A 115,343-nucleotide genomic window follows, 5' to 3' on the forward strand; every position below is an offset into this window, starting at 1 on the left:
GTTTTTGCAAAAATTCGCCCGCTGAATAAAACACCATGATAGAGACGCTCTCTTCATAAGCCCCCACGCAAAAAGCCGCGATAGTCGCAATGAGCATGAGAGCGTTTTCATCAAAAAATTGCCCTTTTCTAAGCCCACGAAACGCCCCTAAAATCACATCTTTACCGCTCACTAGATACACTAAAGCTAATACCACGAACACCGCTTTTTCAATGAAAGGGCTAGGTTCAAGGTGTAAGATTAAAATCGCGCCTAAAAAGACAGCGATTGTGGCGATGAGTGGGGTAAAACTCAAGGGCTTTTCTGCGGCTTCTTTAAAAGACAGACTCAAATGCGGTTCGTTTTGCTTAATAAAATCCTTAACCTTTTCAAAATCGCTCGTATCCAAAAACAGCTTACTGGTGCTGAAATTGATTTGAGCTTTTTTCACATAGTCTAATTTGTTTAAATCCCTTTCTAATTTAGACGCGCAATCAGGGCAATCCAAATTGTGAATGTGGTATTCTTGCATTTTCTCTCCCTTATAAAAATCCTTTTAAGAAATCTTTCTAAAACTCAGCGCTTTAAGCATGTGAGATTTTTCTATATTCTCGCAAGCGTTTAAATCCGCAATCGTTCTAGCGACTTTTTTAACCTTATTGACAGAACGCATGGACAGATTAAACCTTTCAATCGCCTGCTCTAACAACTTTTTTGCTTCAAAATTTAAAGGGCAAAATCGTTCGATCTGCTCTTCGTTAAGCTTACCATTAAAAGCGCTCTGTTTCCTTAACTTTTGCTGTTTGAAAGCTAATAATACTAATTCATGCATCTCTTTTGAAGTCCAAGAATGCGATGGCGTGTCTTTATAATTCCCCTCTTCCATTTGCACAAACAAATCAATCCTATCCAAAAAAGGCTCGCTCAAGCGGTTTTTATACTGCGCGATTTCTCTGTCTTGGCAACGGCATGCTTTGGTCGCGCTGAGTAAATTCCCGCACAAACAAGGGTTTTGAGTCCCCACAAATAAAAAAGAGGTTTCGTATTCAATCTTGCTATGCACTCGTGAGATCACCAATTTATTGTTTTCTAAAGGCTCTCTTAAAGCTTCCAAAATATCCTTTTTAAAATGGGGCAATTCATCAAAAAAAAGCATGCCGTTATGCGCTAGCGCGATTTCGCCAGGTTTTGGCTCTTTTAAAGAGCTTGAGCCTAAAATGCTGGATTTTGAAGCGCTTTGGTGAGGGTTTCTAAAACTCCTTAAAGGGTAATAGGCGCTGTCTTGCTCGCTTAAAATGCGTAATTTTGTCGCTTCTAGGATTTCATTCAGGCTTAAGGGAGGCAAGATATAACGCATGCGATTAATAATCATGCTTTTCCCACACCCTGGACTTCCCTCTAAAATCAAGTTATGAAACCCAGCGCTAGCGATTAAAGCGGCTTCTTTAGCGACAGCTTGCCCCTTAACTTCTTTAAAATCCAAGGCATAGGCGTCTGAAAAATAATACTCTTTATCGTTCAATTCTATCGTTTTAAAGGGTAGTTTTTTCGTGTGGGTGTCTGCTTTGATTTCAGGGTTTTGCAAAATTTCTAAAGCTTCTTTAAAATGATCCACAAAAAAGCATTGCAAATTAGGGATAAGCGAAAAAAGCTCCTCATTAGCCTTAGGCGCAATGATTTTAGCATGGGGGTGCTTAATGGCAATATCTAAAAGCATGGGGAAAATGTTAGGATTGGGTTTGATCTTGCCATCAAGCCCTAACTCCCCAAAAGCAAACCACTCTTTAAAAGCCAACTCTTGTTTTTGCAAAGCGATTAAAAGAGCGATAGGCAAATCAAAATGGCTCCCGGATTTGGGTAAATCTGAAGGGGAAAGGTTGATGGTGATTTTTAAAGGCGGGAAAGTGAAATCGTTATTTTGTAAAGCCGATTGGACCCGTTGCTTGGCTTCTTGGATAGAGTTATTAGCCAAGCCTGAAATCACAAACGCCGGCAAAGCCCTTGTGAAAGTCGCCTCCACAGCCACGATTTCTGCCACCCCCCTTTGCATGGTCGCGCAAAATATCGTGTTAATCATGGTTATTACTTGTGTTTTTGTTTTTTTTGCAGCTCTTTGAGTTCTTTTTCAAATTTCTTACGCTTCAAAATGGATAATTTATCCACGAATAACACGCCATTAAGGTGATCGATCTCATGCTGAATGGCTACCGCTAAAAGCTCGCTCGCTTCTAAAACTTTCACTTCAGCGAAGCGGTTTTGATACTCTATCTTAACCTTTTCAAAACGCTCCACCTCTTCATAAAATTCCGGCACAGACAAGCACCCCTCTCTATACATCATTGACCCCCCAGTTTCTATAAACTTAGGGTTAATGATTTCCAAGCAGTCTTCTTTGTGTTGCACGCCGTCTTCTTGCGGGAGATTGATGATGAGCATTCTTAAAGGCAAGCCCACTTGAATAGCGGCTAGCCCTATCCCCTCACTAGCGATCATAGTCTCATGCATGTCGTCTAGCTGTTGGTGGAGTTTTGCATCAAAAGAAACAACCTCTTTAGAAATCGTTCTTAAGATTTTAGAAGGGTAATGGATAATCTCTAGTAACGCCATGCAATCACTTCACATTTTTCTGCAACACTTTATCAATCAAGCCATACTCTTTAGCTTCTTTGGCGCTCATGTAAAAATCCCTGTCCGTGTCTTTAGCGATTTGTTCCAAGCTCTGCCCTGAGTTTTGAGCTAGAATAGAATTCATCAAACCCTTAAGCCTGAGGATCTCGTTAGAAATGATTTCAATATCGCTCGCTTGCCCTTGAGCCCCCCCTAAAGGCTGGTGGATCATAATCCTTGAATGAGGCAATGAAAAGCGCTTGCCCTTAGCCCCACAGCTCAGTAAAAACGCCCCCATAGAAGCCGCTTGACCGATGCAAATCGTGGAAACATCAGGGCGGATAAAATTCATCGTATCATAAATGCTAAGACCGCTTGTTATCACCCCACCGGGAGAATTGATATACAAGCCAATGTCTTTTTCAGGATCTTCAGCTTCCAAAAACAAGAGTTGGGCCACGATAGAAGACGCCACGCTGTCATTAATCTCACCGCTCAATAAAACAATGCGATCCTTTAAAAGGCGCGAGTAAATATCATAGCTGCGCTCCCCACGATCGGTATTCTCTATTACATAAGGAATGTATCCCATCATCTCTCCTTTTTAGCTGTTCAACCCACTTGAGTTTTTTGAGCGTTAGGCCTCATTTTTTCCAAAATTTCTTGTTGCTCTTTAGGCAAGTTTTTATCCAACAAATAAGCCAACACCCTATCTTCAATCATCGCCATTTTCACCGCCGCTAACATGTTATTTTTGCGGTATTGCTCAATGAGACTTTCTGGGTTTTGCCCTGTCATCATCGCTTCATAATACAAAGTTTGAAAGACTTCATTATCATGCACGCCAATTTTTTCTTCCTTCGCTAAAGCGTCAATGATAAAAGTGATTTTCACGCTTTTTGTCGCATCGTTCCTAAAGCTCTCACGCTTTTCTTTGGCTTTTTCTTGACTTTCTTGTAAGGATTTGACTTCCGTAGCCTGCATGGAATAAAGAGCGTTCCTGAACAACAAATCCATTTCTTGCTCTATGATCGTTTTAGGCAAATCAAAAACGATCTTTTCATCTAAATTTTCAATCAATTTTTCTTTCAACTCTTCATTATAGAGCCTGGCTTTATTTTCTAAAAACAATTGCCCTTCAACCCTTTCTTTTAAAAGCTCTAAAGTCGCATTTTCTTCATTGGCTAAGACGATTTTAGCGAGTTCGTCATTGATTTCTAACGCTTCACGCGCTTGAATCTGGTGCAATTTCACTTTAAAAAGGGCTTCTTTGCCGGCTAAATGCTCTGCGTGGTATCCACTAGGGAAAGTCAAAGGGAATTCTTTTTCTTCACCCGCTTGCATGCCTAAAAGAGCCTTTTCAAAATATTCTAGCATTTGCTTACTGCCTAAAATCAAAGTGAAATTCTCAGCCTTGCCCCCTTCAAAAGGTGCATTATCTATAAAACCTTCAAAATCAATTATTAATTTATCGTCGTTTTGGGCTTTTCTTTGAGCGTCAGTATCCACAAATTTCGCGTAATCTTTAGCGAGCTGTTTCAAACGCTCATTAATTTTTTCTTCATTGGGGATTTCCACTCCCACGCTAGGCACGCACTCTTTGATCTTGTCTAAAACAATCGTGGGTTTTAAGCCAATATCCGCTTCTATTTCAAAATGCGTGTCTTTTTTTTCAAATTTAGTGAGATTGGGGCTACCGATTAAATCCTTATTTTCAATCCCTAATTCCTTAAAAGCGTTTTTCAAAACCTCTTGAATCATTTCTTCTTGAGCGTCTTGATCAATTTGGGCTTGATAACGGGTTTTCACTAAACTAAGGGGGACTTTACCTCTTCTAAAGCCATCAATTTTAACTTTTTGGGCGATTTTTTGAGCGATTTTATCATAACGCTTTTCTAAATTTTCAATGGAAGGTTTAGCGCTCAAACGGGCGTTAGCGGTGTCAATCTTTTTCACTTCAAGATTCATTTTTTTCCTTAATGGTTAAAAAATTAAATTTTTGTATCATTATAGCTTAATTTGTTTTAATTCCGGTTTATAAAAAGCGGTTTTAATTCTGGTTTTCAAAAATTTAAAAAACTAAAAATCATAAGTTGAAGTGAGATAGACAGAAATATTGCGCTTGAAATGAAGGGTGTATAAAGGGGTTTTAAAATAATCATTGGTTAAAAAAGGGATGCGCGCACCAAATTCTATCGCCCAATTCTTATACCTTGAAAAGCGGTAACGATACCCCACATTCAACATCACTTGAAACATGTAGGGGTGATAAACGCTTGAAGGATCTTTAGCCCACTTTTTAAAAATCTTTGTTTCATAAAACCAGGTTTCGCCCACGAAATTCATCCCTAAAATCAGCGTTCCGAAAGCGCGTTTGTATAAAAAGTCAGCTCCCGCGCCATAAAAAATAGCGTTGATAAAAGTCTCTTTTCTTTGCAACTTTTCTCTATAGCTTTTAGGGATTTGCGAACTCTCCCTCAAACTATCGCCTAAAACGCCTTTATTTTTAAGAAAAAACCCATAAGCATAATCCAAAGAGACATAAAAACGGAAGCCGTAGCGCTCTTTTTTAGGAAAAAATTGTTTATAGCCATAAATCAAACTGACTTCAGCAAAAGGAATGTTTCGGTATTTTGAATGGTTTTCAAATTTTTCCCTACTCTGTAGCCATGACATTTGCACCACGCTTGTGCCATAATAATGGGAGCTTTTGTCTATGTTAAAAAGTTTTCTTTTAGGCTTTTTAGGCTCAGCAAAACATGGGGGGTGGGTTTTACCCCTTAAACACTTCTTGGCTAAAAACCGCTGGTATCCTAGATATTCTTCTTTTGCAATCGTATAAGTAACCAGATCATCAGCCCTTAAATACACGCTCAAAAAGAACGCTAAAAACCCCTTTTTAAGCAATCTGTCCAAGCGTTCTTTGACTTACTTTTTTGATCGGTTTTTTATCGGTTTCTTTTGCCTTTTAATTCCTTGGCGTCTTTTTGATAAGATTCTAAATTCTTTTGAGTGAGTTTTTTGTCTATTTCTTGCATAATATTTGCAAAAATCTTATTCAAAGCGCTCTTGATCGCGTCATTAGAATTATCCGTTCCCTTAACCATAGTGCTAACTAACCCCCCACTATGGCTTGAATGGGTGGTTTTTAAGAATTTTTCTTGGATGTCCAACTCGCTCAAATCCATCGTAAAAGAATCCAAAGATTCCCCACTCATAGGCTCTAGTATGGTAACCTTAATAAACCCAGCCGGGATTAAAACCCCTTCCATTTTGTCCAAACCGGTGGAGAATAACAACCCGGGTTCTGATTTTTTCTGTATGGTCCTTTTAGGATCGGGGCGTAAAACAATTTCGCCATTCATAGCAACCGCCAAATACCCTTCTTTTTTTTGCGTGAAAGAAAAATCGTCTTTATCGCTGCTATCCACATTGATAACCTTATAACCCTGATTTTGCAAAATCTGTTCAACCTTGAGCGCGGTTTGATTCTTGAATTTGTTTTCATACTCTTTAGCAATATTATCGCTATATTGAAAAGCTGGCCTTAAAAGTAAAATCTTTTCATCTAACGCTTGAACTTTCTCGCTAGCTGGATGGTAATTCAATTTCAAAGCGACTTCATTGGTTTCAATAATATGCGGGCTGCATCCCACTAATAAAGCCACCACGCTCGCGCCTAAAAGGCATTTTTTCCATGCAAAATCTTTAAAATGATTATTTGCTTTCATTGTTCTATCCTTGATTGTAATATTTTAGACTTCTATAACAACAAAGCAACCAACACGCTTTTGTTGTCAAAATGTTATTTTACCCTAACATCTTTAGATTATTAGTTTTTTTCTATTTTTTAGCGTTATAATCCCCGCTTTTGCCTCCACTTTTATATTCCAACATCACACCGCTAATTGTCATGCTCTTATCAATGGCTTTCACCATGTCATAAATGGTTAAAAGCCCTACGCTCACACTCATTAGCGCTTCCATTTCTACGCCCGTTTTAGCTTGAGTTTTGACTCTCGCATAGAGTTTAAAACTACAAGTCTCTTTTTCTTCTAAAATATCAATATCCACCCCATTGAGCATGATTGGATGGCACATGGGAATGAGCTCGCTTGTCTTTTTAGCCCCCATGATCCCAGCAATAATAGCGGTCTGTAACACCGGACCCTTTTTGACGCCATGATTGATAATAGCGTCATAAGCCTCTTTATTCATGCTGATACGACCGCTTGCTAGAGCGATTCTTTCAGTGGTTTCCTTATCCCCTATATCCACCATTTTAGGCTGATTTTCTTCGTTCAAATGAGTGAGCGGCATTTTTTTATCCTATTGTTTGGGGCGAAACGCTTGAATGTTTTTTTCATTCACTTGCATGTAATTCCCTAAAATCAAATCCACGCAATAAGGAATTGCTGGAAAAACCGCTTCTAAACACTCTCTAATGCTTTTTGGCTTACCAGGAAGATTGATAATCAAACTCTTATTCCTAATGCCAGCGCTCTGGCGCGATAGGATCGCTGTAGGCACGTATTTTAAGCTAGTCATTCGCATAAGCTCTCCAAAACCAGGAAGCATTTTTTGGCACACCTTTTCTGTGGCTTCTGGGGTTATGTCTCTTAAAGCAGGGCCTGTGCCTCCTGTAGTAACGACTAGATCGCATTGGTATTCATCGCACATTTTAATGAGCGATTTTTCAATCAAATCCCTTTCATCAGCGACAATTTCATAATGAAATTCTAAAGGATTGAGCAGATATTCGCTCAACACTTCTTGTATCGCCTTCCCGCTTAAATCTTCATAAATCCCTTTTGACGCCCTATCGCTCGCGCTCAAAACGCCTATATGAATCGTTTGCACTTTAACTCCTTTTTAAGCTAAAAGCCCGCTCCCTTTTAAAGGGTGGCTTCTTTCTTTAGCGTAAATGCGTTTATTATCAATCAAATCGTATTTCCAAATAGGGGCGTTACGCTTAAAATCTTCAATAAAATCTTCGTATAGTTCTAAGGCGTTTTTTCTATTCTTTCCCATTAAAACGCATAAAAATGAGCTTTGTCCTATCAAAACATCGCCCAGGCTGTGCGCCATTTTTAACACCACGCCCAAATCTTTGGCTTTATGGTGCCATTTTTCAAACCAAGTCTTTAATAGCGCTTCATAAATATCAAAACTCAAGCCTTGAATGTTATCCTCTTTTCTCACAATCCCCACAAACACACAAAACGCTCCAAAGTTTTTAATGCAAGCTTCCTCTTGATAGGCTTTCAAAAGCTTGTCAGTATCCAATGCCCCTTGAATGATTTTTAACACCTAGCCCCCACAAACCGGTGGCAACAAACTTACCACATCGCCATCTTTTAAAGGCGTGTTTAAATTGTCTATTAAGTGATCATTAAGGGCTATCGTGCAAACGCCCAACCACTCTTTTAGGCCCTCTTTTTCCTGTAAAATCGCTCTTAATTCTTTCAAATCATTCGCTTTGATGAAAAAATTTTCTTCTTTTATGGGTCCAAAAAATCGCACTTCTACCATCATTTACCCTTATATTCAATCTTTTAAAGCATGATTTTAATATTTTTAAAACCTCTTTAAAGCGCTCATAATTTTCACAATAAATGCCCCATTTTGAGCTTTTTGACTTCCAAATACCCTTGATTGTGTTCGTTAGCGCACACGATCAAACTCTCTCTTGTTACTTCAGCGTATTTTTCTAAAGCGGCGATTTTTTTAGGGTTATTCGTGAGTAAGCGCATTTTTTTAATGCCGTAATATTCTAAAATTTCACCCGCAACACTATAATCCCTTTCATCGTCTTTAAACCCTATCATTTCATTGGCTTGAATGGTATCATAGCCTTTATCCTGTAAAGCGTAGGCATTGACTTTATTAAATAGCCCTATCCCACGCCCTTCTTGGCGCAAATAAATCACTAGCCCCCCTTCTTTAGAAATCCTTTCTAACGCCATTTGCAACGCCCCTCCGCAATCGCATTTTTGAGAGCCTAGAGCATCACCCGTTAAGCATTCTGAATGCAAACGCACTAAGGGGTTTTGAGAAAAATTAGGGGTGAAAATCACTAAATGATCTTTAGAGCCATTAGAACCCTTTTCTCTAAAACACTGGATATAAAACTCCCCAAATTGAGTGGGTAATTTGGCTTGGTTAGAGACTTCTAATCGTTTCAAGGATACTCCTAAAATTAGTTTTAAAACGCGTCTTTTAAAAAAAGGTATTCTATCAAAACTCTTTATAATTTTCTTAAATTTTAAATTCTTAAAATTTGTAAGTCAAATTCAAACCATTGGGGCTTAAATTAGAACGGATTTCATGTTTATTATAAATCCCTAAAGCTTCCCCAAGCCCTAAATCCCTAATGATAAAACCGATAGGATCCATAAGAGCGATAACCAAACGCCCTAAAAATAAAGAGCCAAAAAGCCTGCCTTCGTTGCGTTGGATATAGCGCGTGAGCTGATAAAACCCTTCCCCTAAAATGGAGCCTAATAAAGGCGTGATCACTAGATCCTGCCAGCTAGGCACTTCCACAAACGCTTCCAAGCCATATTCCCAAAAAAGCGTAGAAGTGATAAAAGAAAAAAACGCTGATGCCATCCAGCCAAACCCAGCCATGCGCGGTTGCATATAATACATAGCCCCAAAATAAGGGTGCAAAATTTCATTAAAAATAAAACTATCATTGTCTAGTTTTGGCCCCATGCGGACATTTTCAAACCAACTTTTGATCCCAAACTTTTCCTTATCCCAATTCGTTACGCTCTCTGGCATGAGATACAACCCCACAATCCCTATCACCAACGACACGCCCAAAATCCCAACACTCGTGCCTAAATATTTCCAACGGCTATTTGGGGCATAAGGGATCGTATTGCTCTTTTTAAACTTCTTTTTAAAGTGTTGCCAAATAAGATTTTTAGGGCTTCGTTTGAGCGTTTCTTCTAATTGAATGCTGTTAGCGTTTAAAAAACTACAGCCCAACCCCCAAACCACCACGCAAACTACCCAAATCTTTTGGAAGGTTTTTAGGAATATTTTCAATAATATTTTTAGGAATGTTTTTAATGAAATCAGCATAAACTCTATTATTACTCTCATCAGGTTGCAAACTTTATTGCTTGACTTAAAAAGAGTTTATTATACCTTAAAAACATTACAACACATTCAATAAAACTTAACAAGCCTCTTAAAGGCTAATCGTTTCTACAAGCTTAAGCCCAAACCCGCTCAAAGCCTTATACTGCCTGTCTTCAGAAGAGCTTAAAAGCCTGAAATCCTTTATCCCTAAATTTTTTAACACTAACGCCCCGATCCCAAAATCTTTAACGATATTGTTTTCTTTAGAATGCGTGTTCATAAAGATCAAATAGCCCCCTTCGCGCTTTAAATATTCTAAAGCCTTAAAAAACGCTTCAAACGCGCCAGTCGTTAAAAAATCAAAATCCTCTTTGATAGGGTGGAAACGCACTAAAGGGGCTAAATCATTGGTTTTTGTGCCCTTAAACTTAAAAGCGTAATGGTTTTTTTGCTGGTGGTCTAAAAAAGTGTAGCATTGCGTTTGGTGTTTTAAAAATTCCCTTTCTTCTTGGCAAAACATTTTCAGCAAACTTTCATTTTCCAAACGATAGCTAATCAAATCAGAAACATAGAGGGTTTTGAGGTTGTGCTTTAGGGCAAAATCGCTCAAAAATTTATCCCCCCTCCTCGCCATAGAGCCGTCTTCTTTCATGATTTCACAAATCACGCTCACGGGCTTTAATCCAGCCAATTTGCATAAATCCACGCTCGCTTCAGTATGGCCCGTGCGCGCTAACACGCCTCCATCTTTGGCGATTAAAGGAAAAATATGCCCCGGGCGCACAAAATCGCTAGGCTTGGTGGTGTCTTTACACAATAATTCAATCGTTAAATGCCTTTCAAAAGCAGAAATCCCGGTTTTGGCTTCTTTAGCATCAATAGAAACCGTGAAAGCGGTCTCATGGTTAGAATCATTCACGCTAACCATAGGGGGTAATTCAAATTTATTTGCTAAATCTTTGGTCAAAGACACGCAAATCAACCCCCTAGCATGCGTGGCCATGAAATTGATTTTCTCAGGGGTGGAAAAAATCCCGGCTAAAACCAAATCCCCCTCATTTTCTCTGTCTTCATCATCCATAACAATAAGCATTTCACCATTTTTATACGCTTCTAAAGCTTCAGTAACTCTTCTTAAGATCATTCTAACTCCCTAGTTTTATTCAATAATATTTAGTTTTATAAAAAAAGAAATATAGCATGTTTAATAACGATTATTACTTTATTGCTTTATTTAGATACAAACCGCTAAGCCTTTAAATCAATTGAATGAAACTTCCCCTATCATGCAAGAAATGCTCAAAGACTTATTCTAATGTTTGCCAATTCTGATTAATTTTTGGGCTATACCTAAAAACTTTATCCAAGATTTTAACCGCGCTTTTATGCAAAAAACGGCCAATCCTAATGCTTAAAGGTAATTTTTTAGGCCTTTGTTTTTCTGTGTTGGAATTTTGAGAATTCATTCCATCGCAAGCAATCGCAAATTCTTCTAACACATAATTTTTGACCCCATGCCAATAATGCCTATCCATCACGCAATCTATAGGCATCACCCATTCTTTCGCGCTGTATTTCAATAATTTTTGCGCGGCTTTGGGGGCTAAAACATACCCTTGAGTGCCAATGCCATCTTTAAAATTTAAGATTTGAGAAACCCCTTTAACGGGAGTTTTTTGTTTAGCCACATTTTCTTCTAAATGCATCAAACGGATATAGCCTAATTCGTTGATGTGCTGGCGGCAAAACTCCAGGCTCTCTTTAAAACGCTCTTTTATAATAATATCATCTTCTAAAATACAGATCGCTTCATTGAGTTCTATGCATTTTTGCCACAAGGAATAATGGCTCGCATAACACCCAAGCTCCCCAAACCCCATCCTCTTCCCGCAATGCTTGAGCGCGTAAAAGAAATTTTTGAACGTGCAAGGGGGGTGTTTTTTATTCTTACAAAAAGCCAATAAATCTTCAACCATAAAAGAAGGGTGCAAATGCTCTAAAATCAAGGGGTGCAATTGAGTGGGAGAGATTTTAGAATAAATCGCATCAAAAATTTCATAAGAGATCCCTTGAAGTTTAAGGCTCTCTAAAAGGGGGGTTATATGAGTTTCTTTTAAAGAAAAATTGTGACAGGTTTTGGGGCTTAAATGAATAATAAAAACACGCATGTTAGCCTTAATTCTTAATGCAAATAAAATCAATATTAAACAGACTTACATTCTAGCGCAAATTTTAGTAAAATACGCATCATGTTAGATGATATTCCTATTACCATTCAAAAAAGTGAAAAAATCAAAACCCTGAGCTTGAATATCACGCCCTCTTTAGAAGTGATTCTAAAAATGCCCAATTCTTGCTCTCAAACTAGAGCGAACGCTTTTTTAAAAGAACAAGAAGCTTGGCTAAAAAAAACCTTTTTAGCGATGCAAGAAAAACACTCCCTTTTACACTCGCGCCTAGAAACCTATCAAAACAAAATCCTTGTGTTTGATGAGGTCAAAAACGCCAACGATTACACCCTAACAGAGCTTAAAAAAATCTTAAAAACTTATTTGGAGCAAAAACTCCCCTTAATCGCTCAAAAAATGCAAACTTCCTATACCGGTTTTAATATTAGAAATAACGCTAAAGTTTTGGGGAGTTGCTCTTATCATAACCGCTTGAGTTTTGCTCTTTTACTGGTTTGCACTCAAAAAGAAGCGATTGATTATGTCATCATCCATGAACTCGCCCACACAATCCACAAAAACCATTCCAAAAATTTCTGGCGTTGCGTAAAAATCTTTTGCCCTAATTACTGCGCTCTAAGGGAGCGTTTAAAACAAAGGGTTGTCTTTTATACCCTACTGCTCAAGCCATTACAGCCATAAATGTTAAGCCTTAAAAATTATAGCTCACATACGCTGTGATGCTTCTGGGAGGTGCGGCTTCTTTCCCGTTAGGGCTAGTGCCTATCCCGCTAAACCAATATTTCATGTTAAAAATGTTATTGATTTGCAAGCTCGCATTAACGCTTTGCTTTTTGCGTTCCCACAAAGTGGTAGAAATTTGCAAATTCCACACCCAATAGTACGGCGTCATGCCCGCTGTTTTGGTAGTGATAGCGCCGTTTTTGATCGTGGGTGCGTATTCTGTAAAAGGCACGGTGTTTAACACATCGCTATAAGCACGGCTATAAAAGAAAGAACTCAACCCAATCGTGGTTTTAGCGTAAGTGTAGCTCGCGTCTAAAATGAATTGGTGCGGGCTGACAAAAGGGAGCTTTTTGCCAAAAATATCTTTTTTAGGCCCTTTAGGATTAGCAGGGTTAGTAACCATCGTGTGGCTGGTGATATTAGCGTCTATAAAAGTGTAAGCCGCATGGAAATTAAGCCCTCTAATAGGCGTGTAATAGAGTTCCAGCTCCACGCCTTGCGATCTCGCATTGACCGGCTCTTTATTATCCCCATAGCGCCCGGTAAAATAGTGATTTGCAAAAATCACAAAATAATTCGCATTAAAACTCACTTGATTGTTGAAATAATATCTTGAACCGCCCTCCATGACATTAAAGATTTGAAAATAATCCGTGCTTGTGCCTACAAAATTACCGATATTGCTGAATTGGGGCGGAATGTAGCTTCTTTGATAATTGAAATAAAACAACCAATCCTTAATGGGTTTATAGCCGACATTCAGCGCCGGATTGTATTGGTTATAACGATCTTTAATGGTTTTTCCTGTTTGACCTGCTTTAAAAGGGGGAGCGTATTTTTTTTCGTAATTTAAAAAAGTGTATCTCAAGCCTGGCGTGATCGTTAGCATGCCGTTATTGAAATTGATTTCATCGCTGACATACACGGCGGTATAATTGTTGAAATTATTGAGTGAAGTTCCTGCATCAAACCCACTCCCATTATTAGGCGTGCTAGGATTTTTCCTAGTGGTGGATCGGCGGTATAAATCTTCAGTTAAAAACCGCATTCCCATGTTAAAAGTTTGTTTGACTTTACCGGTATTGACGATAAGATTGAGTTTTGGCTCAAAGGCATTCACTACGAATCGGCGGATATTGTCAAAAAATTGCCAGCAAGGGCTATTCGTGTCGCTATAAGAATACAAACCGCAATTAGGGTTTTTCGTGCTAATTTCTCCTTTTCCTTTAAAGGGTAAAATCTTATTTTGACTGCTCATATACACGCTTTGTATTGGTTGGAAAAACCAAAATCCCTACTCATGTCATGCGTGAAATAAGTGAATTTAAAATCGCCCCCCACTTTCCTATCCGGATCGCCAAAGTAGTTTTGATACACGATCCCAAAGCGCTTGGCTCGCCCTCCATCTTGATTGTCAGGGCGTTCATTAATAAAGCGGTTATAGGCATAATCTTGCGCGCTCAAAGTGCCTGGATGGTAAGAGTTGTATTGATAATATTGGTAATAAGCTTTAAAAGTATTGGTCGCATTAATCTTATAGATCGCATCAAGCAAGTAATTCTGCACCTTTGTAGGGCTATTTTGCCTAAAACCTTGCCCATTAATCCAATTGCCTTGAGCGCTAATGCCTACATACTTACCAAACATCCCAGCCGTTCGCCCATAAGTGTTAAACAGCATCTGATTGCCTAAGGTTTGGGCTAAAGGCTTGCCTTTTTCTTTGGGATCGACAAAATTCCCATTAGAGGATCGCCCCCAAAAAGTGATCCTTTCAGCCGCTTGATTTTCCCACTCTTTAGGGATTTCTTTAGTGATAACATTCACCACGCCTCCAAAAGTGTTAGGGCCGTATTGGACGCTCGTGCCACCCTTAATCACATCAATCCTATCCACTGACTGGAAAGTTACAGGGAAAATCGCCAGTTCAATATTAGAATACGGCGCGCCATAAATGGGGATACCATTGACTAAAATCATGCCCGTGTTGCTATGCCCGTTACCGCCCCCACCAAAACCGCGCACCGAAATTTTAGGCAGCACGCCTGTGCCTGTAGCGTCTCTGATTTGAATTCCTGGCACATTTTGCAAGGCGTTTTCAATATTCAAATTACCCGTTTTTTTGAGTTCTTTGTTGGAAATCACCGTGCGAGAGCTTGTGGAATTGCGCACCTCTTCGCTTTGATATGAAAGCGGTGCACTTGGATTGAATTTTTGCTCGGTGGTTGTAACTTTTTTTAAAAAATGGTGCTTATCTTTTGCGATCATAAAAGAACTAAAAGTCCAAAAAGTCAAAACGACCGACGCTAAAAAATATGGGGTTTTTACCCTCAAATAACCATTCATTATGATAACCTTTCTCATTTAATTCAAACCGATGCATACTATAAGAATAATTATTATAATCAGCTTAAGAATTGAAAATTAATCTTATTTATTTACAATTTGTTATCAAAACGATTTGAAAAAGGTTTTTAGTGTTTTTAAACAGCTAGCGTTTTTTAAAACAGAATGTTAGGGGGTTTTTAGAGCACGTTATTTATCTATTTGACGAAGAAACCATCACAACCGCTATCGCAAAACCAGCGTCATGGCTGATGCTCGCGCTCAAGCTTTGGATATTAAAATAATCCATTTTTTCTTTGGAAAGGGTGATTAAGGGGGCGTTTTTAGGGCTTTTAGAAATACGCATATCTAAAAAGCTCAATTCCTTACCAATGCCCACTTGAAGGGCTTTAGAGCAAGCTTCTTTGAGTGCGAAAAACCCGGCGATACTGCTAGATTTATCCTTGCATAAAACAATCTCGCTTGGCGATAAAAAACGCTCTAAAAACCTCATTTCAAAGCGTTTCACGCACTTTTCTATCCTAGCAATAGAGACAATATCTATGCCAATCATTTAAAATTATTGGATGATAAAGTCAGTGAAAAAGACATTTTTAATAAAGCCATCAATCAAAAACAAATTCAAATGGCTCTTAATTTCATCTTTAAGCTTGTTTTTGCCCTTGTTGGTAACCACTTCTTCCACGCTTTTAGACGATAGAATTTCTATAATCGTGTCTTTAATCGCTGTGTCCTTAACCTTGACTTCATTTAAAAGCTTTTCATTACTCAATTCTAACGAAATAGAAGCCTTAAGGTAGCGTCTGCCATTTTGAGAGACCAAATTCACCGCAAAAGGCGCATCAATCGCATACAAAGGCCCAAGCACCAGATATTGCTGGATATTAGAGCCTTCTTTAGCCTCTTGATTCTTGTTCGCCATAGGATTAGCTTGGACTTCTTGGGTGTTTTTAGAAGCGTTTTCTTTAGATTCTTCCTTATTCCCCATAAGCAACATGATAATCACCCCCACCAATAAAAGCATCACTAGCACGCTTCCAATAATGACAAATAAAAGGGCTTTGCTTTTTTTTTGGGGTTGTTGTGCGGTATTTTCTTGTTCTTCTGCCATGCCTATTCCTATTGAAAATAAGTTAAAGTGGTTTTCCCGAATTTTTTCTGTTTGATTATAGCTAAAGTTACAAGACTTTTAGGCATCTCATGCAGGCTTTCATGCTCAAAAACCACTAAAAGATTTTTTGGATTAGAGCGTTTCAATAACCTTTCTAAAGCTTGAAAACACTTTTCATAAATCCCTAAAAACCCGCTCGTTTCAAAAGGAGGATCAAAATAAAGGATATTCAAAACGCCATTTTTTAAACACAGAGCGGGCAAAAGCTTGAAAGCGTCATCTAAAAAGGTTTGAATTTCCATTTCCTTTTTCAGGCGGTTTTTAAAAAGGGAAATATTTTCTAAAAGCGTTTTATAAGCGTCTTTATTTTGCTCAAAAAACACCGCACTTTTAGCCCCCCTACTCAAAGCCTCTAAACCCATAGAAGCGCTGCCTGAAAACACTTCTATAAAATGCGCTCCTATAATTTCTGCTTGCAAGGTGTTAAAAAACGACTCTCTTACGATCGCTTTGGTGGGGCGCGTGCTAGAAATGTTAGGCAAATTCAAGCCTAATCCCTTACAAGCCCCCCCAATGATCTTAAATTTTTTTACTGGCTGATGATTTGGCATAATTTTTGGGTGTATTCTTCTAGTAATTGCTGAATCTTTTGCTCTTTAGAAATTTTCATTTCTTCGCAAGGTTTTTCGCTAGTCTTTAAAGTGCGATAAAAATTTTTTACATCTTCTTTCACGCTTTGTTTGGTGAAAGGCTTTCTTAAATGCTCTTCTATAAAGCATAGGGGCTTATTAATCTCTAGCGTTTCATCATCGCTTAAAACAAGATCGCAAACTTCCACAGAAGAGAGACAATCGCTCAAATAAAATTCCAAACTCCTTTGAATCAACAAAGACTTGCAAGAAAGAAAAATTTTCAAAAAACCCCTTTTACCTCATCAATAGACTTAAATTATTTCAAATTATAGCAATTCTTTCTTTTAAACACCAATATTAAATAAATAAATAAACTCAAAAAGTGTTTCATTTTATAAAAAAGAAAAACAGAATGTTAAAAATAAAGCTCAAATAACATCTTTTTTTTTTTTTTGGTATAATGCCGCTTAAGGTAAGAGCGAAAGGCGTATTATATTCCTTCCTTCTTTACTATAACTTAGCATTTTAATCAACTTTTTCATTAAAATGTCCTGACGCTCTTACCTTTCCCCCTTTAAAAATACGCAAACTCTTTATTATTATTATTAATTATTATTAGATTGTCAAAATGCTTTTAATTTACATTTTATTTTTTTTCACAAACTCTAACGCTTTGAAACGCTCCCCCAAGCCCCCAGGGCTAATTAGGGGCTTGATTTTAGCCGCTTCTTTTAAATACCTTTCATAACTCACGCTCTTTGAAAATGTTTCTAACAATCCCATAAGCCCCATATCCAATAAAGCGTTAGCCTGCGTTTTAAAGAATGAAAATCGCGCGTGGTGTTTTTCAAACAAAAAGTGCACCAAAGAAAAATTGACATCATAGGTCAAATCGCTTTGCTGATACAAAGAAGCCAGATGGTTTAAAATATCCTTAAAATCTAATACTTGGTGGTTTTTAAAAGCCCTTAAATGCAGGTCCTTTCGCTCTGTTTCATCGCCATAATCAAAGCTCAAAAACACCCAAGAAGAAGCCTGATTTAATTTTTCTAACAAATCCTTAATGAAAGCCTCTAAAAACAACGGCGCGCACCCTTGTTTTAAATCCAAATTTTTAAGAAGTTCTTTAGTGGGTTCATTAATATCGCCCCAAACGCCCTGATGATCATGGGTAATAAAAAGCATTTTGTTATCTTTAACAATCTCACAAGCGAATGCGTCAAACAATTCATTAGAGATAACAAACGCATTTTCATGCCCCTTGAAATATAGATCTTTCAGATCGCAGATCATCAAATCCAATTGCGTGGCTTGTTTGAAAATGGTTCGTTGGAGTTTTTGCAATTCCTTTAAAGGCTCGCAGCTGACAAACTCGCATTTTTCCATTACGCCCACGCTCAAAGCGTTTAAAAAACTGGCTATATCGCTCAAAAAATGCCCATGATGAGCGCCAATTTCTACAATTTTTAAAGGCAAAAATAATTTTTCTTCTTCTAAAAGCTTGATGATATAAAACGCCATAGCGCCCCCAAAAAACTTACTCAAAGACACCGAAGTGTAAAAATCCCCTTTTTGACCGATTAGCGCCTTTCTGTAATACCCCTTTTCTCCATAAAGCCACTCTTGCATGTAATTCCCAAACGAACGCACGATTTTCCTTTCATTCAAACTCATCTCAACCAACAATAATAGAAGCGCTATTCTAGTCAAAATCGCCTTATTTTTGCGCTATGATATTCAATCATAATGACTTTTTAGGCTAGTTTGAAGGGAGTTTAGAGTTTGGAAATTTTAAGGCGAGAATGTGGGGCGGTGGAAGAAAACGCTTATATTGTGAAGCTTTCTAGTGGGATAGATTTTATCATTGATCCCGGATTTTCTAGCAGCGAATGGGTGTTAGAAAACGCCAAAAACCCTAAGGCGATTTTAATCACGCATGGGCATTATGATCATGTATGGGATAGCGCTCAATTGTCAAAAGCCCTTAAAGACACCCCCATTTACGCCCCAAAAGACGATGTGTTCATGCTAGAAAATGATATTTTCCATTTGGGCATGCCGGTTTTTAGCCCTTCGTTTAGTGTGCCTTGCAATAAGGGTTGCACCACTTTAGAGATAGCAAACACTACCATTAAATATTGGCATTTTCCCGGACACACGCCCGGTTGTTCTATCATAGAAATAGAAGGGGTGATTTTTAGCGGGGATTTTATTTTCTATCGCAGCATTGGCCGCTATGATTTCCCTTATTCTAATGAAAAAGACATGAAAGAGTCCTTGATAAGGTTTCAAAATTTAGATTTTTCTAAAGACATAGAAATTTATCCAGGGCATGGGGATAAAACAAGTTTTTTTGCTGAAAGAGAGCATTCTAAAATTTGGGTTTCAAGGATGGCTTAATTGCTAAGCCGGCTAGACAAAGAGCGTTATTTGCGCCATATCATGCTAGAAGATGTGGGCGAAGAAGGCCAATTGAAGCTTTTAAAATCTAGCGTTTTAGTCATTGGAGCTGGTGGGCTTGGATCAGCGGTTTTGATGTATTTGTGTGCCGCTGGGATAGGAAAAATAGGCATTGTAGATTTTGATGTGCTAGATGTGAGTAATTTGCAACGCCAAATCATCCATTCACAGGATTTTTTAAACCAACCTAAAGTCTCTAGCGCGAAAGCGCGCTTAAAACAACTCAATGCTAGTATTGAAATAGAGGCTTTTGAAGAACGCTTTAAGGCTCATAACGCTCTTTCTCTCATAGAACCTTACGATTTTATCATAGACGCTACAGACAATTTTAACGCTAAATTTTTGATCAATGACGCTTGCGTGTTAGCCCAAAAACCCTATTCGCATGCCGGGGTTTTAAAATACAGGGGGCAAAGCATGAGCGTTTTACCCCATAGTGCATGCTTAGCGTGTGTTTTTGATAAGCCCCCTAAAAAGGGATTGAATCCTACTTCAGGGCTTTTTGGGGTCTTACCTGGGGTTTTAGGGTGTATCCAAGCGAGCGAATGCCTAAAATATTTTTTAGGGTTTGAAACTTTACTTATAAATACTTTACTTATAGCCGATATTAAAACGATGGATTTTAAAAAAATTCAAGCACCCAAAAACCCTGAATGTAGGGTTTGTGGCACGCATAAAATCACGCATTTACAAGATTATGAAATTTAGATTAAGGGGTAAGTTTTGGATTTATCAACCATACTAGGCTTGGTATTGGCGGTCGCTTCTATTTCGCTAGGCGATATTTTAGAAGATGGCAACCCGTTGCACATTATCCATTTGAGTTCAGTCATTATCATCGTGCCTACTTCGCTTTTTGCCGCCATGACAGGCACGCATGCTCGTTACGTGAAAGCCGCTTACAAAGAGATAAAAATTGTTTTTTTAAACCCTAAAATCAATTTGAACGAAACCATTAAAAATTTAGTGGAATTAGCCACTTTAGCCAGAAAAGATGGGGTGTTGAGTTTGGAGGGGCGGGTGGCGCAAATTGAAGACGATTTCACCCGCAATGGCTTGTCTATGATCATAGATGGCAAGGATTTAAAATCCGTTAAGGAAAGCTTAGAAATCAGCATTGAAGAAATGGAAGAGTATTACCACGGCGCCGCTCATTATTGGGAGACTGCCGGTGAGACCGCTCCTACTATGGGGTTAGTGGGGGCGGTTATGGGGCTTATGCTAGCCTTGCAAAAACTGGACAATCCGGCTGAAATGGCAGCAGGGATCGCTGGGGCATTTACGGCCACTGTTACAGGGATTATGTGCGCTTATGCGATTTTTGGCCCTTTTGGGCATAAGCTCAAGGCTAAATCTAAAGACATTATCAAAGAAAAAACCGTTCTTTTAGAGGGGATTTTAGGCATCGCTAATGGGGAAAATCCAAGGGATTTAGAAAACAAACTCTTAAACTACATCGCTCCCGGTGAGCCTAAAAAATCTCAATTTGAGGGCTAAAGATGGCTAAGAAAAACAAACCCACCGAATGCCCCGCCGGCGAGAAATGGGCGGTTCCTTATGCGGACTTTTTGTCGTTGTTGCTCGCGCTTTTTATCGCTCTTTATGCCATTTCAGCGGTCAATAAATCCAAAGTGGAAGCCTTAAAAACCGAATTCATTAAGATTTTTAATTACGCCCCTAAGCCAGAGGCGATGCAGCCGGTTGTAGTGATCCCGCCTGATTCAGGGAAAGAAGAAGAGCAAATGGCGAGCGAAAGCTCCAAACCGGCTTCGCAAAATACCGAAACAAAAGCCACTATCGCTCGCAAAGGCGAAGGCAGTGTTTTAGAGCAAATTGATCAAGGCTCTGTTTTAAAGCTCCCCTCTAGTTTGTTGTTTGAAAACGCCACTTCAGACGCTATCAATCAAGACATGATGCTTTATCTTGAACGGATCGCTAAAATCATTCAAAAACTCCCTAAAAGGGTGCATATCAATGTGAGAGGTTTTACGGATAATACGCCTTTAGTTAAAACCCGTTTTAAAAGCCACTATGAATTAGCCGCCAATCGCGCTTATAGGGTGATGAAAGTCCTTATGCAATACGGCGTGGATCCTAACCAATTGTCTTTTTCTTCTTATGGCTCTACCAACCCTATCGCGCCTAATGACTCCCTAGAAAACAGAATGAAAAACAATCGTGTGGAAATCTTTTTTTCAACCGATGCGAACGATTTGAGTAAAATCCATTCTATTTTAGATGAAGAATTCAATCCCCACAAACAGCAAGAATGAATCGCATGAATAAAAATTATCTTTTAATCTTTTTGTTGTTAGCGAGCCTTGTTGCTAGAGAAAAGGACGCTTCTTCAAACCTTTTTGATTTGATTGATAAAGGGATCAACAGAGAACAAGAATTAAAAGAGCAGGAGCAAAAAACGCGCTTAAAACTGGCTCAAAGCCCTTTAGTGGCTTTAGAGATTGTCCCCCAAGAAACGCCCTATTTAGAATGGCAAGGGGCTAGGGAATCGTATTATTTAAAGGTGAGTGCTGTCGTGGAGAGCGTGGTTATCTTAAAAATTGACATCAATCAAGGGCGTTCTTGCTCGCTCTACCCCACGCCTAAAAGCGTTTCTTTAGTGAGGAATCAAAGCGTAGCCTATGAAATTTTATGCGAAAATCAGCCGCTATGGATAGAAGTGAGCACCAATTTAGGCAAACGCACCTTTCAGTTTTAACCTGCAACCAACATTAAAGAATGCCTTTAGCATTTTAAAACCCCTTTATTCAAATAAGTTTAGTTATAATGCTAGGCATGGGCGTTTTTAAACAATTGATCAAAGAATTGTATGAGTGGTTGCTCCATTCTGTGGATGTGGTTACGCAACATTTAGTTGCTATGGTGTTAAAAATAAGCGTGGTAAAATATTTGATAAAAGAATTTCATGATCGCTTCATTTACTTTATAGACTTGCTCGCGCAACATTTTATCATCGTTGCGCTTTCTAGTCTTCTCGTTCTGGTGTTTGGGGTTTTGATTGGGGTTTTTGTGTTTTATAACTCAAAGGCTAGGGCGTTCTTGCTCCCTGTGGTGAATTTCCTCTACACCATCCCATCGCTTGCGTTATTCGCGTTATTCATTCCTGTGATTGGGGTGGGGTTAAAAAACGCGCTTTTAGTGTTGGTTTTATACGGCTTATTGCCCATTGTCCATAGCACTTATAACGCTTTAAAAGAGGCGCGAGAAGAGGTGATTAAGGCCGCTATTGGGCTAGGGTGTAACTCCAAAGAGTTGTTTTTTAGGGTGCATTTCTTGCTCGCTATCCCCCAAATTTTAGTGGGCTTAAGGATTGCAGTGGTGATGTTAGTGGCGATGGCTGGGATTGGGGCGCTCATTGGGGCTGGAGGCTTAGGGCAGGCGATTTTTAGAGGGCTAAACACGCAAAACACCACGCTTTTAGTGGCGGGTAGTTTGATTATTGCTCTTTTTAGTGTTTTAGCGGATAAATTTGTGAGCGTCTTTCAGCATGAAAACGCCTTACAACGCCTATTTTCTCAAAACGCCACCCAAAAACAAAAAAGAAGAGTTTATACTAATTTAGCGGTGTTTCTTTTTTTATTGCTAGCGAGCGCTTTATGGCTCATTCCTAGAAACGCCATAGAAGAAAAGCCCTTAGTCGTGGCCACAAAACCTAGCAGCGAGCAGTATATTTTGGGCGAGATTTTAAGCCTTTTGTTAGAAAAACACCACATTCCTATCAAGCGAGCGTTTGGCATTGGTGGGGGGACGATGAATATCCATCCGGCATTAATTAGGGGCGATTTTGATTTGTATGTGGAATATACCGGCACCGCTTGGGTGAATACGCTCAAAAACCCTTTGACTCAAAAAGTGGATTTTGAAACGATTAAAAAGCGTTATGAGAAGGAATTTAATCTTTTATGGGTGGGGCTTTTGGGCTTTAATAACACCTATTCTTTAGCGATTTCTAAAGAAGACGCTCAAAAATACGCGATTGAAACTTTCAGCGATTTAGCCTTTCATAGCCCGAATTTTGATTTTGGAGCGGAGTTTGACTTTTTTGAAAGAGAGGACGCTTTTAAGGGCTTAGTGAAAGCTTATCGCTTTCGTTTTAGAAGTTTGCATGAAATGGATATTAATTTGCGTTATAAAAGTTTTGAATCCCATAAAATCAACGCTTTAGATGTCTTCACCACAGACGCTCAAATCAAAGAATTGGATTTAAAGGTGCTTAAGGACGATAAAGGGTTTTTCCCTAATTATCAGGCCGGTATTGTTATAAGAAAAGAAACTATAAAAAAGTATCCTGAAGCGTTAAAAATCTTAGAAAAATTGGATTCAAAAATTAGCGATGAAAAAATGCAGGATTTAAACTATCAGGTGGAAGTGTTGAAAAAAAGCCCCCAAATCGTAGCTAAAGATTTTTTAGAAAGCTTAGGGTTATAAAGCATGAAAGAAATCGTTACAATAGAGAATGTGTCTTTTAACTACCACAATCGCGCTGTTTTTAAGGATTTCAATTTAAGCATTGAAAAAGGGGATTTTTTATGCGTTTTAGGGGAGAGCGGGAGCGGCAAAAGCACGCTTTTAGGCTTGATTTTAGGGCTTTTAAAACCTAATCTTGGGAGCGTTAAAATCTTTAATGAGACCCTTTCAAACAACGCTTTTTTACGCCAAAAAATAGGCTATATCGCTCAAGGCAATTCCTTATTTTCTCATTTAAACGCCATGCAAAACATGACCTTTTGCCTTAATTTACAAGGCATAAACAAACAAGCCGCTCAAAAAGAAGCCAAAGCCTTAGCGTTAAAAATGGGGTTAGATGAGAGCCTTATGGATAAATTCCCCAATGAATTGAGCGGGGGGCAAGCCCAAAGAGTGGGCATTATTAGGGGGATTATCCACAAGCCAGAACTCATTTTATTAGATGAGCCTTTTAGCGCTTTAGATAGTTTAAATCGTAAGAATTTGCAGGATCTCATCAAAGAAATACACCAAAATTCTTGCGCTACTTTCATTATGGTAACGCATGATGAGGAAGAGGCCCAAAAGTTAGCCACAAAAACCCTAGAAATCAAAGCCCTTAAACAAGAGCAATGATTTTAAGGCTCGTTTAAAAATTCTGGCGTGGTGTTATTGGTGGGCGTTTGCATAGAAGAATTAGAGCTGTTTGAAGTTTTTTTAGCGGGTTTTTCATTGAATGGGGGGGCTTTATAGCCGCAAGCTTGAATCGTTATTGCCACAAGCGTTAAAAAGCATGTTAAGATCAGTTTATGGAACAAAATATTTTCTCCTTACTCATTCAAAAAAAGTCTTATAAAAAGCTTGAAACTCTTTTGAAACTCAAAAAGCTTAAGGTTTTTATGCCTTTAAGTTTACAAGAAAATTTGCTTTTTATCTTCATCAAAGACTCTAAATTGCTTTTTGCGTTTAAAGATCTTTGGGCTTCTAAAGAATTTAATCAACGATTCGCTAAAGAAATCAGCCATTTTTTGAACACGCAAGGGCATGCTTATGGGTTTGATGGGTTAGACGGGTTGGAAATTTTAGGTTATGTGCCTAAAGATTCCTTAGAAAAAGCCAATTTTTATGCCCCTATTAAAAAACAAGCCCAATTTTATCGCCCTAGCGCTTTAGGGTTGTTCCATAACCCCATTAAAGACGCTCGCTTGCATGAATGTTTTGAAAAAGCGCGCGCTTTGATCCACTACCAACGCAGTTTTTTTGAGGAATGAATGGCTGATTTATTGTCCAGTTTGAAAAACCTTTCTAGTAGCAGTGGCGTGTATCAATATTTTGATAAAAACCGCCAATTACTCTACATCGGTAAGGCGAAAAATTTAAAAAAGCGCATCAAAAGCTATTTTTCTATCCGTAACAATGAAATCACGCCCAACCATCGCGCAAGCTTACGCGTCCAAATGATGGTCAAACAAATCGCTTTTTTAGAAACCATTTTAGTGGAAAACGAGCAAGACGCTTTGATTTTAGAAAATTCTTTGATCAAGCAGCTCAAGCCCAAATACAACATTCTTTTAAGAGACGATAAAACTTACCCTTATATTTATATGGATTTTTCCACTGACTTCCCTATCCCTTTAATCACACGAAAAATTTTAAAACAGCCTGGCGTTAAATATTTTGGCCCTTTTACAAGCGGGGCTAAGGATATTTTGGATAGCTTGTATGAATTGCTCCCGTTGGTTCAAAAGAAAAATTGCATCAAGGATAAAAAGGCATGCATGTTTTATCAAATAGAGCGTTGTAAAGCCCCATGCGAGGATAAAATCACCAAAGAAGAGTATTTAAAAATCGCTAAAGAATGTTTAGAAATGATTGAAAATAAAGACAGGCTCATCAAAGAGCTTGAATTGAAAATGGAGCGCCTTTCTAGTAACTTGCGTTTTGAAGAAGCCCTAATTTATAGGGACAGGATTGCAAAAATCCAAAAAATCGCCCCTTTCACTTGCATGGATTTAGCCAAACTCTACGATTTGGATATTTTTGCTTTTTATGGTGGGAACAACAAGGCGGTGTTAGTGAAAATGTTCATGCGTGGGGGTAAAATCATTTCTTCAGCGTTTGAAAAAATCCACTCCCTTAATGGGTTTGACACCGATGAGGCGATGAAACAAGCCATTATCAATCATTACCAATCGCATTTGCCTTTGATGCCTGAACAGATCTTATTGAGCGCTTGCTCTAATGAAACGCTTAAAGAATTGCAAGAGTTTATCTCTCATCAATATTCTAAAAAAATCGCTCTTAGCATTCCTAAAAAGGGCGATAAGCTCGCTTTAATAGAAATCGCTATGAAAAACGCTCAAGAGATTTTTAGCCAAGAAAAAACCTCTAATGAAGATCTGATTTTAGAAGAAGCGCGATCGCTCTTCAATTTAGAATGCATGCCTTATAGGGTGGAAATCTTTGACACAAGCCACCATTCAAACAGCCAATGCGTGGGGGGAATGGTCGTGTATGAAAATAACGCCTTCCAAAAAAACTCTTATCGGCGTTACCATTTAAAAGGCTCTAACGAATACGCTCAAATGAGCGAATTGCTCACCAGAAGGGCTTTAGACTTTGCTAAAGAGCCACCGCCTAATTTGTGGGTGATTGATGGAGGGAGGGCGCAATTAAACATCGCTTTAGAAGTTTTAAAAAGCAGCGGGAGTTTTGTAGAAGTGATCGCTATTTCTAAAGAAAAAAGGGATTCTAAGGCTTATCGCTCTAAAGGGGGCGCTAAAGACATTATCTATACGATTAATAATACTTTTAAATTGCTCCCTAGCGACAAACGCTTGCAATGGGTGCAAAAATTGCGCGATGAAAGCCACCGGTATGCGATAAACTTCCATAGATCCACTAAACTTAAAAACATGAAACAAATCGCTCTTTTAAAAGAAAAGGGCATAGGAGAAGCCAGCGTGAAAAAATTATTGGATTATTTTGGGAGTTTTGAAGCGATAGAAAAAGCGAGCGAGCAGGAAAAAAACGCCGTTTTAAAAAAACGAATTTAAAGGAAAAAACATGAAAAAAAGATTGAATGTAGGGCTTGTGGGTTTAGGGTGTGTGGGGAGCGCGGTCGCTAAAATCTTACAAGAAAATCAAGAAATCATCAAAGACAGAGCCGGCGTAGAAATTAAAATTAAAAAAGCGGTGGTGCGAGACGTGAAAAAACACAAAAACTATGCTTTTGAAATCAGCAATGATTTAGAAAGCTTGATAGAAGATGAAGAAATTGATATTATCGTGGAGCTTATGGGTGGGGTGGAAGCGCCTTATCTTTTAGCTAAAAAAACTTTAGCCAAGCAAAAAGCTTTCGTTACAGCCAATAAAGCCATGTTGGCGTACCACCGCTATGAATTAGAACAAACCGCTAAAAACACCCCCATAGGCTTTGAAGCGAGCGTGTGCGGGGGTATCCCTATTATCAAGGCTTTAAAAGACGGCTTGAGCGCTAATCACATCCTTTCTTTTAAAGGGATTTTAAACGGCACCAGCAATTACATTTTAAGCCAAATGTTTAAAAATCAAGCAAGCTTTAAGGACGCTTTGAAAGACGCCCAACATTTAGGCTATGCGGAATTAAACCCTGAATTTGACATTAAAGGCATTGATGCAGCGCACAAATTATTGATTTTAGCGTCTTTAGCCTATGGCATTGATGCGAAATTAGAAGAAATTTTAATTGAAGGCATTGAAAAAATAGAGCCAGACGACATGGAATTTGCTAAAGAATTTGGTTATAACATTAAACTTTTAGGCATCGCTAAAAAACACCAAGATTGCATTGAATTAAGGGTGCATCCAAGCATGATTAAAAATGAATGCATGCTCTCTAAAGTGGATGGGGTGATGAACGCTATAAGCGTTATAGGGGATAAGGTGGGCGAGACTTTGTATTATGGGGCTGGGGCTGGGGGAGAGCCTACCGCAAGCGCGGTCATTAGCGATATTATAGAAATTGCAAGGAAAAAAAGCTCTCTAATGCTAGGCTTTGAAACCCCTCAAAAACTCCCCCTAAAACCCAAAGAAGAAATCCAATGCGCTTATTATGCGCGTTTGTTGGTGAGCGATGAAAAAGGGGTTTTTTCTCAAATTAGCGCGATTTTAGCCCAAAATGATATTTCGTTCAACAATGTCTTACAAAAAGAAATCCCGCATTCCAACAAGGCTAAAATCTTATTTTCCACGCACACCACCAACGAAAAATCTATGTTAAACGCCCTTAAAGAGCTTGAAAATCTAAAAAGCGTGCTAGACACCCCTAAAATGATCCGTTTGGAAAATTGAATGCGCTTTTTGAATAACAAGCATAGGGCAAAGGGCTTGAAGGCTGAAGAAGAGGCTTGCGGGTTTTTAAAAACGCTGGGCTTTGAAATGATAGAGAGGAACTTTTTTTCACAATTTGGCGAAATTGATATTATCGCTTTGAAAAAAGGGGTTTTGCATTTCATTGAAGTCAAAAGCGGGGAAAATTTTGATCCCATTTATGCGATCACGCCGAGTAAATTAAAAAAGATGATTAAAACAATCCGCTGTTATTTGTCCCAAAAAGATCCCAATAGCGATTTTTGCATTGACGCCCTTATTGTGAAAAATGGTAAATTTGAGCTTTTAGAAAATATCACTTTTTAGATTTTTATCCAAAATCAATGCGTTTTCATTAACATTCTTAAGCTAATATAATTCTCGTTAATCAAAATCATATATTTAGGAGTAACTAATGAGTCACTATATTGAATTAACTGAAGAAAATTTTGAAAGCACCATTAAAAAAGGGGTTGCGTTAGTGGATTTTTGGGCGCCATGGTGTGGTCCTTGTAAGATGCTATCCCCTGTGATTGATGAATTAGCTAGCGAATATCAAGGTAAGGCTAAGATTTGTAAAGTCAATACCGATGAGCAAGAAGAATTGAGCACGAAATTTGGTATCAGGAGCATTCCTACGCTTTTATTCACAAAAGATGGCGAAGTTGTCCATCAGTTGGTGGGCGTGCAAACTAAAGTTGCTTTAAAAGAGCAATTGAACAAACTTCTAGGCTAATAGCATGATAGATTGTGCGATTATTGGAGGTGGTCCTGCGGGTTTGAGTGCGGGGCTTTATGCGACTAGGGGCGGTGTTAAAAACGCCGTTTTGTTTGAAAAAGGAATGCCTGGGGGGCAAATCACTGGCAGTAGTGAGATTGAAAATTATCCGGGCGTTAAGGAAGTGGTGAGCGGGTTGGATTTCATGCAACCATGGCAGGAGCAGTGCTTTCGCTTTGGCTTAAAGCATGAAATGACCGCTGTTCAAAGGGTTTCTAAAAAAGGCTCTCATTTTGTTATTTTGGCAGAAGATGGCAAGACTTTTGAAGCTAAGAGCGTGATCATCGCTACCGGTGGTAGCCCTAAACGCACAGGCATCAAGGGCGAGTCAGAATATTGGGGTAAAGGCGTGAGCACTTGCGCGACATGCGATGGCTTCTTTTACAAAAACAAGGAAGTAGCGGTGCTTGGTGGAGGTGATACCGCCGTAGAAGAGGCGATTTATTTGGCCAACATCTGCAAAAAAGTCTATCTCATCCACAGAAGAGATGGTTTTAGGTGTGCGCCTATCACTTTAGAGCATGCTAAAAACAACGATAAGATTGAGTTTTTAACCCCTTATGTGGTGGAAGAAATCAAGGGCGATGCTTCTGGCGTGTCTTCTTTAAGCATTAAAAACACGGCCACTAATGAAACAAGAGAATTAGTCGTGCCGGGGTTTTTTGTTTTTGTGGGTTATGATGTGAATAACGCCGTGTTGAAACAAGAAGATGGCTCTATGCTATGCGAATGCGATGAATACGGCTCTATTGTCGTGGATTTTTCCATGAAAACGAATGTTCAAGGCTTGTTTGCGGCAGGAGATATTCGCATTTTTGCCCCTAAGCAAGTGGTTTGCGCTGCAAGCGATGGCGCTACGGCAGCCTTAAGCGTGATTTCTTATTTAGAACACCATTAAATCAAGCTTATAACCCTAGGTTTTAGGGTTATGAGTTCTCGCTTCAAACATTCATTGGATCTTTTAAAGCTTTTTTGTAGCCGTGATGCGATTTTATTCGCAAAGTTTTATTGTAAAACAAGGCCTAAAAACGATATACTCTATTAAAAATTATGGGAGTTTAAGCTTTGCGTGTTTTTATCATTTCTTTAAATCAAAAAGTGTGCGATCAATTTGATTTAGTTTTTAGAGACACCACAACTTTACTCCATAATATCAATGCCACCCACCACAAGGCGCAAATTTTTGATGCGATTTATTCTAAAACTTTTGAAGACGAGTTGCACCCCTTAGTTAAAAAGCATTTACACCCTTATTTCATCACGCAAAACATCAAAGACATGGGGATTACAACCAACCTAATCAGTAGGGTTTCTAAGTTTTATTACGCTTTAAAATACTATGCGAAGTTTATGAGCTTGGGGGAGCTTGGGTGCTATGCGAGCCATTATTCCTTGTGGGAAAAATGCATAGAGTTAAATGAGCCCATTTGCATTTTAGAAGACGATATAACCTTGAAAGAGGATTTTAAAGAGGGATTGGATTTTTTAGAAAAACACATCCAAGAACTAGGCTATGCGCGTTTGATGCATTTGTTGTATGATGCCAGTGTAAGAAGTGAGCCATTGAGCCACAAAAACCACGAGATACAAGAGCGTGTAGGGATTATTAAAGCTTATAGTCATGGGGTGGGGACGCAAGGCTATGTGATCACGCCAAAGATTGCCAAAGTTTTTAAAAAATGCAGCCGAAAATGGGTTGTTCCTGTGGATACGATAATGGACGCTACTTTTATCCATGGCGTGAAAAATTTGGTGTTACAACCTTTTGTGATCGCTGATGATGAGCAAATCTCTACGATAGCGCGAAAAGAAGAACCCTATAGCCCTAAAATCGCCTTAATGAGAAAACTCCATTTTAAATATTTGAAATATTGGCAGTTTGTATAGCCAATAATAAAAATACTAAAGAGCGTTTTAAGGCGTTAGTCGCCCCTATTTGATTAGAACAAAACTTAATCGCCTTTTTAAAAATGGATTAAAATTTTAAATGGATTTTAAAAGGGTTTTACCCCTTTTAGATTCTATGTGCAACTAAGACGCATTAAGAGAATGAAAAGCGCATTAGAAAATTATTTTCTAATGCTACTAAAACTTTTTAGGATTAGCTTCGGTTACCCTAATCGTTCTGCCCATAAAATCCGTATTGTCTAATTTAGCGATCGCTTCACTAACGCCCTCTTCTTGCATTTCCACAAAGCCAAAACCTTTAGGTTTCTTCGTTTCTCTGTCATAAATTAGCTTGACATTAAAAACTTTGCCAAATTGACTGAAAAGCTCCTTGACTTGCTCGCTGGTAGCACTATAAACCAAATTCCCTACATAAATGTTTTTCAAGATAAAATTCTCCGGTAAAAAAATGACGACATACCCATAAGAATATGAAAAAGTTATAAAAAAGTAACACTTCTAAAACCCAAACACATCCAAAACAGAAGTATGGTGGATTTTATCTAATGATTGCTTAAAAAATTATAAAAGCTATTAAAATTGGGTATTGATAATAAAATAGAACTTACACAAGCAAGCGGTAATTTTAAAAAGCGTTATCAAAGGATGAGAGAGAGCATGGTTTCAAAATCACCCCCCCTAGCCTTTTAAAAGCTTTACCATAAAACAAAGTTTTAAAAAACAATATTAAAGCCAAACAAGAATGTTTTGCTTAATGCCCTTCATCGGTTAAAACAGCCCCTGCCAAATACACATAAGTGAGAATCATAAAAACAAAAGCTTGTAAAATCCCCATAAAAAACAAGACCATAAAGGGCGCTACAGGAACCGCCCAAGGCACTAATAAAAGCATGATGAGCAAGAACATGTCATCGCCCTTAATATTCCCAAACAAACGAAACGATAAAGACACGATCCTAGAAAAATGCGAGATGATCTCAATAGGGAACATGAAAGGGGCGAGCCATTTCACAGGGCCTGCAAAATGAGCGAAATACTTAAAAAAGCCTTGCACTCTGATGCCTTCAAAATGGTAATAAAAAAACACAATCAGCGCTAAAACCAGCGTAAAGCTCCAGCTAGCCGTAGGGGATTCAAAACCAGGAATGATGCCTATCATGTTAGAAAAAAAGACATACAAAGCGATCGTGCCTGCTAGGGGGAAGTATTTGCGGGCTAACTCTTCGCCTATAATATCCTTAGCCACGCTCAAAATCGCGCTAATGATGCTCTCATACACATTCTGCAAACCCATAGGCACCATCTGCATTTTGCGCGACGCACCAAGCGAAATGAAAAACATCAAAACCGCTGTCAAAACGACAAAAAACCCGGTGATAAAATCATGATTGGAGCTAAAAAAATTAGCAATAGTAAATACTCTGTGTTCCATGAAAAAGTTTCTCTAAGCCTTATTGAAAATTTCCTTAATTGTAGCAATTAAGTTTTAAAAACTCATTAAATCAAGCTTTTTAACGAGTTTTTTAACGATTTGTCTTGTTTTCTTTTAAAATTCACCCATAATAATTAGGGGCTTCTTTAGTAATATCCACGCCATGCACATGGCTTTCTTTTAACCCCGCGCTAGTGATTTCTACAAATTCAGCGTTTTGATACAATTCCAAAATATTTTTCGCCCCCTGATACCCCATAGAAGAACGCACGCCCCCTACTAATTGGAAAATCATATCCGAAACCTTACCACGATAAGGCACACGCCCTTCAATGCCTTCTGGGACTAACTTTTCACTCGCCACGCCCTCTTGAAAATACCTATCAGAGCTCCCTTTTGTCATAGCCCCAATGCTGCCCATGCCCCTATAGCTTTTATATTGCCTCCCTTGGTAAATCATAAAATCCCCTGGAGATTCTTCTGTGCCAGCGAGTAAAGAGCCTATCATCACGCTTGATGCCCCCAAAGCTAAAGCCTTAGCCACATCGCCTGAATAGCGGATCCCTCCATCTGCAATCACAGGAATATCAAATTTAGACGCTACTTCTACGCAATTATCAATCGCACTTACTTGGGGCATTCCCACTCCAGCCACAATCCTAGTGGTGCAAATGCTTCCTGGCCCAATACCCACTTTAATAGCGTCCGCTCCCGCGCTAATCAAATCGCTTGTGGCCTCTTTAGTAACCACATTCCCCACAATCACATCCACTACCAAGCTTTTTTTAATCTCTTCTAAAGTGTGTAAAATGTTCGCCGAATGCCCATGCGCACTGTCTAGCACCAGCGCATCCACCCCCGCTTTAACTAACATTTCAGCCCTATCCAACTGCCCCACTCCAATAGCCGCCCCCACTCTCAACCTCCCAAAATCATCTTTATTGGCCTCAGGGTATTCAATGCGTTTTTGAATGTCCTTGATCGTAATCAAGCCTTTTAAAACATTATCCTTATCCACAATGGGCAATTTTTCAATCTTATGCTTGTGCATCAAATCGCTCGCTTCATCTAAACTAATGCCCACATGAGCGGTAACTAAAGGCATTTTAGTCATCACATCGCCCACTTTTTTACTCAAATCGGTTTCAAAGCGCACGTCTCTGTTGGTTAAAATCCCAATCAACAACCCCTTATCATCTACCACAGGCACGCCTGAAATCTTGTAATTATCCGTTATGACTTTAGCGTCCGCTAGCGTCCTGTGCGCATGGATAAAAATAGGATCATTAATCACCCCACTCTCGCTTTTTTTAACCTTAGTGATTTCTTTGAGTTGCGTTTGAATATCCATGTTTTTATGCACGATGCCAATACCCCCAAGGCGCGCCATAGCGATAGCGGTTTTATGCTCTGTAACCGTATCCATAGCCGCGCTAATAAAGGGGATATTCAAACTAATGTTTTTGGTCAGGCGAGACTTTAAGCTCACATCTTTAGGTAAAACGCTGGACTTTCTAGGCACCATCAACACGTCTTCAAAAGTCAAAGCCCTTTGTAAAATTCTCATTTTCTATCCTTAATCTAATTTTAAATCTAATTCTTGCTCTAAAGCGTAAGAAACGTCTAAAAGGCTTTGCTCATCAAAAGCCTTAGCAATGAATTGCATCCCTATGGGCAAGCCTAAAGGATCTTTAGCGACCGGCAAGGAAAGGGCTGGCAAACCGCTCAAATTCGCCCCAATCGTGTAAATATCGCTCAAATACATTTCTAAAGGGCTTGCATGGTAATTGAATAAGTGGGCGCTCGTAGGAGCTACAGGGGTGAAAATCAAATCCACTTCTTCAAAAATCTTGTTGTATTGCTCTTTGATTATCAAACGCATTTGCTGGGCTTTCAAATAATAAGCGTCATAATACCCACTGCTTAAGACAAAATTCCCTAACATGATGCGCCGTTTCACCTCATCGCCAAAACCTTCACTGCGGCTTTTGAGATACAATTCTTTCAAATCTTTAACATTTTGAGCCCTCCTCCCATAACGAACCCCATCAAATCTGGCCAGATTCGAACTCGCTTCAGCCATGCTGATAATATAATAAATAGAGATTTGATAATGCGAATCCAACATCTTTTTTTCCACAATCTCATGCCCCATTTCTTTCAAGGCTTTAAGGGTGTTTTCATAAGCAAGTTGCACTTCATTGCTCGCATCTTTAATGTGATCTCTTAAGATAGCGATTTTAAAGCGTTTGTCTCTGTTAAGGTTTTTAAAGGTTTGCGTGGGTTTGAGATTGGCACTCGTGGAGTCCTTGCTATCATGCCCGCTAATTGCGTCAAATAAAATAGAAGCGTCTTCTACATTTTGCGTGATAGGCCCGATTTGATCAAAACTAGAACAATACGCAATCAAACCATAACGGCTCACCCTCCCATAAGTGGGCTTTAACCCCACGCACCCGCAATAGCTCGCCGGCTGCCTGATAGACCCGCCCGTATCGCTCCCTAAAGCCGCCACCGCTAAGCCACCAGCCACAGCTGCTGCACTTCCTCCGCTACTCCCTCCAGGCACTCTGTTTTTATCTCGTGGGTTTTTAGTGATCCCATAGCAACTAGACTCCGTGGTGCTTCCCATCGCAAACTCATCCATGTTAGAAAGCCCAAACCCTGCCATGCTGTTTTGGTGCAAGTTTTCAATCACGCTCGCATGATAAGGAGCGATATAACCTTCTAAAATCTTACTGGAGCAAGTAACTTCCCACCCCTTAACGCTGATATTGTCTTTAATAAGGATTGGCACCCCTTTAGCGCTAGCGCCATTAAGGCTAGGGGCTTTAATATAAGCGTTCAAATCTGAAGCTCTAACCTTAGCGTCAATTTCGTTTTTAAGGGTTTCTAATTCATCTTGGGATAAAGAAAGGGCTTGTTTTAAAGTGATCATGTTTTTAGCCTTACAAAAAATTTAATGGTAGTTTAACATGCTTAGATACAAAACGAGCTTATAAGAGCGTTTTTAAAAAGCGTTCAACTTGCTTATTTAAATCTTTTAAACTGGAGCTGTTGTCTATAACACAATCGCTCATGGCGCGTTTTTGCTCTATATCCATTTGACAAGCTAAGCGCTGCAAGATTTCAGCTTCTTTGAGTTTGTCTCGCTCTAAAAGGCGCTCAATTTGTAAAACCCTAGGTGCATAGATTAAAACCACTTTACTCACAGGATAGCATTTTTTACCCCCAACTTCAAAAAACAAAGGGATGTCTAAAAAATACGCTTGATGATTCTTTTCTAATTCATAGGCTTTTTGAAGCATGCACTCACGGATTAAGGGGTGTAAAAAATCCTCTAGCCATTTTAACTCATTAGCCTTTTGAAACACGATCGCGCCAAGCTTTTTGCGATTCAAAATATCCTTTTCTATAATCTCTGATCCAAAATGTTGGGCGATTTTAAACCGGTGCTCTTGCAATAATTGATGAGCGATCTTATCCGCATCTAAAATTTGATAACCTTGCGATTCTAATATTTTAATGGTGGTGCTTTTACCGGTGCCTATCCCCCCTGTTAGAGCGATAGCGTTTTTTAAAACCATCTTAAGATTTGATATTGTCTTTCAAGACTTCTTGTAAATTTTTAGGCAAAGCGAATGCAGCCCTATGAATGTCTTCGTTATAGTATCTCACGCTTTTTAGCGCTTCTATTTTTGGCACCATTAAATCTTTTAAGGGGTGGGTTTTAAAAGAAGCGTAAATATAACCCTTATTGCTCAAAATCCTTAAAGGCGCTACAAAAGGCATGGCAACAGAAAAAAACTCGCCCATGTTTTTAAGGGCGTTTTGCATGCTCACATGCTCTAATAATGGGTGTTTGGCTACAGAAATAAACACTCCATCTTCTTTAAGCATTCTTTTTAAGCCATCCATTTTATGAATATCTGGCTCTTGCAAGCAAAAAATCAAATCGTATTTTTTAATGTCTAAGTCTAAGAGTTGTTTAGCGTGCGTGAAATTCTTGTTGTTTTTCACTTCATGGAAATGGGGGAAAAAACTAATGAAGCTGTCTAAAATCTTTTCATCCGCTTGCACAAAATCTATATGCGTGTCGTATTTAAAAAGCTGGTGGGCTAATTCCAAATCAAACCCATCCACAATCAAAACCTCTTTAAGCTCTTTCTTGGTGCAACCTCCCATATGAGCGAGCAACTCGCTTTCAATGTGTAAAAAATTCTTAAACAGCAATTGGTGGTTAAGCATCGCAATTTCGCCAAAATCCTTAGATTTAAAAATCTCTAAGATATTATGCTCGCTTCTAACATCTAATAATTTCGCTTCTATGGTGTATTCTTTACGCAAATACGGCGTGATTTCTTGGGTGATCCACATAAACACTCCTTAGCTTACTTTTTTATCCATGCCTTTGAAACGCTAACATGCTACCCAAAAAAATCTAAATTGTCGTAATAAACGCCCTAACTTTGGCATTCTAAAAAAAGTTCCGTATCGCTCTTAAAGCGCTCTTTTTTAAAATCCAAATCAATACTGATGGCTTTATGCTGGCTGTCTAATTTATCGGTTGAATGCTTTTTTAACACCATTTGACACTTTGAAATCTCAATGGCGTCTAAAGCCTTATCTACCATATAAAGATCATCGCTCTTTTTTTCTAACAAAAAGGATTCATAAAAAGGCCTTAAACTCAAATCGCTGTCATTGGTGGTATAAACATACGAAGAAATTTTGCCCTTAAATTGCGCGATTTGCGTTTTAGTGTCATTAAAAGTGAAAGTTTGGATCTGGCGATCTTTATCGTTTTGATCTTTTAAAAAACGCTTCAAGGCTTTGGATTTGATTTCTATCAGCCATTGATCCCCTTCTTTACTTATCATAATATCCCCGTTTTTTAGGGGGTAGAAATCTTGTTGGGAATATTCAATGAGTTTTGGATTTTTTGTTTTTCTTTTTGGTTTGTAAAGGAACAGGTTTTTTTCATTATTAGCGTTGTTGTTGGGATCGTTTTGGTATAGGGGCGGGTTTTTTTCATTATTATCGCTTGGCTCATTCAACAAAATCACAGAAGTTTCAGGGTTAAAAGAATCGTTTTCATCTTTAGTTAGTTGGAAAAAAGCATTTCTTTCCTCTATAGGCTGATACACCATGTTTTGTAAAAAAATCGTTTCGCTAAAGACTTCATAATCCGAATCCACATAGCTGGGGCGTTTAGAGCCGTCATTTTCTTGCTCTTGGGCTTTTTTTTGCAATTGGATAAACCTCTCTTGCGAGCAAGCTAAAAAGCCTATTAAAACCACTACTACCACGCCTATTTTTTTGACTAAAAACAACGCTAGACCCTTATTTAAGCTTTAAATAACTATAATATTGTAATCTAATTTTGGTTAAAGTGAAACTACAAGTAAAATGAATACAAGCCATAAAACTTTAAAAACCATTGCGATTTTAGGCCAGCCTAATGTGGGGAAAAGCTCGTTATTTAACCGCCTAGCTAGAGAAAGGATCGCTATCACTTCAGATTTTGCAGGCACTACACGAGACATTAACAAACGAAAAATCGCATTGAATGGCCATGAAGTGGAATTGCTAGATACAGGGGGCATGGCTAAAGACGCTCTTTTGTCTAAAGAAATCAAAGCCCTTAATTTAAAAGCCGCTCAAATGAGCGATTTGATTTTATATGTTGTGGATGGCAAGTCTATCCCTAGCGATGAAGATCTCAAGCTTTTTAGAGAGGTTTTTAAAACCAACCCTAACTGCTTTTTAGTGATCAATAAAATTGATAACGACAAAGAAAAAGAGCGAGCTTATGCGTTTTCTTCTTTTGGCATGCCAAAGAGTTTTAATATTTCCGTTTCGCACAATAGAGGCATTAGCGCCTTAATTGATGCGATATTGAGCGCGCTGGATTTGAATCAAATCATAGAGCAGGATTTGGATGCGGATATTTTAGAAAGCCTAGAAAATAACGCACCAGAAAAAGAAAATAAAGAAGAAGAGATCATTCAAGTAGGCATCATTGGGAGGGTGAATGTGGGCAAAAGCTCGCTCTTAAACGTGCTCACGAAAAAAGAAAGGAGCCTTGTTTCTAGCGTGGCTGGCACTACCATTGACCCCATAGATGAAACCATTCTAATAGGCGATCAAAAAATTTGCTTTGTGGATACCGCTGGAATCAGGCATAGGGGTAAGATTTTAGGCATTGAAAAATACGCGCTAGAACGCACGCAAAAAGCCTTAGAAAAATCCCACATCGCGCTTTTAGTTTTAGATGTGAGCGCTCCTTTTGTGGAATTAGACGAAAAGATCAGCTCCTTAGCGGATAAACACTCTTTAGGCATCATTCTTATTTTAAACAAATGGGACATCCGCTACGCCCCTTATGAAGAGATCATGGCAACTTTAAAAAGGAAATTCCGCTTTTTAGAATACGCCCCTGTTATCACAACCAGTTGCTTAAAAACGCGCCATATAAATGAAATCAAGCATAAAATCATAGAAGTCTATGAGTGTTTTTCCAAACGCATTCCCACGAGCTTGCTCAATAGCGTGATCAATCAAGCCACCCAAAAACACCCCTTACCAAGCGATGGAGGGAAATTAGTGAAAGTGTATTACGCCACGCAATTTGCCACCAAACCCCCTCAAATCTCTCTTATAATGAATCGCCCTAAAGCCTTGCATTTCAGTTACAAACGCTATTTGATCAACACCTTAAGGAAAGAATTTAATTTTTTAGGCACGCCTTTAATCCTTAACGCTAAAGATAAAAAAAGCACCCAACAAAATTGAATTTTTTATGCATTAAACCCCCTTGAAAAAGCGTTTTTGCTTGATTTATCTTTAGGATTTGATTATAATTACCGCTCAATCAGTCAAGCTAAGCGATCAAATCGCTTGGTTTTGGCGTCTATTAGAAAAGGGGTTATCCACATGAACAAAGCGGAATTTATTGATTTGGTTAAAGAAGCGGGCAAATACAACAGCAAAAGAGAAGCCGAAGAAGCGATCAGTGCCTTTACTCTAGCGGTACAAACAGCTTTAAGCAAGGGTGAAAGCGTGGAATTGGTTGGTTTTGGCAAATTTGAGACCGCAGAGCAAAAAGGCAAAGAAGGTAAGGTGCCAGGAAGCGATAAAACTTATAAAACTGAAGACAAGCGAGTGCCTAAATTCAAACCCGGCAAAATCCTTAAACAAAAAGTTGAAGAAGGCAAATAAATCTGATCCACTCAGCAAGGGGCTTACCAATAGGTTGTAAGTTTCTTGCTTTCTTATGTCCTTGTAGCTCAGCTGGATAGAGCGTATGATTCCTAATCGTAAGGTCGTGGGTTCGAATCCCGCCAAGGACACCACTCGCATTATTTTTACTATCATAGGGATTTAAAAAAATTTATTTTATTTCTTATCCTATTTAAAAAATATTCAAAGCATTTTTTACAATTAAAAAGATCTTGAAAAAAAGCAATCCATAACCTCTTAAAAAAGCGCTCTTTAGGAGGTTTTTAGTCTAGGGTTGTAGGGAGGGAATTTTTCAAAATACCCCCTACCCCCTTAAGAAAATAAATTTAAAAATCAAACTTAAAAAATGAGTTTTATCATCAAATAAAATCTTAAAACGATAAAATCAAGCCATTAAAATCCCTTTTTTTTTAAAAAATAAATCATAATCCCCTAAATTTTAAATTAAAACCCACTAGCCTTATAAACTTAATAAGAATATCCGCATGACAAATCCATTCAAAAATGATATAATAGACTTGATGAACTCATTTTAAGGAAAATACCCATGCGTTTGCACACTGCCTTTTTTGGTATTAATTCATTGCTTGTTGCCACTCTTTTGATAAGTGGTTGCAGTCTCTTTAAAAAGCGTAACACTAATGCGCAGCTAATCCCCCCTTCAGCTAATGGCTTGCAAGCCCCCATTTATCCCCCGACCAATTTCACCCCCAGAAAGAGCATTCAGTCTCTCCCAAGCCCTCGCCTTGAGAATAACGATCAGCCCATCATTAGCTCTAATCCCACTAACGCTATCCCTAACACCCCCATTCTCACGCCTAATAATGTCATTGAATTGAACGCGGTGGGCATGGGTGTGGCTCCAGAATCCACCATTTCGCCCTCTCAAGCCCTAGCTTTGGCCAAGCGGGCGGCTATTGTTGATGGCTACCGCCAATTGGGTGAAAAAATGTATGGTATCAGAGTGAACGCTCAAGACACCGTCAAAGACATGGTTTTACAAAATTCCGTGATTAAAACCAGAGTCAATGCCCTCATTCGTAACGCTGAAATCACTGAAACCATCTATAAAGATGGCTTGTGTCAAGTCAGCATGGAGCTTAAATTAGACGGCAGGATTTGGTATCGTATTTTGAGCGGATCGAGAGGATAACCTCTCTTACTCTCAACCATGCGGTATTTTAGAAGCGCTTTTTTATTATTTTTCATGACGCTTTTTTTTATCTCTTGCTCTAAGCACCCTTTTTCTAAGCAAACCCCTAAGACTAAGGAGCAGATCAGACAAGAAGAAGCCCGTAAAAAAAGAGAAGAGACTTTGAATGCCTTGCGCCAATTCAGGCTCATTTATATTAACACGCCGGTTTTTCGCTTTTATGATTACGGCACGATTAAAACCGATAAAGACCATAATATTGAAATAACCCTTTATAAGCTCAGCCAAAGAGTGGGCGATATTTATATGACTAAACGAAACATTTGTTTTAGCCAAAAATGTTCGGCTAAATGGATTGCTGCAAGGGATTTGTTTGGTAAGGTGAGCTATGGGGATTTGTTTGATGACATCGTTTTAGGGAGGGATATTTTTAAAGGTTTAGGCAAGCGCCACCTAACCCCTGAATATGTGATCCAAAGGTTTCAAAAAAGCGGGGAAATTATCCTTTATGAAAGAAAAAATGGCCTGATTTCTTTCCAGAATTTGACTCAAAAAATTGCTATTAGGATTGAACCCTATGAGCCTTCTTTGCAAGATTTAGAAGATAATGAAAACGCTGACAGCGAGCTCCAATGAAAAACTTTTCCCCACTCTATTTTTTAAAAAAGTTTAAAAAACGCCATTTAATCGCTCTGAGTTTGCCCTTGCTTTCTTACGCCAATGGCTTTAAAATCCAAGAGCAAAGTTTGAACGGCACGGCTTTAGGCTCGGCGTATGTCGCTGGGGCTAGGGGCGCTGACGCTTCCTTTTATAACCCGGCGAATATGGGCTTCACTAACGATTGGGGTGAAAACAGAAGCGAATTTGAAATGACCACCACCGTGATTAACATTCCGGCCTTTAGCTTTAAAGTCCCTACGACTAATCAAGGCTTGTATTCAGTTACAAGCTTAGAAATTGATAAAAGCCAACAAAATATTTTAGGCATCATCAACACTATAGGGCTTGGCAATATCCTTAAAGCGCTTGGCAATACGGCCGCTACCAATGGCTTGCAACAAGCTTTCAATCGTGTTCAAGGGCTTATGAATCTAACCAATCAAAAAGTCGTAACCCTCGCTTCATCGCCTGACACTCAAATCGTGAATGGCTGGACGGGAACGACTAATTTTGTTTTACCCAAATTCTTTTATAAAACGCGCACGCATAACGGCTTCACTTTTGGGGGGAGTTTTAGCGCTCCTAGCGGGTTGGGCATGAAATGGAATGGTAAGGGGGGGGAATTTTTGCATGACGTGTTTATCATGATGGTAGAGCTTGCCCCTAGCATGAGCTATACTGTTAATAAGCGCTTTTCCGTGGGCGTGGGCTTAAGGGGGCTTTATGCGACCGGGAGCTTTAATAACACCGTTTATGTGCCTTTAGAGGGCGCTTCGGTTTTGAGCGCGGAGCAAATTTTAAACTTACCCAACAATGTTTTTGCCGATCAAGTGCCAAGCAACATGATGACTTTATTAGGCAATATTGGCTACCAACCCGCGCTTAATTGCCAAAAAGCCGGTGGGGATATGAGCGATCAAAGCTGTCAAGAGTTTTATAACGGCTTGAAAAAAATCATGGGTTATAGCGGTTTAGTGAAAGCGAGCGCGAATCTTTATGGCACGACTCAAGTCGTGCAAAAATCTAACGGGCAAGGCGTATCGGGGGGCTATAGAGTGGGTTCGAGTTTGCGCATCTTTGATCATGGCATGTTTTCTGTGGTGTATAATTCTTCAGTGACATTCAACATGAAAGGTGGTTTAGTAGCTATCACAGAGCTTGGCCCTTCTTTAGGGAGCGTTTTGACTAAAGGCAGCTTGAATATCAATGTTTCACTCCCCCAAACCCTAAGCCTAGCCTACGCCCACCAATTTTTTAAAGACCATTTAAGAATAGAGGGGGTGTTTGAGCGCACCTTTTGGAGTCAAGGGAATAAATTTTTAGTAACCCCTGATTTTGCAAACGCCACTTACAAGGGCTTGAGCGGAACGGTGGCTTCACTAGACTCTGAGACGCTTAAAAAAATGGTGGGCTTAGCGAATTTTAAAAGCGTGATGAACATGGGGGCTGGCTGGAGGGACACCAACACCTTTAGATTAGGGGTAACTTACATGGGCAAAAGCTTGCGTTTAATGGGCGCTATTGATTATGATCAAGCTCCAAGCCCCCAAGATGCGATAGGTATCCCAGATTCTAATGGCTATACCGTGGCTTTTGGGACTAAATACAATTTTAGGGGGTTTGATTTGGGATTAGCGGGGAGTTTCACTTTTAAAAGCAACCGCTCCAGTTTGTATCAATCCCCAACTATTGGGCAATTGAGAATCTTTAGCGCCTCTTTAGGCTATCGCTGGTAAAACATGCCAAATCATCAAAACATGTTGGATAACAAAACGATTTTAATCACCGGAGGCACTGGGAGTTTTGGCAAGCGCTTTGTTCGTAAAGTTTTAGACACCACCAACGCTAAAAAAATCATCGTTTATAGCCGAGATGAATTGAAACAAAGCGAAATGGCCATGGAATTTAATGATCCTAGAATGCGTTTTTTTATCGGCGATGTCAGGGATTTAGAGCGCTTGAATTACGCTTTAGAGGGCGTGGATATTTGTATCCATGCGGCAGCACTCAAGCATGTGCCTATCGCTGAATACAACCCCCTAGAATGCATTAAAACCAATATCATGGGAGCGAGCAATGTGATTAACGCATGCTTAAAAAACGCCATCAGCCAGGTCATCGCTCTAAGCACTGATAAAGCCGCTAACCCCATTAACCTCTACGGCGCAACGAAATTGTGCAGCGACAAGCTCTTTGTGAGCGCGAATAATTTTAAAGGCTCTTCTCAAACGCAATTTAGCGTGGTGCGTTATGGTAATGTGGTGGGGAGTCGTGGGAGCGTGGTGCCGTTTTTTAAAAAATTAGTCCAAAACAAAGCGAGTGAAATCCCCATTACAGACACTCGCATGACACGATTTTGGATCACCTTAGATGAGGGGGTTTCTTTTGTGCTTAAAAGCTTGAAAAGAATGCATGGGGGGGAAATTTTTGTGCCTAAAATCCCTAGCATGAAAATGACTGATCTCGCTAAAGCCCTAGCCCCCAATATTCCTACTAAAATCATAGGGATTCGCCCGGGCGAAAAACTCCATGAAGTGATGATCCCTAAAGATGAAAGCCATTTAGCCCTAGAATTTGAAGACTTTTTCATCATTCAGCCCACTATAAGCTTCCAAACGCCTAAAGATTACACGCTCACCAAACTCCACGAAAAAGGCCAAAAAGTCGCCCCCGATTTTGAATACAGCAGCCACACTAACAACCAATGGCTAGAGCCTGATGATTTGTTAAAATTACTATGAATTTTTTAGAAGATTTGTTTTACCCCTTAAGATTGTTAGAAAACAAACGCGTTTTATTGCTCGTGAGCGGTTCTATTGCGGCGTATAAATCCCTAGAATTAGTGCGTTTGTTGTTTAAAAGCGGGGCTAGTATCCAAGTGGTGATGAGTAAGGGCGCAAAAAAATTCATCAAACCCTTAAGTTTTGAAGCTTTGAGCCACCATAAAGTCTTGCATGATCGTAATGAAAAATGGTATTACAACCACCAAAACGCATTGCACCATAACCACATCGCATGCGCTGCTAGCGCTGATTTACTCATCTTTGCCCCTTTAAGTGCTAACAGCTTGTCTAAAATCGCTCATGCTTTAGCGGATAATATTATCAGCGCGACTTTTTTAGCTTGCGCTTCCCCTAAAATCCTAGCCCCTAGCATGAACACCAACATGCTTCATTCCCCTATCGTTCAAAGTAATTTAAAACGCTTGAAAGATTTCAACTATACTATTTTAGACACGCAAAACGGCCTTTTAGCATGCGATACTAAAGGCGATGGGGCGATGGCTGAGCCTTTAGAAATCCTTTTTAAAGCCGCTCAAACGCTCTTAAAAGACGCTTATTTTGAAAACAGAGAAGTCATAATCATGGGCGGAGCGAGCGTGGAAAAGATTGACAGCGTTCGAACGATCAGCAACCTCTCTAGCGGGATCCAAGCGAGTGCATTAGCCCTAGCGTTATATTTTAAGGGAGCGAAAGTAACTTTGATTGCATCAAACTTCCCCACCCCCTTGCCCAAAGAAATCGCAAGCGTTCTAGTCAGCGACACCAAATCTTATGAAAACGCCTTGAATAACGCCGCTAACAACCTGCAAAAACATGCCTTAAAACCCCTACTCTTTAATTTAGCCGCCATTAGCGATTATGTGCCTAAAACTTCTTTTAACCATAAGCTTAAAAAAAGCGAACTGGGCGAAACCCTAAACATTGAATGCGTTCAAAATAAGGATTTACTGGCTTCTATCAATCCCAATCAATTCGTTAAAATCGGCTTTAAAGCCGAAGACGATCAACAAAACGCCATCAAAAACGCTCAAAATCTTTTAAAACCTTCTCAAGATAACGGCAAGGGTTGCTCCATGGCCGCTTTGAATCTCATTAAAGATTCACGCCCTTTTGGCTCATTAGAGAATGAATTGTGGCTCTTTAGCCATAAAAAAACCCAAAAAATCCCTTCTATGAACAAATTAGAAGCGAGCTTTAAAATCCTTGATTTTATCAAAGACAACGCCCTTTAATGCTAGAAGCCCTAAACGCCATAAACCAGCTTAACGCTCTTCATTCCAAAAACGCCGCACACCATTTTAACGCTACCTTACCCATTCTTTTAAAGGTTTTAGAAAAACAGGATAAAGATCTTTTTCTTTTGCAAGTGGGTAATAGGATCATCCCCACCAAAAGCGAACAGGAATTGAAAATCAATCAGCCTTATTTTGCGACCATGCAAAGAAACCAGCTGGGCGATATTGTGCTTAAAAATTTAGTGCCTGCCCCAAAAATTTTAGACGCATTGGACGATTTGAGTGTTCTTGAAATGAAAAAAATCAAAGAAATATTGAGCGCTAAAGATAGCACCCCTTTAAAAGAATATAAAGAACTTTTGAGCGAAAAATTAGTCCATGCTAAAAATCCGCAAGAGTTTTTGAATACGGCCAACATGCTTTTAAGCTTGCAATCGCAGGTTTTGAGTTTTGTGATTGAAAACGAACGCAAAAAAGCCTTTTTGCAAGTGAAAGCCAAAAAACAAAGCGTTGATTTTTACGCTCTGTATCCTAATTTGGGCGAAATTGGCGGCGTTATTTATTTAAAGGAAAAAGAAAAACAGCTTTTTTTAAAAACCACCCTCCAAAGGACTAAAGAAATTTTAAAAGAAGCTCAAAACACCCTTTTAGGCTTTTCTTCTGTGGAAATTACATGCGAAAAAACCCCCATGCTTTTTGCCTTTGAAGAGCGTTTATTGGACACGCTGGGGTAGAAAAATTTGGGATTTTAGAATCCCTCACGCATTTTTTAAAAGTTTTCCAACCGCTAAGGCTTTATCTTTGGCTTGCGCAATCGCGCTAATGACTGCGATACCCCCATATTTGCGCAATTTTGAAGCGTTATGCGTCGTAATGCCCCCAATCGCTATGAGGGGTTTTTTTACCCCGCTATCTTTTATTTTTTTTAAAAGCTCCACGCCTACAACTTGTTTGTCTTTTTTAGATTGTGTGGGGAAAATAGGGCCTACCCCAAAATAGGCTACGCCGTCTAAATGGCGCGCTTTTAGGGCTTGCTCTAAAGTGTTAACACTCAAACCTATAAAAGAGCGCTTTTTGCATAAAGTCATTACCTCTTCTATAGCCATGTCTTCTTGCCCCACATGCACGCCATCAGCCTTTAATTCTAGCGCGAGTTGCACCTCATCATTAACAATAAAAGGCGCGCCGTATTTTTGGCATAGTTTTTGACACTCTAGGGCTAATTGTTTGATTTCAATAGGATCTTGTAGGGCTAAATCGCCTTTTTGGCGGAATTGAAACGCTGTGATTTTAGATTGTAAAGCTAGTTCTAAAGCGTCTAAAAGCGCGTTTATCCTATCGTTTTTGCTACCCTTTATGTGGTAGAAGTCTTGCGAACCAGCCACAAACATGAGTTTCAAACAATTCGCATCAAACAAGCTCTTTAATACTCCATAAATTCAAAGGCCCATGCCCATGCCCAATGTTTAAAGGGTTTTGAATGATAATAGTTAAAAGCTCTTTAGCCTTTGAAATAGCGTTTTTCAAATCCAACCCTTGAGCGAGTAAGCCCACTATCAAGCTAGACAGAACACAACCCGTGCCATGCGTGTTTTTCGTGTTGAATCGCTTGGCGTTTAGGATAAATTCAGCGTCTTCTAAAAACACCCAATCGTTGCTAAATTCCCCTTGAAAATGCTCTGTATGCCCCCCTTTAATCACAGCGTTTTTAACGCCTAAATCCCTTAAAATACCCATCGCTTTTGAAGCGCTTTTATTATCTCGCACTTGAACGCCTGTGAGTGCATAAACTTCAGGGAGGTTAGGGGTTAGTAAATGGGTTTTAGGTAAAAGGTGTTTTTTTAAGCTTAAAATCGCCTCTTCTTCTAAAAGCAAAGCCCCATTCTTTGCCACCATCACCGGATCTAAAACGCACAACCCAAAATCGCATGTTTTTAAAGTGTCCGCCACGCATTCAATGATTTGAGCGTTGCATAACGCTCCCATTTTGAACGCTTTGATAGAAAAATCATCTCTAATGGCTAAGATTTGCGCCCTCACGCTCTCTGCGTTCAATGGATAAACCCCATGCACGCCCTGTGTGTTTTGCGCGGTGATGCAAGTGATCACGCTTGTCCCAAACACGCCCAAAGTTTGGAACGCTTTCAAATCGGCTTGTATCCCAGCACCCCCACCGCTATCGCTGCCGGCAATGCTTAAAACTTGCGGATAAACTTTCACAACTCTTCCTTAATAAGGCTATTTTCTAACTTTATGGGCAAGCTTAGAGCGTCTAAAAAATAAAACAAGAACGAACCATTAGAGCCGTTATTTTCTGACACCTTTTTTTGCGCATTAAAAGCGGCTTGTTTGTAGAGCGCGCAAAGTTGCACCATAGAATCTAGGGGGTCTTTTTTCAAACTTAAAAAGCTCGCGCACGCCGCTGCGTGCAAACACCCAGCCCCAGTAATGAGCGCTAAATACTCGCTCCCCCCAGTAATGCTAAAAACTTTTTTCCCATCGCTCACATAATCTGTTTTACCCGTCATTACCGCTATCACAAAATATTTTTGAGCCGCTAGTTTGACTATTTCTATAGGCGTGGTGGCATAATGAGAGTCTAGCCCCTTACTTTTGCACGAAATCCCCACTAAAGAGCCTAATTCTGCAGCATTACCCCTAAGAACGCTAACCCCTTCGCTTTCTAAAAGCTCTAAACTTGTGTCATGGCGTAAAGCGCTCGCTGAACACCCCACAGGATCTAACACAATGGGTTTATTCAAAGCCTTATAATGTTTGATAGCCTCTTTAGCGCATAAAATGGTGCGTTCATTGAGAGTGCCAATATTGATAGCGAGCGCGTCAGAAATTTTTGCTAAATCTTGCATTTCAGCAATGGCATCACTCATTAAAGGCGATGCCCCTAAGGCTAATAAACCATTAGCCACAAATTGCGCCACCACATAATTGGTGATATTATGCACTAAGGGGCGTTTTTGGCGTAATTCTTTTAACATTATGAGCCTCCTTAAACTTTCTTTTATTTTACAAAAAAATCCATTAAGCGGTGCTGTCTTTGAGTTTTAATAAAAGCGTTCAAAAATGAACTATTTTTCATCAACCTCATCTAAAAACTCTTTTTTAACGCTTTCAGGAGGGTTTAAAAATGATGGCATAATGATATTTTGTTGTTTATAATAAGTGTCCGAATAGGCACTTGCCATAAGAGACAGGGTTTGATTCATAAAATTTAGGTTATCAGCAATATTAAGTAGAATTTGCGTGTTTAACATTTCAAATTTTTGTTTAAAGTCTGCATAGACTTTTGCTTTAGTTTCTTGATTTGTTGCTCCTTTAAGCCTTTCTATATATGAGCTATTGTCTTTCTCAAAAGTGTTTATCAATCGCTCAATTTCAAGTGTATTACTAAAACAATAATCCTTACCATCAATATTTTGTTTAGAACAATACCCTTCTTTCGCATAAATAGGATTTTTAACGGAAAGCTCTTGTGTGAAACTTGCACCCCTGTTCTGTAAAGATGAAAAAAGTTTAAAGGTTCTAGCTTGAGCTTCTTTGAATATTTTTAAATTAATTTGTTTTGATTGAGATAAAAAATCTCCATAGCACTGAAAATTTTTTGATATTAGACAAGTTTGTGCTTGAGCTAGGTATTGCTGCTTTTTTATCCCTAAAAGTTCTCGCTCTTTTGTTTTGCAAATAAAATCTGCCAAAACCCTACCACTCAAACTTGTTGTTATATCTTGAGTGGTTGTAATTTGTGTATTTCCAAGTGCATTAGCTAAATTTTCTAAAGCTTGTCTAGCGGCACTCTTTTCTTTTCCCTTATCGGAGAAAAAAATCTCTTTTGTTTTTGGGTTAATTTTATTCATATCTAATTCAGGGCATTTGTTAGCAATATTTCGTAATAAAAATTTTTCGGCTAGATGGTAGTTTTTAGCGCTTTTTTGTAGAGCGAGAGCGTTTGATTTTATATTCTTGGCAATTTGAGTTGCATTTTCTACTAAACCCATAGGATTAGGGATATTTAAAATAGAACCATTCATAAACTGATTGGTTTTCAGTAAAATATCATTCACTTTATTGAGTTGGTTAATGGTTGATTGAGCTTTTTCTATCATATCTTGGTATTTTTTGATTTGGTCAGTCCAGTGATTGACCTGTTGAACAAAGCGAGACTTGTCTATGGCGTCTTTTGCTTGTTGCCAGATATTCTGCGTAGGGTTATCCACAATCATAGCCACAGCGTTCAGGTGGTTTAAAACAATCGCCAACAACAGAATAAGGGATTTTTTTAAAAAAGTCTTTAACGCTTTCATGCCTTATCCTTGAAAAGGTCTATAAATCAGTCTTTGAGTGCAAGAAATTTTATTATCATACCAATAATACCAATTCTTACCAATTTTTGTGCTTTCACTCCAAATGTTATATTGAGAGCAAAAGCCTTCATTCTGATTGAGATAGTAATTAGACCAATCAATATAGCCTTGCGATTGCTTAAGATCATTATCCTTGTAATAGCCTTGATGGATTTCTACATACTTCAAATAATCATTACTCAAATGCAATTCGTTTTTTAAAACGCTTTGAGTCCTGTTGATGGTGGTTTGAGTGGTGATAAGATTATAAGTTGTGGGGCTTTCATTATCTTGGGCTGGGCGTAAATAAGGTTGAGTGGTTTGGGTGGTAGTGGTTTTGTAAGTGGCGTTCCAATCGGTGATACTAGGATTAGTATGGAAATATTGCGGTTGGCAACGATTGACTCCATAAGGTTTTTGGCATTGTTCTCTCTCACCATAATTTTTCCTTTCTATCCTAAAATAATGGCTTGTATTAATATCGCTTAAGACTTTAGAACTAGACACGCCCATCACATAAGGGCTAACAACCGCACCGCTTTTAATCCCTGCTTCAAAATTACAGGGCGTAACTTCTACCCATTCGCCATTAAGCTTGTTATAGCTTTTTAGCATTGTAGGTCTTTTGGCTTCTAATTTAGCGTCATTGTATTCCCATTGACCGCATGCAAATTCTTGATATTGTGAGCTTAGTTGGGTAGCAATCCCACGATTTAAAATCTCTTGCTTGTTAGGGTTGCTGGGATCATTATAATACTGATCTATTATAGGCGTTAAGGTTTGGGTTTTATCATTTTTTTCATACCTAACAATCCTGTCTTGCACCCTTGCATAATCGCTGCAAGGCACAGCGACATGGATTAGATTATCCATCCCACGAAACACGATTTCGGTTTGAAAGGTTTGAGTTTTCCCCATACCATAACCTTTATCGCTTGTGGTTTGTAAGGCGCATTTGCTGTCATCTTTGTAAAGTTGCATGGCGTATTGAGTGCCTTGCAAATCCACACAACCACCGATATTTTGCGTTTTATTCTCTCTATCTACATAGTAGTATTGCGTTTGCTTGATAGCCTTGCCAGCTTCAAAATCGTATCTATAAGCGCATTTAGTGTCATCTCTTAAAGCGTTCATAGAAATACAAGAGCCATCTTTAGCGATAACATCTAGTTTCATTGTGTTGTTGGGGCTTAATTTGGGCGCTTTACAATACTGGCTGGAATAATTGTTTTCTTGCGAGTTAGGATTAGTGGTGCTATTAGAACTACTGCCATTAGTTGGGCTAGTGGTGTTAGTAGGATTATTGGAATTGTTTGTGTCTCCATTACCAAAAGGAATAGGGAAAAGCCCCCCATTCCCTAAACTCCCACCACTTGAGCTATTATTATTAAAATTGTCATACCCTCCTGTGTTATTGTTAGTAGAACCATGATTAGTGAAATTATTCTCATAACCTCCTACAGAGCCATTACTTGAAGAACTAGAGCCATTCACCCCATCCACGCCTAACACGCCATCTGTATCAATACCACTGCCTACTGCATTATTATTTGAATGACTCCCATTTGCACCATTACTCCCACTGCTCCCATTTACCCCATCGTTGCCATTGATAGCATTATTGTTAGGGCTATTAGGATTGTTATCGTAAGCGGAACTATCAGAGCCATTACTAAAAGGCGTGTTGGCATACATAGGGTCATTAGTCGCTTTGGTTTGAGCGGTGTTTTCTAGATTTTGGTATTCTTCTTTGCTAACGCCTAAAATCTTAGCCACTTCTTCAGCGTTCTCGCCTTTTAAAACAAGGATAGTGGATTTTTTAATCTTGGCGTTAGGAGGTATTTTTAAACTGGTTTTAGCAGGGTTAGTTAAAGGAAACGATTGATTGTCTCTTAAAAGACTGGTGATTTCTATATCTATGCTGTTAGTCGCATTGTTTCTAAAATAAAACCCATGAGCTTCTACTTTAAACACCCTTTTGCCTAACACCACCCTGCTTTCTATTGCTCCATTAGGCAAATTAGCGTCAATTTCTTTAGTGGTGATAATGCTTAAAGCATAGGCTGGATTAAGCAAACCTAATAAAAACGCTCCTAGAATAAAGCAGAAAAATAAAAAATGGTTATATGAATAAGTTTTCATTTGTTTTTGCCTCTTTATTTCAATTCCACTAAAAACTTTAATCACTTGACTAACTTGTGTTTAAAAATTCATCTCCATAGGTATAGTCACGCTATTATTTGATAAGCTTTGATCATTTTTCAATTCTCTAGCCTTTGTTAATGCGTTTTGTATGTTTTGCTTTGATTTATATTCAAAAGCTTGTAGTTTAGGACTTAATGGCTTTTTCTCAGTGTTGTTTTTTACAGATTTTTTACCATTAAAATCAACAGAATGATTACCTTGATTGAAATCAATAGGCTCATCATCTAAAAAAGACAAATCATTGTTATTTTTTACATTATTATTGTCAATAATGTTATTTTGTTTAATACTATTGTCTTTAATTGGATTATCATTAGTGGTATTTTTAACCATTTCATTAACATTAGCATTATTTTGAGTTAAATTATTTTGATTTTCGCTATTAAACTTCCAAACACCCAAAGCTCTTTTATCCACTTCGTTATTAATAATAGCGTTTTGTAAGATCTTATGTTGCTCTTCATTGAGTGGGGGAATATGATTTCCTTTTTGATTGTTAAAAATGCTATAAGGAACTTGATTGGTTTTTGAATTTTGAATATTGTAAGCTAATGCAAGTTTTATAGGGTCATTTTCTTTTAAGTTTTTATTGTTGATTAGAGCTGTCATTAAAACTTCATGTAAAAATTCTTTGTGCTTTGTCTTCATAGCGCTTGGTTCTTTATTAACCAGCATGGCTAAAACTTGCAATTCTTTGGCACTCATATTGTGTTTAGCGTATTCTAAAAGCTCTTTTTTGAATAATTGATCAGAGTATTTTTTTTGTTTTTCACTAGGTAAATCTTGTTGTGAAATCTTAAAATTTTCTCTTCTATTATGTAAAAAATTTTTTAAATTTGTTATAGGTATCAAATGAGAGTTTTTAGAATTTTCCCTAATATTTTCCTTTGTTTCTGTGTTTAATTGTTCTTTATTTTGATAATTTTTATCGTCTTGTTTGTTGATAGACTCTTTGATCTCCAAGTTAAGTTTATCATTTTGTAAATCATCTAAATCTTGTTCAAAAGACTTCTGAATGGTTTGTTCTTCATCGTCTTTGTTTTTATTGTCGCTTAAATAATCTAAATCTTTTAAGTCATTTTGTAAAGCGCTTTGTAATCCAAAATAAATATTATCTTGTTCTAAAAGTTGCTGTTGCGTTTTATCTGTTGCGATTGTTTGTTGTAACTCTTCAAGTTCTTTAGAATAGATAGATTGTAAAGTTTCAAATTCCACATAATTAGACGCACGGCTTAAATCATTAGAAAACCTAGTTAAAAAAGTTGTCCATTCTGCATTGCCTCCAAATTTATTATAAATTTCTTTCATATCTTTTTTTAACTCTCTAAAAAAATCACTCCAAGCTTTTACTTTTTGTTGCTCATTGATGGAAAATAAACTATCAAATAACATTTAAAACTCCATTGTAGAGTATTGATCTACTTGCTTTTGTGTTTGGTTTTGTTTTTGATTTTCAAAAAAGATTTGCTGGTATTTTTCGTTTTTAATCGTACAATAGTCATTGATAGTTTCAAACAATTTATCAATATTGTTTTTATAAGCGCTTTTTTGTTCATCACTAAAAACATTATTTTTATCTATGTCGTTGAAAATCCTATCTTTGACATCTTTTAATACAAGGTTAGAAGTGGCTTGTTTTTCCATAGGATAATCTTTATCATGCTCTAGTCTTAACATAGCGTTTGTAAATTTCTCAAAATGAGCGTTACTAAGGGGTTTTAGGTTTTCAACGAAATTATCCATTTGTTGTTCGCTTAAATATTTAGAAAATGCTTCCAAATTATATAACTTTTCAATTTTTACATAAGGTTCGCATTTTTCTTGCACCCTTTCAAAATAAGTTTCACCCATTGGGTTAGTTTTTTCTTGAGTTTCATACAAGGGGATTTTTTCGCCTTTAGCGTTTAAAATGTATTCGCCTTGATTGTTCTTTGCATAAATAATTTCATTGTTTTCATTTCTTAGAATTTTATCTCTTGAATGTTTAATGAACATAACTTCCACGCAAGGCTCATTGTTTTTAATTTCTCTTAAAGCGTTTTTAAGTTCATTGGCTTTTTGTGGTTCTTCTTTGGCAAGTTTCCCTATTTCTAGTTTAATTGCAGCATCGCTAAGTCCTATCCACGCGCTTGAATTATAATTATGTATAGCCTTTTCTAAATCAAGGTTAAGATCATTTACATTGTTATAAGGAGTGCCTGAGTAAGCGCAAAAATTACGGCTATTTTGAGCTATGCTTTGCTTGTAATCATCTTTACTAATACCCATCTTTTCTAATTTGGCATCACTTTTATAAGGCGCTTCCACTTTATTGCTTGGGTTTGCTATATACAAGAGATTGTCTGCAACTTTTTTGGTGTAATAAACCTTAGCCCTTTCAAACTCATTTAATCCCTTGTTTTGTGATACTTGCTCTGTATTTTGGTTCATATAAAACCCCTAAAAATAAAAATTTTTTAAATATAACCATATTTTTAAAAACTAAACAATACGGGTTTTTTAAAGATTTTTATTCTAAAAATCCGTATGTTTTAGTTACTGAATTTATGCCCTAATAGTAAAAAATATATTTAGGGACACAAAATGCAAAAAAAGAAACCCAAAAACCCGCAACCGAATTTATTTAGCATCTTAGATAATAGTGATATTGCCATAAGCAACCCTACTGAAGAATCAGACAAGGTTAATGAAAAACAAGATCCACTCCCCTATGTCGTGAAAACTCAGATCAATACAGCAAGCATGATTTCTAGAAATCCTATTGAATGGGCAAAGTATTTAAGCTTTGAAAAACGAATATATAAGGATAATAGTAAAGAAGATGTTAGGTTCTTTGCTAATGGTGAGATAAAAGAAAGTTCTCGTGTTTATGAAGCGAATAAGGAAGGGTTTGAAAGGCGCATCACTAAAAGATACGATCTGATTGACACTATAAACAACAAAGAGTTTTTTTCAAAAGAAATTGAAATTCTAACCCACACAAACAGCTTAGAAGAATTGAAAGAACAAGGTTTAGAAATCCAATTGATCCACCACAATGAAACGCATCAAAAAACCTTAGAAAATGGCAATGAAATCGCTAAAGAATACGACTATCTTAAAGACATTTACCAAGAAGTAGAAACAACAAAAGATGGTAAATTAATAAGAGAAATAGTCCCCAGTATTTCTAGCGATGAATATTTTAAGCTCTATAACAAACTGTCTTTTGAATCAATAAACAATGAAAATACCAAATTGAACACTAACGCCAATGAAGAAATTAAAAAACTAGAATTTGAATTGGCTAAAGAAGTGCATGCTTTAATCCTAGAGCAAGAATTGCTTTCAGCAACAGATTATTATTCTTGGATAGACAAAGATGATTATGCGAATTTTGCTTGGAAAATAAGCAGGCTTATCAATGAAAATAAACTCAAAGAAAACCATCTCAGCGCAGATAACGCTAATAAGATTAAGCAATTTTTCTTTAATAATGGTTCTATTTTAGGCTGGACTAAAGAAGAACAAAGCGCTATGCAAGAAAACACAGATTACTCTTTAAAAAGCGATCTTTTAAGTTTAGAAGAAATCGCTCAAGCAAAAATTGAATTGCAAAAATACTATGAAAGCGTTTATGTTAATGGCGATGGGAATCAAAGAGACATCAAGCCTTTCAAAGAAATTTTAAGAGACATGAACAATTTTGAAAAAGCTTATCAACAGCGTTATAACGAATTGGTTAGCTTGAATGAAGCAATCATTCAAGCTAAAGAGGGTAGCAATGAGCGGCAAAATTATAGCGCAAACAACAATAACCTTATTAACAACACAATAGAGACTAATACTTCTAACAATATTATTAAAAATAATGATAATAATCATCCAAATTTAAGCTTGGCTGATTTAGAATTAGAGCAACAAAATTTAGGAGAACCAAATGGAAAAGAAAGAACGAATCGCGCAGATGAGCCGAGCAGAGCTAGAGCAGGAATTCCGCAAGAAATTCACCGCAGAAGCGAACATGGAGGACAACAAGAGGGAATGGAGCGATCGAGTGATGAAGAACTTTCACACCAAGACCCTAATCTATTTATTGAGCCTAGAGAGCAGGGAGGAACAAGAGGAGTTTATAGATCTAGCGACCAACAGGCAGTTTCAGAAAAACCCCATAGAGAGCGAGATAGATTACATGAACATGTATTTGGAGGAGATAGAGTATCAGCAAGAGCGGATGGCAATGGCGCATCAAGTCAAGCAAACCGAATGGAAAATGGAGCAAGAAGCGAAGAAAAAGGGGATAATCCCCCAAATGAGAGAGGAATACCACAGCCACCGCAATCCCCATCTCATCAACAAAATAGCTCCAGAGATTTGGGGCTTTCTCTCTCTAGAGAACAGCCAGGACAGACTGGACGCTTACGCCTTTTTGATCATGGACAGGTGGGCTCATTATTTCCCACAGACCATGAAAACCAAAGATCACAGAACAATAATGAGCTTGATAAAAGCAGTGATAGAGCAAACGAAAATGGAGACAGAAGCCCTAGACAGAATGGAAGCGCAAATCAAAAGGGCGCAAGGGGTGAGCGATTTGGAATTGCTCAAGGAAGCTCAAATCAATCAGTATTATTACCTGCTCAAAGCCGATTACATCATGCAGGACTCAGCGCACCAAATGGACTTAGAAACCTTGAACAAAACAGGGATCAAAAGAGAGGACTTTTATCAAATTTAAACCATTTAGAAAGCTTGCTTAACGCTATTAGAAACAACACTATAGCGAGCGAGCCTGACTTTAGATCCAGGCTCTTAGAAGCCATTCAAAACAACGAGCCTTTAAAAGATAGCCTTGTGGGGGCACAACTCCTTAAAGACCCTACGACTAAAATCTTTTATGACAAATTCCAATTAAAAATCAGCCCTAAAAAAGTCTTAGAGATTTTAGAAAATCGCATTCAAAAATCCATTGAAACAACAAATGAAGCCTTAAACGCATTCAACGCGCCAGATAGTCAAGCCATTGATTTAAACGCTATCTCTAATAGCATAGGATTAAATCCCACACAAGAGAGTGGGATAACAGACAATAGCGTAGAGTTAAATAACGCTCAAGAACAAACCGCGCAAGAGCAAGACACGCAAGAAAACGCGCAAACCACGATAAAACAAGAAACACAAGAGCAAGAAACACCAACCACGCCAGCTATCCCCCTTAATCCTAAAATAGATTTTAAGCCGAGCGAAGAAGTTTTAATTAAAGGAGCTAAAACCCGCTATAAGGCTAACATAAAAGCTATTAGGCTTTTAAAAGAATTGCAAACCAAACAAGAGATCTTAAAAGGCGATTATTACGCCACTTTAAAAGAGCAAGAAATCCTAGCGCAATTTAGCGGATGGGGCGCTTTAGAGAGCTACTTTAAAAAAGATCAACACCCTGAAGAATTTGAAGAATTAAAAGCCTTACTCACTAAAGATGAATTCAGAAGAGCTTATTTGAGCACAAGAGACGCTTACTACACCCCTAAATTGGTTATTGATAGCATTTATCAGGCTTTAGATCGATTAGGGTTTAATCAAAACAACCATCAAAAAGAAATCTTTGAACCCAGTTTAGGCACAGGCAAATTCATCGCTCATGCGCCAAGCGATAAGAATTACCGCTTTATGGGAACAGAATTAGATCCTATTAGCGCTAATATTTCTCAATTCCTTTACCCTAATCAAGTCATCCAAAACACCGCTTTAGAAAACCACGAATTCTATCAAGAATACGATGCGTTTGTGGGCAATCCTCCTTATGGCAATCATAAAATCTATAGCTCTAATGACAAAGAATTGAGTAACGAGAGCGTTCATAATTACTTTTTAGGGAAAGCTATCAAAGAATTGAAAGATGATGGCATAGGGGCGTTTGTGGTGAGTTCTTGGTTTATGGATGCTAAAAACCCTAAAATGAGAGAACACATCGCGCAAAACGCCACCTTTTTAGGCGCGATAAGACTGCCTAATAGCGTGTTTAAAGCAACAGGAGCAGAAGTAACTAGCGACATTGTGTTTTTCAAAAAAGGCGTTGAAAAAGCAACCAATCAAAGCTTCACTAAAGCTATGCCCTATTATGACAAGATCATTAATAGCTTGGACGATGAAACCCTTTTTGCCTTGCAAAACAACCGCTTTGATAGTTTTATCCCTAGCGATCAACTTAAGATTGTCAATGCGGTTGCAAGCCATTTTGGTTTCAAACAAGAAAAATTGCAACGCTGGTATGAAAAAATAGACACCGCTAACTTTGGCTACAGAGAACAAGACTATAAGATCATCAAAGGCTTCATGGATAAAGTTGGCGAGAATAATATCCATCTCAACGAACAAACCCTAAATGAATACTTTATCCACCACCCTGAAAACATTCTAGGGCATTTGAGTTTGGAAAAAACCCGCTATAGCTTTGAAATCAATGGCGAACAAATTTATAAATACGAGTTGCAAGCCTTAGAAGATGAGAGCTTGGATTTATCCCAAGCGCTTCAACAAGCGATAGAAAAATTGCCTAAAGATGTCTATCAATACCATAAGACTACCCTTAAAACAGACGCTCTCATCATTGATGCAAATAACGAACGCTATCAAGAAGTTCAAAAGCTTATCAAAAATTTAGAAAGGGGGGAATTAGTCAAGTGGGATAATCTTTATTTCCAACTAGAACAAAATAATGAAATGGGAATCTTTTTAAAACCCACTAAAATCAACTCTAAAGTCCAAGATTCACGACTAAAAGCCTATTTTAAAATCAAAGACGCTTTGAATGATTTAACGAGCGCGGAATTAAACCCCTTAAGCTCTGATTTAGAGCTAGAAAACAAGAGGGCTAAACTCAATCTTGTTTATGATGGATTTGTCAAGAAATTTGGCTATCTCAATGAAAACAAAAACCGCAAGGACATCAAACAAGATTTGTATGGCGCTAAAGTCTTAGGATTAGAAAAAGACTTTGAAAAAGAAATCACCCCTAGAAGCGCTAAAATGCAAAACATAGAGCCAAGGCAAGCTCAAGCTAAAAAAGCTCAAATCTTTTTTGAAAGGACTTTGAACCCTAAAAAAGAACTCATCATCACTAACGCTAAAGAGGCGTTAATTGCAAGCATCAATCAAAAAGGGGGTTTGGATTTGCATTTCATTAGGGATCATTTCACAACCCAAAGTTTAGAAACCACGATCAAAGAACTTTTAGAGCAAAAACTTATTTATAAAGACCACAAGGATAATGGCGACTATGTTTTAGCGAACGATTATTTGAGCGGCAATGTAAAAAGAAAACTCAAAGAAGTTAAAGAAGCCATTAATCAAGGCGTGGAGGGATTAGAGGCTAATGTGAAAGATCTAGAGCTGATTGTCCCTAAAGATTTGAAAGCCACTGAAATCATGGCTCATATCAACAGCCCTTGGATACCCACTCAGTATTTAGAAGAGTTTTTAATAGAATTGAGCGCTAACCATTATGAAAAGCAATACGGCGATAAAATGACAGATTACCAACTAGGCAATCTCAAAGAAGACATCAAAGTAGAACACCTAAGCGGTGCTTATGAAGTTTTTGTTAGAAACAATGAATTAAACGAGCTTTATGGTATCAGGCATAAAGACAAACCGCATTCTTATAAAGCGCCTTTTGAAAGCCTTTTAAATAAAGTCTTAAACAACAAGGATTTGAGCGTTAAATACGCCCAAGTTGATCCTAATGACCCTAAAAAAGAAATTTTTATCACTGATGAAGAGCAAAGCAATCTCGCCAAACAAAAAGCAGAAGAATTGAAAGAAGCCTTTAAAGACTGGATTTACAAAGACTATGCAAGAAGAACCCATTTGGAGCAAATCTATAATGACACTTTCAATAACCTGGTTTTAAAAACCTATGATGGCTCGCGATTAGAACTAGAGGGCTTTAATCATAATATCAAATTGCGCCCCCACCAAAAGAACGCTATTTTTAGAACCATCCAAGATAAGGCGGTGTGTTTAGACCATCAGGTTGGAGCAGGCAAGACTTTGTGCGCTATAGCCAGTTGCATGGAACAAAAACGCATGGGATTAGTGAATAAAACGCTCATTGCCGTGCCTAACCATTTAACCAAGCAATGGGGCGATGAATTTTATAAGGCTTACCCTAACGCTAATGTGTTAGTTGTTGGTAGCAAGGACATCACTGAAAAAGAAAGAGAGCTTTTATTCAATCAAATCGCTAACAACAATTATGACGCTGTGATTATCGCGCACACCCATTTGGAATTATTGTCTAACCCTAGAGGAATCATAGAAGAATTGAAAGAAGAAGAGCTAGTGAATGCCGAAAAAAACTTTGAAAGGCAAGAACTGGCTTATAAAAATAACCCTAGAGAAACTAAAAAACCCAATGAAAGAGCCTTTAAAAACAAGCTGGATAAAATCCGTGCTAAATACGATGCGATTTTAGAAAAACAAGGCTCTCATATTGATATTAGTCAAATGGGGATTGACAATTTGATCGTGGATGAAGCCCACTTATTCAAAAATCTAGCCTTTGAAACTTCTATGGAAAAAATTGCAGGGCTTGGTAACCAACAAGGCTCTAATCGCGCCAGAGATTTGTTGATTAAAACGCGCTACTTGCATCAAAACAATAAGAAAATCATGTTTTTAACCGGCACGCCTATAGCTAATTCCTTAAGTGAAATGTATCACTTGCAACGCTATTTAACCCCTGATGTGTTAAAAGAAAGAGATTTAGAATTCTTTGATGATTGGGCAAAGACTTATGGGGAAGTGGTGAATGATTTTGAATTAGACACTTCCGCTCAAAGTTATAAAATGGTTAATCGCTTTTCTAAATTTAGCGATGTGCAAGGCTTAAGCACCATGTATAGAGCTTTTGCGGATATTGTCTCCAATGATGATATTTTAAAGCATAACCCCCACTTTGTGCCTAAAGTGTATGGGGATAAACCTATCAATATGGTGGTGAAAAGAAGCGAAGAAGTGGCTCAATTTATTGGCGTGGCGGATGAAAATGGCAAATATAATGAAGGCTCTATCATTGATAGGATGCAAAAATGCGAAGGCAAGAAAAATAAAAAAGGGCAAGACAATATCCTTTCTTGCACCACAGACGCTAGAAAAGTGGCTTTGGATTACCGCTTGATTGATCCAAACGCTAAAGTGGAAAAAGAATTTTCTAAAAGCTATGCTATGGCAGAAAATATCTATGAGAATTATTTAGAAACTCATGCCACTAAAGGCACACAACTTGGTTTCATAGGGCTATCCACACCCAAAACCCATAGCCAAAAAGTCAGTTTAGAAGCGCCAGATAGCACTCATGGAATAGAAAACAAAAATCCCCTAGATGAAGCTCAAGAGCTTTTAGAGAGCTTGTCTAGCTATGATGAAAATGGCAATCTCATCGCGCCTAGCAAGAAAGAATTAGAAAACGAACTCAAAGAGAAAAAGGCAAAAAATGTTGATTTAGATGAAGAGCTAGCTAAAGGCTGTTCGTTTGATGTTTATAGCGATGTTTTAAGGCATTTAGTCCAAATGGGTATCCCACAAAATGAAATCGCTTTCATCCATGACGCTAAAACCGAAGAGCAAAAGCAGGATTTGTTCAAAAAGCTCAATCGTGGCGAAGTCAGGGTTTTATTGGGCAGTCCTGCTAAAATGGGCGTAGGCACTAATGTGCAAGAAAGATTAGTCGCTATGCATGAATTAGATTGCCCATGGAGGCCTGATGAATTGTTGCAAATGGAAGGGCGTGGGATAAGGCAAGGCAATATTTTACACCAAAATGATCCTGAAAACTTTAGAATGAAAATCTATCGCTACGCCACTGAAAAGACTTACGATAGCCGTATGTGGCAAATCATAGAAACTAAATCTAAAGGCATAGAGCAATTTAGAAACGCGCACAAATTAGGCTTGAATGAATTAGAAGACTTCACTATGGGGAGTTCTAATGCGAGTGAGATGAAAGCAGAAGCGACAGGCAATCCCTTGATTATTGAAGAAGTCAAATTGAGAGCGGAGATTAAAAGCGAAGAAGCAAAATACAAAGCCTTCAATAAAGAGCATTACTTCAATGAAGAGAATTTGAAAAACAACTCTTCTCAATGGGATTATCTCAAACAGGAATTGAAAGATTTAGAAACGCTTCAAAGCTCTGTAATGATCCCCATTCATACAGAGATCAAGCTCTATGATTTGAAAAATGAAGAGAGTAAGGATTATGAGCTTATCAAAGTTAAAGAAGTAGAGCCTTTAAAAGAAAACGCCTCTATGAGTGAAGAATTAACGCACAAAAAACTCAAAGAACAAAACAAGCAAATAGCCGAACAAAATAAAGAAAAGCTAGACGCTATTAAAAAGCAATTTGCAAGCAATTTGAACGACTTGTTTTTCAATGAGGAAAGAGATTGTAAGCTTTTAGAATACAAGGGCTTTGTGGTGAATGCTTATAAAACTAAGTATCAAGTGGAGTTTAGTTTAAACCCTAAAGACAATCCAAATATTGCCTATAGCCCTAGCAATATGGTTTATAAAAACGATACTAGCCAACTGTTTAGCTCTTATAATTTCTGCGGCGAGATTAAATTTGATGGGTTTTTAAAAAGATTGGATAACGCTATCACTAAACTCCCTGAAAAAATCAAGGAATTAGAAAACTCCATTAAAATCACTCAAGAAAATATCGCTAAATACACAAGATTAGTGGAACAAAGACCTCCTTACCCACGACTAGAATACTTGCAAGCTTTAAAATGGGATCATAAAACTCTAATAGATGATTTAGCTAAAATGAGCAAAGACAGAGATTATAAGCCTGTGTTCAACCCTAAATCTCAAGAAGTCTTAGAGAAAATGAACGCTGAAAAAAGAGCGAGTTTAGAGAATGAGAGGGAAGAGATAAAAGAACAAGCTAACCAAGAAGCGCATAGGCCAATGAAAAAAGCGGCTAATGATGATTACGGCATGGGGATGTGAACTTCGCTGATACTTTCAATAACATGTGTTTAAATAATGTTATTGAATTTGGCGTAACGCCTTTTAATATTCTTTTTCTCTAAACTTTTCCCTTTTTAAAAACACCCTAAAAAACCACCACTAATAAAACACTGCTAACCATTTCAAAAAGAACTAATAGATAACATAATTATTTACAATAATATAGTATTAAGTTTTTCTATTTTATATACTTTTAAGCTATTTATATTTAAAATATGTTTAACAAAATGATAAAGGAATAAGCGATGATAATCACCATAGCTAACGAAAAAGGGGGGAGCGGTAAATCCACTTTGTGCTTGAACTTGTGCGTTCAATTATTGCTAGACAAGAAAGATATTGCCGCATTAGACACTGATAGCCAAAAGAGTTTGGAAGTGTTTAACAATATTAGGAGTGAAACAATTTTGCCCAATTTCACGCTCTTTAATCGCACAGGCAATATCACAGACACCTTAAAACAGATGATGGATAAATACGAATACATTCTTATTGACACTAAAGGCGAACATTCCAAAGAAAGCCAAAGGGCTATGCTATTGAGCGATTGGGTGCTAATACCCACCACGCCAAGCCAACTAGACACAGCGGTGCTATTAGACATGCTAGAAAGGATTAGAGACATCCAAGCGTTGAATGAAAATTTGAAAGCTTGTATTGTGATGAACCGTATCCCTACTATCCCCACCCTTAAAGAGAAAAAAGCCCTCATTGATTTCATCAACCAAAATAACGCTAATGAGAGCGTGTTTTTAATGGATAATCTATTAAGCGAAAGGATAGCTTATAGGCGTTCAGTGAGTGAAGGTATGGGCGTGATGGAATACAATGACAATAAAGCTAAAAACAAATGGTCTCAATTCTATGGTGAATTGATTGGGTATTTAGGGGGAAAAAAATGAAAAATGATAGAATTTATAGTTTAATTCTAAATAACACTTAATTGTGTTATGATATTAAAAACAATCTACTTTAAAGGATAAATATGGAATTTAAAAACACTAAAAAAGACAGGCTAAGCGATTTAGAAAACCGCTTTGAGAATGCCAACAAGCATGAAACAAACCAACATGAAAAAGAAGACAGGAAAAAAGCCCACACGCTCTATATTTCAGAGAAAGTGATGCATAGCGTAGAAGAGTATTTGAATGAATTTGGAGCGTTCAGAGAAAATAAAAGCGTGTTTGTTCAAGACGCTATTGTTTTTTATTTAGAACACAAGAAAAAAGAAATGAAGCAAATGCTTTTAGATAAGGCGAGCAAGTTGTGATTTTATTGTGTTTTCATACCAATTTTCATACCAAGGAACTTAAATGGAAAAAACAAGACTTTTAAAATTGAGAGCTTTAGCATGTTTAATGGGCTTAGGCATGAGCGGGTGCGCGTTTGTAGATAAGCAAATTTTAAACGACCACTTGACTAAGGCTAAAAATAACCCAAAATACGATTGCCAAAAAGAAATGGAGTCTTTCCCTAAAAAATACAATGGAATAGAGCAATGCTTAAAGGCTCAAGAAGGGCTTATTGAACCAATCATCACTAAAAAGATTGATCAGTATCAATGCGATGATTTCACTAATGAAGGCTTAAAAGATAAGTGTTTCAAAAGAAACGATGCCTACTTAAACGCTCTTTTAACGCCCATCATTCAAAAACAAGAGCGTCGTTTTAGCTGCTCTGACTTCCATAACCCAGAGCTACAAGAACAATGCAAGGATAAAACTAACGCTTATGAAAAACAAAAAGACCGACAACAAAGGCTAATTAATCTTGTGCAATTAGAAGCGTTTGAAAAAGAATACGCGCAATATAAACCATACATTATCCCTTACTTCACTAAAGAATGCATTAAAAATGCGCCCCATTTAGCTAACAAGGAAAGACTATGCCAAAAAGAAGTGCATGAAAAATTGGATGATCCTTATTCTAGCTCTAAAGAATTGAGCGTTAAATCGGCTATTTCTTTTTGCATTAAAAAAGTTGATGCTAAATTAGAAAAAGCCGCTCTGATGAATGGCGTTTTTATAAGCCCTTATAAAAAATCCACCCATTGCCAAAGAACGCATTTGGAAAACAAGAGCTTGAAAGAAATCGCTTTGGATATGAACCCTAAATTAGAAAAACAAAGCCCTTTTATTGATGCGGATAAAATGGCTATGCAATCTGCGGAGTTATTGAGAAAGAATAAAGGTGTCTTAATCGCTTTTGCTACAGATATTTGCATGGAGCGTAACGAACATAAGAAAGGAGAGTTTATCAGCCTTAAAGAGAGTTGCGCCCAATCGCAAGCTAAAATCTATAACAACAAAGAGCACTTTGATAAATTCATACAAGATTACCAAAAAGACTTAAAAACTTGTCTTTTAGACACTTCTAACACTAAAGAAGAAGTGGAGCAAAATATTTCACAATGCCAAAAAGAGCAATTGAGAGACGATAATAAAGGCTTGGGCTTCACTTTAGAAGAATTGGTTAAAAAATATGCTAAGTAAAGTTATTTAATTTTATGAATGGTTTTAAAAATCCATTTCATAGTTATTGTTAGGGCTTATAGGTTCATTAGTAGTTTTGTTAAAATCTTTGAGTGGTATTTTTTTGAGCGTGTTTGTGTTTTCTTGTGTGTCTTGTGTAACGGCTGTGATTTGATGGTTATTTTGCAAGCTTTCTAAAGTTATGCTTGCGCTTTTTGATAAAGTTTTAAAACATTGTAATTCTTTCTGTAAAAAATTAAGCGATTTTTCACAGCGTTTGATGATTTTATCCTTTTGCCCTCTTTCATAAATGGGCAAATCATTTTCATTAGCTTGCGTTAAAAATTTCAAATCTTTTGATAGCTCCATCGCTCTAGTCTCTAAGAATTCTTTTCGCTTCTTAGTAAAACAATAGTTTTCCTCTTCAAGTCTTTTTAAATGTTCTAAAAGATTGAGCCAAACTTGTTTGTCTAATAAATTGTCTTGTGGGTTAGAATTTTTAACGCTATCATCTATCTTTTTCATTTCAAACCTAACAATATTAACAAGTAAAGCGCTATCTTTAAAAAACTTAGCCACTAAAAACATATTACTTTTATCAGTCAAGCTTAAATTTTGATAATTCATATACCTAAAAAATTCAAAAGCTCTTTGCAAAATACTATGCCTATCGCTTTTAAAATCTAAAGCAATTTTTTCTAAATTTTTAACAATATTTTTACTTGTGAAAACTTTGCTCATGCTTTTTAGTTTAGTGTAAAGCTCAAAGCGTTTTTTTGAATGGGATAAATCAGCTTCTAAATCTTTGCTAAATTCTTCCTTTAAGATTTTTAAATCTTTATAATCTTTTTCTAAATCTATAATCTTTTTTTGCGTGGCAAAAAGTTTTTTGATGGTATAAAGATAGTCTTTTATTAAAGGGCTTTTACAGACAGCCAATTTTTGAATTTTTTTATAAGTGTTTTTAGGGGTTAAAGATTCTTTATTTAACCATTTTATTTCTTTAAGTTGTTGGTTAAGTTCTTTTTCATTTGTTGGGGGCGTGAATTTTTCTTTTTCCCAATGTGTTTTTTCCAATAAACTTTTTAGATTATCTAAATGATCAGATAGAGCATTTTCTCTTTTTTTCAAGCTCTCTATTTGAGAAGTTACACTGCCAAAAACTTTATAAAAATAGTTTTCATGCCTAAAACTCTTATTGTTTCTAGCCTGTGTTTCTAGTGCATCTAACTCTGTTTCTATGTTTTTAATCGCCCTATAAATATTAGGCGTGTTAGAATATTGCAATTCGCCTTTTGAGTTAGCAAATAAATAATCTTTAAATGTTTCTCTTAGTGTGTGGTAAAACTCTTTGCAGCTGTCTTTAGAATTAAAGCGTAGTTGCTTATTGGTAATTTTGTTAGTTTTGTTGATAATCACATGCGCATGCGGATTGTTTTGGTGCGCATGGAGTTTCATTATAAAAGGGTAATCATAACCTAGCGTGTTAGTGAGTGTTTGATACACGCTTAATTCCAAAGCTTTTAAAATTTTTTCATTACAATTTTCATCAATGCTAAACACTAGATGTAAAGCGCAATTTTTAATACGGCTATTCTTTTCTAATATTCTTTCAAATTGCTCATTCCATTGCTCCGCTATATCATTATAATTAACTTCATAAAAAAATTCATCTCTCACTAGCTCACCATGTTTAGCGATATAATCCATCGCCCTTTTTGAATGCAAGCGTGTCATATTGCCTATGTTTTTGATGACCACTTGTTTTTGTGGCTCTCTTAAACGCATGAATTTTTCTTGTACAAGTTGGGTTAAATTTTTAGCAAACTTTTCTACTTCCTTATGGTAGCGTTTAGCATAAGTGTATTGTATCTTAAGCGTCTTTTTGGGCTTGATGATCTCATAATCAAAAAGCTCATCGCTTTCAAAGTTTTTACTATAACTTTTTTCTAACGCCATTTTATTGTAATTTTATCCTCCCAAAAACTTTGCCACTTGTTTTAACTTTCTTAGCCCTTATTCTAACATCATTATCCCCCCTTTTTAAAGTGCAGGATAACACTTCAATTCCGTAAAATTTGAAGTCAATTTGACCTTGCAGGTGGCTAAAACACGCGCTTTTAAGATATTCTTAAATCAAACTTAATCAAAAAAACTTATTTTAAAACTTTCAATTGATTCTTTTCAAACCAATTTTTTACAAGAATTTGGGCTATAATCTTTATTAACAATCTCTTATTAAAAAGGAGTTCAATATGCCAAATGTTATTACAGATTACTCGCAATACAATGAAAAGCAACTGCAACATTTTTTAAACTCCATTGAAAAACAATTGCTTAAGGCAGAAGGCGATAAAAATAAAGCGATAAAAAAAATCCAAGAGTGTGAATTGCAAGAACAAATGATCAGACAGGTTTTAGCCCAAAAACATTCTCAAGAAAAAGAACCCACACAAAGCCTATTAAATACGATTAACTCAAAAGATGACCCAGAATATGATGTTTCTTTTGGAGACTTCAATGATTTTTTACAAATAGCGAAACAAGAAAGAGAAAGGCATAATGCTTAAAGTCAGAACTAAGAAAGATTTTCTTAAAGACTTTAATAAGCATATTTTATCTGGGCGTATTACAGAGAGCGATGTTGCAAGTATTGTTGATTGTCTCAAAGAACAAAAACCACTCCAACAAAAATATTGCGACCATGCCTTGAGTGGTAATCTTAAAGGGCTGAGAGAGTGTCATGTCAAACCAAACTTGTTATTGATTTATGAAATCAAAAAACAAGAAAACGAACTTGTTTTATTGCGTCTAGACACTCATAGCGAGCTATTTAAAAAGTGATCAAACACTAAAAAATTTATCCACAACAACAATCCGTGCTAATTTTTAATTTAAGTTGCGCTAACTTTAAAATAGAACATGCTAATTTCTAAAAATAAGCTACGCTAAGCTACACTACAAAAATGTTAATCTTTATTTTAAATCTTGCTAATCATCTAACGCAAATCTGTGTTACAGATTGGCGCATTCTTTTTTTAGCAACAAGGATAAGAAGTTGTAGAAAGCGATTTTTAAAAAGCAATTAAAAAACACTCATGCAAACTTTTTTAATTCATCAAAACACTTCTTCATTGGGCTTGACTTCCCAGTTAATACGAGAGAGTAATTCTTTGTTTTTGAAATAATAATTCGCTTTTAATTTTAAGGGTTTAGCTTTATGACCGCTCACTAAAATGATCACTTCATCTTTATCAATGTTCATGATGTCTTGCGCGCTCAATAAATCCCACACTTCTTTTCCTATACTAGAAGTCCCACCCATAATGAGCTGTCCTTTTTCTGTAGAGTGGCTTCGTGTTTTTCTAGTCATCTTACCAATTTCTTCGCTCACTTGTTTAGCATATTCTAAATCATCCATCTTGAAAATTACTTTGTAAGCCACGGTGCTATTAACAATTCTTGCATCTTCTCTACCATAATATTTTTCAATAAGAGCGTTGGATTGCGTGATAAAAATTAAAACCACACCATAGCTCCTACTTAATGCGGGCATTTCTAATAAAAAAGGCAATTTACCAAAACGCACAAATTCATCTAAAAACAGATAAACCCTTTCTTCAAATTTCTTACTCTCTTTCAATAAAAGATTTTTAGCAATACTTTCCAAAAGGATACGGATAAGCGGTGCGAGTGTGTCAATATCTGTTTGAGCGATTTTAATATAGAGTGAAATATTGTCAGCCCTTAAATCCTCGTATTCAAAACTCATGCTATCTGTAGCGCTTTTAACTTGATAGCTTGTAAAGACTTGCATAAAACGGCTATAAACTGATTTAATGCTCGCAAACTCTTTATCATTCGCCTTAGCCCATTTGTTCGCTTCGTTTCTAATAACAGGATCTAACATGCCCTCTTTTCATTATAACATTGCCTTGATTGTCTTTTTCTAAATTATTCACAGATCCATCATAATTTTTAGGATTTTCTGGGTCAGTATAGACTTGTTCGGCTACTTGTTTATACCATAGCAATTCCACATTGACATTAGGTTTCATTTTTTTAACGCCATTTTCTACTTTAGCCATATAACGCCCATTCTCTTTAACAAAACCATTATCACTACTTTGACATTCATATAATTCAGTATAAAATCGGCTTTGTGGATTGATTAAGGGGACATAATTTTTTATAGGAGCGCTTGCAATTTCAAAAAAGGTGCTAGTGTTATGCACACACAAATCATAAAGAGCGTAAAAGACAAATAAATTTTTAGCTTGCTGTGTCCAATGAGGGTCTTTATTTGCACCATCTTCAGCAAAAATAGTATTACCCACTTCATCTACAAGCCTTCGCTTTCTGTTAAAATCTAATTTTTCTACAATGCGTTTATCAAACGGATTGAATTTAAGCGTGTTATCATTTCCTAAGGGATCAAATACAAAAATTTTATTTTTTAGAACTTGTTGTCTGTAACCAGCCGTTAAATCAAACAACTCCCCTTTAATATCTAACACCACACAAGAGCTAGGCACATTTAAAAGATTAGGCACAGCTACAGCTGCGGTTTTACCACTTCCAGGAGGAGCGATAATTAAAGTAGAAAGCGGAGCATCATAATAAGTAGGCTTAAGTGAATTTAAACCTTTATATAGCCCCACACAAAAACCTTTGTTAAAATTTAAGGTCATAGGATAACTCTTAGAAGAACCTAGCGTAAAGACATCTTTGCAAGCCTTAGGGAGAGTTTTAGTGTAATAATCTTTTTGAATGCTATTAAGCTTATGGAATAAATTGCTGGTTTTATCCTTAAATTTATCTCTTAATGTTTTGAATTTTTCTCTCATTTAAAATAATCCTTTTAGATATTTCATAAATAGCGTTAGTTTTACACTTAAAAATCCCCTAAATATAAAGGTTAAGACACAAATCACTACTAAAAAAGATAAGATCGTAAAGAAAACCTTAGGTCTTTTCTTGGCAAATTGATAAACTTCATAAAATATACACCCTATAAAAACAGGCAATAGCGTAAAGCTAGAGACAACAAGCATTAGAGGTAAAAACAAAATTAAGAACAAGCCTTTAAGAATATTAAAAATCCTATATTCGTATTTAATAATATCTTTCATTTCAGCCCAAACTGCCTTGCCATGACTATCCATATTGCGCCCATTAAAAAATAAGTAGGCTGTCAAAAATAGCGGTAATAACGCACAAAAGAATGAAAAATAAATCTCAAATTTAAAATGGGGAAAATTATGTAGATTAAGAATAATCTTTTTTAGATAGTTATAACTCGCTAAAAAACTAGGAAAATCTAAGAAATAATGCGATACACCTAAAAAAATAAAAGGAATGGCTAAAATAGAAATGATATAGCAATAAGGCTTATAAATTTGCATTTATTCTACTTTGATTTTATTATCTAATAAACTCATAAAATACATAAAATCATTCTCAAAACTCTCATCTTTCATAAACTCTTCAAACTCCTCTTCGCTTTTAACCCAAACTTCACTAACATATTCCATTAAAAGAGTGAAATTTTCTTTTAGATTTTCTTGCAATATTTTTGCTTGGTTTTCATCTTTTAGAAAATGGGGAGCATTGATAATGCTTTGAGAATTTTTAATAATAGACGCCATTTTTTCTAAATAATTTCTAATTAAATCAATATCAGTTTCTTTTGTCATAAATTCATCCCTTTAAAAATTTTCTTATCCCCTTTTAAACAATGCGCTACGATGAAAGCGCTTTTTTTGATAGCTAGGTTTAAAATTTTTGTTTTTTCACTCCAAGCTTTCAGTTGTGTTTCAATGTCTTGCAATAAACCCAAATGGATAACATTTTCTCCTAAAAGTGCCGCGTTATTTAAATGGTAAGCAATCTGGTTAAAATTAGAACAAGTCGCATTCAATGAGCTATATAACATCGCTAAACTGCCTAAAGCACTTGTGATTTTTTGCTGTTTGTAGAAACTAATTTGGCTATTTAAAATAAGATTTTCTACAATTTTGGTGTAAGACTTGTTGTGCCTAGTTTTTAAATCATTTAAAATTTGCACACATCTAACATCCAATAAAAATTCCATCCTTTTAGTGCCCTCTTTTTGTTTAGATTTCCTATAAAGTCTTGGATTTTTCATAACATCAACTCCTTTTTAAATTCGCTTTTAACATTTAAAACATCATCAACTACCCTATCGCTACCTTTTTTTTTGATTTGGATAACATAGTCCATACCAGTGCAAAAATAATCTAAAAGCGTTTCTTTAGGCGTAGGTTTACCTCCTTTATTCAAGTTGATATTTTGACAAATAGCTATAAAAGCATCTACCACACTATTAGCGTGTAAGGTGCTTATCATTCCGCTATGCCCAGTATTTGCTAAACGCAAAAATAACGCAGTGTTATGCGTGTCAATTTCGCCTAATAATAATCTATCAGGAGACATTCTCATAGCCGCATTTAAGCCATCTTCATAAGTGAAAAACCCGCTCCCGCTTTTATCCACTAAAATATTGACTTGATCTTCGTTACTGATTTTTAACTCAGGACTATCTTCAATAGTAACCACCCTTTCGTTTTTGGGAATATTTTCAATCAAAGAATTAACAAAGCTAGTCTTACCACTAGCTGTGCCACCACTGATTAAGATATTTTTACCTGAGCTTACTAAGCTAAGTAAAAAATCATAGGTAATGTTTTTAGCTAGACATTTCTCACTTAATTTAAAGGCGTTAATTTCAAACTTAAAATTGCTAGGCACTCTAATATTGATAGAGATATTAGAACTAGCAATAATGCTAGGGTGTAATGCGTTAATTCTAATTTGCGTGTAAGGCAAAGAAGTGTTTAACTTAGGCGTTTTTAGAGTGAATTTTTGGTTTCTAAAAATGGCTAATTGCTCACAGAAAACCAACAAATAATCGTTAGTAAATTTTTCATTAAAACACCTCACTTTTTCCTTTGGGCGGTGCAAAAAATACTCTTTTTCTTTATTAAAAACCACTTCATTTAAATTAGGTTGGCTTAAAATAGGCATAAAGTCATCAAGGTAACTTTTTAAAAGATTGGAAATCATTATGGCTCTCCTTGATGATTATCAAAATCCCTTAACATTTTTCTTTGAAGCTCAATGCGCTCTTTCTCTCTTTTATCTTCTATTCTTTTAGCTAAAGAATAGAGATAGTGGATTTTAGAAAGCCTTTTATTATTATTTTTAATCTCTAGGGTTTTTTCACAATTTTCGTGTTTTTCCAGTAAGTATTCTTGATAAATTTTATGGCTTGTGAGTTTTAGATTAGATAACTCTTTTTCTAAATCTAGTTTATCTAATTCATTAAGCTCTACTTTTAATAATTTGTCTAGTTTTTCTTTCATAATTGTTTCCTTAAGTTTTCTAGTTCTTTTAATAAACTATTGAGTTCTTGCTGCTTTTGTTCGCACAACCTATAAGTCTCATCAAATTTTTTTTGGATTTCAACATTTTTGCTCACATAGGAGGCATAAAAATCTAAATCCTTAATTTTAGAATTTCTAGGCTTTTTAGGTTTTTTATCTTTTCTAGGCACTTCTAAAATGGGTTGCTCTTCATTTAAATGAGCAAACTTTTTATCGCAATTAAAATTTTCATCAATCATTGTTATAAGTCCTTTCTATATCAAAAATAATTTCAAGAGTTTTCTCGTTTTGGATAATCTTTTTTGAAAAATGCTCTTCGGTGTTTAAAATTTCTGAAACCAGCCTTTCAGTAATCCTTGCTTGCATTCTCGATCTTGCCTCTTTGGTTTCATGTTCTAGGCGTTTATCCATAACTTTTCTTAATTCCATTTGCGCCTCTACTGCTTTTTTGCAAAGCTCCACATATTCTGCATCTTTGCTTTCTTCTAGAGTGTTCAATAATTCTTCTTCAGGGTTGAGCTCCATTGGCAATCCTTATGTTTAATATTGTATTTTAATTTTACACTATTTAGAATAAAATTATTATTAATAATGCTATTTTGTATCATTGTTTTGCTCCTTTTCTTCATTAAAAAATTTCGCTAAGACTTCATTGTTTTTAGGGATAGGAAACCAAATATCCGTATTAGGACTAATAAAAATATGGCTTCCTTCTCTAATAGTGATAATGGGCTTAATCCTGATTTGATCTCGCATGATTTGAGCGATAATGTTATTTAGGCTGATACCAGTTTGCCTCGTCATTTGCATCATCATGTAATCTCCAAAATAGTTTTGATTAAAACCACCCCTTTTGTTTTTCATCGCTTCGGTAAGACCGCTAGTAAGACCTATGAGTAGCCCATTTGACAAGGTGCTTAAGGATAAAGGAATGCCATAGCGTTCCCAATATTTGTTATGGAGTGTGCCTATCATGCCGTTATAGCCCTTGACATCAGCTCCCTTAGCATCGCTTAGTATGATATTGACTCCTTGTGGCGTGATGATCCTATTCCAAGCAATTTCTAAGCGGTATTCTCCTATTTTGTTATTAGAGTTGTAATAGCCTATGGCTCTACTCCCTTTAGGGATTAAAACCGCTCTACCCATCGTTGCGTATATATCGCTCTCCACTTGAGCGACTATCTTACTCCCCCCTATTTCACTGCTAATAGGAGTGATCAGAATGGCTGGGATCATCCTATCAGCTGTAATTGTTCTTAAAAGTTTGTTTTCACTGCTCGCTATATTTTTTCTTTTAAAATTTTTAAACCCACTAGAGCCGTATTCTTTTTCAAGTTCTCGTTTTTCTTTGGATTTTATGTGAGAAACGCTGTTTTTTATAGAAATGGGAGGTTGCGTTTCTTTTTGGCTGCTAATACGAGACGCTAAAATCACAAGGCGGGTTTTTTCATCTTCGTTAGCGGTATTGTAGTTGAAGGATGGACTTTGTGGTTTAATAAGCGTTTTATTAAAATCCTTAGGCAAATTTGGTAATTTTTGCACTAGAGCATTAAAATCATCTAAATCTTTTTGTGTTTTTTCTATATTCTCATTAACGCTTTTAGTTTCATCGTTTGGTTTCACTTCATTGATAGCATCTATTTTATTCTTAATACCTTGGTAAGCTTGAAACAAATAAGATGAAATGGGGAATTTACCTTGAGAAACATTAACAGCTTTTTCTTTGATTTCTTGTTCGTAAAAAAGAAAAAAACCAGCTAATACAATCACAATAATTAAGCCAATTTTTATGATTTTATGCTCCAAGAGTAAAAGAAGTTTTTTCATTTCTTGTTTTCTTTAATCTCTTTAATAGGGTTTGCTTGATTTTGTTTTTTGGTGTTATTCAGCCCCTTTTTATTATTCTCTAAATTATCAGTGGTTTTTGGTCTTTCTATATAGGGGATAGGCACACAATAATGGGTTTTGATTGGGTGTTTTTTGAGCTTGTTTTTCAAATCTTTTTGCAAAGGCTTAGGAGCTTTTATGATGTTTTTAACCTCTTCTAAAGTTTTAATCTCTTCTTCATTTAAGGCTCGGCATTCTTTGCTTGGAGTTTGGTTTTTGATTTGAGCTAACAACTCCGTTACGCTAATGGCATTTTTAGGTTGAGGCGTAGTGTCTTCAATCAAATGCATATTATTTCGTTTGGATTTCATGGCTTCATCTTGCTCTAAAAGCCTTTTTAAACGCATGAAGTCCTTAGACTTTTGGTATTTGCGCTTGTCTCTTCTCACGCACACATATTCCTTACCGCTTCTTAAAGTCCATTTTTTAGAAACGTCTTCAGCGATAATGTAATTCCCTACCACACGGCTATTGATAGGATTATCATACCCATCTACAACCTTATAGGTGTAAGGAAATTTTGAAAAGGCTTGATCCCTGTCATATCTAAAATAAGTGTATTTGCCATCATCAAAGACATCTAGCGCCTTTATATCAAGTGCATTATCACTGGGTTTTTTATAAAGCCACAAACTCCACCAGGTGCGTTTGTGTTTGGGTTTTTGCAAATAACCACGATTGATTTTAGCTTTTTCAATGAAAATGTGATTGACTTCATCTCCAATTCTTATAAACTTGCCATCATCAATTTCCTTGCTCTCGTAATTGATTTTTCTATAATCAAGCTTTTGTTTGTCTTGTTTATTAGGGCTATTTGTTCCTGTTTCTGTTTGAGCCCATTGTTCTTGTTCCCTTTTTTCTAACTCGCTCTTAGACAGAATATTGAGCTTACCGATAGATCTTTTATTAGAAACAAACACTGAAAAATAGCTTTGAAATTTGCTGGTGTAAGTGGTGCTAAACAAATAAAAGGTATAAATTGTGCCGCTCGCTCCAACTACGGTTAGGTTCGTATCCACACCTATAAGTAACGGCTTGATCACTAGCATGTTAGACAAATCGTAATGATCATTAGTGGGGTAAGTGAGTTCAAAACCGCTAGGATCGCCTAAGCTCACATAGATAATAGGATCATTATCAAAAATAAAAGTAGTGGTCATCGCATAGCGTAAGCGGATTTTGTTGGTGTTGCCTGCCACATACAAGACATTGAAATTATTGTCTTGTAATTTTCTATTTTTAGAAAAATACACGCTCTGTAAGGCTTTTAAATCCATAAGCTGTTTGGCTTTTTCTTTGTTTTCTTGTTCTTTGAAACTTTCTAAACTATCAGATTTTGCTGGGATAAGATTGTTGTTTTCTTTAGCATGTTCAAAAGAACTTGTAAGATCAGTTTCATTGGTGTTGTTCCTAAAAATATCCTCTTCAGTGCGAAGTAAAGCACAGCACAAAAATAGCGATAGAGTGAATTTTTTCATTATTGTTCCTTAACATCTTTATACTGGCTCATATGAGGGTCTTTTTTCTCGGTATGGATAATCCTAGATTTCACACCATCATCTTTGACTTTATTTTTCTCATCTAAGTCTTTTAAAATCGCAATTTCAGTCACATCATAACCTGTAACAATAAAGCCTGTAGGGTTTAAGGGAACAGATTTTGTATCAATTTCAATAGGTTCAAATTCAAAGGTCATAATTATTCTATAACGCTTTTCGCTTTCTAACTTTTCTTTATTAAAAAGTTGTGCGGATATTTCAATATTGGCTTGGGTTTTACTGATTAAAGCGATATTGATAATGCTAATTTTTCGTGTTAGATTTATATTAGTGTAAATGCTATGTTCATAAGAAACAAGTTTTTCAAAAAAATCCCATACTTCAAATGCGCTTTGCAACCTAATGGTTTCGTGGGCTATTTCGTTTTGCTCTTTTATACTTGAAATATTTTCTCTATTATTAACATAAGACGCTACCAATTGTCTCACAAGCGCTTGATTGGCACGGATGCTCTTGTCTGCTCTTTGGACTATGGCAAAATTTTGTGTAGCGTTTGAAAAGGTTACCAAATAAGGCACTTTTTCTTTTAACGGCAATAAGCATACAATAATAATGGCTTCTATAAGGGCTAGAGCAAAAAAGAACACCGCACTGCTAAAGATCCAATCGCCAATTTTACGCTCTGCTTGAAAAAGTACATCAGCTTCTTTGACTCCATCAAACAGCATAGTGCTTTGTAACATATCACGCTTTTTTAGACCAATTTTTTTTAAAAATCCACTGAGTGTTTTTTCTCTTTGTATCTTTTGTTGCTCTTTGGCTTTATCTTTGACTTGTTCTTCAAGCTCTTCTTCGTTTATTGCTTTAGCCTTAACATATTTTTCCCAATCATCGCCATATTTTTCTTTTAATCTTTCTTCTAAAACCTTAGGCAACTCCCATGCGTTCATGCAAACTTTTTCCATTTTATGCCTTAAAGCCTTTTTGTGGATTTTCTAAGTTCGCGCAAGGGCTTTTATACATTTCATATTGTTTATTGGAGCAACCCATAAGAATAATGACTGCATAACAAATAGATACAAGTTTTAATACCATCAATTATCCTTTTTGGGCATTTTTTTACTATGTTCTTCTATAAACTTCATGCATGCAAACTTGTCTTTTTTTGCCATATCAGAAGCTTTTATTTGAAGAGTTTTTTCTATAGTTTCTACAAAATTAAGTTGTTTTTCAGTTGGAGGTATCATTTCTTTTTTTGTAGCAGAAACGTTGTTATTGCTATTATTTCTATATAAGTTAGAAATTTCTGTGCCTAATTTCTTTTGGATATTTTGCATTAAATCAAGATAAGCACTTTTACCATCTTTTATAATCATATCTAACATTTCTTCTAATTTTTTTGTAAAACTATCATCCACTTTAGAAATAGCAATCCATTGTGTTTGGTTATCATTCAAAAAGAAATCAACAATGCTTTTACCAAGAGCTGTGGGCGTGATCTTCCTATTTTTGCTCTCTAATGTAATGTAGTTTTTGTTTTTTAAGATCTCAAATACACTTGTATAAGTGCTAGGTCTTCCTATGCCATAGGTTTCCATCATTGCGATAAAAGTGCTTTCAGTATAAGGGCTAGGAGCTTTAGCTTTTAGTTCTTTGATATTAAAATCTAAAATAGGCATTTGAGTTTTTAATTGCAAGCTAGAAAAATCAAGATCGCTTTCAATCTCTTCTTCATCTTTCTTTTCTTCTTCTAAGTCTTTAATCGCTTTAAAGCCTTTAGATTTGAGTTTGCTAAAACTGCATTTAAAGCTGTGTGTTTTTACTTTAAAATTTAAAGTTGTGTTTTCGTAAATAGCGTTTTTACTTTGAGAGCAAATGGTGTTAAAAAAGATAAGCGTATAGACTTTTAAATCATTAATATCTGTAATATTGTGTTTCTCGCACACTTTTTTAAGATCTTCATAGCAGTGAGGGTGTGTAATTCTTATAGCCTCATGCGCTTCAGCTTGTGAATTTTTACCAGCCCTATATTCTCTGTATTCATACACGCTAGGATAAATATTTTCAAAAAACGCTTGATGCTCTTGCAAGTATTCTTTACTTAACGCTTCACTATCGGTGCGAATATAAGTAATCAATCCAGCTTCAAAAAGTTTTTGGGCGTGTTCTTGGATTTGCTTAACGCCCATTTCTAAAATTCTAACCCCATCTTTTAAAAGATTAGAAGTGGTGAAAGGTTTAGGTGGAGATTTTTCTTTATCTTTTTGCTCTACTGCGTCTAAAAAAGCTAAGGGGTTAAGATTGTTTTTTAAGTCATTTAAAAAGTTTTGGGCTAATTCTTTGGTCTCAAACACTTTCCTTTTATTCTCTTCTACTAAAGTAATAGAGATTTGAGAACCTAACACATCAATAATAGCTTCTATACTATAACTTAATTTCTCATCAATATTCTTTTGTTCAAAGGCTTGGATTTTTCTGTCTAATTCTACTAAAATGGAAAGAGCAGGCGTTTGAACCCTACCAGCACTCACTTCAAAATTTTTAATGTTTTTGTGCAAATAAGGCGTTAAAGTAAAGCCTACAAATTGATCGCTTGCAATCCTACCTAGCCAACTATAATATAGATTGAGATTGCTTTGAGAAAATAGCACAGCATTGTTCAAGCCTTTTTCTACACCGCTTTTTGTGATTTCATGAAACTCAGTGCGATAAATTGTTTTAGCTATATTTTTGATTTTTTCATAAAATTTATAACCTATACCATAACCCTCTCTATCAGGGTCAGTAGCAATATAGACCACTTTATCTCTACATTGATTTATCATATAGTTGATATGAGTGGATTTATCCTTTTTCTTATCCGTGCTTTTTTTGATTTCAAAAATAGGATTAAATTCTTTACTCACTTCAATATTGACTAGCTCAACAAAATGCCCACCAGTCGCAAAAACAAATGAACTTCCTGTTAATTCTTTGATTTTAGCGATCTTATTGGGACTTTCTATGATAAATACGCAGTTTTTATACATATTGAATATTCTCGCTTTCTTTTTTCATTTTAGTTTTTAAATACTCTTCTTTATAAGTTTCTTGGTTTGTTTTTTTAAGATCATTGAGGATTTTTCTGTTACCAGCATTGCTATCAAGAATATAAAGTAGTTCTTGCAAATCTTTTTTTAAATCAATTTCAATAAAAGCTGAAGCGTTTGTAACGATATTTTTTACTAGCACTTGTCTGGCTCTCATATCCGTGTTGTGTAAGAAATTGATTTCGCTATCGCTTAATGGAACGCCGCATTCTATTAGTTCATCAGTATCTTTTGTGGGGTAGATAATCACTTGAGAAAGGTTGCCTATCAAACTCTTTGCTTTATCAATACCTAATTCTTTGACTTGAGATATTTTTTGAAACGCCATGCAAAGTGTTCCATTGATTTTTCTAGCTTGAGCGAGTGCGTTAGCGATATAGGTAAACATTATAGGATGCATAATGCAGTCTTTAGTTTCATCAATGAATAGGAAAAAAGGTTTGTTGTGTTCCTTTGCTTCAAAAAACAATTTGTGGAACAAATACATAGCAATTAGCCCCATAAGTTTTTTATCATTAGCAAAAACATCCATATTGATCACACTTAAAGGACTTTTAGAAAAGTCTAAACAATCTTGAAATTTTTTAAAATAGACTTTTTCCCCTTGTGATTTTAAAATCTCATTAAAATCTTGTTCGCTAGAGCCTAAATTTTTGGCAATTTCTAATAAGTTTATTTGATTTTTTTGTTCACCCATGTAATTATAAGTATCTCTAATAACCTTATCTATAGACTGAGAAGCCTTATTATCTTGTTGGTTATTGCTATCAATATTGAGCATAAATTTAATCCAATTTGCTAGAAATTGCCTATTTTCTTCTGTATCTTTTAAACTGAAAGGATTGATATAAAAACCACCATCTGTATTAGCAGTATTGTATTGACCTTCAAAAAAGTCAGTCATAATCTCTAAACCATTCATTCTGTCAAGAGCTACCACACTCATATCGTATTTAGTCAGTAAATTGGCGATTAAAAAACTAATAAAAGTGGATTTACCGCTTCCTGTGCTACCAATTATCATGGTATGACCTACAACATTGTCGTTTCTATCTCTACCTTGCTTAGCTTGAAAATTGAAAAAGTGTGCTGATCCATTTTGATTTTTAAACACGCTGATAGGACAATCCCCCCAACTATTTTCTTTAAAGCCTTCTTGATATTTTTCAAACATAATCAAACTAGCAATATTTTGGCTAGTTTGAGGTCTTAGGCGTGAATTTAAAAAGTTTCTTTCAGGAAAAAATGAAAAAAATATAGGACGCATATTGATGCTTTCTAAAACCGCTGAAAAGCCTTCTTTTTTCAAAGTGTTATATACAATAATTGATTTTTTATCTAATTCTTTTTTAGAATTAGCAAAAACCATGATTGATAAACTAACTTTTTGTATTTGCGCTCTGTCAGTAGAAACCATTTGCTCTAAATATTCTATATTTTGATAGCTAATATCTTTAGAGCGTTTTTTACGCTCTCTAATAAAAAACAAAGCTCTTTCTTTATCCATAGCTTCTATGGTAAGCAAAATGTCTAAGTTAAACTTTTCACACAAAAGATTAGATAAAGCCAAAGAAGTGATATTATCCACATCATAAGCTTTCACAGCAATAAAACGCTTAAAAGTCTCTATTCCGTTATAGTCATGTATAAAGTGGTCTTTTTTAAAATATAAATGAGATTGGATATTCCCATCGCTCAATCGTCCTTGTTTGTATTTAAAATCACAATAATGACCATTACAATATTCAGCGTATAAATTCAATAGATCGTCTGAACTTAAAAATTTAGGCTCAAAGTCTGTTAGTATGGAACTCATCTTATTTAAAATCTCAGCTAAAAGAGTTGCTTTATCTTGCAATTCTTTATTTTCTAGCACATTCTTTTTTATTTTATAAGCTTCCTGTTTTTGTGCTTCTGAGTTTTTAAGATTATCTTTTAAAGGTTTCTCTTCATCATTATTTACATACTTATCAGTAGTCATTTTTGCTTTCCACTTTTCTAAAAGCCCTTTTATATTGACGCTTTTTGTTTCAATAATTAAATAGTAAGTCGTGATATAAAATTCTTTATTTTTTTCATAAGCATTAACAATTTTTTTAGCATATTTACTCACGCCATCTTTGTTGTAAATAGTTTGAGTTTTTATATCTCTTCGTTTAGCAACAATTCTTAGCGTAACACCATCTATCAATTCATTTAAAGCTTGTGTTCTGTATAAAAATTGTGTAGCCACCTCTTCTTTATCAAAATTTGAATAAGCTATTCCACATAAAGATATTGCTCCTACTAAGTTTCCTTTATGCGTTAACACAAACTTTTCATCAAATTTTCCATTAATATTATTTTCTTGAACTAAAGAATATTGGCTAGGAATACAAGAACTTAAGAAATTGAAAATAAATTTTTTAAAACCCTCTAAACCAAGAAACATTTTTAAAACCCTTTAAGCATAATATTCTTTAGTGTCATTTTTTAGCATTAGGTTTGCCAAGATAATGTTTGTAATATCTTCATCAAAAAATTCTAATATGTAAAACATTGTTACCAATGCTACCAATAGCACCACGCCATACAATAAAGACCACACAAATAAGAAAGAAGCGCTCAAAAAAGAAATGATCCAACTATTCATATTAAGCTTTAAAAACTTCTCTTTTTTAGATATTTCTCTAACATTGATGGTCTCTACATAATTTAAAATCATTCACCCAACTCCAAATAATTTGGTAGCAATCGTTTGAGCGTTTGCAATAGCGATAGTGGCTAAAATTATTCCTATACATTTCCACGCAATTTCTCCTAACCTGTCTAGGTTTTTAACTACATAAATACCCACACAAATCACAATAATTGCACCTATTGCTTTCATAAAAGGACCGCTAGTAAAATTGATGATTGTTTGCAATGCATTAGACTGCCACACACCAGTGCCATTTGCCAACAATAAATTGGGCATAGCTAACAGCATAAAATACAAAGCTCTTTCTTTGAAATTTTTACATTTCATAATCTACTCCTTGAATTGGTTTTTCATTTTCTTTTGTGTTGTTTTGTGAGATTATTTGTTCTTTTATTAAGGCTAAGCACTCATTTTTAAGAGCTTCTAATTTTTCTTTCTTCTCACCATCAAAAAACAAAGATTGTCTCTCTATTCTTTCTAAAAAGTTTTTTATCATTTCACTATTGATATGATCATTACCGATCAAATTGGCTAGTTTTAAGTCATCGTTACAATCCTTAGAATATGGGATAAAAACATTAGGCATATTTTCTGTATGCTTATAAATGATTTCTTCACTAATCTGTGTATAGACTTGTCCATTTTTATCATTGTCATAAGCTAAAACAATATTTAAAGATAAATCAGGTTTATTCACAGGCTCAGGCTCTGTGGTTTGGATTTGCGTGTTCTGTGTAAATAAATTACTCATTGCTTGTTGTTTTAAATGGGTTAAATCCATAATGCGCCCTTTTAAAATAATAGGCGTTGCATCATTAGGGCTTTTATAATACGCCCTTGATCTATCCACAGAAACTTTTTTATCTATGTAGTCATAAATACCCAAAGCCTTAGCGCAAAGATTGTTAAAGGCACTAAAATCATCGTTGCAATTAAAATCTTGCCCTATAGTTTGCTGTGTGGGAATAATGATTCTAAATCTTTCAGCAATGTGTCTGTGCTTTTCTTTATTATGATTTCTTGATGGGATAATAAGCGTTTCTAGGCCATGTTTTTTAAAGAGACTTTTAGTTTCTTCTAGGCTAATATTAGGTTTATCTTTGTCATTATCTATATCAAAAATAAGCAAATTAGAAAAACCTTTGGTGTTATGGGTATTTCTATAATTATTTTTATAGATCGCGCTTGAATAATGGTAGTTTGTAATCACCTTAACTAATTCATCTAAACTTTTCACACTTTCATTGACCCAATCTTTAGCTGGCATGAAATCTGTGCTACTAGGATATTTAGCCCTTGAAAAATGGATAGTTAAATTATCTCTAGTGATGCTAGTTTTATTTTCAATTCTTGTTTGAGTGCCTTTATACAATTCAAAACTCTGAACCTTTTTAAGATAGTCAGCGTATTCTTTGCTTTTAGATTGCTCAATATCGCTCAATAATTTTTCTAAAAAAGCGTCTAATTTATTAGCATTAAATTGCCCATTACAGCTTAATAGAATGCTTTCATAAGCATTGAGCTTTCTTAGTTGCAAATAACTCATGCTATCAATAATGCTTTCACTCAAAACAATATTTTTAACCGGCTTTAAATCCTTAGGGGTCAGCATTTCTATACCTTTTTCCCCCTTATTTAAAGCATTGATAGGTCTGCTTAATACTTGATTATTTAAGCTAGTCATAGGATTTTCCAAGCGTCTAGTGTAAGAAATGATCTTATTAGAATGGCTATTTTTAGAATATAAGAAGTTAGGTACACACATGTTGTTATGCTTGTCTCTTTTTAAAGAGTGGTTATAGGCTAAAAAAAGATTACCCTTAAGCTTTCTTTTTTCTAACATTTTGGAATTAGTTAAATCATAAAGCTCAAATTGATTGAATTTATCAATAATTTTTTGTTGCTCTTTAGATTTATCCGCTTCTTTATTGGCTAGTCTAAGAGTATTTTCTTTTATGGTGTTATCGTTTATGATTAAGCCTTGCGTAAAACCTATTAAATCTAAATTTCTGTTCTTACAAAAATTGATAATATTGCCACTATCAGCTTTATTGTCGCAGTTTAAATAAAACCATTGAAAATTAGCGTTTTGTCTTACAAGAAGCTTTTCATTGCCGCTACTATAAACTTTCCAAATTTTAGTGCTTTTTTGTGCGTTCAATCTATAACCATTTCTTTCTAAAAGGCTATCTAGTGGTAAGTGTATAGCGTTCTTTACATAAGCCATAATCAAGCCTTTATGCGCATACTCTTAAATCTTTAGATTTAACGCTCAATTTATTAAAAGCTCTTTGCAAATTTTTCAATACAATAGCTTTTTGATAAGGACATTTGTTACTAGGGAGTGTTTTTTTACTCAAGCTTTTATAATTAAGCGTAAAAATTGTCTGTGTGTCATTTAGAGGACTAAAACTAAAAAGTAAGTCGTTAAATTGTCTGAATTTATTAAAAACGATCTCTTTAAGCTCGCAAATTTGGTTATTAACTCTATACTTCACGCTTTTTAGCCTTTGTGTGTTCTTTTGTAAAAAGTTAATAATTCTTAAAAAAAAAAGGGGAAGGGAGAGTGTTTTTATTGAATTTACTCCCTTGAAACTCCTTATTTTTTGTGAAGTCTTTTAAATAGATATACACATAGCCTGGCTTATTTTTTACCGCTTCAATTAACCCTTGATCTTCCAAATCATTGATTGCATTTCTTAAAGACCTATCTACACACTGATGCACTTGCGTGTAATAGTGCCTACTTAATGCAATTTTATTGCTTTTTGAACTTAGTGCAATCTCACAAAGCTCTCTGTAAAGCCTTCTAGCACCAACCCCACCAAATAAAGTGCTATAAAACCTATCTTCAACAACTTTTCTAAAGATTTCTACATTAACATCTGGATAGTTTTGGAAATAAAATTGTTGTGTCTTTCTGGAAAATTTAACATTGTCTAAAAACATTTCTTGGCACTCTCTAGAATTTAAGTGCAGTTTAGGGATTTTAAAAAACTTCATAAACTTCCTTTAAAAAGAAGCTTAGATAAGAGTTCTATAAATAATTACATTCTCTTAAGAATATTATTTTTTATTCCTTGCATTTTCCATGCGTTTGTGGGGTAAATAAGATATAATCGCCTTTTTAAAAGTCATTTTTTAAAGGGGTTTGAATGGTATTTGACAGAACGATAAGCGTGAGAGAGAAAAAAGCGGCTAAAACGCTTGGAATAGTGGGGGTGGTCTTTTTTATATTGTTTGGCATCGTAATAAGCGGGGTGGCTTTTCAAAAAGAGTGGGTGCAACAATTGGATTTATTTTTTATAGACTTGATCCGCAACCCTGCCCCCATTCAAGGGAGCGCGTGGCTTTCTTTCGTGTTTTTTAGCACTTGGTTTGCACAAAGCAAGCTCACCACTCCTATAGCCTTACTCATTGGTTTGTGGTTTGGGTTTCAAAAACGCATCGCTTTGGGGGTGTGGTTTTTCTTTAGCATCTTATTAGGTGAATTCACCTTAAAATCCCTTAAGCTTTTAGTGGCGCGCCCACGGCCTGTAACCAATGGCGAATTGGTTTTTGCGCATGGCTTTAGTTTCCCTAGCGGGCATGCTTTGGCTTCAGCACTTTTTTATGGCTCTTTGGCGTTGTTGTTATGCTATTCTAACACAAACAATCGCATTAAAACGATTATTGCTGTGGTTTTGCTTTTTTGGATTTTTTTAATGTCGTATGATAGGGTTTATTTGGGGGTGCATTACCCTAGCGATGTTTTGGGAGGGTTTTTATTAGGGATTGCTTGGTCGTGCTGCTCTTTAGCGCTTTATTTAGGGTTTTTGAAACGCCCTTATAAAAACGCTTAAAGCGTTTTTTAAAACCTCGTTTTTTAAAAAGAAAGTTTATGAGTTAGGGTATAGCTCCTCTTTCTTTTTAACCTCATCAAATTCATCTTTATAGCGGTATGAGTGAGCCGGGTCATAATCCACAACGCTCTTTAAAAAACCGCTGAATTTTTTATTTTTGTCGCTAAGTTCTGAAGCCACGGTGTAATCAATCTTTTCTTTGTATTTAGCGTTCAATAAAATAGCGCTTTTGTCCTCATCCGTTCTTAAATCAATCACGCCAATCCCAAAACTCGCATGCAAACGCTTCAATAAATCCATGAGTTGGGGGTTATGCGTATCAATATGACGGCCCACTAAATACCCCTCATTAGCCCACGAGCTGTTAGAAATCGCTTGAAAATAACACTCCCTGCAATTATTCACGCTGATTTCTTTTTTCAATTCAAAGCTCACCAGTTTAACGGGTAAAGTGTCAAATTTCTTAGAAAAAGCGATTAAATTTTCATTAGACAATTCAGCATGCAAAAACCTAACCCCCACCATGTCCGGATAAAGCCACCTGTCCATGCCTTTTGACGATTTCAAACTCTCTTCGTGAAAAATGGTTTTCGTGTAGCATTTCAAATTTTCATTATGAATAGCCATGTAGGTTAAAAAAGGGTGCAAATCCCTTTCATGCGCAATTTTATTATGCACGATTTTAGCGCTTGGAGCGCTTGGCTTTTGAGTATTCAAAACCGGCTCATTCATCGCGCTTTTTAGAGCGATTAAAACTGGTTTTTCTCGCACTTTTTTAAAAGGCAGTTCTTCGCCCTTGTTTAAGGCTGTATAAATATAAGAACTAACGCTCTGGTGCGGGGTTTTGCCCCCACAATCAAACATGTTTTCAATCTCGCCTTTTTCAAAAAGCTCTTTGGCTTTATCATACACTTCAGTAGGGCTAATCGGTCCTGTGATCTCTAAAACGCTTTGAACGATTTCAATATCTTGCGGTTTCATTTTTTGCTCGCTAAATACTCTTCATAACTGCCTTTAAAATCAATGATTGAAGCGCCTTTAGGGCTTGGGACTAATTCAATGATCCGGTTAGCATACGCATCAATGAGCTCTCTGTCGTGGCTTATGCAAATCACTGCCCCATCAAATTTAAAGAGCGCTTCACCTAGTGCGATAATCGCTTCTAAATCCAAATGGTTGGTTGGCTCATCTAGGACTAAGAAATTCCCCCCCTCTAGCATGAGCTTGGATAAGACCATTCGGTGTTTTTCGCCCCCGCTTAAAGCGTTCACGCATTTTTCTTGCTCTTCGCCATTAAAAAGCATCCTCCCTAAAGCGTTTCTCACCTCTGCGCTTTCAATCTTTTTATTGAAATTAAAGAGCCATTGATACAAGGTCTCTTCGCCACTAATTTCTTCGCTCACGTTTTGAGGGAAATAGCCTTTTAAAACGGTCGCTCCCCATTTCACCACGCCCGTATCCGGCTTTAACTCTTCTACTAAAATTTTACAAAGCGTGGATTTACCCACGCCGTTTGGCCCTATGAGAGCGATCTTGTCTTTAGGCATCACTTTCAGGCTCACTTGATTTAAAATAATTTGGTCGTCATAACTTTTAGAGATGTTTTCGCATTCTAAAGCTTCATTCCCAATGGTGCGTTTGGGTTTAAAAATAATGCTAGGATCCCTCCTGCTGGATACCGCTAAACTTTGAATGTCTAATTTATCCAGTTGTTTTTGGCGGCTGGTGGCTTGCTTAGCTTTGGAAGCGTTAGCGCTAAAACGAGCGATAAATTTTTCTAGCTCTTCTTTTTCTTTGAGTTTTTTATTGCGTTCGGCCTCTTGCTGTTTAATCATCAAAGTAGAAGCGATATACCAATCGTCATAATTCCCGCTAAATTCGCGCACGCTGTGAAAATCCAAATCCAAAATATGCGTGCATACCGCATTTAAAAAATGCCTGTCATGGCTGATGACTACCATCGTGCCTTCATGGCGTTTGAGGTTGTTTTCTAGCCATTCAATGGCGTTTAAATCCAGGTTGTTAGTCGGCTCATCTAAAAGCAAAATATCCGGTTTAGGGAATAAGACTTGAGCGAGAAGGATTTTAAATTTATCGCTGCTTGGCAAGGTTTTCATCAAATCATTGTGCCTAGAGCTAGGAATGCCTAAATCTTCTAGGATTTTTTCAATCACCACTTCGCATTCATACATGGGATCTTCTTCCACGCAAATGGTTTCTAACTCCCCTAGTCTCGCATTCACTTTATCATCGCTCAAATCGCCTTCAGTGTATAAGCGCTCTTTTTCTTTGATAGCGTCATACAAACGCTTATTGCCTATCAAAACCGCATCTTTAAGGCTCAAATCTTCAAAAGCGTATTGATCCTGCCCTAAAACCCCCATCCTCATCCCGCTTGTAATAATGACTTCCCCACTGCTGCAATCAATGCTCTTGCTTAAAATCTTTAAAAAAGTGGATTTTCCTGCGCCATTAGCCCCAATCAGCCCGTAGCGTTTGTTTTTATCCAGCTTGATATTCACATTCTCAAACAATTTTTTAGTCGCATAGCGTTGCGTTAAGTTGATGGTTTGTAGCATCTTATGATTTCCTTATTTTTTGTGATTAGAGAAAGTTTATTGTAGCGTTTTCTTTGCAATATTGTAACCCTTGCTTATTATGGTTATTCATAAGGTCTTTGACGCCCAAAATTTGATCGAGCCTATATCATTTCCTCTTGATTTTTTATTCAATTTAAGGTAAAAATAATGCTTTAAAGCAAAAAAGGATCATGTCATTGAAAGTATTTGATTACGAAGATGTCCAACTCATTCCTAATAAATGCATCGTGAATAGCCGTTCAGAGTGCGATACGACCGTTATTCTAGGCAAACATGCGTTTAAAATGCCCATAGTCCCAGCCAACATGCAAACAATCATCAACGAATCGATCGCAGAATTTCTAGCAGAAAATGGCTATTTCTATATCATGCACCGCTTTAATGGATCGGCAAGAATCCCGTTTGTCAAAAAGATGAAAGAACGACAATTAATTAGTTCGATCAGCGTTGGGGTGAAAAAGGAAGAATGTCTTTTGATAGAAGAGTTGGCCAAGCAAGGATTAGCACCAGACTATATCACGATCGATATTGCGCATGGCTATTCAAATTCTGTCATTGAAATGATCCAACGCATCAAAACGCGTTTGCCCAAAACTTTTGTGATTGCCGGGAACGTTGGCACGCCAGAAGCAGTCCGTGAATTAGAGAACGCCGGTGCTGACGCTACGAAAGTTGGCATCGGGCCTGGGAAAGTGTGTATCACTAAAATCAAAACAGGCTTTGGCACGGGTGGCTGGCAACTAGCGGCTCTTAGATGGTGCGCTAAAGCAGCAAGAAAACCCATTATTGCAGATGGCGGTATTCGTACGCATGGGGATATTGCGAAATCCATACGCTTTGGCGCGACAATGGTAATGATTGGCTCGCTTTTTGCAGGGCATGAAGAATCATCTGGAGAAACAAAAATAGAAAATGGTGTCTTATATAAGGAATATTTCGGTTCAGCATCAGAGTTCCAAAAAGGTGAAAAGAAAAATATAGAAGGTAAGAAAATTTGGATCCAACATAAAGGATCGTTAAAAGACACGCTGATTGAAATGCATCAAGATTTGCAATCTTCAATCTCTTATGCAGGCGGGAGAGACCTTGAAGCGATTCGAAAAGTGGATTATGTGATTGTGAAAAATTCAATTTTCAATGGGGACACGATCTAAAAAAGATCAATGAAACAATAAAGCTAATTTTTACGAGCGAAATGCCTTTCAATGCAGTCGCATAAGATGTGGATCATAAGAATGTGCATTTCTTGGATTCGTGGGGTGTCATCGCTAGGGACAATCAACATTATATCGCTTAAAGACTTCATTTTCCCCCCATCACGCCCCGCTAAACTAAGCGTTTTCATCCCTAAATCTTTGGCTTTTTCATAAGCTTTTAGGACATTTTTGGAATTACCGCTTGTAGAAATCCCTATCAAAACATCGTTTTTTACCCCCAACGCTTCCACTTGTCTGGCAAACACTTCTTCATAACCATAATCGTTCGCAATGGCGGTGAGGGCTGAGGTATCCGTGTTTAAACTTATCGCGCTCAAACCTTTCCTTTCTAGTTTATAGCGCCCAGTCAATTCAGCGGCAAAATGCTGTGCATCGCTCGCACTCCCCCCATTACCGCAAATAAGGATTTTCCCTTGATTTTCTAAAGTTTCTATCAAAAGATGAACGCTTTGCTTTAACGCATCTTGCAAACTTTCTAAACTTTTTTCTAACGCTTCCTTATGGGCTAAAAATTCTTTTTTTATTAAATCATCAATCATTGCATGTCCTTTTAATTTTTTCTATGATAGCGCTTGTGGAATAACCTTCTTCAAACTCCATCAAACGGGTTTCTTTAGCAAACTCGCTCCCTATGACTTCTTTATTGAGATAGTCTGCTCCCTTGACTAAAATATCAGGCTTTAGGGCTTGAATTAATTGGATTGGCGTGTCTTCTTCAAACACCACAACATAATCCACGCAAGACAAACTCGCTAAAAGAAACGCCCTGTCTTTTTCGCTCACTATGGGGCGTTTATCCCCCTTAAGCCTTTTAATGGAATTATCGCTATTTAACCCCACAATGAGAATATCCCCTAAAGCTTTAGCCTTTTGCAAATAACTCGCATGCCCTTTATGGAGAATGTCAAAACAGCCATTGGTGAAAACGATTTTTTGCTGATCTAAAGTTTCTAACAGCTTTTCTAAAGGGAGGATTTTAGGGTGCGTTTGGTTTAAAATCAAAGCGATTTCTTCTAAACTCGCTAACGCGCTCCCCATTTTACCCACCACCACAGCCGCCGCCGCATTGGCAAACTCGCAAGCATCTTTTAGGCTCTTTGATTCTAATAAAGAGAGCGTTAAAGACGCGATCACTGTATCGCCAGCTCCCGTGACATCATAAACTTCTTTAGCGATAGTGGGGCAATTGACTAGCTCGTTTTTTTCTAAAAAAGCGATGCCTTGTTCGCTCAAAGTGACTAAAGGCATAGCGATTTGATAAGTTTCTTTTAAGATTTGGAGCGCTTTTAATAAATTCGCATGGCTGTCTAATTTCAAATGGAGCGCATGCTCTAATTCAGCGCGATTAGGCGTGATCAAACTCGCATGGGAATATTTGCTATAATCCTTTCCTTTAGGGTCGCATAAAATGAGCTTGTGGTATTGGTTGGCTAGAGTGATCATTTTTTGAGTGAGTTCAAAATCCAACACGCCCTTATTGTAATCTGAAAGGATCACGCCATCTATTTCTTGGATCTTTTCTGTGAAAAAATCTAAAAGTCTTTTTCTTAAATCAGCGTTTAAGGGGTCTTTGATTTCCTTATCCACGCGCGCGATTTGCTGGTTTTGCGCGATAATGCGCGTCTTAAGCGTGGTGCAACGGGTTTTATCTGTTAAAATGCCTGAAGTGTCAATATTCCTAGCTTTGAGAGCGTTCAAAAAATGCTCGCCCTCTAAATCATCGCCCACGACCCCACATAAAAAAACTTTAGCTTTTAAAGAAATGAGGTTATTAGCCACATTGGCCGCTCCGCCTAAATTCTTGCTCTCTTTTTTGACTTCTAAAACAGGCACAGGGGCTTCAGGAGAAAGGCGTTCGCTCTTCCCCCACAAATAATAATCAGCGATCAGATCGCCTACGACTAGGATTTTTTTCATGCGCATTGTCCTTTAAAAATCGCATGGATATGGGGCAAATAATCTTTAATACCGCTTTCTAAATCGTATAAAGGGGTGTAATCTAAATCCAAAATAGCAGGTTCAATATGCGCTTGGGTGTGCTTTTGGAAAAAAGCATAAGGGTTTTTAATATAGCTCACTTTAAAATCCCCTAAATGCTCTTTTAAAATGCTAACTATTTCATTATAACTTCTGGCTTGCGAATAACCCACATTATAAACCCCGCTTTTTTGAGTCTTCATCGCTTTCACATTCGCTTGGATCACATCTTCAATATAGACAAAATCCCTTAATTGCTCGCCAAATTCAAAAAGCTTGACTTCCTTAAACGCCAGCGCTTGCAAAGCGAGTTGCAAAACCATGGAAGCGGTTTTTTCTTTATAAAATTCCCTAGGCCCATAGACATTAAAATACCTTAAGCCCACTTGAATGTTATCGCTTGAATGCGAAAGAACAAATTCGTCCATGCAAAGCTTGGAAAAGCCATAAACATTTTCAGGACTTTCGTTTTTGCCCACCACATTGGGGGCTTTGGTGTTGCCATAAACGCCCGCTGAAGAAGCGTAAATCACTTTAGCTTTTTTTTGGCGAGCGATTTCTAAAAGGTTTAAAAAAGCCTGATAATTGGTTTTCATCACTAATTCTTGATTGAGCATAGTCGTATCAGAAACAGCGGCTTGGTGGAACAAATAATCAAAATGCAATTTTTCTAAACGCCTTAAATCTAAGGGGTTATTAATATCAGCTACAATCACCTCACCCTTAAAACCGATTAAATTCTTAAAATGCCCTAAAGAACTCGGGCGGTTATTATTGAAAAGCGTGTTACTGCGGAATTTATCCAAAATGACTACTTTAGCTTTAGGGTGGTTCTCTTGAAAATAAAAGGCCAGATTACTGCCTACAAAGCCAGCCCCACCGGTGATTAAAATCGTTTGATTTTCTAATCCATCATCAATATAACGCATTACTATCCTTATTTGATTAGTTCCATCATCTCTTTAAGATCTTTACATTGTATCCAAGAATGAGAAGTTTTTAAAAAATTTGCACTCAATAAAAGGTTATTTTTAACTTTAGCATTCAAGCCGGCTAACATGTCGCTCTCTTTATCGCCTATCATAAAAGATCGCTCCAAACAAATTTGATGCTCTTTAGCGGCTTGTAAAATCAAAAAGGGTTTTGGCTTCCTGCAAGCGCAATTTTCTTCTGGGGCGTGCCTGCAAAAATAGATGCCATCCAGATTAAAACCTAATTCTTTAAGCAAGCTTTCTTGGAGGTATTCAGTGAGTTGTTCAAAATCTTTAAGGGTGTAATAGCCCCGGTTGATCCCAGATTGGTTGGTGATTAAAAGCAGTTTGTAGCCTAAAGATTTCGCATGCTTTAGCAATTCAAAAATCCCTTTTTGAAACTCAAAATCTTCTTTTTGACTCACATAGCCTTTATCAATATTGATAATGCCGTCTCTGTCCAAAAAAAGGGCTTTGTTAGTGGCCATGCGAATGCGCTCCTTTATGATCATGCTGAGTGGTGCTATTTTGATGATGCATCGCATGGGGCATTTTATGATTAATGAGCATGATCCCCATATAAAGGACATAAAGCCCAAAAACCCCCATTAAGCCTTTAGACAAAAGATTGAAAAATTTCCTGTAAGAAATGGAAATCTTGCTCAAAAAAATCCCCATTAAAAACAACGGCACGCTAGTGCCAAGCCCAAAAGAAAGGCCTAGTATCGCTCCCATAAACGCGCTATGACTGAGAATCACGCTCGCTAAAAACGAATACACCATCATGCAAGGTAAAAACCCGTTCAGCACGCCTAAGAAATACAGCCCTAGAATGTTTTGAGATTGCAAGGTTTTTTTCATCAAAAAAGAGATGAAAGGGATTTGAAAGCTTAATTTTTCCACTTTAGCTCCCAAGAGCGCTAAAAGGATTAAAACAATTCCCATGCTAATGAATAAAACGCCCCTAAAACCCATGCCCACGCTAAGACTACGCCCTAAACCTGCCGTTATAGCCCCTAAAAGCATGTAAGTGCTGATCCTCCCTACATTATAGAGGGCATGGCAAGTGAGCTGGTAAGAAAAGCTCGTAATTTTAGAAAATCTTATTTGACTAAACGCGCTCACAATCCCCCCACACATGCCCACACAATGCCCTAAAGACATGCTCAAAGCGGCTAAAAACATGCCCAAAAAACTCAAATTCTGCATCATTTGCATTCTAGTATCCCTGCTTTTTTAAGAGCGATTTCCATCCCGTCAAAAACCAAACGCTCCTTGCAAACAGAATGGGGTAAAAACGCGCTCAAATACTTCGCATCGCCCCCACAAAGATAGATTTTTTGATCTTTGGCTAAATGCTGGATACAAGAGATGATACTCAAAACCATGCCGTAATTCACAGCGTCTCTGGTGTTTTTAGGTAAAACTTCTAAAGAATCTAATGCTTTGAAAGGTTGCTCTAAAATTTTAGCGCTTTTTTTATACGCATGAATATATTGGGCTAAACCGGGCAAAATACACCCTCCTAAATGCTTACCCTCTTTGACTAAATCAATCGTAATCGCGCTCCCCGCATCCACCACCACGCCATTATTTAGCGCTAAACACGCCATTTGCCGGTCTATCCCAAGCCCTACATAGTCGGTTTCTAAATGAAAAAATCCTGCAATATTTTTAGCGTTAGGGTAACAATTTAAAAGGGCTTTTTCATTTTCTTCATTCACGCTAATGTAAAAAATTTCCTTTTGAATACCCAAACGCTTTAAATCTTCTTTAGTGCTTGAAAAGAGCTGGTAATTTTGCGCGAAATGGATGCACGTGTTGCCTATATCGCATAAAATTAGGTTTTTCAAATCTGTAAAAGATTGCCTAGCTGGCATAGACTCACTTCTTATTCATTTCTAAAGCTTTTCTTCTTTCTTCAAGCTCTTTTTCATCTCTTTCTTGATGCTCTCTCGCTCTTTGTTCAAATTCTCTCGCTCTTTGTTCGGCTTTGGCTTTTTTCTTTTCTTCTTTCAAGCGGCGTTTTTCTTCTTTAGGGCTGAGTTTTGGCGCTTCTTTAATAGCGTTATCCTCTTTTGAAACAGGAGCGTTTTTACTTTCATTGTTTTTTGTTTCGCCTTGTTGGATAGCGTTATTTTGATCCTTAATAGGCTCAGGCCTTCTGGTTTTAACCTCTTCTTCTTCAAACCCGCTATTCCCTTGAGTGGGTTTGATTTTTTCCTCTAAAGGCTGTTTATTTTCTTTAGCTTTATGCCTTTCTTGCAAATAAATAGGAGCGTTCCCTTTTTCGCCTTTTTGAGATTTTTTAGATGCCGATTTTTCCACAACGGGATAAAGCTTGGGCTTAAAATCATTATAATCTAAATAGTAGCGATCATAATACACCCGATTTTTATCATAAAACACCCCTTTATCCAAACGATTGGATGAAAAAAACTTAAAACTGCCTATAGACGGCGTTTTATAGACATTATACGAATCAAAATCATTCAAATCCACCTCTATCACATACCCACGCTTTTCTAAAGAATACAATTTATTATGGTTTAATACAATGGTATTGAGCGAAGCGAAGGGCAGTTTCACGCTGTTTAATTCCCTCAAACTCTTATCCATTTGCAAAATTTGCCCGTCTAGCGTGAGCACGTATAAAGTCCCCTTATCATAAAGCAAATCCACAATATCCCCATCATAGTTGAACTCTTGACCGCTCACCACTGAGAGTATCCTTTTCCCTGTAGAAGCGATCATGTTATTGCCATCTACAATAAGGTAGGTGATATTGTTAAAAAACTTATCGCTGCTGATAACAATGTTTCTAATAGGCGTAGGGTTTCCATGCACATAATCCACGACCAACAAGCGCCCATCTAGCATAGGGAACACCACGACCGTATCCATAAAAATAGGCATCGCCATTAAAGAATTGATCGTGGTGCTTGGGGAACCTTTCTCACTAAAAAGCAATTTTTGAGAAGTGATGTCGTATAAATTCGCTGAATTGTCCGCTAACACCACCGCTAAAAGATTCCCTTTAACGCTCGCGCTCAAGGCAAAAGTCTCCAAAGGAATAACAATAGATTGTTGGCTGGCGTTAGGGTTATTGCTAATCAATTCCACTTGATGACAGACTTTATCTTGGACTTCCGCTTCAACGCCCTTTAATTTCAATTCCGTTTCTTCAGTCTTAGCCGCCTTGCTTTTGCTTGTTTTTTTATCAATCTTGTTCAAACAATCTTGCGCAAGGATGAAAAACCCTTGACTCTCATTTAAAAAACTGCTTTCATAATTGAAATTCTTACCGATTCTTAGCTGCGTTAAACCTTTATCGCCTATAACCGCTCCATTTTTCAAAATGGCTCCATAACGATTAGACGAAACGATACTTTCTTGCAAATGGTTAGGGAAATACGCTTCGCCTTTAATTTGGTGTTTAGCGGGTTTGAAGTATTTTCTCATGTTACAGCCGCTAAAGACAATTAGGGCTATGAGTAAGATTAAAAATGGTTTATTCATCAAATCAATGCGTTCCTTGAATGGTTTCTTTTTTTAGATTGGTTGGTTTGGAAGGGTTTTGCTGAATATCTTCTAACACGCCATAATGTTTTAAAACAGAGATTATAGCATAGAGTGAAGAACTTAGAGGGATAGTGGATAAACTTTGATGCGCTTTTTTGATTGCGTCTTTAGAATTTTCTTCATACAACAAATTCACTTCTTGTAAAGTGCTCATTTCTTTGAGAATGGGGCTTTTTTCAAGCAAGTTTTTATCTCTAGAGAGCGATGTGTAAGAATATTGTGCGAACGCTTTAACGATTTCATTAGAAGATTGCGAAAGCCTTTTAAACTCGTTTGCATCGTTTCTCTCACTCGCTCTGGCGAACTGATACAAGTCATACAACTCTGGGGCGACTTCTTTCAATCTTTTTTGCAAGGCTATATTATTAGGACTCTCTAGCACTTCATTATAAATTTGAGTGATCCGCTCTCTAGTTTGCTCATGCTTATAATCTTGCAATTTTGTATCCCCTAAATAAGCGATAAAAGCCACCACGATAAACAACAACACCCACTTGTAGCGTTTGAAAAACTTTTCTAATCTAAACGCCCCCTCTAAAAGCTTTTCATCGCTTTTAAATTCGTTTTTAACTTGCTCTAAATTTTCCTTAATACTCATGCCTTACTCACTCCTGTGCTGCCAAACCCCCCGCTACCCCTTGAAGTTTCATCTAATTGTTCGCATTCTATAAATTCGGCTTTATAAGTTTTTTGAACCACCCCTTGAGCGATCCTATCCCCTACCTGGACTTTAAAATCTTTATCGCTCAAATTCGCTAAAATGACCTTAATTTCGCCCCTATAATCATTATCCACCGTGCCAGGAGAGTTTAACACCATCACCTGATGGTTCAAAGCCAAACCGCTACGGGTGCGCACCTGTAATTCATACCCCACTTCTAAAGACAAACAAATCCCTATTTTCACCAACCCCACGCTATGAGGTTTGATCATCACTTCTTCCACCGCATGCAAATCAAAGCCTGAAGAACCCTCGGTTTGGTATTCAGGGACAAGGGCGTTTGGGTGGATTTTTTGGATTTTAATTTTCATCAAAACAAATCTCTTTATAATAAATGTCTAAAATTTCAAAATCGCTCTCGCCATTGGGCAATTGAATGCTCACCGCATCGCCCTTGCTCTTACCGATCAAACTCTTAGCGATCGGCGAACCAAAAGAGATTAACCCTTTAGCTGGATCGCTCTCCACGCTCCCTACTATCGTGTAAGAAAACTCTTTATCGTTATCCAAATTAAGGATTTTAATCGTGCTGCCAAAACTCACTTTATTGTGGGCTAAAGCGCTCGGATCAATCACTTGAGCGTTAGAAATAATCTCGCTTAAATCCACGATCCTCGCTTCAATGAAGCGTTGTTTTTCTTTAGCGGCATGGTATTCAGCGTTTTCTTTCAAATCCCCATGCCCTCTAGCAATATCAATTTCTTTCACAATATTAGGCCGTTCCACCTCTTTTAATTGCTTTAATTCCGCGCAAATCTTATTGTATCCATGCATACTCATAGGTTCTTTATTCATTTAATCTCCTAAGCTTATTCAGTAGAGATTATAGTAAAAATTAAGTTAAATTCAGCAAAAAAGCCATTTCATTAGCGATTTTTCTTGCACTCCCACTGGCTAAATATTCCCTTAATCTCAAACTTTCTTTAAAATAGCGTTCTCTATCCATTTCTTCATACGCTTTTAACAAACCCTCTACGCTCAAAAAATGTTGGATCAATTCCGGGTGCAATTGGCTCTCCCCAAGCCCTGGAGTTTCATCATTTAAGGCGTTATAAAAAATATTCGCTAAACCTATATAATGCAAATTGACCAACATTCTAGCGATCAAAAAATCCATCGTTTTAGCCCTATACGCTAGGACAAAAGGCGTGCCAATCAAAGCGGCCTCTAAAGTCGCTGTGCCGCTGCAAATGAACGCAAACTCAGCTTCAAACAAACTCTTATGCGCATCATAAGAAATTTCAAATAATTGAATGTCTTCTCCATAAAGGGCTTTCAAATCCAACCCCTTAAAGAAACTCGGCACCACTAACACACGCCTTTTAAACCCTTCGTTTTGTTCTAAAATTTGAGCCACTTTGACAAACAAAGGGAACATTTTAGCGATTTCACTTTTTCGGCTTCCTGGCATAAACACTAGAGTTTCACCCTTAATATCTTTTTTATAGTATTTAATTTCATCTAATAAAGGGTGTCCCACATATTGGGCTTTTTTTTGGTAATAGCCCACTTCAAAAGGCAAAATCGCTCCCAAAAAATCGCAGTATTTTTCAAGGCTTTTAGTGCGCCATTTTTTCCATGCCCAAACTTGCGGTAAAATATAATACATGATTTTTTTATGCGGATCTTGTTTTTTGATTTTTTTGGCTAGGGGGATATTGAAAGAAGAAGAATCCATTAAAAGCACCATATCCGCTTGTTTGGCTAATTGGACCATTTCTTTATGGGCTTTGAGTAAAAACCCCAAACGGCCTATCACGTCTCTAAAACCCATGACAGAAAATTCCCTAGGGCTATAGAGTGCGTTTTTCCCTTCAAACACGCCAATAAAACGATAATCTTTAGGCAAATTGCGGCGTAATTCCTCTAAATGCGCATTAGAGCTCGCTTCTAAAGCGCTCACTAAAATCGTGGGCATTATTTGTCTTTCAAAAGGTTTTGGACTTGATAGAGCTTGATTTCTTTATGCAAATCCCTCAATTCAATTTTGAGTAACGCATTTTCAAAATCTTTTTTAGAGAGGTGGTTTTTTAAAAGCCTGTTTTCGCGCAAAACGCTGCGGTATTGCAAGTAAAGCCCTTCATCAAACACACGCTTGCTTGGTTTTGCCATTATAACCTGATTATCATTAGTGAAAACCTCCACTTCTTCAAGGGCTTTAGGGAAAATCACACTCTCTTCTGTATTTTGTGCTTCTTTGTTTAAGCGGGAGTTTTCTTTTTCTGATTTTTTTTGATAGATTTCTTGCTTCAAACCTTTTAAGGCGCTTTTTTTCTTACGCAAGATTTCTTGGACCTGCTTCAATTCCAAACGGATTTTTTTTAAAACTTCTCTAGTGTCTTTAATTTCTTGCTGGTAAGCGTTCAATTCTTCTTGCATCGGTTTTTATTCCGCTAACATTTCTAAAGACAACAAACGCATTTCATTGCCTTGAGTGATAATAACATTCTTGCTGTGGCATTTCTCACACACCCCATAATCTAGCGCGTTAGGCTTAAAAACATGCGAACAATCCTTGCATTCTAATTCAACCTTTTCATCTACAATGTCTAAAATAGCGTCTTTACACACCAAAGATTCTTCTCTAAAAGTCTCAAACGCGCTCACAAACAAGCTCTTATCCATAGCACTTCTTTCACCAATACCGACCACGACTCTTTCAATCTTATGGGCTTGATTTTTCTTCGCATGCTCTTCGCAAAGAGCGATTAAAGAAGAAACGACCGAGTATTCATGCATACTAAACCTTAATCTTTAAATTAGCCCCTATTATATTGTATTAGAGTAATCCTTTAGTTTATTGCTTAAGATTCAATAGGGTATTAAGGATTTGATCGGATGTGGTTACCGCTTTAGAGTTCGCTTGAAACCCCCTTTGAACCACAATCAAATTCGTTAAACTCCGGCTCAAATCCACATTACTAGACTCTAGTTTAGATCCTGAAATCGAACCCCTACGCCCCGTATTAGCCGCGCCGATTAAGGCTTGCCCTGAGTTTCCGGTTTGAGAAAAGACATTCCCGCCTAAAGCCTGTAAGCCCGCATCGTTAGCGAAATTCGCTAAAGCCACTTGCGCGAGTGCCAAAGTCCTACCATTACTGAACGCTCCTAAAAGCACCCCGTCTGAATCAAAGCGGACATCCATCAAATCGCCCGCTTGATAGCCGTTTTGCTCAATCGCATAAGTTTCAGAAATCTTATCCACGCTCGTTAGCCCGTCAAAGCTCCCTGAAGAACCAAAGGCTAAATTGATGCGTTGGGGAGCATCAGCGCCATTTTTAGGGTCAAATTGTAAAAGAGGCGGGTTCATGCCTGCAAGCGATCCGTCATTATTAAAATGCAAACGGCCTCCTTCAAACACATTAGGCCTAGCCGCTGACCCCCCTACTAATTCCCCAGGCTCAGGCACAATCACCCTGAAATTCCATTCCGCTCCCCCACTCCTATAAAATTCAATGTGCATGGCGTGTTTAGTGCCTAAGCTGTCTATCACATCAATGCTTGTCGCATGGGTTGCGTGGGTGAATTTAGAACTGCTCGCTGACGCTCCCCCTTCAATTAAAGAAGCGGTATTAAGCCCTTTCATCGCGTTTTTAAACAAAACATTGTTCGTTACGCTGTCTGAAGAATACCCACTCACAAAGATATTAAGATTTTCTTTAATGACATTTTTATTGTCTTTATTATTGATTTCAAACATGCCGTATTGGTTGACGCTAACCCCTATAGAAGCGGCTGAGTCCTGGTAATTGTCCGCTAAACTAGGGTCTTTAACGATATTAGCGTCATGCTGGATTAAGGCGCGCAAATCTTCAGTGGTCCTAAACTGCCCAATATCCGCATTAGGGCTGATAGAATGCGTATAGCTGTATTTGAAAGCCGTTACATCTTTATCGCCGTCTAAAAAGTTAGCGAACGCCCCAGTCCCGGCTTGAGTAACCACAATATTTTTAAGCTTTTCATCGCCGTCTAATTCATTGGTGTTTTCCAAACGCAATTGCTTGCCGTCCAAATAAGCTTCAATCCCTGTTTGGCTTTTGACCGCATTGATCGCATTTTTCGCCGCTACTAAGCTTGAAGTCCTACTCACCGCTGAATCGTTTGTGAAAGAAATCTTAACCCCATTCAATTCAAGCGTGCTGTTTTCTGCAGAAGGGAGGATGTCTTTGACCATTTTTGCACTTTTATAGCTCACCCATATCCCTTGGTTTTCATTCAATAAAAGAGCGTCGCCATCTTCATTGTATAAAGATCCCATGTCTTCGGCGACTTGAGCTAAATTCGTGCCTGAATCATACACCGGATTAATGCCATCTGAAGGGGTTTTGGCTGAAGAATCCAAAGCAAATATCGCCGCTGTTTGATCGGCATGCCTTCCAGCGTTTAAATTCGCCCTCATAGAAATGCGGTTACTCGCTCTGGCTGGCATCACCATTCCTGGGTCAATCCTAATGTTTTCTAAAGGGCCGGTGTTATCCACTTTTAAAGCGTCCGTATCGCTCCCTTTATTGCCGGTATCGCTCCCGTTTCTCACCCACCCTTGCACCACAAGCCCGCCGGTGGTAACCAAACTCCCTTGCGAGTCAAAAAGGAACTCCCCATCTCTAGTGAAATTGCGCGTGATCCCCCTATCAGGGCTAATGATAAAAAAGCCATCGCCTTGAATCGCTAGATCGGTTTTGACATCTGTGTTTTGGATATTGCCTTGTGAAAAGATTTTAGTCGTCGCATCCACGCCTACCCCAAGCCCCACAGAAAAGTCATTCTGCCCTGCTAACCCGTTTTTATAGGGCGCGGTAGCGATGAGTTTGACTTGAGAGAGCATGTCCACAAAAGAAGCCCTAGAATATTTAAACCCAGTGGTATTCACATTCGCAATATTGTTACTCTCAATATCCAAAGCGATTTGGTGGGCTTGCATCCCATTGACACCAGACCATAAAGACCTAAGCATGGTTATCCTTTAATGTAAAGAAATTCAATCTATGCAAAATAAAGCAAAAGTTGTTCCTAAATAGCTTTTTAGAATGATTAGTTGCGGATTTTAAGTTTTGTTAATCAAAAAGATCGGTCAAATTCATAAGGGGATAGGGGGTTTTGTAACACCACCCCTTAATTACGCTTTTTAAAGACTATCGCTCAAATTTAAGAATCTAACTCGCTTTAGTGCAAAATCGCGCATTCATGATCTTGAATCTCTTCGGCTGAAGCGCGATTTAAAGTCAATGGGTTAAATTGTGTCGCTAATAAGACAAAGGAGTTATCGCTTTGTTGCACCACCGCTAAGCCATAGTCCCCCATGCGTTTGTGCGCGTTAGGCACTTCTTTATTAAGCATGACAAACGGGCTTTTTTGCGCCAATTCGCTCTCTGTTACCCGACGCGCCAAATATTTATGCCCGTTCAAGCCACCTGATAATGGCGACCAACGGCTGTTGATTTTTTTTAGATTATTATCCAGCTGTTTGCGCACATCAGGGCTAATGCAAGAGATGTGGATATGAAAATGGTTTTGCGATCGCCCTTTTTTAGAGTTGATCGTCAAAGAAATCGCGCTATCAGGAATGGGTTTGCCGTATTTTTTACTCATAAAATCGCGTGCTTGCCAGGATAAATAAAAAAAGTTAGGCGTAGAAGAATCAAGCAACAAAGGGCTTTCAATACCGCTAATGTGAGTTGTTGGCATCAACAAATATTGCAACGGACCGTTAATATCTTTTAAAACCACATAGCCGGCATCGGGTTTGACTTCTATGCATGGCGAAGGATTCTGATTTTTCTCATAATTAGGCAAACATTTCTCAAAAACAATCTTACGCAACACATTCGGATCTTTAGCGTTTAAACTCATAACAACGATAGCCACCATCGCTAAAAAAAGAAAGCCCGCTTTTTTCATCTTTTTTGCTCCTTGTTTTTAATGGGAGTTTTTACAAACCCTCTTGTTATTTTTCTACAATAGTGGTTAAAAGCTTTAATCATTATGATTATTTTAATAAATTTTAACTTATTAGTAACATTTAGTAACCTATTTTAAAAAGAGCTTTTTGAATACCAACGAGAAAAACTTAAATTGATAACATTAAAAAAGCTAAAAGAATTTTTTAAAATATTAAATAGCTTGCACTAAGCAGGTGATAATTTTTTACCATGCGATCTTAGGGGTTGATACTTATCAAAATAAAGCGTTTTATAACCTTACTTTAGGTAATATCGTCATACTGATACCACAATAAGGACAATTATCATGCAAGATTTACCCCCATGCCCTAAATGCAACAACGCCTACACCTACCATGACGGCGTGCAACTAATTTGCTCTAGCTGTTTGTATGAATGGAATGAGAATGAAGTTAATGGTGAAGAATTGATCGTTAAAGATTGCCATAACAATCTTTTACAAAATGGGGACTCGGTCATTCTCATTAAGGATTTAAAGGTTAAAGGTTCATCTTTAGTGCTTAAAAAAGGCACCAAAATCAAAAATATCAAGCTCGTCAATGGCGATCACAATGTGGATTGTAAAGTGGAGAGGCAGAGTCTGTCCTTAAAATCTGAATTCCTCAAAAAAGCTTAGGAAAATACAAAAGCTTAAGAATGGGAAAAGCTTAGTGGCTTTTTAAGCTTATAAAGTCATTTTTTAGAAAAAATCAACTTATCCAGCTTGAAAAAAATCACCGCTCCAATGGTTTGCCCCAAGAAAAGATTGAGCCACAACGGAAAATTGAAATAATAGAAAATCTCCATAAAAGGCAGCATCACCAACGCGCTCAACATCCACCTAAGCCAATAAACCAAAAACAGCTTAGAAGCGTATTCTGTGCCAAGTTTCTTAAAAAATTCTCGCATAAAGACAACCCTTTAAACCCTTTTTGCAAACTCTCCTTAAAAAGGAAAGCTCGCTATCAAGGAATATTCCTAAATTTCATGCCTTTAGACAATTGTATAGGACACTCTTTTTTCAAAAAGTTTGCTCTCGTAATTGCCTAAATCCCTACCATCTACAAGGGCAAAGGCATCGCCAAAAGTCGCCAATAAAGCAGAATCTAACTGCATGTCTTTATGACGATTCAACGGGATAAAAACTTCCTTGTGATTATTTTGAAAATCAAACGCTAGAAATGAATCTTTCAAATACACTTCTACCCTAGAAGCGTTTTTCACCACGCTGTTTTGAGTCAATTTCAAGCCTTGCACTTCAGCGCTTTTAATCCCACATGCATGGCATAAGGACACAAACATGCTCTCTTTGGAAATGGTTGCAAACCAAGGCAAACTCTCTCGTTTAGGCAAATTTTCTTTACCCTCTAAAGCCTTCTGTCTCTTAGGCATCTCATGCTTGATGAACGCATAAAAACTACGAACGCTTTCTTTAGGGGTTGTTCCCTTGAGTTGGTTGGCAATGTTAGCCACGCTCGCATCGTCTCTTTCATAACGCCCCATCGCTACAAAATCGCTCGTTTCAAACAAACGCTCATTCAATTGATAGCTAGCGATCTCATAAGACAAATGGACTTGCTTTTTTTGAGTGCTTTTTAAAAAATCCACTTGCAAATAAGGCACGCCAAAAGCAAGCATGCTCTTATAACTGGCATGATTGCCTTGTAAATGCACATTGCTCGCTACAACACTCGGCATGGGAATAAAAAGTGAAGTGTGTTCTGCAGAATCAAAATCAATGCTGTATTGAGCTTCTATTTTATATTTTGCAACACTCCCTTTGCTTTCTTCTGCCTGCAAAATCTGTGCTCCTAAAACAGCACCTGTAGCGCCTAAAGCAGTCGTTTTAATAAAATCCCTTCGTTTCATAACTATAACTCTTTATTGTAATTTTTAAATTCGTTGAATGAATGAAAAAGTAGGACACACCACCAAAGGATTGATGAGTATCCAAAAACCTAAATTTTGAAAGACAAAGCGTTCCTAAAAAATAAGAACGCTTAAAGAAAAGGGTTACTTTTTCTTTTTTGTGTGGTGCATGTCTTTTCCATGCATGTCTTTCATCATTTTTTGGTGTTTTTCAAGAGCTTTTTTAACTCCCTCAGCGTATTTGGGGTCAGCTTTCTTGAAATGCTCCAATTGTTTATCCACAATTTCTTTATGGGTAACATGAGCTAAAGACTCTCCAACAGTGTCATGCAACCTTTCTTTTTCATCAGCTGGCAATGAGCGGTAGTAATCACCTGGTTGGGTGTAGTAATCGCTATCCTCAGCTCTGTAATCCCAATTCCACACTTCAAACTCTTTCTCAATATGAGCTAAGTTGAACTTAGGATCCCTTGCACTCTTATCCTCTTTATAGCCGGGCAATGAGCTAGGCGTATAGTTTTGTAAAGAGCCGTAGTATCCGTTTTGCATGTAACCATCTCTGCTAGAAGAGTGGAATGGGCATCTTGGTTTATTAACCGGTATTTGAGGGTAATTAACGCCTAAGCGGTAGCGGTGTGTGTCTCCATAAGAGAACAAGCGCCCTTGTAACATCCTATCAGGGCTATAGCCAATTCCAGGAACGACATTAGCCGGACTGAATGCCGCTTGCTCCACTTCTGCGAAATAGTTTTCAGGATTTTTATTCAACTCTACAATGCCCACTTCCATCAATGGATAATCTTGGAGATACCAAATTTTAGTCACATCAAACGGATGGAATCGATACTTTTTAGCATCTTCTTCTGGCATCACTTGAATGCTTAATTTCCATTTTGGGAAATCCCCTCTAGCGATCGCATTGAATAAATCCCTTTGATTGGAATCAGGATCATGCTTTCTGATTTCTGCAGCTTCTTCATTAGTCAAGTGCTTAACGCCTTGCATGGTGTGAAAGTGGAATTTCACCCAAAAGCGTTCACCTTTAGCGTTGATAAGACTGAAAGTGTGGCTACCAAAACCATCCATGTGGCGGAAAGATTTAGGAATACCTCTATCGCTCATAACCCATGTTACTTGATACAAACTTTCAGGAACATTACTCCAAAAATCCCATACCATGTCATGATTAGGCAAATTGGTTTGAGGATCTCGTTTTTGAGTGTGGATGAAATCAGGGAATTTGATCGCATCACGGATAAAGAAAACGGGCGTGTTGTTCCCTACTAAATCCCAGTTACCTTCTTCAGTGTAATACTTCATCGCAAAACCTCTTGGGTCTCTTACCGCATCCGCACTGCCTTTTTCCCCTGCCACAGTAGAGAATCTGAAAAAGCATTCGGTTTTTTTGCCCACTTTAGAGAAAATTTTCGCTTTAGTGTATTTAGTGATGTCTTTAGTCACGGTGAAAGTGCCATAAGCTCCGCTTCCTTTAGCATGCACCACTCTTTCAGGAATCCTTTCTCTGTCAAATGCCGCTAACTTTTCCAAAAACCAAGTGCTTTGTAATAAAACAGGACCTCTAGGGCCAGCCGTAATCACATTGTTGTCATCCCAAACGGGAGCACCAAAAGCAGTGGTTTGTTTCACATCTTTATTAACCATCTTTTTTCCTTTATTTGATTTCAAATCTTCGTAATCTAGCACTAAGCCAATTACTTGTGGTGATTATTACATAATTTGTTATACAAAGACTAACAAGATTCAATTTCCTTAAAAAATCTTTTTTTTAAGAATAAAAAACCCCCTTAAGTATTTCTATTTGTAACAATTAACAAAAATAAGAAAGATTAAAAACAAAATTTTATTTTTAATCTGGTTTTAATAATAATTATCATACTATTCTATCTCAATGTTTTAACGGATTTTGTTTTTTTTTTTTTTTTTGATTTTTATTTTTTAAATTTTTAAATTTAAGGAGAGTTGTTGGATGTTTTTAAGACCATATATTAGGAATGTTTTGTGTTTCCCCCTACTCGCTGATACTTGCTATAGCGAGGAGCGCACTTTAAATAAGGTTACCACCCAAGCTAAAAGGATTTTCACTTACAACAATGAGTTTAAAGTAACTTCTAAAGAATTGGATCAACGCCAAAGCAATGAAGTCAAGGACTTGTTTAGGACTAACCCTGATGTGAATGTGGGCGGAGGGAGCGTGATGGGGCAGAAAATCTATGTGAGAGGCATTGAAGACAGGCTTTTAAGGGTTACGGTGGATGGGGCTGCGCAAAATGGCAATATCTACCACCACCAAGGCAATACCGTGATTGACCCTGGCATGCTCAAAAGCGTGGAAGTGACTAAAGGTGCAGCGAATGCGAGTGCAGGGCCAGGAGCGATTGCAGGAGTGATTAAAATGGAGACTAAAGGAGCGGCTGATTTTATCCCTAGGGGGAAAAATTATGCGGCTAGTGGGGCGGTGAGTTTTTATACCAATTTTGGCGATCGAGAGACTTTTAGATCGGCTTACAAAAGTGCGCATTTTGATATTATCGCTTACTACACGCATCAAAATATTTTCTATTATAGAAGCGGCGCTACAGCGATGAAAAACCTTTTCAATCCCACACAAGCCGATAAAGAGCCAGGAACTCCTAGCGAGCAAAACAACGCTTTAGTTAAAATGAATGGTTATTTGAGCGACAGAGACACGCTCACTTTCAGCTGGAACATGACACGAGATAACGCTACACGCCCTTTAAGGAGTAACGCTATAGGGTTAGCCTATCCTTGTGAAGCCCCTTTTAGCCCTGATAGTTCTCAAGGGTGTCCTAATGTGTTGGATAGTTTCACAAGATACATGTATCACTCCATTAATAGCGCTAACAATCTTTCCTTACAATACAAAAGGGAAGCGGGAAATTCTTTTGGCGACCCACGATTAGATTTTACCCTTTATACAAGCATTAGAAACGCCAAGTTTGATCCCCTATTTGATCCTAATGGCGTTTATGCTCAATTCCCCACTTCTCAAGCGAGCGCATGGGAAAAAGAAAATTACCCATGCGTTGAAGGCGGGTATTGCACCCCAAGCTTTTCAGATGTGGATAAACCAAGCTCACAGCCTAGGGATTTGTTTTTAAACAACACCGGCTTAAACCTTAAAGTCGCGCATGTGATTGATGAAGCCACAGACAGCCTTTTTGAATACGGATTCAACTACCAAAATTTAAGCGTTTTTGACGCTCGCATCCCTAAATCAGAATTATACAGGCCTAATCAAGTCTATACTGATGATAAAGGGCAAAAACAAATCGCTTGCACTCTTGTGGATAATAACCCCAATGATCCTACTTTGTGCCAAAGAGGGAAAGCGAACGGGAATATTTATGGAGGCTATGTGCAAGCGAATTACTCGCCTCATAAAATCATCACTTTTGGAGCCGGGGTAAGGTGGGACGCATACACGCTTTATGATAAAGATTGGAACCACCGCTACACTCAAGGCTTTAGCCCTAGCGCGGCTCTTGTGATCAGCCCCATTGAGCCTCTATCTTTAAAAATCACTTATTCTCAAGTTACAAGGGGGGTTATGCCAGGAGATGGTGTGTATATGCGCCAAAACGATTTACGATACGCTAAAAATATCAAGCCTGAAGTGGGCTCTAACGCTGAATTTAATATTGATTATTCAAGCCAGTATTTTAGCGGGAGGGCTGCGGCGTTTTATCAAGCTTTGGATAATTTCATCTCACAATATGCGCAAAATTTGATTGTAACCAATTTGAGTCAAGCGATTAGGATCTATGGCTATGAAGTGGGCGGGACATTCAAATACAAGGGCGTGAGTTTGAATGTGGGGATCTCGCGCACTTGGCCCACCACTAGGGGGTATTTAATGGCGGACAGCTATGAGCTTGCCGCAAGCACCGGTAATGTTTTTATCATCAAATTGGATTACACCATCCCCAAAACAGGAATCAATCTTGCTTGGCTTAGCCGCTTTGTTACCGGTTTAGATTATTGCGGGTTTGATATTTACTTGCCTGATTACGGGACGGCTGAAAAACCCAAAACCCCTACCGATTTAGCCAAATGCGGATCTAAATTAGAGTTAGTGCATATGCATAAACCGGGCTATGGCGTGAGTAATTTTTATATCAATTGGAGTCCTAAAACCAAAAGCCGTTGGAAAGGTTTGTTGCTTTCAGCCGTGTTTAATAATGTTTTCAACAAATTCTATGTGGATCAAACAAGCCCTTATGTCATGAGCCCAGACATGCCAGGCACTGACGCTGTTAAAAGAGCGATCGCAGAGCCCGGGTTTAATGCGCGTTTTGAAGTGGCTTACAAATGGTAGTTAGTGGGGCTTCAAGCGTTGCGCATGCGTGATAGCAACGGCTATCGCATCGCTAATATCCAAAGGCTTGATTTCGCTTGTGATGTTAAGCAAGCGTTTGACCATAAAGGCTACTTGCTCTTTAGTGGCTTTCCCGTTACCGGTTAGGGCTTTTTTGACTTGTAAGGGCGTGTATTCGCTAAAATTACCGATCCTTTCTAAAATCTTTAAGGACAACGCCCCCCTGAATTGCGCAAGCTTGATCACGCTTTTAGGGTTATACCCAAAGAAAATATCTTCAATCGCCACTTCATTAACTTCGTAACGATCCAATAAGCAATCTAAGGCTTCTATCAAGTCTAAAATCTGTTCTTGCAAGCGTGTCGTGGTGATGTTAATGAACCCAGCTGTGATTAAAGAAAGCTTGTTAGAAGTGTGAGAGATAATAGCATACCCGCATTTCCTACTGCCCGGATCTATCCCTAAAATACGCATCAACCATTCCTGTTTGTTTATCGCAAGGTTTAAAAAACGCTATTATTATATCCATGTTTCTTGTGAGCGCAAAATACAAGATTGCATTAAGAACTTTTAAAAAATTTAGCATATAAATAAGGGAGCAATAAATGAAAGCAAACACAATCATATTAGTGGATTGGGAGAATTTCAGGCGCGATATTAAACAAACAAAATGCGTTAATTACAATATTGCTTTAGATGTGATCGTTACTATCAGAGCTTTTTTACTAGATGATGAATGGATCAGTCGTATTTACTTTTATACCACCCCACCCTTTGATTTTGAACATGCGTTATGGGATAAGAGGAACGACACCCTCCAAAATGAAAAAAATCCGGGAACAGAAATGAAAATCTTCACCAGCAGCGACATTGAAGAGATCTTACAAAGCAGTGAAGCGACTAAATGGGAGAAGATTTATAGCGATGTGGAAAATTTCCAACACGATCTGGCTTCATTGGATCAAGTGGAATTGAGGTTAGGAAGGACTAAGTTAAACGCAATAAGAGTGGAGTTTGATGGGAGTTATAGGGCGTTATTAGAACAAAAGCAGGTGGATATGCTCATGGGTCTTGACATTCAAAGAATAGCCTTTAAAAAAATAGCTGATAGGATTTTGATATTTTCAAAAGATACGGATCTAATCCCAGCGCTCAAATTAGCCAGAGATGAGGGGTTAAGGGTGGATATTGCCGATTTGTCTAACAGATTGTCTCTTCTTAGCCAGGATTTGAAATACAATTCTGATAAAGTGAGGAAATTGAGCAGTAACGAAGTCAAAGACAAGCTTTTTTCCATCAGAGAAAATCTCACTAAAACCAACTGGGCTTTAACTAAACCATAAAAAGGGTTATTTCATTTTTATAGAGTTTAAAAAATCATTTTTTAAAAACTCAATTATTGGCGTTTAATCACAACGGAGTCAAAATTTTTAAAGGGGCTTGACGATTATTTTTCTCATACTGACTGGGTAAGCTCGGGTAGTTCGTTACTTCTTGCTTATTTTTTTGTGGTAGGATTGGGGTTATTAGAGTTTAAAGAAGAAGCTAAACGCTCCCCATCTTTTGTAATTAAGCTAGGGTCTATAAACTTAGCTTGTTCTCTAAGATTTCCTGCTTTCTTTTCAAACCCTATAATAACCCACTCACTCTTTAATGATTCGCTTTATCCATTATCCTTCTCGCTTCCTCTATGATTTGATGGTAGCTATACTCTTCGTTAGTTTTCATTTCCTGACTTCCTTGACTTTTTCAAGTTTTTGTTTTATAGTTTCAATGTAAGCCCACTCCATCGGCTTATTCTTTAAGCGTTCTTGCCTGCGGAATGAAAGAGTGGATAATGTCCGCCTTGTTCATCTCTGCTTTAACATCATTTTTTGTTTTTCATTTATTCTCTTTGCGTTCTCCTTGAAAAGATTTAGGTCGTTATTTGACTTTGCTGGGGTTTTATGGTAACATTCTTACAGACATCGCTATAGGAACTCGACCTATGGTTGCCCCTTAGAGGGTTTGGTGTCTTGCATTAAAGCTTTGATTGGTATATCGTTTTTAAGGTTAATTCATTTTTTACCCCTTGACTCATTAAAGTTTTTTAAGTATTGTTCTTTTTAGCACCACCATGGGAACTCGACCTATGGCTGAACCTTTGCATCAGCATTGAGTGAGGTGCTTGAAAATTCTTTATAAGCCTTGTTATTCTTATAATCTCCGTTACTCTTGAACATTGTTTTTAAAACTAATTCACTCTTTCTATTATTTAATATTTTTGCGCTAATATTGTCAAGGCATGGGTTGGAGAATAACTTTCTAACCCATACTAAAAACACTTTGAGTGTGCCAATAGACCCTGACACGCAAAACGAAAGGGCTTGTGTATGGTCAAGGTGAGGCTTTTTAATGCTTTTCATTCCTTACTCCTTGTGTTTAATTTTTTATGTTAAAGTTTCAAAACACATTAGCTTTATCAAATATGTCTAGCACTCAGCTCATAACTGATGCTTAATTGCTATTCTGAGATTTTGCTAATGTTTTTCTATGGGCTACACTATCCTTATAATTTCGTTTTATGCTTCGTTTTTAGTATTAATTCATACTTTTTTGCGTTGGCTTGTTCAAGGGGGCTTAAATTTTTAGCTTCTTGTGTGGTTTCGTTTAAATTTTCTGTATTTTTTAATAAATCCTCTTGACTATTTAGCGGTTTTTTTGTAGGATTATTTTCTACGGAGTTTAAAGAATAAATGTCCTTTTCTTTAGTGATTGCTTGCGAGGTCGGAAAATGCGTGGGCTTCTCTGTTGTATCTCGTAATTCATAACTGCTTATTACCCAATGATTTTCTAAATCTTTGTTATTCCATGTGTTATTTAAACCTACTCTCTTATTTCCATAATCTACAAACACACGCCCTAAATGATCCGTTCCTTTAGTGCCTTTCTCTAACACTTCAGGGATAGATTTAACGATATTTAGGGCGTATTCTTTAGCTTCTGCTTCACTTAAGCCATCAGCAAGCGCTTGCTGTTCTCTTCGTTCTAACACATGCGCTAATCCATAACCTACGCTCTCTTTAGTCTTTGGTGTTCCCCAAACAAAATCAATCCCTCCTAAATCCTCCCTGAACGCTGCGCCTGCTACTTGTCCGTTTTTCTCTTGTAATAATTTCTCTAACGCTTCTTTAGGCTTTAAGGCAAACTCGGGGTAATTAGTGCCAAACTCTTTGAGTGGGGTTGTAGCGTGTTGTTCTTTAAGAAGCTTTTTTGCGTTGGCTTGTTCTAAAGGGCTTAATTTTGTAGCGTCTTGTGTGGTTTCTTTATCTAATTCTGTATTTTTTAATAAATCCTCTTGACTATTTAGCGGTTTTTGGGTAGGATTAGGTGCATTAAGGGTAGTAGGTTGTGTCCTGCTATCCTTTGAGATGCTAGGTTGTGGCCTGGCATCTCTAAAATCTTTAAAATTCCTATGAAAATCAAAAATCTTATTACCATCATTTAAATCATCTACTACTAACCTAAGCTTTACGCCGTTATTATCCCATTCATAGCCGTATCTAAACCCATTTTTAAGCCTTTCAAAACTCTCTAATAACACGCTTCCGTTTTTAATAACTTCGCTCATGTTAATTAGCTCGTCGTTCGTTAGTCCGCCTGTGCTTTCTTCTCCATAATGTTTAACTAAAATCTTTTTAGCTCCCGCATGCCTTGTGCCTTGATCTAAAATGTAAAGGTCGTTTAAGTCTATGCCTTTAACCTCTGCTTGATCTAACTCTCCCTTAAAAACCTTTAAAACTTGTTGCTGTTCTTTAGTCAGTTTGCTTTCATCAATCTTTTGTAATTCTTGTAAGGCTTTTTCGTATTTAGTGGCTTTCTCTTTGATTTCTTCGCTCGCTTGTTTGACGCCGTTAGTAAGCTCTTCAATGATTTTAAGCGTGTTGTTGCTAAATTTAGCGTTTTGTGCGCTTAATTCTAAATTCTTACTAAATTCGCTTATTGAGTGGCTTCTCTCAAGCGCTCTTTTTAGGTGATACTTCAAGGCTGCGCCTGCGGTGGCTTCGTTCAAAGCGTAGCCGCTAAACTAAAAACTTTTTTAAGAGCGCAGTTGTTGTAAGGCTTCTTTAATCGCTGCTTCTATGCTGAGATTGGGTTTTAGGGTTTTTAACACTTTATTGATTTCAGCGCTTTTAAAGCCCAAACTCTCTAGGGCTAAAAAAACTTCATTGCGCACAGGTCTGTTTTCATCTTGAATGAAAAAGCCAATCAAATCCACCATGATCTTATCAGCGAGCTTTTTCCCTATACCTGGGACTTGCTGGAGTCTTTTGACTTCTTTGGTGGCGATAATGTTTTCAAATTCGTTCGGTGAAAAGCTTGACAGGATGGCTAAAGCGATACGCCCCCCTACCCCATTGATTTTTAAAAGCCTTTCAAAAAGGATTTTTTCGCTCTCTTCTAAAAACCCATATAAAAGATTCGCGTCTTCTTTGATCACTTGTAAGATTTTCAAACGCGCTTTTTGGCCCGCTTGAAGTAAAGCAGCCGTTCGCATAGAAACTTGCACCCCATAAACAACCCCTTGCACTTCTATATGCGCTTCTAAAGCAGAGATTTTTTCCACAACCCCTATCAAACCCACTATCATTTTATCCCTTTTTTTATTTCTTGCTCTAGCCTTTTATAGCGCTTTTAGGGACTTTTTTGATTTTATGATCTTCATAGATCACGTTCACGCTTTCATTGTGGCTTAACATAGCGCTCAAGTTGCTCACTTTAGGGTAATTGCGATGATAAATCACGATATTTTCTTGCTTGAAAGGGTTTTTAGTCATAACGCTCGCATGCTGGAAGCTGTTTTCTATGCTGATGAGTTTAGCGTAACATTCGTTATTGATTTTTTGCAATTCTAGCATTTGAGCTTTTAGGATTTTCAAACGCTTTAAAGCAAACATAAACTCGCTATAAGCGTCTTTCACGCTTTCTTGTTGCATTAAAGAGCGTTTGATTTCTTCGGTGGCGTTTTTAAGCTTTTCCATGATGATTTGATTGTTTTTAACCAAATGGTTTAAGGACTGGTGCTGAGCGATGATTTTTTTAGATTTTACCCCTAAGGCATTGAGTTTTTGTTTAGCGTTTTTCAATTCTTCTTGGTTTTCTCGCCCCCCAAAAGCGTAAAAAATAAAGCGGTTGCCATTGCCATCCACCTCATCAATCCAACATTGCTTGGAAAAATACAGCTTGTTATCGCTTTTGAGCTTTTCTAAAGCGATTTCTTTCGCATAGACCACACTCCCCGCGCTCGCTTCCACTTTAACGCTATTGGCATACACTTTAGCGCGCTCTAAATACTTGCACTCAAACTCTTTAGCATAGCACACGCCCTTATGGTTAGTGATGCGCGCTTTATTGGCATAGACATAGCTTTCAGGGTGGATTTGCCCCTCTATAGTGATTTCTTTGGCCACTAAGATCACATTCTTGCCCACATTGCCCTTAATGTTAATTACGCTCGCTTCTAAAATGAGGTTAGAATCAATCGCATCGCTCAATTCATCTTTAGCTTGAATTTCTAAAACTAGCCCACTCTCCACTCCCCCTAAAAGATTAGGCGTTTCAATGGACTTGATCCCGTTTTTAAAGATAAAATTTTGTTTAGAAACCAAACGCCCTTTTTCCATTTTAACCCCTTGTAAGGCTTTGGAGTAATACACTAAAGCGTTATTTTCTTCTCTTTCTTCAAAAGCGTTTTTGTCATGCCCTATAGGGGTGGGCGAATTGGCAACTTTAGGCAATTCAATATAAAGGCCTTTAAGGTTACGGCCGTCTTTGCCTTGTTTGGGGTAATTCACGCAAGCGACTTTTTGATTTTCTTTAGCGATATAATCATTTTCTTTAACAAACGATTCTTCTTGATCGCTTAAGGGAATAATATGCGTTGGAAGGTATTCTTCTTCTAATAAAAAATGGGATTGTTCTTCTGTATTAGGGATAAAGGTTGAAGAAGCGTATAAAATAAAGCGCTTATTTTGGGCTTCTTTTTTATATTTTCTTAACTCTGTTTTTAAATTTTCATACATTTGTGAAAGGTGGCGAAACACCACGCCTTCAAAGGCTAAACACTCCTTAACATACGCAAACATTTCTTGGTAATGCTCTTCAGTGTCTAGGACAATAAAACACTCGTCTAAAACGATTTCTATTTTACTCAAATGTTCATCCACTTCCACTTCAAAAAAGCGTTTATAAGCGTTTGATTTGATTTTAATGTCGTGGGTTTGATAAAGGGTTAGCTCTTTTTTTTCATAGTATTCCTCTTCTTCTAATTGTTGCAATTCCCCACCAAAAGCCTCGCTAAAATCGTCTTTAGCGCTGTTTTTGATAAAAATAGAAGTTTTTAAAATCTCAAACCACAGATCTTCTGTTTGTAATTTATTTTCAGCGGCCGCTTTTTTTAATTCTTTTTGAATGTCTTTGCACCGCTCAACTTTTATAGGGGCAAAACGCTCCAAGCTCATTTTTTAATCCTTA

Annotated in this window: 111 protein-coding genes, 1 tRNA gene and 5 pseudogenes (1 of these 117 cut by a window edge); 35 read left to right on the plus strand and 82 right to left on the minus strand. The window is 37.3% G+C overall.

Annotated elements, in window-relative coordinates:
* From HG567_RS03730 to HG567_RS03800, 16 genes are all read right to left on the minus strand, one after another.
* Positions 1-511, minus strand: partial view of a heavy metal translocating P-type ATPase gene (locus HG567_RS03730; protein WP_202164011.1) — the 5' portion only. The gene continues 1,550 nt to the left of window position 1, outside the view; only the first 511 of its 2,061 coding nucleotides appear in the window; the start codon lies at positions 509-511; its stop codon lies beyond the left edge, outside the window.
* Between the two features lie 24 nt (positions 512-535).
* Positions 536-2,056, minus strand: a complete 1,521-nt coding sequence (locus tag HG567_RS03735) for a YifB family Mg chelatase-like AAA ATPase (RefSeq protein ID WP_202140198.1) — start codon at positions 2,054-2,056, stop codon at positions 536-538.
* Positions 2,057-2,061: 5 nt separating this feature from the next.
* On the minus strand, positions 2,062-2,586 hold the full coding sequence (gene def / locus HG567_RS03740) for a peptide deformylase (protein ID WP_202140199.1): 525 nt from the start codon (positions 2,584-2,586) through the stop codon (positions 2,062-2,064).
* A 4-nt stretch (positions 2,587-2,590) separates the two neighbouring features.
* Entirely contained in the window at positions 2,591-3,178 is a 588-nt protein-coding gene (gene clpP / locus HG567_RS03745; RefSeq protein WP_000540573.1) for an ATP-dependent Clp endopeptidase proteolytic subunit ClpP, read from the minus strand.
* 20 nt (positions 3,179-3,198) lie between these two features.
* Complete coding sequence (tig, locus tag HG567_RS03750; RefSeq protein WP_202164012.1) at positions 3,199-4,554, minus strand: trigger factor; 1,356 nt, start codon at positions 4,552-4,554, stop codon at positions 3,199-3,201.
* Between the two features lie 111 nt (positions 4,555-4,665).
* Positions 4,666-5,502, minus strand: a complete 837-nt coding sequence (locus tag HG567_RS03755) for an outer membrane protein (protein WP_202140201.1) — start codon at positions 5,500-5,502, stop codon at positions 4,666-4,668.
* A gap of 32 nt (positions 5,503-5,534) precedes the next feature.
* Positions 5,535-6,317 (minus strand): flagellar sheath lipoprotein HpaA, encoded by a 783-nt coding sequence (gene hpaA / locus HG567_RS03760; protein WP_202140202.1) that lies wholly within the window; start codon positions 6,315-6,317, stop codon positions 5,535-5,537.
* Between the two features lie 112 nt (positions 6,318-6,429).
* A complete protein-coding gene (gene moaC, locus HG567_RS03765) occupies positions 6,430-6,906 on the minus strand; it encodes a cyclic pyranopterin monophosphate synthase MoaC (protein WP_001131537.1) in 477 nt (158 codons plus the stop codon).
* Between the two features lie 9 nt (positions 6,907-6,915).
* Positions 6,916-7,446 (minus strand): molybdopterin adenylyltransferase, encoded by a 531-nt coding sequence (mog, locus tag HG567_RS03770; RefSeq protein ID WP_001193314.1) that lies wholly within the window; start codon positions 7,444-7,446, stop codon positions 6,916-6,918.
* A gap of 12 nt (positions 7,447-7,458) precedes the next feature.
* Complete coding sequence (locus tag HG567_RS03775) at positions 7,459-7,896, minus strand: molybdopterin synthase catalytic subunit (protein ID WP_120889142.1); 438 nt, start codon at positions 7,894-7,896, stop codon at positions 7,459-7,461.
* Positions 7,897-8,118 carry a MoaD/ThiS family protein gene (locus HG567_RS03780; protein WP_198935923.1) on the minus strand — a complete coding sequence of 74 codons (222 nt, stop codon included), beginning with the start codon at positions 8,116-8,118 and terminating at the stop codon, positions 7,897-7,899. It lies immediately after the preceding gene.
* A 74-nt stretch (positions 8,119-8,192) separates the two neighbouring features.
* Positions 8,193-8,771, minus strand: coding sequence for a GTP cyclohydrolase II (gene ribA / locus HG567_RS03785; RefSeq protein ID WP_015644228.1), 579 nt, complete (start codon positions 8,769-8,771; stop codon positions 8,193-8,195).
* 88 nt (positions 8,772-8,859) lie between these two features.
* Positions 8,860-9,597 (minus strand): DUF3943 domain-containing protein, encoded by a 738-nt coding sequence (locus HG567_RS03790; RefSeq protein ID WP_237392968.1) that lies wholly within the window; start codon positions 9,595-9,597, stop codon positions 8,860-8,862.
* Entirely contained in the window at positions 9,572-9,709 is a 138-nt protein-coding gene (locus HG567_RS07770) for a hypothetical protein (protein WP_237392948.1), read from the minus strand. The genes HG567_RS03790 and HG567_RS07770 overlap by 26 nt, the downstream gene beginning before the upstream one ends.
* Before the next feature lie 78 nt (positions 9,710-9,787).
* A complete protein-coding gene (locus HG567_RS03795) occupies positions 9,788-10,822 on the minus strand; it encodes a bifunctional 3,4-dihydroxy-2-butanone 4-phosphate synthase/GTP cyclohydrolase II (protein WP_202139254.1) in 1,035 nt (344 codons plus the stop codon).
* Between the two features lie 163 nt (positions 10,823-10,985).
* Positions 10,986-11,846: a glycosyltransferase family 25 protein gene (locus HG567_RS03800; RefSeq protein WP_202139255.1), complete on the minus strand. Its 861-nt coding sequence runs from the start codon at positions 11,844-11,846 to the stop codon at positions 10,986-10,988.
* Positions 11,847-11,927: 81 nt separating this feature from the next.
* Here HG567_RS03800 and HG567_RS03805 point away from each other — a divergent pair, with 81 nt between their 5' ends.
* Positions 11,928-12,548, plus strand: a complete 621-nt coding sequence (locus HG567_RS03805) for a M48 family metallopeptidase (RefSeq protein WP_202139256.1) — start codon at positions 11,928-11,930, stop codon at positions 12,546-12,548.
* A 10-nt stretch (positions 12,549-12,558) separates the two neighbouring features.
* On the opposite strand, the pseudogene HG567_RS03810 reads toward HG567_RS03805, so the two are convergent.
* The 6 genes and pseudogenes from HG567_RS03810 to HG567_RS03835 all read right to left on the minus strand — a co-directional run bounded on the left by HG567_RS03810 (position 12,559) and on the right by HG567_RS03835 (position 18,329).
* A pseudogene (locus HG567_RS03810) lies at positions 12,559-14,936 on the minus strand (TonB-dependent receptor family protein).
* Between the two features lie 193 nt (positions 14,937-15,129).
* The gene (gene acpS, locus HG567_RS03815; protein ID WP_001960684.1) at positions 15,130-15,489 is read right to left on the minus strand and encodes a holo-ACP synthase; all 360 of its coding nucleotides are present in this window, start codon (positions 15,487-15,489) and stop codon (positions 15,130-15,132) included.
* Between the two features lie 6 nt (positions 15,490-15,495).
* Positions 15,496-16,047, minus strand: coding sequence for a flagellar basal body-associated protein FliL (gene fliL / locus HG567_RS03820; RefSeq protein ID WP_156539329.1), 552 nt, complete (start codon positions 16,045-16,047; stop codon positions 15,496-15,498).
* 8 nt (positions 16,048-16,055) lie between these two features.
* Positions 16,056-16,658, minus strand: a complete 603-nt coding sequence (gene rsmD / locus HG567_RS03825; RefSeq protein WP_202139258.1) for a 16S rRNA (guanine(966)-N(2))-methyltransferase RsmD — start codon at positions 16,656-16,658, stop codon at positions 16,056-16,058.
* On the minus strand, positions 16,637-16,963 hold the full coding sequence (locus tag HG567_RS03830; protein ID WP_202139259.1) for a dihydroneopterin aldolase: 327 nt from the start codon (positions 16,961-16,963) through the stop codon (positions 16,637-16,639). The genes rsmD and HG567_RS03830 overlap by 22 nt, the downstream gene beginning before the upstream one ends.
* Before the next feature lie 355 nt (positions 16,964-17,318).
* Positions 17,319-18,329: a class I SAM-dependent methyltransferase gene (locus HG567_RS03835; protein ID WP_202140237.1), complete on the minus strand. Its 1,011-nt coding sequence runs from the start codon at positions 18,327-18,329 to the stop codon at positions 17,319-17,321.
* Between the two features lie 132 nt (positions 18,330-18,461).
* Here HG567_RS03835 and HG567_RS03840 point away from each other — a divergent pair, with 132 nt between their 5' ends.
* From HG567_RS03840 to egtV, 7 genes are all read left to right on the plus strand, one after another.
* Positions 18,462-19,079, plus strand: coding sequence for an MBL fold metallo-hydrolase (locus HG567_RS03840; protein ID WP_202139260.1), 618 nt, complete (start codon positions 18,462-18,464; stop codon positions 19,077-19,079).
* Positions 19,080-19,847, plus strand: coding sequence for a HesA/MoeB/ThiF family protein (locus tag HG567_RS03845; protein WP_202139261.1), 768 nt, complete (start codon positions 19,080-19,082; stop codon positions 19,845-19,847).
* A 15-nt stretch (positions 19,848-19,862) separates the two neighbouring features.
* Positions 19,863-20,636, plus strand: coding sequence for a flagellar motor stator protein MotA (motA, locus tag HG567_RS03850; RefSeq protein ID WP_000366184.1), 774 nt, complete (start codon positions 19,863-19,865; stop codon positions 20,634-20,636).
* A gap of 2 nt (positions 20,637-20,638) precedes the next feature.
* A complete protein-coding gene (gene motB / locus HG567_RS03855) occupies positions 20,639-21,412 on the plus strand; it encodes a flagellar motor protein MotB (protein ID WP_187849914.1) in 774 nt (257 codons plus the stop codon).
* A complete protein-coding gene (locus tag HG567_RS03860) occupies positions 21,409-21,855 on the plus strand; it encodes a hypothetical protein (protein ID WP_001081241.1) in 447 nt (148 codons plus the stop codon). The genes motB and HG567_RS03860 overlap by 4 nt, the downstream gene beginning before the upstream one ends.
* A 68-nt stretch (positions 21,856-21,923) precedes the next feature.
* A complete protein-coding gene (gene egtU, locus HG567_RS03865; protein WP_202163651.1) occupies positions 21,924-23,585 on the plus strand; it encodes an ergothioneine transport permease/ergothioneine binding protein EgtU in 1,662 nt (553 codons plus the stop codon).
* 3 nt (positions 23,586-23,588) lie between these two features.
* Complete coding sequence (gene egtV / locus HG567_RS03870; RefSeq protein ID WP_202137604.1) at positions 23,589-24,239, plus strand: ergothioneine transport ATP-binding protein EgtV; 651 nt, start codon at positions 23,589-23,591, stop codon at positions 24,237-24,239.
* Positions 24,240-24,241: 2 nt separating this feature from the next.
* On the opposite strand, the gene HG567_RS03875 is transcribed toward egtV, so the two are convergent.
* Entirely contained in the window at positions 24,242-24,421 is a 180-nt protein-coding gene (locus tag HG567_RS03875) for a hypothetical protein (RefSeq protein ID WP_000468793.1), read from the minus strand.
* On the opposite strand from HG567_RS03875, the gene HG567_RS03880 reads away from it, so the two are divergent.
* From HG567_RS03880 to HG567_RS03910, 7 genes are all read left to right on the plus strand, one after another.
* The gene (locus tag HG567_RS03880) at positions 24,413-24,874 is read left to right on the plus strand and encodes a hypothetical protein (RefSeq protein WP_001960675.1); all 462 of its coding nucleotides are present in this window, start codon (positions 24,413-24,415) and stop codon (positions 24,872-24,874) included. The two genes, HG567_RS03875 and HG567_RS03880, sit on opposite strands and share 9 nt — an antisense overlap.
* A complete protein-coding gene (gene uvrC / locus HG567_RS03885) occupies positions 24,875-26,659 on the plus strand; it encodes an excinuclease ABC subunit UvrC (protein ID WP_202139263.1) in 1,785 nt (594 codons plus the stop codon).
* Positions 26,660-26,669: 10 nt separating this feature from the next.
* Complete coding sequence (locus tag HG567_RS03890; RefSeq protein ID WP_202139264.1) at positions 26,670-27,935, plus strand: homoserine dehydrogenase; 1,266 nt, start codon at positions 26,670-26,672, stop codon at positions 27,933-27,935.
* Entirely contained in the window at positions 27,936-28,280 is a 345-nt protein-coding gene (locus tag HG567_RS03895) for a YraN family protein (RefSeq protein WP_202139265.1), read from the plus strand.
* An 88-nt stretch (positions 28,281-28,368) separates the two neighbouring features.
* Complete coding sequence (gene trxA / locus HG567_RS03900) at positions 28,369-28,689, plus strand: thioredoxin (protein WP_000020208.1); 321 nt, start codon at positions 28,369-28,371, stop codon at positions 28,687-28,689.
* 4 nt (positions 28,690-28,693) lie between these two features.
* Positions 28,694-29,629 carry a thioredoxin-disulfide reductase gene (gene trxB / locus HG567_RS03905; RefSeq protein WP_202139266.1) on the plus strand — a complete coding sequence of 312 codons (936 nt, stop codon included), beginning with the start codon at positions 28,694-28,696 and terminating at the stop codon, positions 29,627-29,629.
* A gap of 167 nt (positions 29,630-29,796) precedes the next feature.
* Positions 29,797-30,618, plus strand: coding sequence for a glycosyltransferase family 25 protein (locus HG567_RS03910; RefSeq protein ID WP_202163652.1), 822 nt, complete (start codon positions 29,797-29,799; stop codon positions 30,616-30,618).
* A 198-nt stretch (positions 30,619-30,816) separates the two neighbouring features.
* On the opposite strand, the gene HG567_RS03915 is transcribed toward HG567_RS03910, so the two are convergent.
* From HG567_RS03915 to HG567_RS03945, 7 genes are all read right to left on the minus strand, one after another.
* A complete protein-coding gene (locus tag HG567_RS03915; protein WP_000790556.1) occupies positions 30,817-31,065 on the minus strand; it encodes an RNA-binding protein in 249 nt (82 codons plus the stop codon).
* A gap of 325 nt (positions 31,066-31,390) precedes the next feature.
* On the minus strand, positions 31,391-32,071 hold the full coding sequence (locus HG567_RS03920; protein ID WP_000401209.1) for a F0F1 ATP synthase subunit A: 681 nt from the start codon (positions 32,069-32,071) through the stop codon (positions 31,391-31,393).
* A gap of 121 nt (positions 32,072-32,192) precedes the next feature.
* On the minus strand, positions 32,193-33,638 hold the full coding sequence (guaB, locus tag HG567_RS03925; RefSeq protein WP_001221720.1) for an IMP dehydrogenase: 1,446 nt from the start codon (positions 33,636-33,638) through the stop codon (positions 32,193-32,195).
* Positions 33,639-33,647: 9 nt separating this feature from the next.
* Positions 33,648-35,009 (minus strand): Asp-tRNA(Asn)/Glu-tRNA(Gln) amidotransferase subunit GatA, encoded by a 1,362-nt coding sequence (gene gatA / locus HG567_RS03930; protein WP_202163653.1) that lies wholly within the window; start codon positions 35,007-35,009, stop codon positions 33,648-33,650.
* A gap of 58 nt (positions 35,010-35,067) precedes the next feature.
* Entirely contained in the window at positions 35,068-35,658 is a 591-nt protein-coding gene (gene coaE / locus HG567_RS03935; protein ID WP_202163654.1) for a dephospho-CoA kinase, read from the minus strand.
* Position 35,659: 1 nt separating this feature from the next.
* Positions 35,660-36,448, minus strand: coding sequence for a spermidine synthase (locus HG567_RS03940; protein ID WP_202163655.1), 789 nt, complete (start codon positions 36,446-36,448; stop codon positions 35,660-35,662).
* A gap of 86 nt (positions 36,449-36,534) precedes the next feature.
* Entirely contained in the window at positions 36,535-37,404 is an 870-nt protein-coding gene (locus HG567_RS03945) for a hypothetical protein (protein WP_202163656.1), read from the minus strand.
* 76 nt (positions 37,405-37,480) lie between these two features.
* Here HG567_RS03945 and der point away from each other — a divergent pair, with 76 nt between their 5' ends.
* From der to HG567_RS03990, 9 genes are all read left to right on the plus strand, one after another.
* Entirely contained in the window at positions 37,481-38,866 is a 1,386-nt protein-coding gene (der, locus tag HG567_RS03950; protein ID WP_202139269.1) for a ribosome biogenesis GTPase Der, read from the plus strand.
* A gap of 141 nt (positions 38,867-39,007) precedes the next feature.
* Positions 39,008-39,292, plus strand: coding sequence for an HU family DNA-binding protein (locus HG567_RS03955; RefSeq protein ID WP_001029090.1), 285 nt, complete (start codon positions 39,008-39,010; stop codon positions 39,290-39,292).
* A 57-nt stretch (positions 39,293-39,349) separates the two neighbouring features.
* Positions 39,350-39,426 (plus strand) — tRNA-Arg (locus HG567_RS03960).
* Between the two features lie 434 nt (positions 39,427-39,860).
* The gene (locus HG567_RS03965) at positions 39,861-40,466 is read left to right on the plus strand and encodes an LPP20 family lipoprotein (protein WP_001236617.1); all 606 of its coding nucleotides are present in this window, start codon (positions 39,861-39,863) and stop codon (positions 40,464-40,466) included.
* Between the two features lie 18 nt (positions 40,467-40,484).
* Positions 40,485-41,102, plus strand: a complete 618-nt coding sequence (locus tag HG567_RS03970) for an HP0838 family lipoprotein (protein ID WP_120879050.1) — start codon at positions 40,485-40,487, stop codon at positions 41,100-41,102.
* Positions 41,099-42,862 carry an OmpP1/FadL family transporter gene (locus HG567_RS03975; protein ID WP_202163657.1) on the plus strand — a complete coding sequence of 588 codons (1,764 nt, stop codon included), beginning with the start codon at positions 41,099-41,101 and terminating at the stop codon, positions 42,860-42,862. Before HG567_RS03970 ends, HG567_RS03975 begins: the two co-directional genes overlap by 4 nt.
* Before the next feature lie 21 nt (positions 42,863-42,883).
* Complete coding sequence (gene pseB, locus HG567_RS03980) at positions 42,884-43,867, plus strand: UDP-N-acetylglucosamine 4,6-dehydratase (inverting) (RefSeq protein WP_202140238.1); 984 nt, start codon at positions 42,884-42,886, stop codon at positions 43,865-43,867.
* Positions 43,864-45,141 (plus strand): bifunctional phosphopantothenoylcysteine decarboxylase/phosphopantothenate--cysteine ligase CoaBC, encoded by a 1,278-nt coding sequence (coaBC, locus tag HG567_RS03985; RefSeq protein ID WP_202139271.1) that lies wholly within the window; start codon positions 43,864-43,866, stop codon positions 45,139-45,141. Before pseB ends, coaBC begins: the two co-directional genes overlap by 4 nt.
* Entirely contained in the window at positions 45,141-45,878 is a 738-nt protein-coding gene (locus HG567_RS03990; protein ID WP_202139272.1) for a hypothetical protein, read from the plus strand. Before coaBC ends, HG567_RS03990 begins: the two co-directional genes overlap by 1 nt.
* 24 nt (positions 45,879-45,902) lie before the next feature.
* Here the strand turns inward: HG567_RS03990 and thiE are convergent, their stop codons facing one another.
* The 7 genes from thiE to HG567_RS04025 all read right to left on the minus strand — a co-directional run bounded on the left by thiE (position 45,903) and on the right by HG567_RS04025 (position 54,137).
* Positions 45,903-46,562: a thiamine phosphate synthase gene (gene thiE / locus HG567_RS03995; protein ID WP_202139273.1), complete on the minus strand. Its 660-nt coding sequence runs from the start codon at positions 46,560-46,562 to the stop codon at positions 45,903-45,905.
* Positions 46,555-47,364 (minus strand): bifunctional hydroxymethylpyrimidine kinase/phosphomethylpyrimidine kinase, encoded by an 810-nt coding sequence (gene thiD / locus HG567_RS04000; protein WP_202139274.1) that lies wholly within the window; start codon positions 47,362-47,364, stop codon positions 46,555-46,557. The genes thiE and thiD overlap by 8 nt, the downstream gene beginning before the upstream one ends.
* Positions 47,361-48,140 carry a hydroxyethylthiazole kinase gene (thiM, locus tag HG567_RS04005; protein WP_202139275.1) on the minus strand — a complete coding sequence of 260 codons (780 nt, stop codon included), beginning with the start codon at positions 48,138-48,140 and terminating at the stop codon, positions 47,361-47,363. The genes thiD and thiM overlap by 4 nt, the downstream gene beginning before the upstream one ends.
* Positions 48,141-48,230: 90 nt before the next feature.
* Positions 48,231-49,463, minus strand: coding sequence for a hypothetical protein (locus tag HG567_RS04010; RefSeq protein WP_202139276.1), 1,233 nt, complete (start codon positions 49,461-49,463; stop codon positions 48,231-48,233).
* 3 nt (positions 49,464-49,466) lie between these two features.
* Positions 49,467-51,644 carry a competence protein gene (locus HG567_RS04015; RefSeq protein WP_202163658.1) on the minus strand — a complete coding sequence of 726 codons (2,178 nt, stop codon included), beginning with the start codon at positions 51,642-51,644 and terminating at the stop codon, positions 49,467-49,469.
* 60 nt (positions 51,645-51,704) lie between these two features.
* Positions 51,705-53,099, minus strand: a complete 1,395-nt coding sequence (locus HG567_RS04020; protein ID WP_202139278.1) for a hypothetical protein — start codon at positions 53,097-53,099, stop codon at positions 51,705-51,707.
* On the minus strand, positions 53,100-54,137 hold the full coding sequence (locus tag HG567_RS04025; protein WP_202139279.1) for a hypothetical protein: 1,038 nt from the start codon (positions 54,135-54,137) through the stop codon (positions 53,100-53,102).
* A gap of 153 nt (positions 54,138-54,290) precedes the next feature.
* On the opposite strand from HG567_RS04025, the gene HG567_RS04030 reads away from it, so the two are divergent.
* From HG567_RS04030 to HG567_RS04045, 4 genes are all read left to right on the plus strand, one after another.
* Positions 54,291-62,699 carry an SNF2-related protein gene (locus HG567_RS04030; RefSeq protein ID WP_202163659.1) on the plus strand — a complete coding sequence of 2,803 codons (8,409 nt, stop codon included), beginning with the start codon at positions 54,291-54,293 and terminating at the stop codon, positions 62,697-62,699.
* Between the two features lie 266 nt (positions 62,700-62,965).
* Positions 62,966-63,622, plus strand: coding sequence for a ParA family protein (locus HG567_RS04035; protein WP_202139280.1), 657 nt, complete (start codon positions 62,966-62,968; stop codon positions 63,620-63,622).
* A gap of 83 nt (positions 63,623-63,705) precedes the next feature.
* Positions 63,706-63,990 (plus strand): hypothetical protein, encoded by a 285-nt coding sequence (locus tag HG567_RS04040; protein WP_000394651.1) that lies wholly within the window; start codon positions 63,706-63,708, stop codon positions 63,988-63,990.
* A 43-nt stretch (positions 63,991-64,033) separates the two neighbouring features.
* Complete coding sequence (locus HG567_RS04045) at positions 64,034-65,212, plus strand: hypothetical protein (protein ID WP_202163660.1); 1,179 nt, start codon at positions 64,034-64,036, stop codon at positions 65,210-65,212.
* Between the two features lie 24 nt (positions 65,213-65,236).
* Here the strand turns inward: HG567_RS04045 and HG567_RS04050 are convergent, their stop codons facing one another.
* Positions 65,237-67,150, minus strand: coding sequence for a relaxase/mobilization nuclease domain-containing protein (locus HG567_RS04050; protein ID WP_202139282.1), 1,914 nt, complete (start codon positions 67,148-67,150; stop codon positions 65,237-65,239).
* A gap of 296 nt (positions 67,151-67,446) precedes the next feature.
* Between HG567_RS04050 and HG567_RS04055 the strand changes: the two genes are divergently transcribed.
* Both HG567_RS04055 and HG567_RS04060 read left to right on the plus strand, forming a co-directional pair.
* Positions 67,447-67,761, plus strand: coding sequence for a hypothetical protein (locus HG567_RS04055; protein ID WP_108339294.1), 315 nt, complete (start codon positions 67,447-67,449; stop codon positions 67,759-67,761).
* Entirely contained in the window at positions 67,754-68,035 is a 282-nt protein-coding gene (locus HG567_RS04060; RefSeq protein WP_000921933.1) for a type II toxin-antitoxin system RelE/ParE family toxin, read from the plus strand. Before HG567_RS04055 ends, HG567_RS04060 begins: the two co-directional genes overlap by 8 nt.
* A 274-nt stretch (positions 68,036-68,309) precedes the next feature.
* Here HG567_RS04060 and HG567_RS04065 read toward each other — a convergent pair.
* The 19 genes and pseudogenes from HG567_RS04065 to HG567_RS07950 form a co-directional block, all read right to left on the minus strand.
* Positions 68,310-70,038 (minus strand): annotated as a pseudogene (locus HG567_RS04065) (type IV secretory system conjugative DNA transfer family protein).
* Complete coding sequence (locus tag HG567_RS04070) at positions 70,039-70,596, minus strand: hypothetical protein (RefSeq protein WP_001167786.1); 558 nt, start codon at positions 70,594-70,596, stop codon at positions 70,039-70,041.
* On the minus strand, positions 70,597-70,887 hold the full coding sequence (locus HG567_RS04075; RefSeq protein WP_202139283.1) for a hypothetical protein: 291 nt from the start codon (positions 70,885-70,887) through the stop codon (positions 70,597-70,599).
* The gene (locus tag HG567_RS04080) at positions 70,884-71,339 is read right to left on the minus strand and encodes a mobilization protein (RefSeq protein ID WP_202139284.1); all 456 of its coding nucleotides are present in this window, start codon (positions 71,337-71,339) and stop codon (positions 70,884-70,886) included. The genes HG567_RS04075 and HG567_RS04080 overlap by 4 nt, the downstream gene beginning before the upstream one ends.
* Positions 71,336-72,277: a CpaF/VirB11 family protein gene (locus tag HG567_RS04085; RefSeq protein ID WP_078216366.1), complete on the minus strand. Its 942-nt coding sequence runs from the start codon at positions 72,275-72,277 to the stop codon at positions 71,336-71,338. The genes HG567_RS04080 and HG567_RS04085 overlap by 4 nt, the downstream gene beginning before the upstream one ends.
* Positions 72,277-72,576, minus strand: coding sequence for a hypothetical protein (locus HG567_RS04090; protein WP_202139285.1), 300 nt, complete (start codon positions 72,574-72,576; stop codon positions 72,277-72,279). The genes HG567_RS04085 and HG567_RS04090 overlap by 1 nt, the downstream gene beginning before the upstream one ends.
* On the minus strand, positions 72,573-72,836 hold the full coding sequence (locus tag HG567_RS04095; RefSeq protein WP_202139286.1) for a hypothetical protein: 264 nt from the start codon (positions 72,834-72,836) through the stop codon (positions 72,573-72,575). Before HG567_RS04095 ends, HG567_RS04090 begins: the two co-directional genes overlap by 4 nt.
* A complete protein-coding gene (locus tag HG567_RS04100) occupies positions 72,829-73,122 on the minus strand; it encodes a hypothetical protein (RefSeq protein ID WP_202139287.1) in 294 nt (97 codons plus the stop codon). The genes HG567_RS04095 and HG567_RS04100 overlap by 8 nt, the downstream gene beginning before the upstream one ends.
* Before the next feature lie 69 nt (positions 73,123-73,191).
* Positions 73,192-74,427 (minus strand): DNA type IV secretion system protein ComB10, encoded by a 1,236-nt coding sequence (locus HG567_RS04105; RefSeq protein ID WP_202139288.1) that lies wholly within the window; start codon positions 74,425-74,427, stop codon positions 73,192-73,194.
* Complete coding sequence (locus HG567_RS04110; RefSeq protein ID WP_202139289.1) at positions 74,424-75,965, minus strand: TrbG/VirB9 family P-type conjugative transfer protein; 1,542 nt, start codon at positions 75,963-75,965, stop codon at positions 74,424-74,426. Before HG567_RS04110 ends, HG567_RS04105 begins: the two co-directional genes overlap by 4 nt.
* Positions 75,965-76,951 (minus strand): VirB8 family type IV secretion system protein, encoded by a 987-nt coding sequence (locus HG567_RS04115; protein ID WP_202163661.1) that lies wholly within the window; start codon positions 76,949-76,951, stop codon positions 75,965-75,967. The genes HG567_RS04110 and HG567_RS04115 overlap by 1 nt, the downstream gene beginning before the upstream one ends.
* Before the next feature lies 1 nt (position 76,952).
* Positions 76,953-77,081, minus strand: coding sequence for a hypothetical protein (locus tag HG567_RS07880; protein ID WP_000243255.1), 129 nt, complete (start codon positions 77,079-77,081; stop codon positions 76,953-76,955).
* Complete coding sequence (locus tag HG567_RS04120) at positions 77,081-79,015, minus strand: type IA DNA topoisomerase (RefSeq protein ID WP_202139291.1); 1,935 nt, start codon at positions 79,013-79,015, stop codon at positions 77,081-77,083. Before HG567_RS04120 ends, HG567_RS07880 begins: the two co-directional genes overlap by 1 nt.
* The gene (locus HG567_RS04125) at positions 79,008-81,506 is read right to left on the minus strand and encodes a VirB4 family type IV secretion/conjugal transfer ATPase (protein WP_202163662.1); all 2,499 of its coding nucleotides are present in this window, start codon (positions 81,504-81,506) and stop codon (positions 79,008-79,010) included. The genes HG567_RS04120 and HG567_RS04125 overlap by 8 nt, the downstream gene beginning before the upstream one ends.
* A gap of 12 nt (positions 81,507-81,518) precedes the next feature.
* Positions 81,519-81,779 (minus strand): virB3 type IV secretion protein, encoded by a 261-nt coding sequence (locus tag HG567_RS04130; RefSeq protein ID WP_187872444.1) that lies wholly within the window; start codon positions 81,777-81,779, stop codon positions 81,519-81,521.
* On the minus strand, positions 81,780-82,082 hold the full coding sequence (locus HG567_RS04135; protein WP_000649851.1) for a TrbC/VirB2 family protein: 303 nt from the start codon (positions 82,080-82,082) through the stop codon (positions 81,780-81,782). It lies immediately after the preceding gene.
* Entirely contained in the window at positions 82,072-83,982 is a 1,911-nt protein-coding gene (locus tag HG567_RS04140; protein WP_202163663.1) for a toprim domain-containing protein, read from the minus strand. The genes HG567_RS04135 and HG567_RS04140 overlap by 11 nt, the downstream gene beginning before the upstream one ends.
* Positions 83,983-83,992: 10 nt before the next feature.
* Positions 83,993-84,758: pseudogene (locus HG567_RS04145) on the minus strand (hypothetical protein).
* 66 nt (positions 84,759-84,824) lie between these two features.
* Positions 84,825-84,893: pseudogene (locus HG567_RS07950) on the minus strand (type I restriction endonuclease); the annotation flags it as partial.
* Positions 84,894-84,910: 17 nt separating this feature from the next.
* Between HG567_RS07950 and HG567_RS04150 the strand changes: the two are divergent.
* Positions 84,911-85,597 (plus strand): phosphatase PAP2 family protein, encoded by a 687-nt coding sequence (locus tag HG567_RS04150; RefSeq protein WP_202139295.1) that lies wholly within the window; start codon positions 84,911-84,913, stop codon positions 85,595-85,597.
* A gap of 36 nt (positions 85,598-85,633) precedes the next feature.
* Here HG567_RS04150 and HG567_RS04155 read toward each other — a convergent pair whose 3' ends face one another.
* Together HG567_RS04155 and HG567_RS04160 are read right to left on the minus strand one after the other, a co-directional pair.
* On the minus strand, positions 85,634-86,578 hold the full coding sequence (locus HG567_RS04155) for a COG2958 family protein (protein WP_202139296.1): 945 nt from the start codon (positions 86,576-86,578) through the stop codon (positions 85,634-85,636).
* Complete coding sequence (locus tag HG567_RS04160; protein ID WP_202139297.1) at positions 86,575-88,176, minus strand: ABC-F family ATP-binding cassette domain-containing protein; 1,602 nt, start codon at positions 88,174-88,176, stop codon at positions 86,575-86,577. The genes HG567_RS04155 and HG567_RS04160 overlap by 4 nt, the downstream gene beginning before the upstream one ends.
* Positions 88,177-88,373: 197 nt before the next feature.
* Here HG567_RS04160 and HG567_RS04165 point away from each other — a divergent pair, with 197 nt between their 5' ends.
* Complete coding sequence (locus HG567_RS04165; protein WP_202139298.1) at positions 88,374-89,351, plus strand: GMP reductase; 978 nt, start codon at positions 88,374-88,376, stop codon at positions 89,349-89,351.
* A 23-nt stretch (positions 89,352-89,374) separates the two neighbouring features.
* On the opposite strand, the gene gmhA is transcribed toward HG567_RS04165, so the two are convergent.
* The 15 genes and pseudogenes from gmhA to cdh form a co-directional block, all read right to left on the minus strand.
* Entirely contained in the window at positions 89,375-89,953 is a 579-nt protein-coding gene (gmhA, locus tag HG567_RS04170; RefSeq protein ID WP_202139299.1) for a D-sedoheptulose 7-phosphate isomerase, read from the minus strand.
* Positions 89,946-91,331 (minus strand): D-glycero-beta-D-manno-heptose-7-phosphate kinase, encoded by a 1,386-nt coding sequence (rfaE1, locus tag HG567_RS04175; protein ID WP_202163664.1) that lies wholly within the window; start codon positions 91,329-91,331, stop codon positions 89,946-89,948. Before rfaE1 ends, gmhA begins: the two co-directional genes overlap by 8 nt.
* The gene (gene rfaD / locus HG567_RS04180) at positions 91,328-92,320 is read right to left on the minus strand and encodes an ADP-glyceromanno-heptose 6-epimerase (protein ID WP_202139301.1); all 993 of its coding nucleotides are present in this window, start codon (positions 92,318-92,320) and stop codon (positions 91,328-91,330) included. Before rfaD ends, rfaE1 begins: the two co-directional genes overlap by 4 nt.
* Positions 92,321-92,328: 8 nt before the next feature.
* On the minus strand, positions 92,329-92,850 hold the full coding sequence (gmhB, locus tag HG567_RS04185) for a D-glycero-beta-D-manno-heptose 1,7-bisphosphate 7-phosphatase (protein WP_187940606.1): 522 nt from the start codon (positions 92,848-92,850) through the stop codon (positions 92,329-92,331).
* Positions 92,840-93,580, minus strand: a complete 741-nt coding sequence (locus HG567_RS04190) for a sulfite exporter TauE/SafE family protein (protein WP_202139302.1) — start codon at positions 93,578-93,580, stop codon at positions 92,840-92,842. Before HG567_RS04190 ends, gmhB begins: the two co-directional genes overlap by 11 nt.
* Positions 93,571-94,242, minus strand: a complete 672-nt coding sequence (locus HG567_RS04195) for a type III pantothenate kinase (protein WP_202139303.1) — start codon at positions 94,240-94,242, stop codon at positions 93,571-93,573. The genes HG567_RS04190 and HG567_RS04195 overlap by 10 nt, the downstream gene beginning before the upstream one ends.
* A gap of 4 nt (positions 94,243-94,246) precedes the next feature.
* Positions 94,247-95,881, minus strand: coding sequence for a plasminogen-binding protein PgbB (gene pgbB / locus HG567_RS04200; RefSeq protein ID WP_202139304.1), 1,635 nt, complete (start codon positions 95,879-95,881; stop codon positions 94,247-94,249).
* Between the two features lie 4 nt (positions 95,882-95,885).
* Positions 95,886-96,542 carry a hypothetical protein gene (locus tag HG567_RS04205; protein WP_202139305.1) on the minus strand — a complete coding sequence of 219 codons (657 nt, stop codon included), beginning with the start codon at positions 96,540-96,542 and terminating at the stop codon, positions 95,886-95,888.
* Positions 96,539-96,976 (minus strand): dUTP diphosphatase, encoded by a 438-nt coding sequence (gene dut / locus HG567_RS04210; protein ID WP_120838278.1) that lies wholly within the window; start codon positions 96,974-96,976, stop codon positions 96,539-96,541. Before dut ends, HG567_RS04205 begins: the two co-directional genes overlap by 4 nt.
* Positions 96,966-97,460, minus strand: coding sequence for a transcription elongation factor GreA (gene greA, locus HG567_RS04215; RefSeq protein WP_001031332.1), 495 nt, complete (start codon positions 97,458-97,460; stop codon positions 96,966-96,968). Before greA ends, dut begins: the two co-directional genes overlap by 11 nt.
* Positions 97,461-97,500: 40 nt before the next feature.
* Positions 97,501-98,583 carry a lipid-A-disaccharide synthase gene (gene lpxB, locus HG567_RS04220; protein ID WP_202139306.1) on the minus strand — a complete coding sequence of 361 codons (1,083 nt, stop codon included), beginning with the start codon at positions 98,581-98,583 and terminating at the stop codon, positions 97,501-97,503.
* Positions 98,583-99,044, minus strand: a complete 462-nt coding sequence (gene mua / locus HG567_RS04225) for a nickel-binding protein Mua (RefSeq protein ID WP_202139307.1) — start codon at positions 99,042-99,044, stop codon at positions 98,583-98,585. Before mua ends, lpxB begins: the two co-directional genes overlap by 1 nt.
* A 6-nt stretch (positions 99,045-99,050) precedes the next feature.
* A complete protein-coding gene (gene hypA / locus HG567_RS04230; RefSeq protein ID WP_000545280.1) occupies positions 99,051-99,404 on the minus strand; it encodes a hydrogenase/urease nickel incorporation protein HypA in 354 nt (117 codons plus the stop codon).
* A gap of 58 nt (positions 99,405-99,462) precedes the next feature.
* Positions 99,463-101,619, minus strand: coding sequence for a flagellar hook protein FlgE (gene flgE / locus HG567_RS04235; protein ID WP_108329008.1), 2,157 nt, complete (start codon positions 101,617-101,619; stop codon positions 99,463-99,465).
* Between the two features lie 209 nt (positions 101,620-101,828).
* Positions 101,829-102,722, minus strand: a pseudogene (gene cdh / locus HG567_RS04240) (CDP-diacylglycerol diphosphatase).
* A 189-nt stretch (positions 102,723-102,911) separates the two neighbouring features.
* Between cdh and HG567_RS04245 the strand changes: the two are divergent.
* Positions 102,912-103,241, plus strand: a complete 330-nt coding sequence (locus HG567_RS04245; protein ID WP_202139308.1) for a zinc ribbon domain-containing protein YjdM — start codon at positions 102,912-102,914, stop codon at positions 103,239-103,241.
* 56 nt (positions 103,242-103,297) lie between these two features.
* On the opposite strand, the gene HG567_RS04250 is transcribed toward HG567_RS04245, so the two are convergent.
* From HG567_RS04250 to HG567_RS04260, 3 genes are all read right to left on the minus strand, one after another.
* On the minus strand, positions 103,298-103,513 hold the full coding sequence (locus tag HG567_RS04250; protein ID WP_001206520.1) for a hypothetical protein: 216 nt from the start codon (positions 103,511-103,513) through the stop codon (positions 103,298-103,300).
* A gap of 84 nt (positions 103,514-103,597) precedes the next feature.
* The gene (locus HG567_RS04255; RefSeq protein WP_202163665.1) at positions 103,598-104,473 is read right to left on the minus strand and encodes a twin-arginine translocation signal domain-containing protein; all 876 of its coding nucleotides are present in this window, start codon (positions 104,471-104,473) and stop codon (positions 103,598-103,600) included.
* 144 nt (positions 104,474-104,617) lie between these two features.
* Positions 104,618-106,135, minus strand: coding sequence for a catalase (locus HG567_RS04260; RefSeq protein ID WP_202139310.1), 1,518 nt, complete (start codon positions 106,133-106,135; stop codon positions 104,618-104,620).
* Positions 106,136-106,460: 325 nt separating this feature from the next.
* Here HG567_RS04260 and HG567_RS04265 point away from each other — a divergent pair, with 325 nt between their 5' ends.
* Complete coding sequence (locus HG567_RS04265; RefSeq protein WP_202163666.1) at positions 106,461-108,830, plus strand: TonB-dependent receptor; 2,370 nt, start codon at positions 106,461-106,463, stop codon at positions 108,828-108,830.
* Here the strand turns inward: HG567_RS04265 and ruvC are convergent, their stop codons facing one another.
* Complete coding sequence (gene ruvC / locus HG567_RS04270) at positions 108,831-109,304, minus strand: crossover junction endodeoxyribonuclease RuvC (protein WP_001221183.1); 474 nt, start codon at positions 109,302-109,304, stop codon at positions 108,831-108,833.
* 131 nt (positions 109,305-109,435) lie between these two features.
* On the opposite strand from ruvC, the gene HG567_RS04275 reads away from it, so the two are divergent.
* A complete protein-coding gene (locus HG567_RS04275) occupies positions 109,436-110,173 on the plus strand; it encodes an NYN domain-containing protein (RefSeq protein WP_202139312.1) in 738 nt (245 codons plus the stop codon).
* A gap of 786 nt (positions 110,174-110,959) precedes the next feature.
* On the opposite strand, the gene HG567_RS04280 is transcribed toward HG567_RS04275, so the two are convergent.
* The 4 genes from HG567_RS04280 to HG567_RS04295 all read right to left on the minus strand — a co-directional run bounded on the left by HG567_RS04280 (position 110,960) and on the right by HG567_RS04295 (position 115,330).
* On the minus strand, positions 110,960-111,235 hold the full coding sequence (locus tag HG567_RS04280; RefSeq protein ID WP_237392949.1) for a hypothetical protein: 276 nt from the start codon (positions 111,233-111,235) through the stop codon (positions 110,960-110,962).
* A gap of 143 nt (positions 111,236-111,378) precedes the next feature.
* Entirely contained in the window at positions 111,379-112,881 is a 1,503-nt protein-coding gene (locus HG567_RS04285) for a DUF3519 domain-containing protein (protein WP_421812869.1), read from the minus strand.
* 27 nt (positions 112,882-112,908) lie between these two features.
* On the minus strand, positions 112,909-113,460 hold the full coding sequence (gene ruvA, locus HG567_RS04290; protein ID WP_202139313.1) for a Holliday junction branch migration protein RuvA: 552 nt from the start codon (positions 113,458-113,460) through the stop codon (positions 112,909-112,911).
* A 25-nt stretch (positions 113,461-113,485) separates the two neighbouring features.
* Positions 113,486-115,330 carry a hypothetical protein gene (locus HG567_RS04295; protein WP_202163667.1) on the minus strand — a complete coding sequence of 615 codons (1,845 nt, stop codon included), beginning with the start codon at positions 115,328-115,330 and terminating at the stop codon, positions 113,486-113,488.
* Positions 115,331-115,343: the final 13 nt, after the last annotated feature.

Origin of the sequence: Helicobacter pylori (genome assembly GCF_016755635.1) — a bacterium.
Classification (GTDB): Bacteria; Campylobacterota; Campylobacteria; order Campylobacterales; family Helicobacteraceae; genus Helicobacter; species Helicobacter pylori_CQ.

What these genes read in the sequence shown, in the direction of transcription:
- HG567_RS04130 (WP_187872444.1), bottom strand. Translation starts at nt 81,779, where the DNA reads ATGATTTTAAATTATGTAGAGACCATCAATGTTAGAGAAATATCTAAA.
- HG567_RS04045 (WP_202163660.1), top strand. Translation starts at nt 64,034, where the DNA reads ATGGAAAAAACAAGACTTTTAAAATTGAGAGCTTTAGCATGTTTAATG.
- pseB (WP_202140238.1), top strand. Translation starts at nt 42,884, where the DNA reads ATGTTGGATAACAAAACGATTTTAATCACCGGAGGCACTGGGAGTTTT.
- HG567_RS04115 (WP_202163661.1), bottom strand. Translation starts at nt 76,951, where the DNA reads ATGGAAAAAGTTTGCATGAACGCATGGGAGTTGCCTAAGGTTTTAGAA.
- HG567_RS04080 (WP_202139284.1), bottom strand. Translation starts at nt 71,339, where the DNA reads ATGAAAAATCCAAGACTTTATAGGAAATCTAAACAAAAAGAGGGCACT.
- motB (WP_187849914.1), top strand. Translation starts at nt 20,639, where the DNA reads ATGGCTAAGAAAAACAAACCCACCGAATGCCCCGCCGGCGAGAAATGG.
- HG567_RS04155 (WP_202139296.1), bottom strand. Translation starts at nt 86,578, where the DNA reads ATGAAACCGCAAGATATTGAAATCGTTCAAAGCGTTTTAGAGATCACA.
- HG567_RS04160 (WP_202139297.1), bottom strand. Translation starts at nt 88,176, where the DNA reads ATGCTACAAACCATCAACTTAACGCAACGCTATGCGACTAAAAAATTG.
- HG567_RS07880 (WP_000243255.1), bottom strand. Translation starts at nt 77,081, where the DNA reads ATGGTATTAAAACTTGTATCTATTTGTTATGCAGTCATTATTCTTATG.
- HG567_RS04050 (WP_202139282.1), bottom strand. Translation starts at nt 67,150, where the DNA reads ATGGCGTTAGAAAAAAGTTATAGTAAAAACTTTGAAAGCGATGAGCTT.
- HG567_RS04085 (WP_078216366.1), bottom strand. Translation starts at nt 72,277, where the DNA reads ATGATTTCCAATCTTTTAAAAAGTTACCTTGATGACTTTATGCCTATT.
- HG567_RS04140 (WP_202163663.1), bottom strand. Translation starts at nt 83,982, where the DNA reads ATGGCTTATGTAAAGAACGCTATACACTTACCACTAGATAGCCTTTTA.
- HG567_RS03880 (WP_001960675.1), top strand. Translation starts at nt 24,413, where the DNA reads ATGGAACAAAATATTTTCTCCTTACTCATTCAAAAAAAGTCTTATAAA.
- HG567_RS04250 (WP_001206520.1), bottom strand. Translation starts at nt 103,513, where the DNA reads ATGCGAGAATTTTTTAAGAAACTTGGCACAGAATACGCTTCTAAGCTG.
- HG567_RS04070 (WP_001167786.1), bottom strand. Translation starts at nt 70,596, where the DNA reads ATGCAAATTTATAAGCCTTATTGCTATATCATTTCTATTTTAGCCATT.
- gatA (WP_202163653.1), bottom strand. Translation starts at nt 35,009, where the DNA reads ATGATCACTTTAAAACAAGCCCTTTCTTTATCCCAAGATGAATTAGAA.
- HG567_RS04190 (WP_202139302.1), bottom strand. Translation starts at nt 93,580, where the DNA reads ATGCAAATGATGCAGAATTTGAGTTTTTTGGGCATGTTTTTAGCCGCT.
- HG567_RS03975 (WP_202163657.1), top strand. Translation starts at nt 41,099, where the DNA reads ATGAAAAACTTTTCCCCACTCTATTTTTTAAAAAAGTTTAAAAAACGC.
- HG567_RS04265 (WP_202163666.1), top strand. Translation starts at nt 106,461, where the DNA reads ATGTTTTTAAGACCATATATTAGGAATGTTTTGTGTTTCCCCCTACTC.
- HG567_RS03800 (WP_202139255.1), bottom strand. Translation starts at nt 11,846, where the DNA reads ATGCGTGTTTTTATTATTCATTTAAGCCCCAAAACCTGTCACAATTTT.
- HG567_RS04260 (WP_202139310.1), bottom strand. Translation starts at nt 106,135, where the DNA reads ATGGTTAATAAAGATGTGAAACAAACCACTGCTTTTGGTGCTCCCGTT.
- HG567_RS03940 (WP_202163655.1), bottom strand. Translation starts at nt 36,448, where the DNA reads ATGTGGATCACCCAAGAAATCACGCCGTATTTGCGTAAAGAATACACC.
- fliL (WP_156539329.1), bottom strand. Translation starts at nt 16,047, where the DNA reads ATGGCAGAAGAACAAGAAAATACCGCACAACAACCCCAAAAAAAAAGC.
- uvrC (WP_202139263.1), top strand. Translation starts at nt 24,875, where the DNA reads ATGGCTGATTTATTGTCCAGTTTGAAAAACCTTTCTAGTAGCAGTGGC.
- rfaD (WP_202139301.1), bottom strand. Translation starts at nt 92,320, where the DNA reads ATGCGTTATATTGATGATGGATTAGAAAATCAAACGATTTTAATCACC.
- HG567_RS04015 (WP_202163658.1), bottom strand. Translation starts at nt 51,644, where the DNA reads ATGAAAACTTATTCATATAACCATTTTTTATTTTTCTGCTTTATTCTA.
- flgE (WP_108329008.1), bottom strand. Translation starts at nt 101,619, where the DNA reads ATGCTTAGGTCTTTATGGTCTGGTGTCAATGGGATGCAAGCCCACCAA.
- HG567_RS04295 (WP_202163667.1), bottom strand. Translation starts at nt 115,330, where the DNA reads ATGAGCTTGGAGCGTTTTGCCCCTATAAAAGTTGAGCGGTGCAAAGAC.
- HG567_RS03955 (WP_001029090.1), top strand. Translation starts at nt 39,008, where the DNA reads ATGAACAAAGCGGAATTTATTGATTTGGTTAAAGAAGCGGGCAAATAC.
- greA (WP_001031332.1), bottom strand. Translation starts at nt 97,460, where the DNA reads ATGAATAAAGAACCTATGAGTATGCATGGATACAATAAGATTTGCGCG.
- dut (WP_120838278.1), bottom strand. Translation starts at nt 96,976, where the DNA reads ATGAAAATTAAAATCCAAAAAATCCACCCAAACGCCCTTGTCCCTGAA.
- hpaA (WP_202140202.1), bottom strand. Translation starts at nt 6,317, where the DNA reads ATGAAAGCAAATAATCATTTTAAAGATTTTGCATGGAAAAAATGCCTT.
- HG567_RS04075 (WP_202139283.1), bottom strand. Translation starts at nt 70,887, where the DNA reads ATGACAAAAGAAACTGATATTGATTTAATTAGAAATTATTTAGAAAAA.
- HG567_RS03970 (WP_120879050.1), top strand. Translation starts at nt 40,485, where the DNA reads ATGCGGTATTTTAGAAGCGCTTTTTTATTATTTTTCATGACGCTTTTT.
- HG567_RS03920 (WP_000401209.1), bottom strand. Translation starts at nt 32,071, where the DNA reads ATGGAACACAGAGTATTTACTATTGCTAATTTTTTTAGCTCCAATCAT.
- HG567_RS04255 (WP_202163665.1), bottom strand. Translation starts at nt 104,473, where the DNA reads ATGAAACGAAGGGATTTTATTAAAACGACTGCTTTAGGCGCTACAGGT.
- HG567_RS04055 (WP_108339294.1), top strand. Translation starts at nt 67,447, where the DNA reads ATGCCAAATGTTATTACAGATTACTCGCAATACAATGAAAAGCAACTG.
- HG567_RS03795 (WP_202139254.1), bottom strand. Translation starts at nt 10,822, where the DNA reads ATGATCTTAAGAAGAGTTACTGAAGCTTTAGAAGCGTATAAAAATGGT.
- coaBC (WP_202139271.1), top strand. Translation starts at nt 43,864, where the DNA reads ATGAATTTTTTAGAAGATTTGTTTTACCCCTTAAGATTGTTAGAAAAC.
- HG567_RS04025 (WP_202139279.1), bottom strand. Translation starts at nt 54,137, where the DNA reads ATGAACCAAAATACAGAGCAAGTATCACAAAACAAGGGATTAAATGAG.
- def (WP_202140199.1), bottom strand. Translation starts at nt 2,586, where the DNA reads ATGGCGTTACTAGAGATTATCCATTACCCTTCTAAAATCTTAAGAACG.
- HG567_RS04150 (WP_202139295.1), top strand. Translation starts at nt 84,911, where the DNA reads ATGGTATTTGACAGAACGATAAGCGTGAGAGAGAAAAAAGCGGCTAAA.
- HG567_RS04280 (WP_237392949.1), bottom strand. Translation starts at nt 111,235, where the DNA reads ATGAAAAGCATTAAAAAGCCTCACCTTGACCATACACAAGCCCTTTCG.
- guaB (WP_001221720.1), bottom strand. Translation starts at nt 33,638, where the DNA reads ATGAGAATTTTACAAAGGGCTTTGACTTTTGAAGACGTGTTGATGGTG.
- HG567_RS04135 (WP_000649851.1), bottom strand. Translation starts at nt 82,082, where the DNA reads ATGAAATGTAAAAATTTCAAAGAAAGAGCTTTGTATTTTATGCTGTTA.
- pgbB (WP_202139304.1), bottom strand. Translation starts at nt 95,881, where the DNA reads ATGAATAAACCATTTTTAATCTTACTCATAGCCCTAATTGTCTTTAGC.
- HG567_RS03965 (WP_001236617.1), top strand. Translation starts at nt 39,861, where the DNA reads ATGCGTTTGCACACTGCCTTTTTTGGTATTAATTCATTGCTTGTTGCC.
- HG567_RS04100 (WP_202139287.1), bottom strand. Translation starts at nt 73,122, where the DNA reads ATGGAGCTCAACCCTGAAGAAGAATTATTGAACACTCTAGAAGAAAGC.
- HG567_RS03895 (WP_202139265.1), top strand. Translation starts at nt 27,936, where the DNA reads ATGCGCTTTTTGAATAACAAGCATAGGGCAAAGGGCTTGAAGGCTGAA.
- HG567_RS03860 (WP_001081241.1), top strand. Translation starts at nt 21,409, where the DNA reads ATGAATCGCATGAATAAAAATTATCTTTTAATCTTTTTGTTGTTAGCG.
- mua (WP_202139307.1), bottom strand. Translation starts at nt 99,044, where the DNA reads ATGCAAGAAGAATTGAACGCTTACCAGCAAGAAATTAAAGACACTAGA.
- HG567_RS04275 (WP_202139312.1), top strand. Translation starts at nt 109,436, where the DNA reads ATGAAAGCAAACACAATCATATTAGTGGATTGGGAGAATTTCAGGCGC.
- trxA (WP_000020208.1), top strand. Translation starts at nt 28,369, where the DNA reads ATGAGTCACTATATTGAATTAACTGAAGAAAATTTTGAAAGCACCATT.
- HG567_RS04105 (WP_202139288.1), bottom strand. Translation starts at nt 74,427, where the DNA reads ATGAAAAAACTTCTTTTACTCTTGGAGCATAAAATCATAAAAATTGGC.
- HG567_RS04245 (WP_202139308.1), top strand. Translation starts at nt 102,912, where the DNA reads ATGCAAGATTTACCCCCATGCCCTAAATGCAACAACGCCTACACCTAC.
- HG567_RS04020 (WP_202139278.1), bottom strand. Translation starts at nt 53,099, where the DNA reads ATGTTATTTGATAGTTTATTTTCCATCAATGAGCAACAAAAAGTAAAA.
- ruvA (WP_202139313.1), bottom strand. Translation starts at nt 113,460, where the DNA reads ATGATAGTGGGTTTGATAGGGGTTGTGGAAAAAATCTCTGCTTTAGAA.
- HG567_RS04095 (WP_202139286.1), bottom strand. Translation starts at nt 72,836, where the DNA reads ATGATTGATGAAAATTTTAATTGCGATAAAAAGTTTGCTCATTTAAAT.
- gmhB (WP_187940606.1), bottom strand. Translation starts at nt 92,850, where the DNA reads ATGGCCACTAACAAAGCCCTTTTTTTGGACAGAGACGGCATTATCAAT.
- HG567_RS03805 (WP_202139256.1), top strand. Translation starts at nt 11,928, where the DNA reads ATGTTAGATGATATTCCTATTACCATTCAAAAAAGTGAAAAAATCAAA.
- der (WP_202139269.1), top strand. Translation starts at nt 37,481, where the DNA reads ATGAATACAAGCCATAAAACTTTAAAAACCATTGCGATTTTAGGCCAG.
- rsmD (WP_202139258.1), bottom strand. Translation starts at nt 16,658, where the DNA reads ATGCCAAATCATCAGCCAGTAAAAAAATTTAAGATCATTGGGGGGGCT.
- thiM (WP_202139275.1), bottom strand. Translation starts at nt 48,140, where the DNA reads ATGTTAAAAGAATTACGCCAAAAACGCCCCTTAGTGCATAATATCACC.
- HG567_RS03990 (WP_202139272.1), top strand. Translation starts at nt 45,141, where the DNA reads ATGCTAGAAGCCCTAAACGCCATAAACCAGCTTAACGCTCTTCATTCC.
- rfaE1 (WP_202163664.1), bottom strand. Translation starts at nt 91,331, where the DNA reads ATGAAAAAAATCCTAGTCGTAGGCGATCTGATCGCTGATTATTATTTG.
- tig (WP_202164012.1), bottom strand. Translation starts at nt 4,554, where the DNA reads ATGAATCTTGAAGTGAAAAAGATTGACACCGCTAACGCCCGTTTGAGC.
- ruvC (WP_001221183.1), bottom strand. Translation starts at nt 109,304, where the DNA reads ATGCGTATTTTAGGGATAGATCCGGGCAGTAGGAAATGCGGGTATGCT.
- HG567_RS04035 (WP_202139280.1), top strand. Translation starts at nt 62,966, where the DNA reads ATGATAATCACCATAGCTAACGAAAAAGGGGGGAGCGGTAAATCCACT.
- HG567_RS04110 (WP_202139289.1), bottom strand. Translation starts at nt 75,965, where the DNA reads ATGAAAAAATTCACTCTATCGCTATTTTTGTGCTGTGCTTTACTTCGC.
- lpxB (WP_202139306.1), bottom strand. Translation starts at nt 98,583, where the DNA reads ATGCCCACGATTTTAGTGAGCGCTTTAGAAGCGAGCTCTAATGCGCAT.
- HG567_RS04060 (WP_000921933.1), top strand. Translation starts at nt 67,754, where the DNA reads ATGCTTAAAGTCAGAACTAAGAAAGATTTTCTTAAAGACTTTAATAAG.
- trxB (WP_202139266.1), top strand. Translation starts at nt 28,694, where the DNA reads ATGATAGATTGTGCGATTATTGGAGGTGGTCCTGCGGGTTTGAGTGCG.
- acpS (WP_001960684.1), bottom strand. Translation starts at nt 15,489, where the DNA reads ATGATTGGCATAGATATTGTCTCTATTGCTAGGATAGAAAAGTGCGTG.
- HG567_RS04030 (WP_202163659.1), top strand. Translation starts at nt 54,291, where the DNA reads ATGCAAAAAAAGAAACCCAAAAACCCGCAACCGAATTTATTTAGCATC.
- HG567_RS04090 (WP_202139285.1), bottom strand. Translation starts at nt 72,576, where the DNA reads ATGAAAGAAAAACTAGACAAATTATTAAAAGTAGAGCTTAATGAATTA.
- egtU (WP_202163651.1), top strand. Translation starts at nt 21,924, where the DNA reads ATGCTAGGCATGGGCGTTTTTAAACAATTGATCAAAGAATTGTATGAG.
- moaC (WP_001131537.1), bottom strand. Translation starts at nt 6,906, where the DNA reads ATGCCGCTCACTCATTTGAACGAAGAAAATCAGCCTAAAATGGTGGAT.
- HG567_RS03735 (WP_202140198.1), bottom strand. Translation starts at nt 2,056, where the DNA reads ATGATTAACACGATATTTTGCGCGACCATGCAAAGGGGGGTGGCAGAA.
- HG567_RS04120 (WP_202139291.1), bottom strand. Translation starts at nt 79,015, where the DNA reads ATGTATAAAAACTGCGTATTTATCATAGAAAGTCCCAATAAGATCGCT.
- gmhA (WP_202139299.1), bottom strand. Translation starts at nt 89,953, where the DNA reads ATGATTGATGATTTAATAAAAAAAGAATTTTTAGCCCATAAGGAAGCG.
- clpP (WP_000540573.1), bottom strand. Translation starts at nt 3,178, where the DNA reads ATGGGATACATTCCTTATGTAATAGAGAATACCGATCGTGGGGAGCGC.
- HG567_RS04195 (WP_202139303.1), bottom strand. Translation starts at nt 94,242, where the DNA reads ATGCCAGCTAGGCAATCTTTTACAGATTTGAAAAACCTAATTTTATGC.
- coaE (WP_202163654.1), bottom strand. Translation starts at nt 35,658, where the DNA reads ATGGTTTTAAAAAACGCTATCGCTCTAACAGGGGGGATAGGCACCGGT.
- egtV (WP_202137604.1), top strand. Translation starts at nt 23,589, where the DNA reads ATGAAAGAAATCGTTACAATAGAGAATGTGTCTTTTAACTACCACAAT.
- hypA (WP_000545280.1), bottom strand. Translation starts at nt 99,404, where the DNA reads ATGCATGAATACTCGGTCGTTTCTTCTTTAATCGCTCTTTGCGAAGAG.
- HG567_RS04010 (WP_202139276.1), bottom strand. Translation starts at nt 49,463, where the DNA reads ATGAAAGCGTTAAAGACTTTTTTAAAAAAATCCCTTATTCTGTTGTTG.
- HG567_RS04205 (WP_202139305.1), bottom strand. Translation starts at nt 96,542, where the DNA reads ATGAGTATTAAGGAAAATTTAGAGCAAGTTAAAAACGAATTTAAAAGC.
- HG567_RS03890 (WP_202139264.1), top strand. Translation starts at nt 26,670, where the DNA reads ATGAAAAAAAGATTGAATGTAGGGCTTGTGGGTTTAGGGTGTGTGGGG.
- HG567_RS03780 (WP_198935923.1), bottom strand. Translation starts at nt 8,118, where the DNA reads ATGGTAGAAGTGCGATTTTTTGGACCCATAAAAGAAGAAAATTTTTTC.
- HG567_RS04125 (WP_202163662.1), bottom strand. Translation starts at nt 81,506, where the DNA reads ATGTTTCTTGGTTTAGAGGGTTTTAAAAAATTTATTTTCAATTTCTTA.
- HG567_RS04040 (WP_000394651.1), top strand. Translation starts at nt 63,706, where the DNA reads ATGGAATTTAAAAACACTAAAAAAGACAGGCTAAGCGATTTAGAAAAC.